The following is a 115,343-nucleotide window of genomic DNA, read 5'->3' as shown; positions in this document are numbered from 1 at the left end:
GGGCTGTTCCGCGCTTTCGCGGCGCTGGTGCTCGCACTCGGTGCGCTGCACTTGTTCAGCGGAATCGCCGACAACATGGACTTCAATCGCAGCATTTCGTTTTTCATCCAACGCCCCGACGGTTTCGATTCGTTGTTTCCCGTCGCGGGAAGCGACGAAGCGCATCGGCTATTTCTGACTTACTGGCATGACAAATGGGTTTTCCGGCCGCGGCTGTTTGAACGGCCGGCGCTCTTCACGCTGTCGTCATACAAGATCTATCTCTTCGCCCAGTCTCTTTTCGTCCGTCTGCTTAATGGCGGCACGCACGATTACTCGCTTATCATCGGCTCACTCATTTCGCGCGCGATTTATTTCGGCTCGTTCCTGACGCTGTTCGTGCAAACGCGCCGGACCGAAAACTTGCTCGTCTCGTGGGTCTTCATGGCGCTCGCCGGTGTGCTGGCGCTTTCCTCCGAGTTCTCTGCGTTTTTCAACACCTTCTTCGAAGACCAGCTCGTCATCATCTTTCTGCCGGTTCTTGCGCTGATTGTCTACTGCATCGACCGGTCCAGGCAGGGGCAACGCGCGCTAAGGTGGAGCGCGCTTGGCTTAGCCACATTCATCGGCGCGGCGAAGACCGCCTACTTTCCGCTGCCGTTGATCGTCGCGCCATTTGTGCTTCCGCTGTACGCGGGAAGACGCGCTGCTTTGAAAGCTGCCGCCGTGATGGCGCTTTGCCTGTGCATCACGGTGTTGCCGGTGTTTTCAGGCGCATTCAAGGGCGTCAACCAGTATCATGCGCTCTACGCGGGCGCGCTGACTGTGCTGAGCCAGGACGAAGCCGCGAGCATCGGGCACATCGGCGATAAGCCCGTGCTCAAGGAGTGCATCCAGGTCGTTGCTTTTGACCCGAAGGGACTGTCGTGTCTCGAACGCGCTCATTCGACCTATTTCGACGTGCTGCGGCTCGTGGCGCTGAAGCCGGCGATCGTCCCGCGCGTCATCGGTGCGATGTTCGAAGCGGGCAACGACATTCGCATCGGCTACCTAGGCACGACGATGGAACACACCGGCAACTTCATGTATGTGCCGGTATTTGCTTGGTGGCGCGACCTATACGTGCATCATGTGAACTGCGCGGTGCTGGGCTCACTGTTCGTGTCGATAATATTGATTGCACGGTTTCGCAAGACGGAGCGGGCAGGCCGTCTTGCTTTGCTGAAGGTGTCGTGTCTGCTGGCGCTCTTCGGCTTCGCGTGCTACGCGACGACATTCGGCGATGGCCTCGCGGACAGTACCCGGCATCTGATCGCTGCGAGCTATGCACTATCCTTATCGGCGGTACTCTTCGTGCCGGGCGTGATTGCGCTGCTTGCACGCCACAGCGCAAGTGTGAGTCCGGACGGTTCCGCGCGGACCGTTCAGCCTGTCTGATTTTCCCGATTCCCTCGATCCGGATTCGAAGTTGATGCAACTCGTGTTGCTTTACTCCCTCTTTGCCGCCATCGCAACGGTCGCCAACATCGGTGCGCAGGACCTGCCACGCCCGTCTACGACGGTCCGTACCACATTCTGTTATCCGTGTTTATCGGCACGGGCGTCGGCCTTGCCCTGAAGTATCTGTTCGACAAGAAATGGATCTTTCGCTTCAAGGCAGCGCGTCACGACGCGATCATGTTCACGCTCTATGTGACGATGGGCCTCGTCACGACCGCAATCTTCTGGGGCGTCGAGTTCGGCTTCAACCACGTCTTCGGGACCGCCGAAATGCCCCTATGTGGGCGGTTGCATCGGTATCGCAATCGGGTACGTCATCAAGTACCGTCTGGACAAGCGCTATGTCTTCCGCACCTTCTCCCGCGCCTAAAGCGAAGCGCGCTTGAACAGGAAGCGCGGCACGTTCCGGATGATCAGCATAATCCCCCACCAGAACCACGGCGTATAAAGCACGTCCTTCTTCCTGTCGATTCCGCGCACGATGTCCTTCGCGACTATCTCCGGTGTCGCGACGAGCGGCCCGGGCAACGGCAGCCCCGCAGTCATTGGCGTGGCGACGAAGCCGGGTTTGATATCGACGACATGCACGCCGACCTTGAACAACCGCGCGCGCAAGCCTTCGAGAAACGCCTGCAACGCGGCCTTCGCGCTGCCATAAAGATAATTCGACGGACGCCCGCGATCGCCCGCCACCGATGAAATCACCGCGAGCGTGCCGTGCCGCTGCGCCTCAAGCCGATTGGCGATCGGCGTGATGAGCGCGATCAGCGAAAGCGCGTTGGTATGAAACTCGCGCACCGCGACGGCGGGATCGCTCTGGCAAGCCGCCTGGTCCGGCAGCGTGCCCGACGCAATCAGCACGATATCGATCGAATCCATCTGCGCGGCGCAGTCAGCGAGCATCGCGGCGTGATCGTCGAGCTTGTCGATATCGAGCCGATACACGGCGACCGAAGCCGCGCCCCGCGCCGTCAAATCGGCGGCGACCTGCTCCATGCGTTCCTGATTGCGCGCGACGAGAAAGAAGCGCGCGCCTTTCGCGGCCCATTCTCGCGCGCAGGCGATGGCGATAGCGGACGTGGCGCCCACGATGACGATGTTCTTCATAGGCCAGTCATTCGTTTCCAGAAATGCGACAGCATGGCCGGATCGCGAAGCGATTCGAGCGCCTGCCATCGGGGATAAGCGGCGCGGAAATCGGCGCCCGACATGTGCGCGTCCTTGGCCGGGTAGATGCGTCCGCCGGCATCGCGCACGATCGCGTCGAGCCCGTCGAAGAGCTGCGAATTACGCAATTCATGCTGCGGAAAGTCGAGCGCGAGCGAGGTGCCTTCCATCGGAAACGACAGCAGCCCCGGCGACGGAATGTTCCCGCAGCGCTTGAGCACCGCGAGAAACGAACCCGTGCCGCTCGATGAAATGCGATCGAGCATCGCGCGCACCGCATCGCGCGCGCTCGCTGCCGGCACGACGCACTGATACTGCTGAAACCCCTGCGGCCCGTAGATGCGGTTCCATTCGAGCAGACTGTCGAGCGGATAGAAATAGCCGTCGTAACCGACGCGCGAAAGCTCGATCGCGCGTCGCTGCTTCCGGTAGTACAGCTCGTTGAACGCGCGCAGCGTGAGGCCGTTGATGAGCGAAACGGGCGGCGTGAACGGCACGCGGCGCGTGTTGCGCTGTTCGACATCGAGCGAGCCGTGGATCGCGTGATCGCCCGCCATGAAGATGCCGCGCCCGAGCGCCGGTCCGCGGCTCGCGCAATCGACCCACGCGACGCAATACTCGTGCTTCGCGTCGTACTCTTCCGAGAGATCGAAGAACTCGTCGAGCTTGCCGAAGCGGATGCTCGTCACGTCGATGAGACTCGTGCGGATCGCCATCAGCGAGAACTCGGCCCACAGGATGAGTCCCGTCAGCCCGAGCCCGCCGATCGTCGCATTGAACATCTCCGTGTTCGATTCCGGCGAGCATTCGATGAACGTGCCGTCGCTGCGCGCGAGGCCGAACGCGCGCACATGCCGCCCGAACGTGCCGCGCACGTGATGGTTCTTGCCGTGCACGTCGTTGGCGATCGCGCCGCCCAGCGTCAGGTACTTCGTGCCCGGCGTGACCGGCAGCATCCAGCCGCGCGGCACCGCGAGCGCGAGAATCTGCTCGAACGTGATGCCGGGCTCGGCGCGCACGATGCCGCGCGTCCAGTCGGCGGCGATGATCCGGTCGAGCGCGAGCGTCTGAAAGACGTGATTCGAACTCGCGAGGCAGACGTCGCCGTAGCTTCGGCCATTGCCGAACGCGAGCGTCGTGCCGTGTTCGCGCTGCACGTCGCGCCATCGCGCCTGCGCTTCGTCGCGCCAGTGCGCGGCGTGCGCGGTCTGCGGCAGGCGCGGGTAGCGGCCCCAGGAGAGCAGTTCGCTCATCGGTCAGATCGCGAGCCAGAACGCGAAGCCGCAAAGCGCGACGACGAGCAGGCTGATCCGGTCGCGCGCCGCGAAGACGATGGGATCGTCGTTCATCTCGCCGCGATGCGCGATCAGCCACGTGCGGCTGACCCAGTAGAGCATGACGGGGCAGGCGAACCAGATGTATTGCGGATGCCGGTAGAGCGCCGCCGTGCGTTCGTCCTGGATGTACATCGCAAGCACGAGTACGGAGAGGTAGCCGGACGCAGTGCCGAGCGATGACACCACTGCAAGATCGCTCGACAGATAGCCGCGCCCGCGCGTCTTTTCGCCGCCGGCCTTGAGCGTCGCGTGCAATTCAGTGTAGCGTTTGACGAGCGCGAGGCTCAGGAAGAGGAACATCGAGAAAGCGAGCAGCCAGAACGTCAGATGCACGCTGATTGCGGCCGTGCCCGCGATGATGCGCAGCGTGTAGAGCGCGGCGAGCGTGACGACATCGACCATCACGTGACGCTTGAGCGTGAGCGAGTAGGCGAGCGTCAGCACGTAGTAACCGAGGAGCACCGCGTTGAAGCGCCAGGGCAGAAACGCAAGCGATATCGCGAACGCGGCGAGCAGGAGCACCGGACAGAGCCCGACTCCCCATGACAGCGGCATGGTGCCTGCGGCGAGCGGACGATTCTTCTTGACCGGATGATGGCGGTCGTCTTCGAGATCGATCAGATCGTTGAGCAGATACACGCTCGACGCACACAGCCCGAAAGCGAAGAATGCAAGCACGGCCGCGCCCACGAGTTCCGGCGAACCAAGCTTGTGGCCCGCGAGCAGTGGCACGAAGATCAGCAGGTTCTTGAGCCATTGATGCAGACGCAGCGCCTTCGCCCAGACCTTGTGCGAAGGCGGGCGATTCTCGAAAACCTGTTCGATGTTTTCGCCCTTGCCGGCGGCACGCACGACGCCCGCATGCGGATTCACCACGTAGGCGCGATCGGCCGCTTGCCATACGGCGATATCGTCGTGCGAATTGCCGACGTAGTCGAAACCTTTCTCGCCATATTCCGCGACGAGCCGGTCGCGCTTCTTGTGCGACGAAAGATTCACCTGCTCGTCTGTGGCGAATACGTGGTCGAAAATGCCGAGATGCTCCGCGATGCGATGCGCGAACGATTCGTGGCTGGCGGTGGCGAGCACGATGCTGCGGCCGGCGTCCCGCATTTCATGGAGCCATCGGACAAGCTGTGCGTTGTAGGGCAGCGTCGTGACATCGATGCTCACGTGCTCGGCAAGCCGCGACTTAAGCACGGACTTGCCTCCGCTGGAAAGCCATTGCAGCGGCTTGAGGAATTTCTGCGGTGACGATCTCAGGAAGGCGAATCCGCTCTCGACGAGAATGTCGGAGTGAATCAGCGTGCCATCGAGATCGACGACGATGGGCTTGCTCATTGGATTGGACGATCTGGCTGATCAGGTAAGCCCGGGGCGAGGCCGGAACTGGATCATGCGAATGCGACGGACCGTTCGACGCTCGCGAACGCTTCATTCGCGGCTGCGAGGTTATCACAACGGCAGAGCCAGCGGGCCCTGCGGTTGCCAGAACTCTGCGCCGAGCCCTCTGCGGGCGCATTCGGATGCGCCGTTCGGATTGCACAATTCGACGCAACGACTTATCCATGTGTTGTGTGCGCGATATTGGACACGGACATGTGTGTGCCGTCGTGAAGTCCGACGAAACTCGTCTTTGCGGACTCGCGCTTTTCATTCTTAACAAGCCCAGTCGCGTAGTCGTGTTTGATTTTCTGTTGAAATCAACTCGTTGCGTTCAATCGCCGTCTTCGCTCCGAATTCTGACCATTAAAATCCTCGCCGCCGAACCACGGACGAAGCATCAAGGCGCCACCTGAATCTCATAGGCGGACCGGACCGCTTGCAGTTCACTCGCCCGGCCAGACCGCTGCAATGCAGTGGTCGCAGAGCAGCTATCTTGATAAGCGATCCGAAACACTCATCGCGCTTGCGCGATCCCAAGCTTTCACCGATCGCGTCGATTCGCCACTGATGTGGCGATAGTTCCACTGCCCGTCAGAGCGCCCCGTCGAAGGAGCCAGCTCCGCTGTCTAAGGGCTCTCGCGCTGAAGTGTCGGGTACGCCTAACGTGAAATCGACGATCGAGCGAGGCTCGACCGGCTCAACCAGTCAATTTGCGCTTGGGGCGACGTACTGATGAATTCGCTCGTTGTGACGCTTCCGGAATCGAAGATCTCGATAACCGGATGGAAAGGCGCGCGCGTCACGCGCTCGATCGAGAGCTGCACCGGATCGTTCGTGCTAGAGATGACCGAGCGCTTTCCGGAAGAGGTCGATGAGGCTTCGCTGATTGGGGGGGCACCAATTCAGATCGCTATCGACGCGGACAATCTGTCGCTGACGGGGTACGTCGACACCGTCGAATACATCATCACGCCGCACGAGCATCTTGTCCGCGCGACCGGCCGCGGTAAATGCCAAGATCTGATCGACTGCTGCCTCGGCGACGGCAACGCAGAGCGCAGACCTTATCGTCGTGTTCACAACGCTTGGCGCGCAGACGTATATGCTTCCGAGCTTTAGCAAGACGATTAATCTCGCAACGACGGGTGCCGGCGGCATCGACACTGGTGCAGCTCCAGTGAGCGGATTCGTCGTGCTGTAGGTGATCTACAACCCGGCGACCGGAGCAAGCGCTCTGCTCGCAAAGAACGCAACGTCGGCGGTGCAACCGAACGTCTATGGCGGCGCAAACATGCCGGCCGGTTACACTGCGTCCGCACTGATATCCGTTTGACCGACAAATGGCAGTGGGCAGTTTGTAATCGGACAGCAGTGCGATCGAGAGTTAAACATTGCGACAAGCAATGTCATCACGACGTCAACGGTTCAGGCGTCACTGACATCGTTTTCTGCTGCGAGCGTCTTACCACCGAATGCGCGCACTTGTCGCGGAGATATGACTATCGGTTCGTCCTCTGCTACTGCGGGCACGAGTGGTGTGCTGTGTGGATCGGCAAACGAAATCGGGCGCCGGCGGTCGGGACAACGAGTCGGACCGCGGGCGCGACTGCTGTCACGTCTTTCCCTCACATCGCAATCCTGACGCCTCAAACTCTTTTTTATAGTGCGTCGGTGTCAACTGGAACGCTGAACTTTCTCATCAATATAACCGCCTACACGTTTTAAGGAATCCGCTATGGAGCTATTCGTTGCTTTTACTGACTCGACAGAGTCGGTGATCTGCGCATCGTTCGGTTGTGCGCAAGACGAAACCGTTGGCCATATCAGGGTCTCGTGTCGGATACTGACGAGCGGTGGACGTCATATGCTTCCGGGTTTCCGAAGGACACATTCGATTCAGTTGGCGCCCGACTGCTCGGAGGTATTGACGATCTCGGGCGCTGTGGACGTTCTTGCGCGAACGGTGTTTCGATAAGGATCGACAATCTTTCGGTTCAAGTACTCAAGTATTGCCGATAGTCCTATGACCAACGGGAGCGCAAGCCAGAATAGGGTCCAGCCGGTCGACTTCGTGGATAGCAAATGCTGGGTTGCGAAGGCGGCTTGGTAATGCAGCAGGTAAATAGGGTAGGACAGCCCTCCCACGTTACGATCGATCCATCGAAAACTGCGGCGTTCTGTGGAGCTTGCGATGAAGAAGAAAGCAACAGCGAATCCCGCCAAGTTCAGGTAGTAAGGCACCCTGGCTGCATCGAGCGGAAGATAGTGCAGTGAACAGATGAGCGAACCATAGGCCCCGGCCGCAAGAAGTGAGCCGGCACTGTTGATCAGCAACTTATATTTCTGGACTGCAAAATAGAGGCATATGCCAATTCCATAAGGCAAGGTTGCTGCCGGTACTGCATAGATTCGCTCATTCACATCGCGGAACATGATGAGATGGAACAGGGCGCCCGCGAGCAGGCAAATGATGCCGGTCTTTACGTTTCTCGCGGCACCCAATGCCAGCACGATATACATGGCGAATTCAACTGCCAGTGCCCATGCCGGGGGTACTACATGCGAGACGCTCTGCGTTCCCGCCACGGGAAAGTCGGGCCGCCAATACCAATTCGCAGCCAGGCCGATCCACGAATACCACGAATCAGGAAGGGTGAAGTTTCGGTGGAACGCCTCGGCAAGTGCGGGCGCGATGCAGATAAGTAACACCGACATTCCGGCCGCGACCCAGTACATCGGGTATAGCCTCAGAAACCGATTCATGAAGAACCGAATGAACCCCTCGACGCCAAAGCCATAATTTCGATGAAGCGTTGCGGTCATCAGGTAGCCGCTGATTAGGAAGAACGTCGATACGGCATACGTCGCCGTAAGGTCGGTCCATCGTCCCAGGTGGGCCGCCATGACAATTAAAGCTAAGAAGGTGCGTATTGCTCCAAGCATTTTGATTTGTCGATTCGAGAAGGCGCAATCTTATATGGCTGATCGCGCCCATTTTCCCATATCGATGATCACGGTCCGTTCGTGCCTATTAAGCTGGCAACGATCGGGCGTAGAACGGCCTCTGTATTCGCCGCCTTGTATGCATACCCGGCATCGGTAGGGTGAGTCAGATCATCGCTCAGCCATGACAGCCAATTTGGAAGTCTCTGAAACGCGTCGAACTGGGCGACAAGCGGCGCATTGATTTGTGCGGACATCTGCCTCAAGACATACATGTAGCCAAAAATGGGCGCGCTCGGGTCAGTCTGCACGCCATTCACTGGATTTGGCTCTTGGAAAACGCAGGTTTTGCCATTACTGCGAGCACTCTGGCAGAGCGGGGACATGTCTGCCCAATATTCATCGACGGACTCGCTTGGAACACCAGCCTTCGGCCTGGCAGCGTAGTAGCGATCTTTGAGCGCGAAATTGAAGACGACAATCTTTGCAGGGCTCGCCGCCATAACCTGTGAGAACGGTGGATGAACCCGGTCCGTTCTGCCACACATAGCCGGTAACCATAGGCCTGCATTGACGTGTCCTCCGCGCCGACGGGTGTTCCGGGATTTTGACTGATATGTGGCAGCAGGCCGCTTTTCGGATCGCCCGCGATCCGGTACGGGTCCACGCGCGCACCTTCCTTGAGGCTAATGGGCATGAAGCCGGCCATCGATTCATCGTATTTGAGCCGCGACTCGCGCCCCTGCACGTAGCGCACACCAGAGAGCAGCATGAGTTCGCCATCGTAGCTCGCATCGACGAAAATTTGGGCCGAATACTTCCTGCCTTGTTCGGTTGTGATGCCGACAATTTTCCTGTCCCGGACCTCTACCTTCTTGATGACAGACTGATATTCGATCTCGATGTTCGGCTGGCTCGCAAGCATGCTCTTGAAGCTGCTTTCTGCGACATGCGGCTCATGCCGAGTGCCTCCGAGCGTCCACGTCGCGCCGTAGTGCTGCTCGACGGCGTGCGTGAACTGGCCCGCGAAACCACTCATCGCCCACAGGAATTCCTGCGGATAGGCGTCGGTGACGCTAATACCGCTTGTGACCATTCCGCCGAGATGTTTGTACGGTGCGAGAATCAGCGCCTTCTTGCCGAGCTTGGCTGCCGCGATCGCGGCGGAGATGCCCGACGGCGTTGTTCCATACACGATGATGTCCGCCGTCGACGGAGTCGAAAAAGCCGCGCCGCCCGCCGTCGCGACGGCGAAAGTAAGCGACGCGCCGCACGCACGAAACGCGAGACGAAGTCGGGGACGCGAATCGTGTGCTCGCACTTTCTTGCTCACCATTGTTGATGAAAAAGCTTCAACACTTGTGAAAGTGGTGCGCATCTTCATCGGCTTTATAAAGAGCCATCGAGCGCTGTCTTAGATGCTGCTCAGACGTACAGCACTTGGGTGATTCATGTGGTTTTGGCTTAGACGCTGAAAGAAGAGGTCCGCCCCGTTTAGGACGGATGTATCTCCGATGAGAACGCGAGCGGGGGCGCAGGATGCCTGGCGCCAAGAAAACCCCGACGCGCGGCTGGGCAAATGGCTAGATGAATCCGAGCGCCATGCAAACGCTCGATCTCATTGTGGGCGATGCGCGGCGAAATTCGAGTAGGCTAGGGGAAATCATGTATTTTCCTTCTGTTCGACCGGCCCGTGGCGCTCAGCAATCGTCGGTCCCCGCTGCCGATCTCTGCTCGTCACCCGGCATGATCGGAGCAAGCGTGGGATCGAAATCCCCGCAGGTTCGGTAGGAGGCAGACAACGGCCAACGATTCGTTGAGCCTCTTGGAGTATCGGGTCTTCGCCGGTTGCCAAATCTTCATAGCTGGGACCGTTGGGGTCGTTGGACTTGCTTTTCAGGAAGTCTTGCGTGAAGTCAAGACTTTCAGGCTCCCATCGGAGCGGAGGCGTCGCCGAACTCGCGCGCAAGCTCGGGCAACGTCTCGGCAAACCGGCGCGTCTCGTGCCGGTGCCGTGGGACTCTTACGCGGCCTCGGGCGTCTGACGGGCAAGACCGCGCAGATCGATCGGCTGACCGGCAGCCTGCGCCTCGATTCGAGCCGCATCGCGAGACGCTCGGCTGGCAAGCGCCCATGTCGCTCGAAAAAGGCCTTGCCGCAACCGCCGCGTGGTTTCGCTCGACGCACGGCGGGTAATGCATGCCACTTTCAGCGCCTGGGCGTCGGGCGCATGCCGAGCTTCCATTTGATCTTGCGCGCAAGTGTCTTGAGCGCAAGGTGTTCCGGATAGCGCCGCACGCTCCCGGGCAGGTTCAGCGCATGCGGCTTGCGTTCGCTGACCGCGGGTTTTTCTATGACGATGAACTGATCGTCACCCCGGTTTGCGCAACTGAAGTTCATGTCTTCGAGAAAGCCCGTGATGAACGAGAAGTCCCAGAGATGCCATGCAAATTCGGCGTTATGCGCAACCACTTGAAAGCCGCAGTGCTCGACTATCTGGCGCATCTCGTTCATGGTGAATTCGCGGAAATGCCAGTCGTACATCATCGGCGGCTGCTCGCGCAATACCTGCATCAGCGACCACAGGCTCGCGGCGTTCGGCGTCGAAATCAGTGCCCGGCCGCCAACGCGCAGAACACGAAACACTTCTTCCAGAAAATAGAAGATGCCGTCGAGCGTCGTGGCCTGCTGATAGCGAATATCCGAAATATGTTCGATGACTTCGAGACACACGACGTTATCGACTGAGCCGTCAGGGAAAGGCATCGGCGTATGGCGCAGGTCGTGATGCGTGCCGACCACCTGTGCATTCGGGAAGAAGGACCAGACGACCTTCGCAGTCAGATAATCCAGACTGCCGATTTCGACGCAATAGCCCTGATGCAGCCCGAAGGCGTTCATATAGCCGATCGAGAGCGCCATGCGCCGCGCATCGAAATTACTGCCGCCGCCGCCGATACCGAGCGTCGCATCGGCCGACGCGATAAGGTGATTTACTCGATCAATTGTTTCCGGATCGGCATATGCTGAATCGAAAAGCTGCACATTCGCGGTCGTATGCAAGGCTAGCGCTCCTTGTCAGGACGTTTGCAATTCGGGATGACCTTGCCAGATCTTACCGAGAATGAGAACGCATTCGTGTTTTTTTTACGAAGAGGACCAAGGTGCTCCCATCGCTTTTTTGCAATCTTCAGAGAGAAGAAAAAGTAAATCCCTTGCGCATTCTCGTATCCTATGAAGTTTTGCTGAACTTGTTCGGGCGGCGTTCCGTCCCGTCGTCGAGTCAACCCCGACACCTTGCATGTTGCTTCCATTTCTGTGAGACATCGCCGCGTCTTTCCGCGATGTCGGTCGCGCTTTTGGCGTCCGCCGCATGCGCGCTGATTCTCCGCACGCTCATCCGCACGGGCCTCGCCTGGGGCCTCGTCACCGATATCCCCAACGAGCGTTCGCTGCACGAACGGCCCACGCCGCGCGGCGGCGGTTATTTATAAGCCCAACCGGAAAGGTGCGAAAACTCGAAAGGCATACCAAAATCGCGAGCTTTCCATCGGAATTCGCGCTCCGAAGCTCCTAATATCCTATCTACCTATCCGCGTCACCGACGCATCGACCTGAGTGCATCGCACTCCATTTGTTTCAAGCCTCGCGCTCGATGAGCGCAATCTTCTTGTCCGGCAGCTTTGCTGCCCACCAAGCTCGCCACGTCTTGCGGAAACTGAGTCCTATCAGAACCGCGTGAACGCTAGCCTTTCCAGCAAAACGCAAAACCTCATCGACTGAGAACAACCTCGCACGGACAGTGCGAACGTCTACTTTCCTTTCGTCTCCGGCAATCACGCCAAGCCTGACTCACGCGGTCCCACATCGAGGCGACCGTGATGAACAAGCTCTCGAGACGGGAAATCACTTGCACCATGAGTGCGGATTTCTTGATCTCTTTCTGTCGGCCCGCGCAGCCGAAAACAAAATGCGCAACAAGAATTGCTTGGCTCGACAGGCTTTTGCCTGCGGTCAAGTAGCCGGACTTCGGATTCGTCCGGAGTAGGGATCATCGGGTCGCAGTGCTTCCCTGCGCCGGGTGAATCGAAAATCTGATCTCTAAGATCCCGGAAAGCAAAGCGTGCAGTATTCCAACCACCCCGGGACGTTCTTTTGATAGGTGAGAACGTCGCCTTTCGGATCACAGCCGTGAAAATTCAACTCAACTTCTCGACGCTGTTGGACAACGCCGGGCTGCCACAGCGGCTCACGAAAGAACTCACCGAACTCTTTCAACACCACCTATCCAAAGCACACAGCAAGACCCGCGTGACCTCGAACGCGATTTCCATCAAGACCCAAACGTACCGCGTGCGCCATCTCATCGCCGGCTTTCGCGAGCTACGGAAGGGCGGCTTCGCGCTTCAGTCGCCGTGGAACCTCTCGGAAAAGCACATCGCCTATCTCGTTAAGCTTTGGGTCACCGAGAAGGAACAGGCGCCAGGCACCGTCGAAAACAAGCTCACCTACTGGCGCACCCTCGCCGCGTGGATGAAAAAGCACCAACTCGTAGGAACCGTTGATGACTACATCAAGCGGCCCGACGGATACCGCCGGTACTACGTGGCGCAGGAAGACAAATCGTGGGAAGCGGCCAACGTCGACGTCAATGACACGATCTCTCGACTTTGCGAGTGTGATCGCTGGGTCGCAATCCAAGTCGAGTTGCAGGCCACCTTTGGGCTGCGCGCACAGGAAAGCATGCGCTTGCGTCCCCTGCAGTGTTTGCGCGTATCAGGCCACCTGCATGTCATCGACGGCACGAAGGGTGGGCGGCCCCGGCTCGTGCCGATTGATGCCGAGTGGCAATATGAAGTTCTGATCCGCGCGGCAAGGCTTGCCAACCCACGCACGGGGTCGATGATTCCAGAGCCGTGGTCGTTAAAGAAGTGGTATCGCCATTTCTACCATGTCCTGCAAAAAGAGGGCATTTCCCGCGGCGGCTTGGGCGTCACGGTGCATGGACTACGCCATGCGTACCTCCAGAGAATGTACGAGCAAATTACCGGGGTACCGGCACCCATCAAGCGGGCCGACCATCGGCCCGATCCAGAGCTTCATCAGCGGGCCATGCAACAGTTAGTGGAAGCCGCTGGACATAGTCTCGCAGCAAAGGCAACGGCATACATCTCGACATTTGCGACAGCCGAGCGCCTATCGCGACCCGTGACCACGCCCGAACAGGTGATCGCCGCCCTTAAGGGCGCGAATGGCGTCAAATCGGAAGCCGCCAAGCGCTTGAAAATCTCGAGGCAAGCGCTTTATCGCCTTCTCGCGAAGTGCGGCCCTTTGCAATTCGCCACAACCGCGGTTACCGCCGTCGAGCATGCAGTGCCAGCACCATTTTGCCCTGATTCCAGGCTGACCGAACGTGGCGATGCGTCGCTCGACGATCCTGTGTGTGGTCAACTGTCGTTACTCGGCGATCTGCCAGACTGACATATACAATTCTTGAAAAGTCGATGGTTGTTGCGAGGCTGGCAAGGGTAGCGTCGGCCATCTCGGCCGGCGTTCTCGACCATGCAAGCTCATTCTCTTCAAAGCGTTCGATCCCGCATGTAATCGGTGGTTCAATGCGTAACATCGTCGCTCAACGGGTTCGACAGACCTTTTCCCATCGTCGTCATCTTTGTGAGAACCCGCACCGCTTTCATGAACCGGTCGACCGTAAAGCAAAGTTGCTGACGCGCAATCGCTCGCTCATTGACAGACGCTGAATGCTCTCGTCTATCGCGCCGTGCACGCGGCAACGGAGTGCGCCCAATACGCAGCCAGCGCGGAACGTCCGGCGTGAGTTAAGCATTCTTCACGACACCGCGAACGGGCGGCTCGACGACGAACGCTATCCGGACAGCGCTCGTAATGCAGAATGAGTGCGTCGCACTGTTCTCATTTCTCCGCTGGCCGCAAACCGGAATCCTTGCAAAATTCGTTCGATCCGAATGTCTCCCTCGGTCAAACGGTCGCGATAGAAGTACCCGATGCCCGGTCCAAGCCGGTGTGCCGATTAGAAGCGGCGAGCTAGGCCATATCATGATATAGGCCGAAACGGGGAAAGAGGCACAAAATCGTATCTCTTTCCGGCTCCGGACGCGCTCAAAATGTGTTATGGCAGAAAGAATCCGCGCGACGAAACGCACTGGTGTGAAAATATCTCGCGTGCCGGTTTTTGTCACGCGTCTCTGCCGGAGGAAAATTCAAATCAGGCGGATGGGTGAAACCAAAGCTTCTGCAGAAAATATCATGATATCTCTGGCGGGTGCGACCGGTTCGTGGGCATCCGCCGCGAGGCAGCTTACCGCTGGGTGGTGATTCGTTCAGTCTCGGCTACCGCTACGGCGTAGCCTTGCGCATGCCTCGAAGTCACAAAGCGCTTCAGTTCTTCGCGCCGACCGGTTGCTAACTATCCAGATCTCGTCGTTGCGACGGCACGCATCGACCGGAAACGCCCACCGATTATCGTACGTCCGCTCGCGGGGTCGCCCGCGGTGTCAGCGACGAAAGACCTATTGACGACCTTGTCATCTCCGGGTCTCGGTGCGCAAATCGACGGTCGCTGATATTGGTCGAGCAACTTCGACTAGCATCGTGCCCGAGCGCCTTGCTCCAACGAAATCAACACTACCCTTCGGCGCACGCGAGGCTGGCTTCCAAGGCTGTTGATAGCTCGGCGCAAGCGAAAAGCGAGCATCTGGCTAGTCTGTTCGGTTTCGCAATATCGCCCGGTGTTCCAAGGAAATCAACACGTTGCATCGGTGTCGCCACGTCGCCGTAGTTTTCGCGGTGACGAAAAGTGAAACGTTGGAGGAGTGAGGTTGAACTCGCAAAAGGGAGGTTGGGCGTAGAGGCGCCTGATTTCGGGTGTGTACCGACTAAAGGCTTTCTCTCAGTTATGCGCGGATGTTCGTGAGCAACGTCAGTTGCGCCTTTACAGAGACGAACCCAGGGCCTTGGCGAGTTGCGCCAAGGCCGGCGCCGGCGTTCGAGCCCTCGCGCAAGCGAAACATGACCACGTGGTTCACAAAATCAGTTTCGCAATATTCCGGACATTTCCCCAAAAAATCAACCATTTATATCGGTTGGTATCGACGAAAAAGTGAAGCTCTCCGGACGCAACTTTTCCGTGATGCCGGTTAAACAGTGCAGTGGGAGATAGAGCGAGAAGGCGGAAGGGTTTTGGCGGCGAAGCAGCTGCTTGCTACCTCGCAACGATCGTCCAGTTCGTCGATTACGCGATGCGTAGACTACCGTAAAGTCTACGGGGACTTTCGGTGACGCATAACCGCTTTCTGGATCCTACGCTCCCGTAATGGCGCAGCGGACAACGGAAGCGGACTGGGTAGAGAAGCTTATAGCCACCGTTGCAAGGCACGCTGCCCGCTCAACTCGACGCCCCGCGTAACATTTTGATCGCGAAAAAGTTGAAAGACGATGTTTTTTATACGTCTTTCGCTAAAGCAATGCAAATATCTCTTAGACCGTCGCCACAAGTCGCTCATTCGCGCTATGAATATGCGATCATCCAGATGCTGAACGAAAGGAGACCAAATGAAAAGCTCAAAAAGGCCATATCGCTTGATAAGCCGTCGCAGTTGTTTATTGCTTGCGAGAAACTACCAAGAAGGACTCAACGAAGGGAAGTGGAAGACGCAACTCGGCGCGTTAAGCACGTTACGCGTAAGTCAGGGAGATTTGTCGTTGGCATTGCAGCTTCAAGGTTTGCCCAATGAAGTTCTTGACCTATTTGATGACCGCATTGGAATCAGCAGCCACACCGTTCGAGTGATTCGCCACACAATCATTCATGATGGGATCAAAACGGTGCTCGCTCGCATCCGGCAGAGCGGGGCGACCAATGCAAAGCATTCGAATAAGACAGTATTGAAGATCGTCAAAGGGGAAGCACTGAAATCCAAGAAAATGCTGCGCTGGTCGGGACAGGACCCCGTAAAAATCGCGGCCCGCGCGCTTGATCTGCCTAAAAACATCTCAGACCGCTATCACCTCGGGGTGACGAATGGAGAGTGGGCAAGTTTCAGTGCATGTGCGAAGGCGCTCGGGATATCGAGACGGAATGTTAGCGTCGCCGTTTCGATCCGGGAGCTTCCCGACCCAGTTCGCCATCTGTTCTATGAGAAGGACCTAACGTTTGCGGTTGGGAAGCGACTTCTCGCGCTGAAGGACGAACTAGGACTCGACGAGATGCTTGTGCGGGCACGCAGCGTGGAGTCTATGTTCGACGCGAGCGGCCGGACGGCGGCAAACATCCTCGCTGAGCTCAACGCGGAGAATATCCGCCCATCGACTTTTACCCGTGTACGCATTAAGAAAGGAAGAGGCCGGAATCGACTGGTGATCGAATGTAAAGATTCGGAGCTTCTCTGGAAGTACCGCGCTGAGATCGAGAAGTCGATCAGCAGAGTTCTGAAAAAGCGGATTACTGATGCCCAACTTGTTGAGCTGATGCGGGAATTTGGTGGCCTTTTCAATAAAACTCTCCTCGCCCGCTTGCCCAGTACATTCGCGCCCCGTCCCTCCTGAAGATCACATTAAGCGATGCGTTGGGCGACGTGTCTCGCATGCTTCGGACGACAATCGTCGATCTTGAGTGTCTGCCGATGATGGCCGCAACGATGCCCGATAGCCATCGCCCGGATCATCGCTCAACTATCGCGACCAGACGCTCATAACATCCCGGTCTGCAGAGCGTGTCAATGCGTGGACGTGGGGACGTCGGCTCATATTCCCTCCTCTGCATGGCGTTAGGAATGACGCTGTCAACACACAGAAATGATGGCTTATTTGCTCAAGTCCGCGGCGTGGGCACACGCTGCGGCCGTGGTGATAGCAGTGTTGCGAACACCATTCACGTGCATCTGAGACGCAATATTCGACATCGGTAGAAGACTGCGAGCCTACCGTTGGGCGATCGCAACTCTGGGTCGGCGAAAAAATTCAGCAACTTATACGCGCATGCATTCATGCGTTCGTACGCTAAGAAAGACTCGCGCCGCGGCGCGCGAAGGGAGCGCATGGCGGCCGCGTGCGGCTTTTTGCGCGCCGCTCGGTGATCCTACAGAAACCTCCAAACGACTCGAGGCGACTGCTGCTTTCGTTCGTGTCTTTTGTCGCTCGTAGTTGCGGCATGCGAACGTAGTGACCCCGCCTGCCCTGACGGGGCGCAAATCTTTCTTTCCGTATTTCCTGCAGGTCACGGGTCGCGCCTTGACTTTTTCTTGTCGCGGGCATGCTGGTTTTGTTCAAACCAGTTATCCGCCGCTATGCCGACAACGAAACGTCTGTGTCATCCGCCACTCGCACAACGAGCGCACAGCGCCCCTCCTAAGCAGCGTATTTCGCGCCTTATGTGGTCTCGAGCGCGCACGCGCGACCCGCTGCGCGCCAAGCGCCCTCGCTCTGGCGGAGCGAAAGCATGCGTGCGATGAAACGGCAACCCACCGCAACGTCTGGAGCGTCGGAGCTGAAGCGACCTTCACGGTTCGCGGACGCCGAATTGGAGCACCTTGAATGCGTGATACGCCACCTGCTAAACGCGAATGCAGCGCCCATGCCGCTTTACCTTGACCGGTCCTACTGGCTCAGGCGGCTCGAGCGTCTAGAGAAAGAAACCTGTCTTGTCCCCGCGCAGATGAAGCGTCTCGGCGCCCTTCGAAACCTTCTGATTGCAGACGCATCATGTCGTCGGGAATGTGCATAAACGTGCACCCACTGGAACGCGCTCTACGCAACTTATCACGCGGCAATCGGACGCTCGCGCCGCTTTTAATTGCGCGCGATTGCCGGTTCCATAACCAGGACGCCAAGCAATCTTCGACGTCACGATGCCTATCGCTCAATGTTTTTTGCTGGGTGCGAGCGAGCCAGGCCAACTTAGCAAAGCGTCGTCCATCAACCTGCAGCGCACGGCGACACTGATTGATGACCGCAATAAACCAACCGCGAGAAAACGAAATGAGAGACCCGATTCAGAAACGAGAAGCCGCATTCCATCCGTTTAACGATCGAATGCAAAGCGGCGCCGATCACGCCACTCATCCGCAAGAGCACGATTCAGTCTCAGGCGCCCGCCGTCGGCGGGTCTGCCGCTGGCTGCGCCGCCGAATCGCGCCCGTATTCGGCCGCGTGTGTGAGAGCCAAGTGCGCTTTCATGAAGACGTAACCCTCGAACATGCGCCGGGAACCGCAAACGCAACGACATTGGTCCATTGCCTCGCCGTTACGCATTTCGGTGTTTTCGTCGTCAATTACTACGACTGGAGGGGCGAGGTCAGGCCAGGGACCAACGAAGATGAGCTGCTCGTGATCGACGACTTGGGCGGCATCACGGTGCACACGTCGCCTCTACGGCGCGCAAAGCCGGCGGTGCGTTATCTACGGTCAGTGCTCTCTCAACACGACTGCCCGGTCGAGAGTATCGCCGTATTTGCTGAGGCGGACTGTTGCCTTCATCCGACCGCACCGGACGGCGTTCTAGCGTTGCCCGATTTACATTACTTTTTGCGCACGAGATTGCTCAGCTTTCGCGCAACGCATGCACGTCATCTGGACGCAGCGCGACTTGATAGCCTGATAGCTCGGACATGCTGTCATGCCGGCGATGCCAGTCACGCTGTCGATCACCGGGCGGCGCTCACCCGTCGTTTAGAAACAAGACGGTAACGCGACGAAGAACCGGAGCGGAAGTACAACGAAAGCGATATGGCGAAACAACGCCAAGGGTAGGGCAAGCGCAGCGTCGATTCAACTCGGGCACGCGGCCACAAGAGCGATCCGTACCTCTCGTTCGGGACCGAACTCGGCGCGGCTCCAAGCAAAACCGCAAAGACTGCGTTTTTTCGAAGCTTTCCGCCTCACGGAGAACGGCTGTCGGCCTATATTGAATTCACCCACCGCGTTTTAACGCATCGACATGTCAGGCGAGCGGCTTCTGCTCGCTCGTCACCAGATCTTCATCTCTCTATTCCGGCGGAATTAAGAACACGCTTGCCCTCGCGAGCGCGTCGGACGTGTCGCCGCCATTGTCGGTCGCGTTCTTGATGCCGATTAGCCGAACCGGACGTTTATCGACGGCAACAATTCGCGTGCCGCTCCACCTCCACATTATTTCCATCGTGTCTGCGCTTGAGGGCCGATGGGGCTTAGCTGATCGCGACGCGCATACCGCCGCCATCGTTGTTTTCAACCGTTGTAGTCCGCTTTCGGCATAACGCTGAAGGCATGCATATTTCAACCTAAGGAGGTTTTATGAAAGTCGCTGTATTGGAAGTCCGTTATGCAGGCGGTCTGGATCTGACGGATCATGTCGTGGTGCAGGCGTCATCTCGTCTCACCCTGTCGCCGCGGCTAAGTGCGTTGCTCGGTATGCTAGAGACGTCGGAGCGACAGATCAGTATGAGCGTCAAAGTAGATGGGGTCAGCTATCGAGTCGAACGGAAGCAAAACGGTGAATATGTCGTAGGCGCGAGGCTAAGCATTCGCGAGCGCTGCTTGTCCAAACTGCGACTCTTTGAAGCGCCGAGTGAGTCTCAACGGCGGCTTAATGGACAATTCGCCCACTTGTTGAGCGCTTGGGCGCTTATCGGTGCAGGCTATTTGGTCTACACGACGAAGACCTGGGACTTGCGCGCAGTCATTGAAACAGTTTTGCTTTGCTTCACATCGTTGACGTTGTTCGTGGTCGGGCACATTTGCTTTTCGGATGTTCGTACGGCGGATCGCTAACCGTATAGTTCGCCATTGAGGCCATTGGGTTCTCGGATCATCGATATAGTCCGATTGATAGCCGACGCGCGCCGTCAGCGCGTCTGCAATTTTTCGTTCATTGCAAGCCGCGGCGTACGACGCGGCTTGCCCCAATCATGCAACGCGAAATCCACCCTCAGGGCGCTGCACGGCCTGCAGAAGCAAACTCGGAGGTTACGGCCCAGGCGAACTAGCGGCTCGTTCCGAGGCACGCAAGTCAGTGGACCTAGCACAGGTCGCTTCTAGCGTGGGTTGCCAATCACATCGATCGGGGAACACAAGAGCGGACAAATCTGACACATTTCAGTACGCATGTCCGCGTATCCTATTCAGACGGCCCGTTCCTAGTTCGGAGTACAAAACGAAAGACACGAGTAGAAAACGGGTCAAGTGACCACGCGTATCAAACGGCGCCACCCGAGCGCGCACGAGGAATAGTAATGGCCGCAAAGATGGCTTCCGCAGTAACAATCGAGGGCGGGAAATCGTCGCGGACGAAGTTGCCTCTCTCGCTGAAACGAAAGCGTTGAAATGAAGCATTGCGGCGCTGCTGTCTCTTACTTGCCGCCACACGCGGGCGTGAACGGAGGTGAGGTGAACTGAGTGAAAGGATACTTCCGCCTGCTTCCGAAAGGCACACACGAAAAAGCGTGCGTCTTCGATGGCCAGCAACCGCCACACAGGAAACGCATGTCGCCGATCGACTACCTTTGCGCCGCTTACCGCCTGCGCGCAAAGCTCGCACCGCAAATCGCTGTGGTCCTCGCCTTGGCCGCCATTCTCACCTATTACGCTATGACAAGCCGGTCGTTGGATTGGCTCTTGAATTGACCGAAAAGCGCCGGACTAAACCCACAGACCATATCACTGATATGGCGCTTTGTGCTGGTCCCTCTCCGCTAACCCTCTGACACGAAACGAGAACTCCAAAATTTTCGCGTGTGACAAGTGGGGACTTTCTGCTATTTGTCACACTCAGGGCTTCGCTCGAGCATTCGATACACGCTTTGCCTTGAGATCCGAAGGAAGTTTGCGCCAGCCTTTTTGTTGCCGTTGAACATAACGATGGCATCACGGACCTGGTCGAAGGTGACGCCGGGCGCTTCTTCCTGCTGCACCCTATGCGTCGATAGATAGATACGCGTTTGCAATCGATGGCCGGCTGTGGCCTGCCGCTTCGCGCACCTGACGCATGGCCTCCTCGTGCTGCGCCTTCGGCGCAATTTCGCCCGTACCTTACACGGCGCGGGCGAGCGGGTCCATCTGCATCGAGTCGTCGACGAGGGAAGGCAAGGGTGTTAATGCCACAACGGAAGTCGACCGGCTCGCGGTAGAGATTGACCCTCAGGTCATCGGCGAAGCGCAGCATCAGCGACTCCTCAGCGCGCCGATCAGCGCCGTATCTTGTTGGCCACATTCAAGTTAGGACTCACTCCGTTGGGAAACTGCGCCACCAGGCGGGTGGAAAACGGCGGGCGGTGCTAGGACCGCGTTGCTTCACGTCGCGTGGAGGCTGGCAAGGCTTCGGACCTCGCTGCCCCGGCAGGTGCGAGCCCTACGACGGGCACGAACGCCGGCACCCGGACGTCAAGAGGCCTCTCCGCTCGGTGGCACTCTAGTCTGCGCTCGCTGGATTCATTTGCGCAACTGTTTGGCGTTCATGCCAGCCATGAGGGCCAGTCCGGACACAGACGTTCCCGGTCTTTGGCATGCCTCGATCAACCGGCGCTTGCTCTCTGGATCAAAGCAGCGCGGCCGCCTTCATCGATATGCGTAACTTTGAAAGGGAGGAAATCAAGATCGTCTGGGGTCCTGTTTGCGTCCGCAAGTTATGGCTGCGGACACAAACTTGACCCTCCTCAGTTGGGTTCGCCAGATGCGGAGGAATTACCGCTAACGAAGAACGGAATCATGCATGTGTCGGATCGTTCGCACGCAAGGAGCAGCGGGCAGTGCAAGGCTGCTCCGTCATTTACTAATTATCTTCTTCGCCGTTCTTTCTCACCGATGATGGCGCAACGGAGCCGGTATGCGCTTCTCTCAATAGCGAGCGTCGCCGTTACCAACGCCTGCGTTAGGAAGTCGCGCTTGACGCTCGATTGGGCGGTAGTGTGCGCCTGGGGCGTCTCACCATATTCGACAGGTTGCTCGGGCATTGTCGGTTCTTTTGTCGAACTCGTCGCGCTTGCCTCGCAGTCAGGGACGATTGCTACCAAAGACGCGACGGTCTCACGCTGTGAGCGGGCTCCTGCCACGTCGGCCGTGCATTCGAACTGCCTTGGGTCTTCGTCGCAAACGCCTGTCTCGGAGAAGAGGCACGCAGGCTTAATCGACAATGAACTTGGCTCTGCTCCGGATTGGATCACCCGCGGCGCGACACCGGCGCCTGCCGCACCGGAGGTCGCCGAAGACGCTATCTGACTAGTCGGACCGCTGTTGCGCAGCGCGTCCTCGGCGAGGCGCTTAAGTAGCGCCGCTCGTTGCCTTGGATTTGAGACGGCAGACACGGCGCGAAACAAGTCTGGCGTGACAAACTCGTTGATCGTTATCTTTATTTCCAATGAAGTCGTCATTGTGGTCATTCCGACATAGCGCTTCCTCGCTTGCATCAAACTTGCTCACACGACGCAGTAAGAAAGCGCTCGAGCTGAAGATGTAGTGACTTGCCGCAGCATTGATCTGCGTCACGACGCTGCAGGTAAATGTCGCATTCCGAGGAGGGGCATGGCGTTTGTAAGTATGAGAAAGGGATATTCATTACCCTAGTGATGCCTAGTGCTTCAAAGTTCACCGGTAGTCGTTCGTGGGTGGGGCAATGCGAGTTGGTTCCGTGCCGTCGAGGCAGCGCTTCTGGTTTCCCGTGGCTGAGAAGTCCAGGCTCGACCGACCAAGTCCACTGTACCGGGGTACAGGCGCGTGCGAGCAAGCGAAAGCTCTCGAAAATGGGGTGGCTTTTAATTTCGTCCCTTCTCGCAGTCGTTCGTGGGCGCTGGTGTCTGCGCTGGGAACGGCTTCGACCGGAACGGCATTGAACGCAACATTGAGCCACTCGCCACCGCGCCGTTTCCCACAGCGGAGTATGGCGATTGGATCGTGACCGCTCAGTCATGCTGCGATGGATGGCGGCCCGTTCAGGATGACGGGTCGTCCATCCATGAACCCTGCTGTTCTAGCGCTTCGGTCACGCGATGCCAGCGCGCCGGCTTGCTTTGCACGACGCACGCCTGACCAATGTGACCGGAACTGGGTTGACGAGATCTTGCTGCGAGGAATTTCTGATCCAAAATCTATGGCAAAGCGAAATTAGAGAGGCGACTGGCGACAATGGCCACTTGCAGAGCTGCGTGGAACGGCCGGTTTCGAGAAAGTCGACTGACCGATCGGGGTCGTAGTGTTAGTTCGCTGACGGCGGTATTTGCTGTGCCGTCGCGCGACGCCGGCAAGGTCTGCAATCCACTGGGGTGCAGACGCTAAACACGACCGACCTCGATGTCCGCAAAGGCCGAAGTGCTGCGTCGGCCGTTCAGGCAATCTCTTGAAATGAAACTCACCGTTTCACCAAGACGTTTGTGTCAGCCGGGCGGCAGTAGATTCGCCCTCTGGGCGCCTGCATTGCTCCTTGGTTGCTCTGCTTGCGCAGCGATAGCGAAAGCCAAATTACATTTATAGCGCCCTGACCATTGAGACCGACAGATACTCCGTGCTGGAAGACATTTTGCGCATAACACGGGGAAGCTTAGGAACGTGCGCGACGGCGTCAGCATTGAAGTCGATCTTGAGCGCGCACCATAGGATGATCTATTGACCTTGAGATAACGATCGGTAAGGTAGGCCGCTGTCGCCATTCAGCGAATCTCTCGAGGTCGGCAAAAGATTTAATGCCGGCTGGTCGGCGCCCGTCGCGAAGGTTGGCGAAGCTGTTAGACGGAGCGACCAGAAGGAAGCTGTTTAAACGAATCCTTCGAACGCACGGTTTATCTGCGCGCACGGTCCACCATGCGTGCTCCTCTTTGTCGTCCGGGTACACGGTTAAGACCGCTGCATCACGTGGTAGGTAAAGCGAGGTCGACACGATGTCACCACTGGTCGCAGCGGCGAGCCGCCGATCGCTGGGATCGTCGGCACGTCGGCATCGCCGCGAAGAGAAGGGTTCGAATGACCTTGCTACCATGGGCACGGTATCCACCTTGGCCATGGTAAATGCCATGGCCGTGATATCCGACGTAACGACCTGTTCAAAGGCGCCTTTAGGCTCAGACACGCCGCACGTTTATTCGCCTGACACGACGACCATCGCGCGCCGTGTCGTCGTGAAGCTCGCTAGCACCGCCAGTCCCGCCGTGCACAGCAGCACGCCGAGGTGCATCGAGCCTGCCGCGCCCGCGCGGTCGAACGCGACGCCGCCGGCTACCGATCCCGCCGCGATTGCCGTCTGCACCGCACTCACGAAAAGCGCCGACGCCGCTTCGGCCTGTCCGGGCGACATCGACTGCATCCAGACGCTGAGGCCCAGCGGAATCGCGCCATACGCGAAGCCCCACGCCAGCACGCCCGCGACGACCGCGCCCGGCGTGTGCGCGAACGCCGGCAGCAGGACGAGCGAAGCGATCACGAGCGCGCCCATCGTAAGGAGCGATGCGCGCGGGTGCGACGTCACATAAGCCGAAGCGGCAAAGTTCGACACGAAGCCGACGATGCCGAAGCCGAGCAGCAGCTCGCTCACGCGGGCGGCATCGAACGAGGCATCGTCCTCGAGAAAGGGCGCGACGTAGGTGTAGGCGCTAAAGTGCGCGCCGAACAGCAGCGCGACGAGCGCGAGACTGCGCAGCACCGGGCCGCGTGCCAGCATACGGGCGAAATCCGCGCCGCGCGCCGCCACGCGCGGCGGCAACTGCGGCAGCAACAGCGCCTGCGACAGCAGTGCGGCGAGCGCGAGCGCCGCCGTCGCGAAGAACGACACGCGCCACGACGACGCGTCGGCGATGTAGGTGCCGAGCGGCACGCCGATGACCGTCGCGAGCGTGATGCCCATGAAGATCGTCGCGCTGGCCCGGGCGCTATCCTTTTCCGGGACGATCTGCCCGGACACGCCGAGCGCCACCGTCCAGAATCCGCCGAGCGCAAGGCCGAGCAGCGCGCGGCCCGCGAGCATCGTCGTGAAATTTGTCGCGAGCGCGCTGAGCGCGTTGGACGCGATGAGCGCGCCCGACAGCAACAGCAAAATCAGCCGCCGGTTCACGCGGCCCGCCGCGAGCAGCAGCAGCGGCGCGGAGAAGGCCGCGATGATGCCTGGGGTCGTGGTCATCAGTCCGGCGGTGCCCGGCGTGACGCCGAGATCGCGCGCGATGGCCGGCAGCACGCCCACAGGCATGTATTCGGTCGTCACGAATGCGAATGCGCCGAGCGCGATGGAGAGCACCGCGAGCCACGGCCACCATGCGGCCGCGCGCGAATCCGCGGGCGCGGTATGGTCGATATCCATGAGTAATCTTGTCGTCGAATGCAAAGGAAAGCGCGGCGGCGCTGTCCGGCGCCGCCGCGCGCGTGACGCACGGCCTCCCAGGCCGCGAGCGCGGTTTCGCGATAGAACGGGTAATCCGTATAGCCGATTTCCGTGCCGCCGAAGAATGTCGGGCGGTCATACGGGTTCAGCGGAAGATGCTTGCGCAGCCGCTCCGGCAAGTCCGGATTCGCGATGAAGTGACGTCCGAACGCGACCAGATCCGCGTCGCCGGACTGGAGAATCGCTTCGGCGCTGTCTCCGTCGAAGCCGCCCGCCACGATGATCGGACCGCGAAAGCGCGCGCGCAGCGATTGCGCCGCGACCGGGCGCTGGTCGCGCGTATCGTCCTCGACGTTGCCGGCGATGCGCGGCTCGATCAGATGCAGATACGCGATGCCGAGTTTGTCGAGTTGATCGGCGACGTAGCCGAAAAGCGCTTGCGGATTGCTGTCCGACATGTCGCCCCAGGAACCGCTCGGGCCGAGGCGCACCGCGACCTTGTCCGCGCCCCACACGGAGATGACGGCGCGCGTCGTGTCGAGCAGAAGACGCGCGCGGTTCTCCATCGGGCCGCCGTATTCGTCGGTGCGCCGGTTGCTGCCGTCCTGAAGAAACTGGTCGAACAGATAGCCATTGGCCGCATGCAGCTCGACGCCGTCGAAGCCCGCCTTCACGCCGCGCGCCGCCGCGAGCCGAAAACTTTCGACGATGCCCGCGATCTCGTCCGTGCGCAGCGCGCGGTTCGGCGTGTTGGGCACCCAGCCGGATTCCGTATAAGCGACGCCACCATGCGCGATCTCCGACGGCCCCACGGGCTGCCCGCCGTCCGGCTGCAACTGCGCATTCGATTGCCGTCCCGCGTGATAGAGCTGAAGGAAGATGCGGCCGCCCTTGGCATGCACGGCATCGGTGATGGTCTTCCAGCCTTCGATCTGAGCGTCGTCGTAGAGGCCGGGCGCGCCGAGATAGCCGTTGCCTTCGGGCGCGGCGATGGTCGCTTCACCGATCAGCAGCGCGCCGGGCGAAGTGCGTTGTGCATAGTATTCGGCCATCAGCGGACCGGGGCGTGCGCCGTCTTCGGCGCGCATCCGGGTGAGCGGGGCGAGCACGACGCGATGCGTGAATGCATATGAACCGACTTTCACCGGCGAAAAGAGCGTGGACATTTCGATTTCCTCAAGCTGTGGTATTCGGGATGGATGCTGCCGGCGCCATGAGCGGCGACGCTTGAGGCCAATGTAGGGGAATGCCGCCGCGAGAAAAACGGTCTGCCGGTCGCGGCACTGCGGCCGTGCGCGTCCGCAATGGCGCGCCGCCCGGCTGGCGCGGCTTCGCGCCGATGAAACGGCATTGTTCGGCCGCGAAGAACAGTCAGTTCGCGGTATCCCGATTTATTGCGGTGAAGACCGTTCCGATAATTCGAGCCACTTCGAGGCGTGCCGCCTAAGCGCGCCTCTCGTCCACTCAAATCGACCGGAAGGAATGCATCATGGCAAGAATCATCACCTTCGCGCGGCACGGCGGCCCCGACGTCTTCGAGTACACCGAAGTCGGCGATCTCGCGCCCGCGGCGAACGAAGTGCGTATTCGCGTGAAGGCCATCGGCCTGAATCGCGCGGAGTCGATGTGGCGGCGCGGCGCGTATGTCGAGCCCGCGAAGCTGCCGGCGCGCGTCGGCTACGAGGCGTCGGGCATCGTCGATGCGATCGGCGCAGACGTCACGCACGTCGCACTCGGCGACGCGGTGTCCACCGTGCCGTCGTTTTCGATGAACGACTACGGCATGTACGGCGAACGCGTGCTCGCGCCCGCGCACGCGGTCGTCAAGAGTCCCGCGTGGCTTTCGCATGAAGACGCGGTCGCGATCTGGAACGTGTTCGTGACGCCTTACGCGGCTTTCACGGAAGACGCGCGCCTGAAACAGGGCGATGTCGTGCTGATTCCGGCCGCGTCGAGCGGCGTGGGCATCGGCGCTATCCAGGTCGCGAAGCAACTCGGCGCGACGGCCGTGGCGCTCACGCGAACGTCCGCGAAGCGCGACGCGCTCCTCGAACTCGGCGCGGATTACGTGATCGTGACGGACAAGGAGAATCTCGTCGATGCGGTCATGCGCATCACCGGAGGACGCGGCGCGGATCTCGTCTTCGATCCGGTCGGCGGCAAGACGCTCGCGCGGCTGATCGACGCGACGCGCGCGGGCGGCACGATCCTGCTGTACGGCGCACTGAGCACCGACGAAACGGTATTGCCGGTACTGCCGCTGCTTTCGAAACGCATTACCGTGCACGGCTACAACCTGTTCTCGACGACCACCGACGAGCAACGCCAGCGCGAAGCCGCGTCGTTCATCTTCGACGGCTTGCGCTCGGGCGCGCTGCGCACGGTAATCGCGCAGCGCTTTGCCTTTGAGCGCATGGCCGACGCGCACGCGCTGCTCGAACGCAACGAGCATTTCGGGCGAATCGTGGTGACGGTCTGACGAGCAAGGAGAGCGACATGCAATTCGATTTCGAATCGATCGATGCCCGCGCGCGCTACAAGCTGCTCGGCGCGGCCATCACGCCACGCCCGATCGCGTGGGTATCGACGCTCGGCGAAAACGGCGAGCCGAACGCCGCGCCGTTTTCGTTCTTCAATGCCTTCGGTGAAGACCCGCCGATCGTCGGGTTCAGCATCCTGCATCGTTCGCAGAGCGACAGAAAGGACACGGGCGAGAACGTGCGCCGCGAACGCGAGTTCGTAGTCAATCTCGTCGGCGAGTCGAATCTGCCGGCGATGAACGTCACCGCGATCGACTTTCCGCCCGAGCGCAGCGAGTTCGCGGAGGCCGGGCTCGTCGCAGCGCCTTCGAGCGTGATCCGCACGCCGCGTATCGCAGCGAGTCCGGTGTCGTTCGAATGTCGGCTGTTCGACATCATCGCACTCGGGCCGTCGCGCTCGCTCGTACTGGGGCGCATCGTCGCGATGCACGTCGATGACGGCGCGGTCATCGACGCCGCACGCGCCTACATCGACACGCGCAAGCTGCGTCTGATCGGACGCGGCGAAGCGAACACCTATGTCCGGACGCACGACGTGATCCGGCTGCCCGCGATTCCCCTGCATACCTGGGACACGCGCACCATACGCGGAGGTTCGAGATGATGCCTGCTCTTGCACAACACGAGGCGCCGTTGCGCGTGGCCGTGATCGGCGTCGGCAACTGGGCGCGGCACGGTCATCTGCGCGTGCTCGATCTGTTGCCGCAGTACGCGTTGCAGGCCGTGTATAGCCATCGGCGCGAGGCGGCCGAAGCAGCGGCGCGCGAGTATCGTATCGGGCGCGTGGCGGCGTCGATCGACGAACTCGTCGAAAGCGACGACATCGATCTCGTCGTCGTGCTCAACACCGCGCCGCAACATGCGCAGACCGTGAAACGCGCGATCGCGGCGGGCAAGAACGTGTACTGCGAATGGCCGCTCACGACGACGCTCGCGCAATCGGAAGAGCTGCTGCGCCTCGCCGACGCGCGCGGCGTGCGTCATGTCGCCGGATTGCAGCGCAGGCTCGCTCCGCACAACCGCTATGTGCACGATCTCATCGGCGAAGGTTACGTCGGCGAAGTGCGCTCGGTGCGCATGCACGTGAGCATGAACTACTTCCAGGCGATGCGAACGCGCGCGCTCGAATGGACCGTGCCGCCGGAGAACTTCTCGTCGGTCGTATCGATCTACGGCGGGCATTTCCTCGACATGCTGTTTGCGTCGACGGGCTGGCCGGTGTCGATCGCCGCGCTCACACCGAACCAGTTTCCCGAGGTCACGATCAGGGAGACGGGCGTGTCGATGCCGACATCGACGCCCGACCAGCTCGTGCTCGCCGGCATGCTCGAGCGCAACGCGGTGTTGTCGGTGCATATCGAAGGCGGCAAGCGCAACGGCTCGGGCGTGCAGATCGACATCACGGGCACGCAGGGCGACCTGCGCGTGACCAACGTGTCGGCGTTCGGCGATGCCGGCGACGACTACGCGATCCACGGCGCGCATGGCGACAAGGCGCCGCTTGAACGTCTCGAGGTGCCGGAGCGTTATCATCGCTTGCCGGCGTCCGACCTTCCTTCGTCGGTGCTGGAACTCGCCGAGCTGTACTGGGCGTACGCCGACGACGTGCGGCACGGCACGCGTACCGCCCCCACGTTCGCCGATGCCGTGAACATGCATCGCTTAATCGACGCTGCGCAGGCGTCGTATGCGCAGCGGCGCTTCATCGACGTGCGGACATCGACATGAGTATTCGGGAGAGCGTCGCGATGAAACAGTCGGAATCCGCCGTGCGTGCGCCCGTTGCTCACGCGGGCGGCGGCGGGGCGATGGATCATATGAGCGCGATGGTCGTCTTCACGCGCGCGGCGGAAACCCTGAGCTTCGCGGAAGCGGGCCGGCAACTGGGGCTTTCGGCATCGGCGATCGGCAAGGCGATTGCGCGCCTGGAGACGCGGCTCGCGGTGCGGCTCTTTCATCGCAGCACGCGCAGTGTGCGTCTGACGAGCGAAGGCGAGCTTTTTCTCGCGCGCTGCCAGCGCATACTCGGCGAGATCGAAGAGGCAGAAGCTGAACTTGCGCTGTCGCGCGCGAGTCCGTCGGGCAGGCTGCGCGTGAGCATTCCGCTCGTCGGCACGTTGCTGATGCCGGTGCTGTCGGCGTTCATGCGGCGCTATCCCGAGGTGCAGATCGATATCGATTTCAGCGATCGTATCGTCGATGTCATCGAGGATGGATTCGATGTCGTGCTGCGCACGGGCGATGCGCTCGATTCGCAACTCACGATGCGCACGCTCGGCCATTACACGCATGTGATCGTCGCTTCGCCGGACTATCTGAAGCGGCACGGCGTGCCGGCCCAGCCGGAAGACCTGGCCGGGCACGCGTGCCTTCAGCATCGTTTCTCGCGCACCGGGAGATTGCGGCGCTGGGCGTTGATGCGCGACGGTGCGCCCGTCGAAGTCGAGCTGCCGTCGACGGCGGTGGCGAGCGCGGTCGAGCCACTCATCGCGATGGCGGAACAAGGGCTCGGGCTCACCAACGCGCCGGATTTCGCAGTGCGCAGGCAACTGGCCGACGGCTCGCTCGTGACCGTGTTGGACGCGTTCCTGCACGACCGCGTTCCGTTTCGCGCGTTGTGGCCTTCGGGACGCATGATGCCGCCGAAAGTGCGCGCGTTTGTGGACTTTCTGAGCGAGCATCTGTTTCCGCAAACCCCGGATGGCGGCTAGCCGTGATGCGGCGCGCGAAAAGGCTTGGGCCTGCCGTCTTCCCGCCGTCGGACTCGCCCGGTCGGTCGCTTCGCTACCCGCGGGGGCTGTCGCATAGCCACGATAAGCGACGCCTGCCGCATCGACGACGGTGCTGGGCACGCTCCACGCTGGGCGCGCCCGCCGGTTGCAACGGGAATGCGACGAAAGCGATGCCACGCACGCCGTCGTCCACCACATGCAGCGTGGCGCGTGGCCCGAGCGTGTCGACGACCGACCTCCTCGACATTGGACTGCAGCAAGGTTGCATTGCGCGGCCCGATCGGCGAGCGAGGGAAGGGGCTGGCGCGTTCGCTGATCAGCGAGTTTTCAAACGAACGCCGCCGTTACGATAATCACACTTATCGCAATGCGCGGCGTGCAAGCACATCTGTAACCGGAGCCACGCCTTCGGCTTCGGCAGGTTGTCGCAATCCTCGAACGGTGGCCGTCCCCGGGCACCGGCTCTTGACGGCCCACTTCGGCCAATCAACACTTGCCGCCATGGGCGTCTCTTGGCGGAGCGCAACAGTCGTTCAGTTCAGGGTATGGGTAGAAAAGCCGCCCCATTGCTGGAGCGGCGTAAAAGTTCGTCTTTATGCCATTAGCAGTTGACGAACCGGAGAAAGTTGTGAGTCTAGCTGCTGCCGCGCCGGTGACCGTCGCATAGTCGTTTCGGGCGCGTTACCGAAGCGCGATGTTGCGTCCTTAAATACCTCTACCACCGTTTGTCCAGTGATGAAGCCCGCATTCTCGGAAAGAAGAGATGCTACGGCCGCGGCGAGGTCCTCAGGCTTGCCAAATTGCTTCAATCGCCACAAGCGACACAAACGCTGCTCGGCTTCTCTGCCAACGGGCGTACTCTGCAGAAATAGTAGGTTCCGGCTGGCCAGGGCGCGACGGAACCGACAGTGATGCCCGTCTGCGAAGCTCAAGCGCCCATGTGCGCGTAGAGCTCATCATTGCGGCTTTCGCCGCGGCGAAAGCCGTGCGGTTGGCCACGCTATTCGATGGTCCGAAAGGACGTTAGCCCCAACGGGAATTCAAGATGATGCTGCACAAGTTCACGCGCTCGAAGCTTGGGTCCTTGTACGCCAGGAAATCGTCGTTGAACGTGCCGAAGGTGGTGCCTGGCCGATGTTTCATGCCGTCGTAGAAGGCGTCAATCATCTTGCCGGCGAAATCAGCGCCGCGCGGGAAGTCTGCGACCACCGCCGCGCGCTCTTTGTCGGTGAAGTCATCAAAGCCCCGTCCCGCCACGTCCATCCCGGCGCCGGCTTGGACCAGCGCGATCTCACCGTGCATATGCTCTGGAATGCCCGGCGTGGTATGGAGCGCTACAGCGGTCCACACCTTGGCTACGTCCGCCTCGTCGACATGATGGCTGCGTAGAAAATCGCGCGCTGCGTTGGCGCCATCGACTTCAAAACGCAGTTCACTTTCGCGATAGGCCGGCGTCAAACCGATGTCGTGGAACATGGCCGCAACGTAGAGCAGCTCCGGGTCAAAGGTGACGCTCTTTCTTTTTCCCAACAGCGCGCCCCAGAGGTAGACCCGTGTCGAGTGGTTGAACAGCAGTTCGCTTTCGGTGTCGCGAATAAGCTGTGTTACCTCCCGAACCAGCTGACTGTCAGGGATTACGATGTCGAGCGTTTGATTCGCCTGCGCTGCTTGATCTTGCTTCATCGAGGTACTCGCGCTGTAAAGAACGCGCGGTTCTTGCCGCACGCTGGATTTCCGGAGCGCCCCACGGCGGCGAAGACTGCGCACCGGAAGCGGCTGGAGGGGCTACACCCTAGGACGCTACGCTTCCTACAGGTTATGGAAAAGGCCCAAGTTTGAGGAATTCCAATGTACTATCGCGCCCATGGCAACGCTCTCTGTAAGCCTTGATCGCGCCGGGCGCATCCCGCTGTCCGCGCAAATTTACGGCTCGATTCGAGGTGCGATCGAGTCGGGCCAGCTTGCCTCCGGCGCGCGCCTGCCGTCCTGGTCCGATCTCGCTGCGCAACTCGGCGTGTCCAGGGGCACCGTGCGGGCCGCTTATGAGCGTTTGATCGACGAGCAGTTCGCGGTCGGCATGGGCGCTGCGGGCACTCGGGTAGCGGCGCGCCCCTTGCCGGCGACAACAAAATGGGCACCGGACGCACCGCCGCTTCCGGATCTCTTTTACGACTTCAGCACGGCGCCTTTGGCGTTTCAGATGGGCGTGCCCTCCCAGGACGCCTTTCCGTTTAAGTTGTGGTCGCGCATCCAGTCGCGTGCGGCGCGGCGGGCCGCAGCCGCGCCTGTGGGATATCCCGATCCCAGGGGCGAGCCGGAGTTGCGACAGGAGATCGCGTCGTATCTTGCCGTCTCACGCGGGCTTCGTTGCAGTCCGTCGCAAGTATTCGTCACGGCAGGATTTGCCGGCGCGCTCAACCTGGCGATTCGCGGGTTGCAACTGGAGGGCAGACAGGCCTGGATGGAAGATCCTGGCTTTCCGCTCACGCGTACGGCGCTCGGCCTTGCCAGCATGACCGTGGCAGCGGTTGCGGTAGACGCGGACGGGCTCGATATCGATGCAGGCCTCCGTGGTGCGCCTGAAGCCGCCCTCGCAGTGGTGACCCCTGGCCAGCAAGCGCCACTCGGAATGACGATGTCACTTCCCAGACGCGTTTCACTGCTTGGCTGGGCAAAACAAAACGACGCGTGGATCATCGAAGACGATTATCTCGGCGAGTTGCAGCTGAAAGGACGGGCCGCACCGGCACTGGCCTCGCTGGATCAAGACGGTCGGGTACTGCACATCGGCACTTTTAGTAAGACGATTAGCCCGGCACTGCGCCTGGGATTTCTTGTTGTTCCGCTCGCCATGGCGCGCCGGTTCGGCGAAGTCGCGGCGAGCCTCGCGCCCGCGCCGACTTCATCCGTGCAGCATGCTGTAACGGAGTTCATGCACGATGGACACTACCTCCGCCATCTGCGACGTATGAAGCGTCTCTATGCTGCCCGACAGGCCGCCCTGGTTCGTTGTCTGAATGAACTGTCTTCGGAATCACTCAGCGTCCACGCCGCGGCAGGCATGACTGTGGTTGCCGCGCTGCCTCAATCCGTATCGGATACGGATATCGCTTCCCGGGCGCGACTATTCGGGTTGGCCCCAGTTCCCTTGTCGCCTTGGTACACGCGCAAGCCCGCGCAACAGGGCCTGCTGCTCGGTGTCACGAATCTCAGTGAAAGAACAGTGGCGGCCAACTGTTCTCGCCTCTTGGAAATCGTTCGGGGGCGCCACTGACTTAGCGAATGCGGCCGGGACTCGCTTCTTGGTGCATTGAAATTGTTCATTCCTGGTGCTTTTGCGTGCCCCCGCGTCACATGACAATGGAGCAACACAAAGGAGCCAGACATCATGAACATCCAAACTGTTGTGAGAGCCGCCGGCGCAGCTATGGCCTTTGCCATCGCCGTTCCGGCGTCTGCGCATGGCACGACTGAAACAGTCACACCGAGTTTTCAACACGCCATTCCCAATGTACCGGGCAAGTCGTTGACCGCTGTCATCGTCGATTACCCACCGGGTGCAGCGTCGCCCGCCCATAAGCACGCGGGCTCGGCTTTCATCTATGCCTACGTCGTGTCGGGCAACGTCGAGTCCCAGGTAGACGATGGTCCAAAGCGCGTCTACCACGCTGGCGAGAGCTTCTTCGAGGCGCCTGGCGCCATTCACCGGATAAGCCGCAACGCGAGCAACACGAAGCCGGCAAAGTTGCTCGCCGTTTTCATCGCGGACAGCAACGACCAATCCCTGACTACCCCTATCAAGTAAGCCCCTCATCAAGGAGTCACATCATGAGCAAGCGTCTCGATTACACGAAGATCGCGCCCGCTGGCGTGAAAGCCCTCGGCGGCGTCTATGGCTACGTCATGCAGAGCGACCTCTCGCCGGTTCTCGTGGACCTCGTCTACCTGCGCGTCTCGCAGATCAACAACTGCGCCTATTGCCTCGACATGCATACACGCGACCTCCTGAAGAAAGGCGTGAAGATCGAAAAGCTGGCGCTTGTGCAGGCGTGGAGGGAAGCGGGCCATCTGTTCGATGACCGCGAGCGCGCAGCCCTCGCATGGGCGGAATCGGTCACGCTGGTGGCACAGACCGGTGTACCCGACGCATCCTACGAGTCTGCCCGCACCGTGTTCAATGAGCGAGAACTGGTTGACTTGACCATCGCGATCAGCCTGATGAACACCTACAACCGTATGGCAATCAGCTTCCGGAACACGCCTCAGGCTGTGCTGGAACAGTAAACCCACACTGGGTGCGCACACCATCTAAGCGCCTCGAATTCGGCAGATACTGCGCCCATATCTCAAACGCGGAACTGGAACAACTTTGCGGCATCAGTACTTACATTCGGAGTCCTATTCATGACGATCATTGCAGGCATCAAGATTCCCGACAGCGCGATGGCGCGTGCGGCCACCGAGCTTATTCGCGACACAGAGTCGGATTTACTGTTCCATCACTCGACTCGCGTGTTTCTTTTCGGCGCTTTGACAGGGGAGCGCAAGCAGCTGAAATACGATCCGGAACTTCTCTATATCGGCGCGATGTTTCATGACATCGGGCTGACAGCCCAGTTTCGCGCGTCCCAGAATCGGTTCGAAGTCGATAGCGCAAACGCCGCTCGACGTTTCCTTCAAAATCATCGCGTGCCCGAAGATGAGATTGATCTGGTATGGGACGCCATAGCGTTGCATACGACCCCCGGTATTCCCCCGTTCAAGAAGCCGGTGGTTCAACTGGTGACCGCCGGCGTCGAAATGGATGTCCTTGGCCTCGCCTACGACGAGTTCACCGAGGAGCAGCGCACGCTGGTGGTCAGCGCTCACCCACGCGGAGAGAATTTCAAGGAGCAAATCATCGATGCATTCAACGAGGGAATGAAGCATCGACCTGATTCGACCTTCGGCACAGTGAACGACGACGTCCTCGCGCTTAAGGACCCCGGCTTCCGCCGCATGAACTTCTGCAGCATCATCTTGGGCAACGCCTGGAACGACTCGCACTACGCCTGCAGGTGTCAGGATCCCGCGCATCAGCACGTGTAATTGACGGTGACCATCGTCCCGAGCGTCTTAGCAAGGATCACACAACAACCATGGAGGCGAGCGATGACATAGCGATCGCTCGCCGACATGACGGCAGCATGCATAAGCTCGTTGAAAAGGGGTTGCACTATGAAAATCGGTAACTTACTGAGCACGGCTTGCGCTGTGCTTGTCATTTCCATTCTATTCTTCGTTCGAGCGGCTGACGTCCGTGCCGCTGACCGGGCTCCTGCGCCGGACCTCCCAATCCCCGAAGCGGCCGACAGGCTTTCGGACGTCGCGATCCCCGACAGCAAGTTGGCTCGCGACGCCGCTCAATACATCCGTGATTCCGAGGGAGACTTTCTTTTTAAGCATTCAACACGGGTCTATTACTGGGCTGCCTTAGCAGCGCGACGAAGCGGCATACCTTACGACCCGCAGCTTCTGTACGTTGCGGCCATGTTTCATGACTACGGCTTGACGCAGAGGTATGCCCAAAGCCATAAGCGATATGAAGTCGACGGTGCCGACGCCGCGCGGGAATTCCTGCGAAGCCATGGAATTTCCGAAGCCGCCAGCGAACAGGTTTGGCTTGCGATTGCGCTACATACGACGAACGGTATCCCGGCGCAGGTGTCGCCGCTGGCCGCACTCGTTGCTCAGGGAGCCAACATGGACCTCGTGGGCGCGGGCTACGAAGGTTTCACCGCCGACCAGCGAGACGCCATCGAGACGGCCTATCCTCACCCGCCTGACTTCGCCGAGGCATTCATGCGTGCTCTTTATGACAGCCTTAGGCATCGGCCCGAAACAACTCAGGGCACCGGTTTGGCGGATGTAATGGCCTACGAAGATCCCCACTTCATCCGTCGAGACTTCAGCGCTCTTATGCGTAACTCTCCTTGGGCTGCAAGAAAATAGTCTATTCAGATAGAAGATTCCGGCCACTCGATAACAACCGTCCGGGGCTTAAAACGTCCTCCATATTATGGCTCGCAAGTTGGATCGAATTGATATCGCGATTCTCAACGAACTGCAACTGAACGCCCGCATTACGAACGCCGAACTGGCGCGAGCTGTCAACCTGTCGACTACGCCATGCTTCAATCGAGTTCGCGTCCTTGAAAAGCTCGGCCTCATCAAGCAGCAGGTTACCTTGCTCAATCCCGAGCCCTTAGGACTGCGGATTAACGTGTTCATTCAAGTCAGTCTGGAGAAGCAGGAAAAGTTTGCGCTGCGCCGCTTCGAGGAAGCAATCGACAAGCGCCCGGAAGTCATGGAGTGTTATTTGATGTCGGGAGATTCCGATTATCTATTGCGTGTGGTCGTCGCGGACATGCCCAGCCTCGAACGTTTCATCCTCGATGAACTGACGACTATCCCTGGCGTTGCCAACATAAGGTCAAGTTTCGCGTTAAAGCAAGTCCGCTATCGCACAGCGTTGCCATTGCCGGAGCGGGGACTCACATTGAGTTTCAAGGACGATGAGCGACCGGACTGAGACGCGCTGTCGATGCATCTGCCTGGATACTTGAGTCAATCGCGACCTTTGATGGCGCGATTTTCACCGCCCGCACGCGGTCCATAGTTGAAAAATTCTGAAGTTACGTGAATCGCAGTATAGAACGACTGCGCATGCGCAGTTTAACCGTCGAATACAGACGCACATTCCATTGGTGTCTGTGTAATCTAACGCCAGCGGTTCTCGTACTACAGACCTGCGATGCCGGACTTAACAAGTGTCTCATTGTCGACTTACGCGTCAGCGCGTCAACCGGCCGACAGTTTGTCAACGTCGCCGCGTTCGCGTCCGCTCACCTTTAATCAACCACCACCCCCTTATTGCATCGTAGTTGCAATATTCTCCGCTTACCATGGCACAAACACTTTACGACAAGTTGTGGAACGCCCACGTGGTCCACACAGAAGAAGACGGCACGACACTTCTCTATATCGATCGTCAACTGCTGCATGAAGTGACCAGCCCGCAGGCCTTCGAAGGTCTGAGAATGCAGAATCGTCCAGTGTGGCGCTACAGCGCGAACCTGGCGGTTTCAGACCATAATGTGCCAACTACCGACCGCAGCCGCGGGATCGCCGATCCTGTATCCAAGCTGCAAGTCGATACACTGGATGCGAACTGCGACGCGTATGCGATCCCCCAATTCAGGATGAACGACATCCGCCATGGCATCGTCCACATCATCGGGCCGGAGCAGGGGGCGACGCTGCCTGGCATGACGATTGTGTGCGGTGACTCGCATACCTCCACCCATGGTGCCTTTGGCGCGCTGGCGCACGGTATCGGCACGTCGGAAGTCGAGCACGTGCTGGCCACGCAAACCCTCTTACAGAAGAAGAGCAAGAACATGCTCGTGAAGGTCGAGGGCGGGTTGCCGCGCGGCTGTACCGCGAAGGACATCGTGCTCGCCATCATCGGCAAGATCGGCACGGCGGGCGGCACGGGCTACGCGATCGAATTCGGCGGCTCGACCATTCGCGCGCTGTCGATGGAAGGCCGCATGACCGTCTGCAACATGGCGATCGAAGCGGGCGCGCGCGCCGGCATGGTCGCCGTCGACGCTACGACTGTCGAGTACCTGAAGGGCCGTCCGCACTCGCCGCAAGGCGTTGAGTGGGATCGGGCCGTCGAATACTGGAAGCAGTTCAAGTCCGACGACGGCGCGCATTTCGATCGCGTCGTTGAACTGAACGCCGCCGAGATCGTGCCGCAAGTCACGTGGGGCACGTCGCCGGAAATGGTCACGTCCATCGACGGACGTGTTCCGGATCCGGAAAGAGAGAAAGATCCCGTCAAGCGCGACGCTATGGAGCGCGCGCTGCAATATATGGCGCTCGAACCGAACCTGCCCATCGAATCAATCAAGCCGGACAAGATCTTCATCGGCTCGTGCACGAATGCGCGCATCGAAGACATTCGAGCTGCCGCGTGGGTCGTGAAGAAGCTTGGCCGCCGCGTCGCGTCGAACATCCGTCTCGCGATGGTTGTGCCGGGCTCGGGTCTCGTGAAGGCGCAGGCTGAACGTGAAGGGCTCGACAAGGTCTTCACGGAAGCGGGCTTCGAATGGCGTGAGCCGGGCTGCTCGATGTGTCTTGCGATGAATGCAGATCGTCTCGAACCGGGCGAGCGTTGCGCGTCTACGTCGAACCGCAACTTTGAAGGCCGTCAGGGCGCGGGCGGACGCACGCACCTGGTTAGCCCGGCAATGGCGGCCGCCGCTGCAATCGAAGGGCATTTTGTCGATATCCGCAAGCTCGGTTGAGAGGCCAGATCATGCAGCAGGATTGTGAAAGGCTTCGGTAAGAGACACCTTGAGCAACAAACGGAAATGCAGTCACTACGGCGCTGAAGTCTTCACGGGTGGTTGCAGTCATCATCACCGGCTTGAGCCGGCGCATTGAATCATACAAAGCAAAATGGAAGAATTCACCGTACATACGGGCGTCGTTGCCCCCCTCGATCGAAAAAACGTCGACACCGATGCGATCATTCCGAAGCAGTTCCTCAGGTCAATCAAGCGCACGGGGTTTGGCCCGAATGCTTTCGACGAATGGCGCTACCTCGACAAAGGCGAACTGGGTAAGGACGACTCCAAGCGACCGCTCAATCCTCATTTCGTCCTGAACCAGCAACGCTACTGCGGCGCTTCGATTCTGCTCGCCCGGCAGAATTTCGGCTGCGGCAGTTCTCGAGAGCATGCGCCGTGGGCATTGCAGCAGTATGGATTTCGCGCACTCATCGCTCCGAGCTTCGCTGACATCTTCTACAACAACTGCTTCAAAAATGGTGTGCTGCCAATAGTATTAGCGGAGCACCAGGTCGATCGTCTGTTCGCCGATACCAACACCTTCGTCGGCTTCCAGTTGACCATCGATTTGAACGCACAGCTCGTGCGAAGTATCGATGGCAGCATTGAGTACTCCTTCGAGGTTGACGAATTCCGTAGATATTGCCTCTTGCACGGATTTGACGACATCGGACTGACGCTGCGCAGGTCGCAAAGCATCCGCCAATTCGAGAGCGGCCGGCTTAAGGAGCAACCTTGGCTCGACCTTCGGCTGGCGGGATAGATCCCTCGCCCGTCATGACGCTGCATTCGCGGCGGCCGGCGTTCGAATAGAACACAGGCGGAGGCGCTCGCGTGCATTAACCGCAAATCGTTGCGTGGCATCGCAATTAGGCCAACGCGGCCGATCCAGTTTGGAAGGTTCCTGCTTGCATCGCCGTATGTCGATTCCTCGCGGGGGATGAATTAAACCGTTCTTAACGCAGGCCACGCGCTGCCGCGGCAATCAGAAGAACATGGAGAGAGACGCAAAAATGGCTTTGAGCTCAACAAAACCTGTTAATAGCACGGCGAGAAAGCGCTGGCTGATCATTTTGCCGGCGGTGTTCGTGATGTACATGATCTCGTTCTTCGACCGAGTCAACGTCGGCATGGCACTGCCGGATATTACGAAGGAGTTCGCGCTAAACCCCGTGCAGGCCGGCTGGGTCGGAGCCGCTTTCGCGTGGGGCTACATCGTTACTCAATTGCTGGCCGGGTATCTGGCGCTTAGACTGGGCCCCCGACGGCTGATTGGGATCTGTCTTGTGCTGTTCGGCGGCCTGGCGATGCTGACGGGTCTCGCACGCAATTTCGAAGAACTGCTCGTGATCCGCTTCGCGCTTGGCCTCTCTGAAGGTCCGATATACGCGGCTTCTTCGATGTTGTTGGCTCAGTGGTTCATAAAGTCAGAAAGAGGCCGCGCGTTCGGTATCTCAAATCTCAGCGTGGCTGCAGGCGGATTCCTCGCCGGACCTATTTCCGCCATGGTTCTTGCTCACCACGACTGGCGAGTAATGATGATTGTCGAGGGGCTGCCCGCTTGGATCTTTTGTCTCGTGTGGTTTTGCGCCATCCCGCGACGGCTCGACACCGCGCGCTGGCTGTCGGTTGCGGACCGCGAACTCATCGAATTTCACATCGCTGACGAACAGGCCGCACATAAGGACAAGGAGGTCGACTCTTGGCTTACCATCTTCAAAGAACCGTTTGTCTGGTTCTTGGTGCTCGGGTTCGCCTGCAGTCAGATCATCCTGTACGGCCTGACGTTGTGGCTACCCACCATCTTCAAAAGCATCGATCAAATCAGCGGCATGATGGTTGGCGTGCTTTCGGGAGCGCCATTTGTCATGTCAATGCTCGGTATCTACTACATCGCCAATCGGTCCGATAGACATGAGCAGGAGCGTCGCTGGCACGCTGCGATACCGATGCTCATCTCTGGGGCGACTCTGATCGGTCTCGCGCTGATCCCGACGCACCTAGTCTACGCTCAAGTCGCATTGATTCTGATGGTCGGATTCGTGCTGAAAATGCCCACGCCCCTAATTTCTTCCTATTTGACGGAGATTCTGCCGCTAAGAAAGGCAGTGCCAGCCGTCGGCGTGGTCATCGGCGGCGGAAGCTTCCTGGGGCAGCTCTTCGGCCCATTGCTAGTTGGATACACGAAGTCAATTTCGACAGACTTTGGACCGTCGTTCGTCGCCCTAGGAATCGCCGGAATTTGCGGAGGTGTGATGCTGCTCGCCGCGCGCGGCGGTGGGATATCCGATGTAGCGTTCGCGAGAACAGAGCTGAAACGTGAGTAGTGGGTGACCTCACCCGACAAGATGGGAAGCTAGCGTCGTTCGTACAGACGGTCCCATGCTTCGTGCCCCGCTCTGGATTTTGCCTATCGGCCGCTTCGGGACTAGACGAGCCGTTTGAACCGCAGCTTGTCGGTGTTGATGAATGGCGGCTTGTGGCCGAATGCTTTGGTTCGCTAACGGCCGCTTTGAGGCGTTCCAGCTTCCACCCCCCGGATTCGACTGAATGACCGCTTTGGAGATGGTCGTCTGACCGGAGTGAGTCGTAATTGTTAATTCGCTGACGGCGGTAGCTGCTGTGCCGTCGCGCGACGCCGGCAACGTCTGCAATCCACCGGGGTGCAGACGCGAAACACGACCGACCTCGATGTCCGCAATGGCCGGGCCGCGTTCTTTCGTCGTGAGGAAAGGTTTCGTTCAGCCATTGCACCCGTCCTTTTGAGCAAGTTCAACAGGTGGAAGTATTAGTCGATGACCGCGAGAAGCTTCTCTTCCTTTCGCTTGTCTCTCTCAAAAAACAGGCGCACGAGAATCGCTTCTTCACTTCTTCCAACGCGGCGAGCACGACTGTGATTTGCTTCGGCTCAATGCCAGTTGCCACGTGCCTGGTGCGCGATGACTCAGCAAACTGATCCTTCATAGGCTTGATTGTGCCGGCAATGGCTGCAGCCTTCGTCGGCGGAGCTGCTCTCGGGAAGGCGTCCTCGTTCGGTGCAGCGATCACGTTCAAGACTGAGGTCGCCGATGCGGGTAAGCAAGGTCATGCACATGGGCGCGGTGTGAGACACCGGCACTATGTTAAATGGCGCGCCGCTCGGCACACGATGGAGCTTGGTCCTGCGACCTTGTCGGTTCGAAGAGGTCGACGCGCTCAGGCTCGTGACGCAATTCATCATTTGCGCTTCCAAATCCCCGATGCATTCGCCGCATAGCGACAAAAGAGCACTAAAGTTAAGCAAGAGCTTGCCGTAAACCACTCTAGGTGGGCCTGTCATGCCGCATCGACGGGCAACGAAAAGCAGCGGCCGAGCGGACGCGATAAAAACCAAGAACTGAGGGGCGAATGTCAATTGCATTCGGAAGGGCAAGGCCGTTATGGCTTGCCACGATCACTATTTTTGCCGCTACGGGGTGCGTCAACACTGGCGGCCTTCAAAGCAACAACAGAGGGGGCGCTTCTGGACAAAGCGACCTCAATATCTTCGAAAGCACATTCGCCAATCCCGATCCCTGTGCGAACAGCAGCCGGAACACCGGTATTGCAGTGGGCGTCGGCCTTGGCGCGATTCTCGGCGCAGTCATTGCGCCCAAGAATAAAGTGGCGGCAGCGGCCATCGCGGCGACGGCGGGCGGTATCGCCGGCGGACTGGTCGGCCATGCTGTCGACAGCCGGCGCTGTGCCCTTTCTAAGATTGCTGCTAAGCACGATCTCATCTATACAGCCGCGCCTCTCGAAGTCCGGGCGGCAGACACGGGAAAGACTGAACAGATCGGAAGCTCGTTCACGATCGTTGATACGACGCGCCACACGCAGTTCGAGACTGGTTCCGCGGAGCTGACACCCGACGCGAAAGTCTACTTCGCCGAAATCGCAGAACAATACCGGACATCGACCCGCTTAGCAGAAGCCTCGGGCGATGGCGACAAGGCTGCCGCAGCCGATGCGAAGATTCTGTTGATCGGCCACACGGACGACACGGGCAACTCGGAATTGAACGCCGATCTATCGGAGCGCCGCGCGCGCACGGTGGCCAAATTGTTCGCGGAACACGGCGTGGCAGCGGGGAACGTTTTTTATCAAGGCGCGGGCGAGACCTTGCCGATCGCGGATAACCGGACCGAGGAAGGACGCGCGCAGAATCGTCGCGTCGAGATCGTAGATCTGGCTGGCGCGAGAACCGACATCCTGCAAAGCTACGCGAGCAGCCGCGTTCCGAAGTATCAGTATTATCGGCCGTTGTCGTCCCAACAAGACGATGCTCGCGTGCAAGCGGCGAGCGTGAAGCCTGGCCAGACGCAGACGGCGGTCGCACAGAGGCCCGCACGTCCGAAGAAGGCGCAGACGAGCACGACCCGGATCGCCGCAGCGCCGTCGGGTTCGACTTCGAAGCCCATCGAAGCTGTCTCGACGGCGACACCTGATAGCATCGACTTCGGCTGGCGCGAAACGATGCCCGCAGCAATCGGCCTTCGTTTCGCCGCCACGCCCGTCTCGCCGTCTTTCTCCTTGATGTCCAAGGCAGTCGCCGACGAAGCGCCGGTCACGAAGAGTTGCATGAACGATCGCCCGCGCGTTTCGCACGCGATGAAGTCAGTTGCGGACGATCAGGCCGTGCCTGTGAGGGACCACGTGCAGAACTTGTACGGCAGCAGCTGGGGCGCAACGCTGAACGGACAGTATCTCGCGCTGAAGGACGTGTCCGTCCTGCGCAACGGCTCGACGGCTGGCACGAAGCCGACGTTGCTGGTCTGGAAGGACTATCAGCAGAGCGGCGGTTTGGCAGGCCCCGCACAGGTGCGCCTGTCTCCAGAAGTCAATGCCTATGCTGTGGATGGCGGCGTACTGTATCGAGTGTTCGTCAATAACGCGGCGGTATTCGATTGCGCCGACATCATCTTCGCGAACGGCAAGGCGACTGCAGGCGAACTCGTGCGCCATAAGAGCAGCCAGTATTTCACTGTCGAATACGTGCCAGTCATCGCACGCACATAAGAATAGGAAAAACGATCATGATGGACCTCATACAGGCCAATCTCAGCACCGTTATTTGGTGCGTCGTGGCCGCCGTCGTTGCGCTCGGCGCGTTCGCATACCGTTCGACGCTTGAGTTCTGGCTGAACCACTGGAAATACACGTTTCCCGTGCTAGGCAAGACTGCACGCCTCGCGCGCCACGGGATTCACGCACAGGGCGGGTGGACCGACTCGGAACGCACGCTCTGTGGCGACTACAACAAGTTCATCTCGTATCTGTCAAAGGAAGAATTCAACAAGCGCAACGCGTATCTCTCCAAGGCCGATGACAGTGGTCGCTCCCCGACGCCCGTGTGGCTTCTCGCGCTCCTGACCGTGCTGGTCATCGCCGAAGGCCTTGGGTTTTCATATCTGCTCGGAAGCTGGATGGCTCGCGACGGCAGTGCAAATACGCACACGCTGCTGATGGTGGCGATCGTACTCGTGCTCTGCGTGATCATGGTGTTCCTGACGCACGTGGCCGGGCATCAGTTATACCGCTCGAATCTTGTCGTCCGTAGCCGCAAGCAGTGGAAGCAAGACAAGACCCAGGAGCGCTTCTCAAGCCGCAAGGTCAAGCTCGACGATGACCAGTCGCTCGACGACGGCGAACCGGACTATACACAGGTCGTGAATCGCATCGGCACCAACCACAGCTACTTCATGGTGGGCGTGACGATTGCGGTGATTGTGATCATCGCTGTGACGTCGACTTGGATGCGCTGGAGCAATCTCAACGCCGAGCAGACGCGTGAAGCAATGGGCATGAGCCAAAGCGCCGATGCCGGCAATCCGTTCGCCACGGCCAATGCAGTCCCTGCGGAACTCATGTCTAGCCAGAAGGCTGCCGATGACCGGGCGCGCGCGGAAGAGTCGTCGTCGACGCGCAGCGAAGGCGCCGCCGCGTTCATCACACTCGCAGTGATTTTTGTGGTGACGCAGATCGTCGGAATCTTCGGCGGCTTCGCTTGGGGGTTCGGCGGTCGCGAGAGCCGCGCCGCGTGGAAGACGACGAAGGGCTTCACCACGTTTGAGGACTACAACAACTACTTCGCACCGCTGCGCGCGATCACGCAGTCGCAATTGGAGAATCTTCAAAAGCGGATGGCCGAGAACGCCGACATTTCGGGCAAGACGTTCACGAAGACATTCCGCGACTACGCGATGGAGTTGCGCGCACAGTCCGATCTCGATGCCGCTCCCGTTCGCGCGCCTGCCGACACGCGGACCGATGAACGAGCAGCCGCTCAGCCCGTGACACCGCCGCCCGTCGCCGATGTCGCTGCGAGCGTCACCATCGACGAACTCGTGTCGGAAATCGAGGGAACAGCAGATCTCGCGCGCAAGAAGGAGCTGATCTATCGTCTCAACGAACCGGTGCGGACGGCAGTCATCGCCGAGATCAAGTTGCGAAAGGAGCGCGCGGAGCAGGCCAAAACTGCGCTTGAATCGCAACTCGACGATCTGTTCAAGGTTTGACTGTCGACCATGAAACGAATTGTCAAAATCGCATTTGCCGCGGTCGCAATGACCCTGTCCGCAAGTACCGCGATGGCGGGCATTAGTAACGACATTCCAAGCTGTTACGCGGCCAATCACATTAATCCGCCTGCGAGTGGAATCGACCGTGAACTGTTCATGGCGATCGATCAGACGACCGTCTTCGATGAGAAGCTGCAAGCGCAGATCGCCGCGACCGCGGCTACCGCTGTCAAGCCGGGGAGCGCCTACACGCTGATCGACTTTTCGGCCTTCTCGCAAGGTCGCTATACGGAAGTGGTGACACGCGGCATCATCGAAGCGCCAATATCGGCGAAGCTGCGCGACGACGTGAGCGAACGCGCGCTACGCACGTTCGACGCGTGCATGACAGGCCAGTCTGCGTTCGCCAGGAAGTCATTGCTGGCGGCGGTCGTGCAGGTCCAGTCGACGGCGACCAATGATCTTGCGAAGTCGGACATCCTCGCCGCGCTAAAGGACATCGGCGATAAAGTGCGCGCCTCTCCGGCCGCCGACCGTGTGCTTTTCCTAGCGTCGGACATGCTCGAAAACAGCTCGGTCGCGAGCTTCTACGCCCACAACACCGTCCGGCGCGTCGATCCTGCGGTGGAGCTGAGGAAGGCGAACGCGGCGGGTCTGATCGCCGATTTCGGCGGTGCGCGTGTCTATGTGATCGGCGCCGGGCTGCTTTCCGGCGATGCGAAAGCGCGCAATGCATACCGCGATCCGCAGACGATGACAGCGCTCAGGCAGTTCTGGACACTGTATTTTCAGCAATCCAATGCGAAGGTGCAGGAGTTCGGCGCTCCTGCTCTTCTCAGCCCGATTTCGTACTGAACGGGCAACAGGACGCTTACCTGGGCGATTGCGCAACACCGAAACTCAATCCCCGGGCTAGCGGATCATCGTTAGCCGAGGATCGAGCGCAAAACGTTCGTGGTTTTTCAAGGCGAGTTGGTCTGATGCTGAAGCAACGTTGATCAGCAAGTTCCAAGAATGTTTGCTGACGGTACTCGGGACTAAGGCGAGCGGGCTTGCAGCCAACAGCGCGTCGCCGAATTTCTGTTGATTTGGGCTGACGGCACCCGGGCTCAACCAGTGCGGATTTGGAACCTCGGAAGGAAGGAGGACTTTGATCGGCGTGGTTCCGAGTTCAATCTCTAGTAGTCGATGGGGCACGCTATCCAACACGTCGAAGCCCTTGTGCACAGCAACTTCCAATATCGTAGTAGCAGGGTCCAGTGAGGCATAGATCACTCGTTGTCCGGGCGACGACCACCGTCCTCCAACGAGAAAAGCGCCTTCGGCCGTGTTCCAGGTAGGGAAGTGCTTCTCTCGTTCGAGGCGCCAAACGGTTAGTGCGCTCGTCCCAAGCCCCGCCGGCAAAGGCGTCAAGAGTACACCCCGTAGTCCATACGGGTGAGCAGTGTCTTCACCAATTCCGCACCCCCGGAGCTTTGCAACAGTTCGACCGGCCGACGCTGATCGAGCCCGATCGCGGGCTGCGATAGCCATCGCTCTGCGGCTTCCTTCGATCCGAGGACATCAATCGCCTGTTCGGTAATGCAAGCAAGCCTGAGTAGCCGATCCGTGGCATTGCTGTCGAGCAGGCGGCTTTCGTCTTTGCCGCGCTGCAGGGTTCGCTCACTCACGCCGATTGCGAGCAGTAACGCTTCACGCGAGACGACACCATACTCATCGATCATTTCGCGCGCGAGGGCCACTGGTAGACCCCTTGTTACGACGTCGTGAGCCTGTAACGGGGTCATATCAGCAACTCTTGCCATGTCCCCGAACTGTGACGTCCCGTTGCTTACATATGGTCCGAACGAAGAAATGCGGGTTTGGATCGCAAGGACGAGGCTCCGAAACGGCTTTCCCGTTTCGCTGTCGCGGACTGTCCGCTTCATCTCGATCTCCATTCTGCCACGTGTCTCTACATTTTACGCCACGTGGCGGAATTTTCACATTTCTCTATCGCCGCTATTACGGGTGGGCGCTTCCGTAGAAAATTGCCATAGGCTGGGTAGGGGGCGACGATGCTCCGAGCGACCGTCAGGTGCAGATTACGTTTCTGCGGGAATCCAATGACAAAGGTCTCACGGCGACGTCGTCGCGGCGCTTGCGGAGCGCTTCATCGGCTTGTGCGTGTTGACCGTAGGATGCTGTGGCCATGCGACCGCAGCCCCGCGATCGGGGCCGATTGCGTGCGATTGCGTGCGATTGCGTGCGATCCCGTGCTGACGGCCGGCGACTGAGCGCGACGACGTGACAGATATCTAAATATAACTATCCCGTTGTAGTTAGACGCAACCATCGGCCTGCCGATGTCGGAGGGTCAGCTTTCCGCGATGACGAACGTCGATATTAAGCTATCCTATGAAAAGTTGATAGAAACAGCTATGTCATTGTTCGGCGGAGGTAAGGTAGGGTTACAAAGCCCCGTCCGCTAGATCGGCGCGCTTTTACTTGCTCCGCCCAGTTGACCAACTCGCGGCGGAGGATCCCGCCAGGTTCGAATCTGTCGGCTCGTTCGGCAAAGACCGTCTAACCAATTCGCCCAAGAACGGCGGGCTGGCCCCCGATACAGCGTGACCGGTTCGTCGCGTGGTAGATCAGGCATGACGTGTTCGTCGATGAGCGCCAGTTTATCGCAGGAACGCGGATATTTATTGATGTGGACTTTCTGTAGATATGCAGCCGGACGCAATTCCGACACGACTCTGACGAGTTCTTCATAGGGACGCTGCGTCCGCGAACGCAATGAAAGTTGCCCGTTGTAATCTTTCCTCCTCGGTGGTACTGCTTTATTCCCTCGTCGACCTTCAACACCTTCAACATCGTGGTAGCAGACACCGGACACACGCCTCGGAACTGGCTGGATGCCAGCAGAGGCGAGGCACTTCGGTGCGCGCAACGGGTGCAAAGCCTTGACCAGCAAAATAGTGCTCAGCCGTTGTCGTTAGCAACACTACCGATCGAACCGCCCGCGTCCGGCACGCTGCCAGCAAATGGGCGATGATGGTTTCGCCGAGACCGAAACCACGGGCGTCCCGTGCAACAACGATCGAGCGCATGAGAGCGAACTCGCCGTGATATTCGACGCAGCCACACGCGATGGTCGCAGATGGATCCACTCCTACGAGGAAATTGGTCAGGTGCTCCGCAACGCCGACCGTAGGCAATTCGTTGGCTTCGAGCAATGCCTCTATCGCGGCGAGGTCGGTTGCAACTGCTATCGAAGATGCATGATGCAGGTCCTGTGTGCCAGTGAGTCTCAACAGCCGGAAGAATTTCACAGAGACGCGGAGCATTCGACAGCATGCGAATGGGCGGCGCGACGCTGAACGCGAGTGGCGACTGGAACCGCTCGCATCAGATACCCGATTGATTCACGCGCTTCATCAGTTCCTCAGCGCTCTCCTTGCGTTCGCTGTACCGGTCTACGAGGTATGGACCGATGTCGCGCGTCAGCAGCGTGAATTTGACCAGTTCCTCCATCACGTCAACGACGCGATCGAAATACGCTGAAGGTTTCATGCGGCCGGCTTCGTCGAACTCCATGAACGCCTTGGCCACCGACGACTGGTTGGGGATGGTCAGCATGCGCATCCACCGTCCGAGCACACGCATCTGGTTGACGGCGTTGAACGACTGAGAGCCGCCGCTAACCTGCATCACGGCGAGCGTCTTGCCCTGGGTGGGCCGCACCGCCCCGACCGAAAGCGGAATCCAGTCGATCTGCGCCTTCATGATGCCAGTCATCGCGCCGTGCCGCTCCGGCGAGCACCAGACCATGCCTTCCGACCACAGCACCAGCTCGCGCAGTTCAGCCACCTTGGGATGGTTGTCCGGCGCGTCGTCCGGCAGCGGCAGGCCGCTCGGATTGAATGTGCGTACTTCGGCACCCATCGCCGTGAGCAGGCGTGCGGCTTCTTCACTCAGCAGGCGGCTGAAGGAGCGCTCGCGCAGCGAACCATAGAGCAGCAGGATGCGCGGCTGATGGGGCGACGCCTTCGCAGCCTGCAGTCGATTGATATCGGGCACGCGAAACAGCGCGGGGTTCACCTGTGGGAGATCAGTAGCGAGATCGGACACGTTTGCCCTCTGTGATCGTTTCGTTATTCGTCAGGCGCACTCGTACCAGTCCTTTGAGCGGTTCACAATGCGCACCACGAGCAGCATGACGGGTACTTCGATCAGCACGCCCACGACGGTCGCGAGCGTAGCCCCGGAATTGAAGCCGAACAGACCGATTGCCGTGGCGACGGCCAGTTCGAAGAAGTTCGACGCGCCAATCAGCGCCGACGGACAGGCAATGTTGTGCTTTTCGCCGACCGCGCGATTGAGCCCATATGCAAGGGCCGAGTTGAAGAACACCTGGATCAGGATCGGCACAGCGAGCAGCACGATGACGAGCGGCTGCTTCAGGATGGCTTCGCCCTGGAACCCGAAGAGCAGCACCAGCGTCGCCAGTAATGCTGTGATGGACCACGGGCCGATCTTTGCCAACGCGGCATCGAACGCGGCCTGCGCCCTAACGAGTAGCACCTTGCGCAGGATCTGCGCGAGGACGACCGGAATCACGATGTAGAGCACGACGCACGTGAGCAGCGTCGCCCACGGCACCGTGATCGCGGAAATGCCGAGCAGCATGCCGACGAGCGGCGCAAAGGCGACCACCATGATGCTGTCGTTCAGCGCGACCTGTGAGAGCGTGAACAGAGGATCGCCGCCGGTCAGCCGGCTCCAGACAAAGACCATCGCCGTGCAGGGCGCGGCGGCAAGCAGGATCAGGCCCGCGACATAACTGTCGAGTTGCTCTGCAGGCAGCATTGGCGCGAACAGGTGCTTGATGAAGAGCCACGCGAGCAGCGCCATCGAGAACGGTTTGATCAGCCAGTTCACGACGAGCGTGACGCCGATGCCCTTAACGTGCTGGCGCACCTCGTGCAGCGAGCCGAAGTCGACCTTGACGAGCATCGGGATGATCATCACCCAGATCAGCAGGCCGACCGGCAGATTGACGTGCGCATATCCCATCCGGCCGATTGCCTCGAAGACACCAGGCAGGACCTGTCCAAGCAGAATGCCCGCGACGATGCACAGCGCGACCCAGACGGTCAGGTATCGCTCGAAGAAGCTGATGGCCGGTTTCGCGGGCGGCTTCCCCGAAGCGGCAACATTGGGGGTGTTCATGGGTGACTCGATGGAAAGGGTTCAGCTCTGAAGGATGTCGTTCAGCGCCTGCGGCAGTTGGGCGTTGTCCAGCCGCTCCAGAGCGAGCGCGAGCAGTTGCAGCGTGCGGTAGCCGATCGCTTCGCGCGTGAGTTCGAACGTCTGCCGCTTGCCTTCATCGCCGCCCGGCGCGTTCGCCGGATCGGCGTAGCCCCAGTGAACCTTGACGGGGCTGCCCGGCCAGAACGGACACGGTTCGGCCGCAGCGCTGTCGCAGACCGTGATGACGATGCGCATCTGCGGCGCGCCGTCCTGCGCGAATTCATCCCAGCTTTTGCTGCGATAGCCTTGCGTGTTGATACCTGCGTTCGTCAGCGCTTCGCGCGCGAACGGATTGATGCGGCCGCTCGGGGCGCTGCCCGCGCTGTACGCGCGGACGTCCTTGCCGAGCTTCTTCCCAATGGTTCAGCATGCCTTCGGATAGCACGCTGCGCGCAGAATTGTGGGTGCAGAGAATCAATACGTTCGTGGTCATGGGGTTATCAGCGGACAGCGTAGTCAGCAACAGGCCGAGCCGGCAGGCTTCACAGCAATGCGAATTGGTTTGCCGCTCGGAGCCCGGCAGGACGTTGCCCCTGACGACGGCGATGTCTTCCGGCTCTCGCCATATACGGGCGCGCCGTCCAGCGTATGGAAGTGTTCCCAGGCAATACCCTGCGGATCGAGAACCCAGTGCTTGTCGCTGCGCGCATAACAGCAGGTGGTTTCGCCCTGATCGAGCAGGGCCAGGTCCGCGGCCTCGGCCCTCTTCGCGAGTTCGGCAAGCTCGGCGGCGGCGTCCACCTGGAAGCCGAGGTGATCCACGCCGACTTTCATGCCTCGCGTCGAGATCGCAAAGTTCACGCGGGGATCGTCCAGCATCCATTTCGCGTAGTCGGCCTCGACGCGTGCCGGTTCGGCGGCGAGCAGTTTCGAATAGAACGCGACACTGGCTGCGATGTCGTCAACGTGGACGTGGATGTGAAACCGCTTCATGGTGGTTCTCCATCAGAATTTGCATGAGGCCGCGCCAGGTTCAAGGCAAGGCTGCCCCTGACAGCAGTTTTCGGTCAGAAAGCCAAGCACCGCGCTCATCTGGTCATAACCGGCCCGATAGATCAGGCTGCGCCCGTCGCGCTCCTGCGTGACGAGGCCAGCGTGCATCAGTTCCTTCAGGTGAAAGGAGAGCGTCGCGTTCGGAACGTCGAGCTGGTCCGCCATGGCGCCCGGGGTCAAGCCGGTTGGACCCGCGACGACCAGCATGCGGAACACACGCAGGCGTAGTTCGTGGGCGAGCGCCGCAAGGGCGCGAATAACGTCTTTTTCTTCCATATTTCCAATATATTCGAAATATTGCAAGGAAGCAAGTCGCTTCGGCAGTTTACCGGGGCAATGACGACTATCGTTTTGCGAGCGGGTCTGGCCGGTACAGTGGGTCGACGGGCAGTTCAGGATCGCCTCCGCCCGAAACGCGAGCGCCGGCAGTAGCTGACTCCGTATGCAAATCGCATCAGACACTCATCGGCCACGAGCTGACGTTCGCAACCATCGCCACGGCATTCAGATGGCCGGATCTGCCCGCAATTAGACGCGCGATGGGCACAACTCTGTTGCTCCGTCTCCTACTGAATCGCGAGGTGAGCCAATTTATGGCGCCTTAGCGCTGCTCGCACGTACTCGCGGCGGACCCTTCACAACGGCCGCAGCATCGGTCAACATAAGAGGAACGGGCTATGGCTAACGTCCAAACGCTGGACGAAAGTAGTGGCCGGTGGGCCAATTGTCGGATCGCTCGTATGAATCTGAATGGCGCTTTGATAGGACCGGCCAAGGAGCTATGGAAGACCATGTTGGCAACGCCTGCGTTTTTTTAGACGGAACCAGCAAGTTGGGAGAAAACGTCGCATAAATCGCAGGCTGGCCTAATTCGCAATGAAGGCCATGACATGATGGCGTCGCGTGCACGTGACTCGCACGACGCGCCCACACGGCTGACGTCATGAAACTAGTCAGCGGATTTCATCGGGGGCCGCAGCGTCTAAGGCTGCAACAAGCCCGGATATACGACTGCAACCCATCTTGTCCAGGTCGATTCACATAAAAACTGGCGCAAGCGGGACGCGTTCATATACGGTCCTAGAAGAATACTGGCAAGCGGACGTCCATCGGGATGAAATTCTTTCCGTAGCGGACGTTAGCGCCGTCGGAGCGACCACAGCGGCACAATCTTCCACGGTCGCCAAAAGCGAAGTGGTAGGAAGATGAGATCATCTTGTGTTCAGCATGCCGCAGATCTCGGGGTAACTGCACGCGGAAAAGATCTCGCGCCAGACGGAATTCAAGATTTTTGCGGTTTCAGCGCGTCACGACAGCGTGCCCACAATTCGACCACCTCCGCACTCGTCAGATCCAGCGCAAGTGACTCGGTGAAAGTACTTTCGACTTGGGGGCAGCGACGCTTTTGTTTGACGTGTTCTCTGCAAAGTTTCAACGCGAGTTGGCCAAGCTGAACGCGCGTCATCCAGTCAAAGGATGTTGTCGATCGTGCCTGCCACAGGCGCGTAGATTCGACTAAGTGAGGAAGTGACCATGTTCGCGTCAGTCCGTACGACACTAGCGTCGCACAAACTAGGTAGCAGACGCAATGGACCCGGGTGCCGTCGGTGTCAAATTGAACGTTGAATTCGCGCATAGAGCATCGCACAGGAACTGACATTGAGTACGGCGCGCCAGCAATCAGACGGCGGCTGGCTTCACCGCTAGCAGAAAGGTTAGGGCATCCTGCAAAATTCATCTACGTTCAAGTTTGAAATGCAGCGTTTCGCGGACGACGACACGTGCACCACGAAAAAATTCAGCGGTAGCGAGGTTCACGAAATCGTCGATCGGAGTTCGGGGGCAAATGCGGGTTGCTATGTCAGCTCGAGAAAAGTGCCGAACTTTCGCCCGCAAAGCGCTCACATACGAACGCGGACCTCGTCGGGCCGCCCCCAACTTCGTGATCGCTCAGGATGCGTTGCCGGCTAAGAAGGTTTGACGTGGGCGGATTTTCACTGAAGCATCGATGCATCGGATCTTCGAACGTCCGCTCCGCTGACAATGCCGGCCGACAAGGCGTCCGATTGGCGAACGGCGGCAACGAGTGAGCTCCGGTAGTTGGGCCGCAGGCGTAGTCGAGCGGGGTCGTGAAGAAACTTCTGCACGTTCGGCCAGAGACGCTTCTGACCGCACGGGGTCGTGGTTCCGCAGCCGTCCGAAGGAGAATCTTGCATAAGAAGCGGCTCTTTTTGGCCGGGCCGATCGACTGAGTGATGCCTGGGCGTGCGGTCAATTCGCTGTTGAAATATTGGTATCGCGGCGCGTGCTCAAAATACGTTCTGCCGAATATGGGACGATTAAGGCCGCGCTTTGCTTAGACGGGACAAATAGCAAGCGAATCCCAATATTCTTGGAGACTGCAATCGTGAGTGAAGTCTCACTGGCGTCTGTCTCCCGACCGTGCGCAATCACTCCACGCTCGTAAAACTCGGATACGAATAAACCTGGCGGAGCGCGGATTCATATATGCCCGTGGCTCTGAAAGGAAGTTGGTTTGCTGTTGAACGCATGCGCAGAAATGAACGGCAGTCCCGATAGGACTGCAAGGGCGCATCGATTGAAGCTAAGCTAATTCGATGAACGGTAACGGAACGATCAGCAGACTTGTCAACAACGTCGGTTAGGATGACCGCTCGTAGACGTCCTCAATCTTCCGTTGTATCGAACAATCTTTGCAACGCAAATGAGCCGACTGTCTAGCGTCACTCAATTTTCCTCGGTTTGCGAAAAAACATCGTATCTTCCGACGACTCAGTCCTTAAATAGTGTTTCAATCCGATTGCTACTTATGCACTAGCGTTAAATGTATTTTGTTGCATGCTCGTGCAACCACTTTAGCTTTGTGTAGGGCTTGCACCTTTATTTCTGGCTTTTTTGGTCGCGGCGCTACGAGTTTACTTCGAACTCGGATACCTATGAAGTTAGGGAGAGTCGATGTGCGGCTAATCCCTAGAGTTGGGGTCGGAGTTGGGGTTGGGGTTGGGGTTGGGGTTGGGGTTGGGGTTGGGGTTGGGGTTGGGGTTGGGGTTGGGGTTGGGGTGAGCAACTTTAGACAAAGCCCGCATCAATACAATGCGATTCGTGGCTCAAAAAAATCGCATAGATTGAACGCGAGCGACGAAGATTAGGTAGAGGCGCACATGGGAAAAGTGGTGTGCCATGGCTTCTCGAATATAATCAAAATCAAGAACGCCACGACGAAAAGACCTTGCAAGTTTTTACCTTCTTGTGTGCGGGCCCATATTTTATTCGGATCACTGATTCGCGTTCGAGCGTTTAAAACTGGAGCGTTCGAGTTTAAGGCGCCGAGAGTTCTTGAAAATGGTTGCTGAACTTCGCACTTAAAATACATGCGAGTTGCCTTTGCACCTGTTCTCGCGCTCCCCACCGTCGCGAACGTCCCAGCGCGGGGCCTCGAGACACGCGTCGACGCTCCCTAGCGATTCTCTTCCCCAGTGCTGTTCAACAACGGCCATGGCGGCCTGAAATTCATACGAGACAACAAAATAGATCGTCGACTGTAAGTCACAAAGTACACATTACGGCGCCACTCTGTCACGGCGTATCTGATGATGGGAGTCGGCAGTGCCGTGACTCCGCAAGTGGGGTTTGACTCCAACCACATCTTCGGCAACATATATCGGCGCTCTTGGTGGCTTGGGGGTCTGCGGAGTGTCAACTATCGCGCTGAAACTGCGCCTACTTAAAGCGACGCGCGCTTAAACACGAACCGCGGCACGTTCCGGATGATCAGCATAATCCCCCACCAGAACCACGGCGTATAAAGCACGTCCTTCTTCCTGTCGATTCCGCGCACGATGTCCTTCGCGACCTTCTCCGGTGTCGCGACGAGCGGCCCGGGCAACGGCAGCCCCGCAGTCATTGGCGTGGCGACGAAGCCCGGCTTGATATCGACGACATGCACGCCGACCTTGAACAACCGCGCGCGCAAGCCTTCGAGAAACGCCTGCAACGCGGCCTTCGCGCTGCCATAAAGATAATTCGACGGACGCCCGCGATCGCCCGCCACTGACGAGATCACCGCGAGCGCCCCGTGCCGCTGCGCCTCAAGCCGATTGGCGATCGGCGTGATGAGCGCGATCAGCGAAAGCGCGTTGGTATGAAACTCGCGCACCGCGACGGCGGGGTCGCTCTGGCAGGCCGCCTGGTCCGGCAGCGTGCCCGACGCAATCAGCACGATATCGATCGAATCCATGTGCGCGGCGCAGTCAGCGAGCATCGCGGCGTGATCGTCGAGCTTGTCGATATCGAGCCAATACGCGGCGACCAAAGCCGCGCCCCGCGCCGTCAAATCGGCGGCGACCTGCTCCATGCGTTCCTGATTGCGCGCGACGAGAAAGAAGCGCGCGCCTTTCGCGGCCCATTCTCGCGCGCAGGCGATGGCGATAGCGGACGTGGCGCCCACGATGACGATGTTCTTCATAGGCCAGTCATTCGTTTCCAGAAATGCGACAGCATGGCCGGATCGCGAAGCGATTCGAGCTCCTGCCATCGAGGATAAGCGGCGCGGAAATCGGCGCCCGACATGTGCGCGTCCTTGGCCGGGTAGATGCGTCCGCCAGCATCGCGCACGATCGCGTCGAGCGCGTCGAAGAGCTGCGAATTACGCAATTCATGCTGCGGAAAGTCGAGCGCGAGCGAGGTGCCTTCCATCGGAAACGACAGCAGCCCCGGCGACGGAATGTTCCCGCAGCGCTTGAGCACCGCGAGAAACGAACCCGTGCCGCTCGATGAAATGCGATTGAGCATCGCGCGCACCGCATCGCGCGCGCTCGCTGCCGGCACGACGCACTGATACTGCTGAAACCCCTGCGGCCCGTAGATGCGGTTCCATTCGAGCAGACTGTCGAGCGGATAGAAATAGCCGTCGTAACCGACGCGCGAAAGCTCGATCGCGCGTCGCTGCTTCCGGTAGTACAGCTCGTTGAACGCGCGCAGCGTGAGGCCGTTGATGAGCGAAACGGGCGGCGTGAACGGCACGCGGCGCGTGTTGCGCTGTTCGACATCGAGCGAGCCGTGGATTGCGTGATCGCCCGCCATGAAGATGCCGCGCCCGAGCGCCGGTCCGCGGCTCGCGCAATCGACCCACGCGACGCAATACTCGTGCTTCGCGTCGTACTCTTCCGAGAGATCGAAGAACTCGTCGAGCTTGCCGAAGCGGATGCTCGTCACGTCGATGAGACTCGTGCGGATCTGCATCAGCGAGAACTCGGCCCACAGGATGAGTCCCGTCAGCCCGAGCCCGCCGATCGTCGCATTGAACATCTCCGTGTTCGATTCCGGCGAGCATTCGATGAACGTGCCGTCGCTGCGCGCGAGGCCGAACGCGCGCACATGCCGCCCGAACGTGCCGCGCACGTGATGATTCTTGCCGTGCACGTCGTTGGCGATCGCGCCGCCCAGCGTCAGGTACTTCGTGCCCGGCGTGACCGGCAGCATCCAGCCGCGCGGCACCGCGAGCGCGAGAATCTGCTCGAACGTGATGCCGGGCTCGGCGCGCACGATGCCGCGCGTCCAGTCGGCGGCGATGATCCGGTCGAGCGCGAGCGTCTGAAAGACGTGATTCGAACTCGCGAGGCAGACGTCGCCGTAGCTTCGGCCATTGCCGAACGCGAGCGTCGTGCCGTGTTCGCGCTGCACGTCGCGCCATCGCGCCTGCGCTTCGTCGCGCCAGTGCGCGGCGTGCGCGGTCTGCGGCAGGCGCGGGTAGCGGCCCCAGGAAAGCAGTTCGCTCATCGGTCAGATCGCGAGCCAGAACGTGAAGCCGCACAGCGCGACGACGACGAGGCTCATGCGATCGCGCGCCGCGAACACGATGGGATCGTCGTTCATGCGTCCGCGATGCGTGATGACCCATGTCCGGCTGAACCAGTAGAGCATCAGCGGACATACCATCCAGATGTATTGCGGATGCCGGTAAAGCACGGTGGTGCGTTCGTCCTGGATATAGAGCGCGAGCACGAGCACTGAGATGTAACCCGACGACGTGCCCAGCGACGACACGATGGCCAGATCGCTCGCCAGATAACCTCGCCCGCGCGCGCCTTCGCGCCCGGACTTCATCATCGCGTGAAGCTCGGTGTAGCGCTTGACGAGCGCGAGGCTCAGGAACGCGAACATCGAGAAAGCTAGCAGCCAGAAAGTGAGCGGGACATGGATCGCCGCGGCGCCCGCGACGATGCGCGTCGTGTACAGCGCGGCAAGCACGACGACGTCGATCATCACCTGACGCTTGAGCGCGAGCGAATAGGCGAGCGTCAGCACGTAGTAGCCGAGCAGGACCGCGTTGAATTCCCACGACAAGAACGTGAGCGAGATCGAGAACGCGGCGGCGAGCAGGACAGGGCAGAGCGCCATGCCCCATGCGAGCGGCATCGTGCCGGCGGCGAGCGGGCGCCGGCGCTTCACCGGATGCTGCCGGTCGTCCTGCAAGTCGAGCAGATCGTTTAGCAGATACACGCTCGATGCACACAGCCCGAACGCGAAGAACGCAATCACGGCGGACTCGATGGCCGCCGGCGACTTCAGTTGATGCCCTGCGAGCAGCGGCACGAAGATCAGCACGTTTTTCAGCCACTGATGCAGCCGCAGTGACTTGGCCCAGACCTTGAGCGTCGGCGGGCGATTCTCGAAGACCTGTTCGACGTTGTCGTGCTTCGAGGCGGCGCGCACGACGCCCGCGTGCGGATTGACCACGTACGCGCGATCGGCGGCGGCCCAGACGGACATGTCATCGTGCGAATTGCCTACGTAATCGAAGCCCTTCTCGCCGTACTCGGCGACGAGCCGGTCGCGCTTGCGGTGCGCGGAAAGGTTGACGCGCTCGTCGGTGGCGAACACGCGATCGAAGATGCCGAGATGCTCCGCGATGCGATGCGCGAACGATTCGTGGCTCGCGGTGGCGAGCGCGATCGTGCGGCCCCCGGCTCGCATGTCCTTCAGCCAGTTCACGACCTGCGTGTTGTAGGGCAGCGTCGCGACATCGATGCTCACGTGCTCGGCGAGCCGCGACTTGAGCACGGACTTGCCGCCGCTGGAAAGCCACAGCAGCGGCTTGAAGAATTTCTGCGGTGAGGATCTCAGGAAGGCGAATCCGCTCTCGACGAGAATGTCGGAGTGAATCAACGTGCCATCGAGATCGACGACGATGGGCTTGCTCATTCAATTCACGTTGAGATGATTGCTTAAGCCCACGACCGGGCGGAACCGGGCCTGGCCGTCTTCTCCGCGACGGCTTCGGCACCGGCTTTGTCGAGTTTTCCAGGCACATCGTATATGGTGTCGATTTTTCCGCCAAGCAACGTGTGACAAAGCGCCGGAAAAACGCCGAACCACCGAACCATGTTCTGAACACATGCAACTCGCGCTGCTCTACACCTTTTTCGCCGCCATCGCGACGCTTGCCAACATCGGCGCGCAGGATCTGACCACGCGCGTCTATAGCGGCCCCTGGCATGTTTTGCTGTCGGTGTTCGTCGGCACGGGCGTCGGTCTCGTCGTGAAATATCTGCTCGACAAGAAATGGATCTTCCGCTTCAAGGCGGAGAATGCGCGTCACGACGCGACCATGTTCACGCTCTACGTCACGATGGGCCTCGTCACCACAGCGATTTTCTGGGGCGTCGAATTTGGCTTCAATCACGTCTTTGGAACGGCCGAAATGCGCTACGTCGGCGGCTGCATCGGTCTCGCGATCGGTTATGTGATCAAGTACCGCCTCGACAAGCGCTACGTGTTTCGCACGTTCGCCTGACGCGACGCCCCGCCGCCCGCGGTTGCCGAAACCTCCGACATTAAGGACAATCTTGGCGTCTTCCACCCGTCGATGCGGTCCGTTTTCCTTTCGTGGCGCGGACGCCCCATTTGTCCGATGAACGCGAACGCCCCGCCGATCACTCTCAGCATTTCCATCGTCGTCTACCGGCCCGATGCCGCGTTGCTCGCGCGCACCGTCGAAACGCTGGAATCCGCGCTCGCCCAATTGCACGATGTCGCCGGCCGCCCGTGCCTGTATCTGATCGACAACGGCAATCCGGGCGAGCTCGCCGACCTGCCGGCGTCCTCGGATGCCGAATTCGACACCGTGGTGCTCAAAGGGCACGGCAATGTCGGCTACGGGCGGGGCCACAATCTCGCCATCGAGCGCGCGAACAGCCGCTTCCATCTGATTCTCAATCCCGACGTCGAACTCAATGCCGATGGCCTGCGCCGCGCGCTCGCCTTTCTGCACGGCTCGCCGGAAACCGGTCTGCTCGCGCCGTGGATCGGCGGCGACGATGGCCGTCAGCAGTTTCTTTGCCGCCGCTATCCGACCGTGCTCGACCTTTTCGTGCGCGGCTTTCTGCCGTCGGCGCTGCGCAAGCCGTTCGCGGGGCGCCTCGCGCGCTACGAAATGCGCGATGTCATCGGCGACAGCAATATCGTGTGGGATCCGCCGATCGTGAGCGGCTGCTTCATGCTCTTCAGAACCGATGTCCTCAAGTCGCTCGGCGGCTTCGATCCGCGCTATTTCCTCTATTTCGAGGACTACGACCTGAGCCTGCGCACGCGCCGCGTCGCGCGCATCGCCTATGTGCCGTCGGTGCGAATCCTGCATCACGGCGGCGGCGCGGCGAAGAAAGGCTCGGTGCACATCAAGCTGTTCGTCACGTCGGCGTACCGGTTCTTCAACCGTTTCGGCTGGAAATGGCTATGAGCGAATCCGGCCGACGCATCGCGATAACCGGCGCCAACGGCTTCGTCGGCCGCGCGGTGAGCCGTGCGCTCGCGGCGCGCGGGATCGGCGCGACAGGGCTCGTGCGGCGCGACGCGCAATGCGAACCGGGCGTCGACGTGCGACATATTGACGGCCTCGATTCGATCGCGCCCGAAGCCTTTGCCGGTTGCGACGCAGTGATCCATCTTGCGGCGCGCGTCCACGTAATGGCCGACGCCGCCGCCCAATCGCAGGCCGTGTTGGAGGCGTATCGGGCGGTCAACGTCGACGGCACGCTCGCCGCCGCCGAATCCGCGCGGCGAGCGGGCGTGACGCGCTTTGTCATGATGAGCAGCGTCAAGGCGCTCGGCGAAAGCGATCCGGGCCGCCCGTTCACCGAAGACGACGCGCGCAATCCGCCCGATGCCTACGGCGTGTCGAAAGCCGAAGCCGAAGTGAAACTGCTCGAATTCGGCAGCCGCACCGGGCTGGAGATCGCCATCGTGCGGCCGCCGCTCGTCTACGGCGCCGGCGTGCGCGCCAATTTCCTCGCGATGATGAACGCGATCGCGCGCCGCATCCCGTTGCCGCTCGGCGCGATCGATGCGCGCCGCAGCCTCGTCTCCGTCGACAACCTCGCGAGCGCGACGATCGAATGCGCGCTCCATCCGGCCGCGGCGGGCCGCCTGTTCCATGTCACGGACGGCGACGACCCGAGCGTCGCCGAACTCGCGCGCAAGCTCGGCCAACATCTCGGCAAACCGGCGCGGCTCGTGCCGGTGCCGGTGGGACTCTTGCGCGGCGTCGGGCGTCTGACGGGCAAGACCGCGCAGATCGATCGGCTGACCGGCAGCCTGCGCCTCGATTCGAGCCGCATCCGCGAGACGCTCGGCTGGCAAGCGCCGCAATCGCTCGACGAAGGCCTCGCCGCCACGGCCGCGTGGTTTCGCTCGACGCGCGCGCAATAAACGGTTCTCGCGATCGGGAACGTCCGTCGCGAACGTTAAAATATGCGCGGCTTCGATATCGGCGCGATTTTCGTTATCCGTCAGTTATTTACGACTAATTCCGGCGACCGTTCGCGTATCCTTGCGGGTTTGCCCGGGATAAAAGTCGCCGGGACGATCGGGGCTTCGTTTTCGACAACTCATAACAACGCATGCTGCATTCGTATTTCCAAGCTTCGCCGCCGTTGGCCGCGATGTCGGTCGCGGTATTGGCGTTCGCCGCCTGCGCGCTGATTCTGCGGACGCTCATCCGCACGGGCCTCGCGTGGCGCCTCGCCACCGATATCCCCAACGAGCGTTCGCTGCACGAACGGCCCACGCCGCGCGTCGGCGGCTGGGGCATCGTGCCGGTCGCCGTCGTCGCGCTTTTCGTCGCGGCCCCGTCGATGTGGCTCGTCGCGGCATGCGCGGTCTTCCTCGCAGCCGTCTCGCAGATCGACGACCGCCGCGGCTTGCCCGCGCGCGTGCGCTTCGCGGCGCATATCGTCGCGGTGACGCTCGTGATCGTCGCGCATCCGGCGAACGCGCCGTGGTGGGCGCTCGCATTCGTCGGCTTTCTGATGCTGTGGCTCGTCAATCTCTACAACTTCATGGACGGCTCCGACGGGCTCGCCGGCGGCATGGCGCTGTTCGGATTCGGCGGCTACGCGCTCGCGGCGCTCGCCGGACCCGCGCCGCAAGCCGATCTCGGCCTGGCGAGCGCGGCGATCGCCGGAGCGGCGGCCGGTTTCCTGACCCTCAATTTCCATCCGGCTCGGATTTTTCTCGGCGATGCCGGGTCTATTCCGTTGGGATTTCTCGCAGGCGCGCTCGGGTTCTGGGGCTGGCAACGGGGCGCGTGGCCCGTCTGGTTTCCGGCGCTCGTGTTTTCGCCTTTCATCGCGGATGCCACGGTCACGTTGCTGCGACGCCTCGCGCGCGGTGAAAAATTTTGGCAGGCGCATCGAGAGCATTACTATCAGCGCATGGTGCGCCTCGGAATGGGGCACGCGCGCACCGCGCTCACGTGGTATCTGCTCATGCTGGCGGGCATGATCCTCGCGAACTGGGCGCTGTGGTTTTCCGTCACGGGGCAGTGGTCGGCGGTTGCTGGCTGGGCAGTCGTGGTTGTGGCAGCGGGCGCGGTCGTCGACGCGCAGTGGCGTCGTCATGAAACGCGCCATACCGGACAATCTTGAGGGTCCATGCTGATGAATCGAATAAAAGCTACATGGCTATCGGCGGGGGCGTTCGGCTTCGATCTCGTGGCCGTCGTCGGGGCCTGGGTCGTCGCTTACCTGCTGCGCTTCAACGGCAGCGTGCCGCATGATTTCCGCGATGGCGCGCTGCACGCGCTCTTGTGGGTCGTGCCGGTCTACGCCATCGTCTTTCGCGTCTTCGGGCTGTATCGCGGCATGTGGGTGTTCGCGAGCCTGCCGGACCTGATGCGTATCTCCAAATCGATCGTCGTGGGCGCGCTCGTCGTGATGGTGGGCGCGGTGATGTCGCAGCCGACGCCGATCATCCCGCGCTCGGTGCTTATCGTCTCGCCGCTTCTGCTGTTTCTTGCGATGGGCGGCGCGCGCGCGCTTTATCGCGCGGGCAAGGAGTTCTATCTGTACGGCGGTCTGGTCGGCCAGGGCAAGCCCGTGATCGTGCTCGGCGCGGGCACGGCGGGCGCGATGCTCGCCCGCGAACTCGCGCGCTCCAGCGAATGGCGTCTCGTCGGCCTGCTCGACGACGATCCCGCCAAGCAGGGCCGCGAAGTGCTCGGCCACAAGGTCCTCGGCGGGTTCAGCGACCTCTCCCGATTCGCGGAGCAGTACAAGACCGACTACGTGATCATCGCGATTCCTTCGGCGTCGGTCGAGGAGCAGCGGCGCGTCGCCACGTTGTGCGTGCGCGCCGGCGTCAAGGTGATGGTGCTGCCCGCGCTCACGCCGCTCACCGAAGGCGGCAACTTCCTGTCGCGCGTGCGGCAGATCGACCTCGAAGACTTGCTCGGCCGCGAGCCGGTGAAGATCGACATGCCGCACGTCGAGCAACTGCTCCACGGGCGCGTCGTGATGGTGACGGGCGGCGGCGGCTCCATCGGCTCGGAACTGTGCCGTCAGATTCTGCGTTTCTCGCCCGCGCAGCTCATCGCCTACGACCTCTCCGAATATGCGATGTATCGCCTCATCGAGGAACTGCACGAGAAGTTTCCGGAGTGCTCGGTGATTCCGGTCGTCGGCGACGCGAAGGATTCGCTGCTGCTCGATCAGACGATGGCGCGCTTCACGCCGCACATCGTTTTCCATGCGGCGGCCTACAAGCACGTCCCGCTGATGGAAGAGCAGAACGCGTGGCAGGCCGTGCGCAACAACGTGCTCGGTACGCTGCGCGTCGCGCGCGCGGCGATTCGACACAACGTGCGCCATTTCGTGCTGATCTCCACCGACAAGGCCGTCAACCCGACCAACGTGATGGGCGCCTCCAAGCGTCTCGCCGAGATGGCCTGTCAGGCGCTGCAGCAATCCGCGCCGCGCACACAGTTCGAGACGGTGCGCTTCGGCAACGTGCTCGGCAGCGCGGGCAGCGTGATTCCGAAATTTCAGCAGCAGATTGCGAAGGGCGGTCCGGTCACGGTCACGCATCCGGAAATCACGCGCTTCTTCATGACGATTCCGGAAGCCGCGCAACTCGTGCTGCAGGCGTCGAGCATGGGGCGCGGCGGCGAGATCTTCATTCTCGACATGGGCCAGCCCGTGAGAATCGTCGATCTCGCGCGCGACCTCATCCGTCTCTATGGCTTCACGGAAGAGCAGATCCGCATCACGTTTACGGGGCTGCGTCCGGGCGAAAAGCTCTACGAAGAACTGCTCGCCGACGACGAAACCACCACGCGCACGCCGCATCCGAAGCTGCGCATCGCGCAGGCGCGCGGCGTGCCGGACGATTTCATCGACGAATTGCTGCCCTGGCTGATGCAGCATCGCGTGCTCTCCGACGAAGAAGTGCGCCGCGATCTGCGCCGCTGGGTGCCCGAGTATCAGACGGCGACGATGCCCGTGCTGCAAAGCGTGCCCGTCGCGAAGGCGGCGAACGAACGCGGCGCGGCCGGCTGACCGCAACGGGGTCACGCATGACGACGCTCGACGAAGTTCATGCGCTGACCCACGCGGGATCGCTGTTATCGCTAAGCGGCGAGATCGTCGCGCCTTACGATCTCGAAGTCGCGCACGCCGATGCATCCGCGTTCTCCGCGCTGCCCGCCACCATCCTGAACGCGGGCCGCGAACACTTCGACGCCGACTATGCGCGCGAGCGCCGCGTGCATCTCGTCAACGCGTTCGGCGTCACGCTCGGCGATTCGATCATCGGGCTTACGGCGCTCTCCGCCGTCAAGCGCCTTTATCCGCATCTTCGGTTCACGATCTATCGGCCGGCGCGCGCGCCGCGCTACGTGCAGCGTCTTTACGAGCTTGCCGCGCCGCGTCTCGCCGATATCGTCGGTCTGCCTGTGCCGCTCGCGAGCCTGCCTGCCGATGAACCGAAGATCGACGTCGGCAATCAGCTTTTCTGGCCGCGCTTCGCCTGGATGCCGATGATCGACTTCTTCCTTTGGGCGATGGGCATCGCGCCTTCGACCATCGCCGCCGCCGACAAGCGCAATCGCTGGCTCGCCGATGTGCCGCTCAAGCCAATCGCAAGCGAGCCTTACGCGCTGTTCTGCCCGAACGCGAGCACGCCGGTGCGCAGCATTCCGGCGTCGATGCGCGCGCGTATCGTCGCGCGTCTCGCGGATGAAACCGGCCTGCCGGTGATGGGTTTCGGGCCCGTCGACGATCCGCGTTATCGCGATATCGCGCCGTTTTGCATCGACACGGACGATTTCCTCGCGTGGATCGGGCGCGCGCGCTATCTCGTCACGGCGGATACGGCGGCGCTACACGCCGGCGCGGGATTCGACGTGCCGACGACCGCGTTCTTCACGACGATCCCCGCCAACATGCGCGCGCGCGATTATGCGAACTGCGTCAAGGTGGAATTCAGCTTGCCGCATCTGGAGGGCGTGCACGCGAGCGCGCGGCCCGCCGATCTGCGCGCGCTCGAGCGCGCCTATCGCGATTACGACTGGCGCGCGATGCCGTTCGCGGATGCATCGCCGCAAACGACGCCCGCGTTCAGTTTCCCTTGCTCACCTGAAACGACGGCAGGCGCGCATACAACTCCGCAACCCAGTCGATGAACACGCGCACGCGCCTCGGCTGATGCCGGTTGGCCGCATACAGCACCGACACCACGCGCGGATACGACGGATATTCCCGTAGCACTTCCTTCAACGCGCCGCTTCTGACGAGCGGATCGAGCGTATAGCTCGAGCTTTGAATCAGCCCGAGCCCGTTGGCGCCCGCCGCGATATACGAATCGCCGTCGTTCACGGCGATCTTGTGCTTCATCGCGATGGTGCGCGTTTCGCCATCGACGACGAATTCCCAGTTGCGCACGCGTCCCGAGTTGTTCAGCACATAGCCGACGGCGAGATGCTGCTCGAGGTCATCGAGCGACGTCGGCTCGCCGTGCTTTTCGATGTATCCCGGCGACGCGCAGGTGATCTGCGTATACGCGCCGATGCGTTTCGCGACCAGCCCGACATCGCCCACCGCGCCCACGCGCACGACACAATCGACCGCTTCCTCGACGAGATCGACTTGCCGGTCCGTCAGCACCAGCTCGACGCCGATATCCGGATACGCGGCGAAGAATTCCGGCAGCGCGGGAATGATCGTGTTCTTCGCCATCACTTGCGGCAGGCTGACTTTCACATTGCCCTTGGGACTCAGCTTGGAATGCGACAGCGACGCTTCCATGTCGTCCACTTCGCCGAGCACGCGCACGCAGCGCTCGTAATAGGCTTCGCCGTCTTCGGTGATGCTGATGCTGCGCGTCGTGCGATTGATGAGGCGCGCACCGAGATGCGCTTCGAGCGCCTGAAGCGTGCGCGAGACGCTCGCGGGCGGCAGGCGCAGGGCATCGGCTGCCTTGGAGAAACTGCCCGCCTCGACGACTCGCGCGAAGACTTTCATTGCAAGGAAGCGGTCCATGCTCGATCCCGGAAACGTGATCGCGCGCCTCGATGGGCGCGCGAGAGAAAAGAGCCTGCGATCATACTGAAGTTCGTCAGCCCATGCGCTGCGAGTGAACTGACGCGAAGCTCAGAGCCCGAGTCCCTGACAGAGCCGCCACGAATAGTGCTCGATCATCCGCTGGAACGGCGCGTGATGGCCGTAGGCGATCGACGAAACCGCCAGCAGCGCGCAACCCGCGACGAGCGCGCGCGGCATCTTGCGCGGCGTTTCGAAGACGCGCATGAGGAAGAGGGCGGCGACGACCGCGCCGAGCACCCAGCCCGCGACGACTTCGGCGGGCGTGTGCGCGTCCTGCATGATGCGGCTCGCGCCGATGGCCGCCGCGAGCGCGAGTCCGCCCGCCGCGCCCAGCCGATGCCAGCTTCCGCCGAATGCGCCGAACAGCAAGCCGCCCTCGACGGTGTAGATCGACGCGGCGAGCATCGTGTGTCCGCTGATCATGCGCAACCGGGTCGCGGCGATCTCGACGCCGCAGCCGGCATAGAGAATCTTCGACAGACCGACGAGCCCCATGCCGATGGCGAGCAGCACGGCCCAGCGCACCGCGAGGCGCACGTCGACCGTGCGCAGCCACAGCGCGCAAACAAGCGCGAGCGGCAGCAGAAAGGCCGCGTCGCCGAGATTCGAAAGCGTCCAGAGTACCTTTGATTCCATGCGTATTTGTTCTAGGCCGGCTCGGAACGTTTACGAACCGTCGCCCTGTTTTCGGCGGCCTGCCATCCGGTATTCGGTCGGCGAGATCGAGAGCCGCTTGCGGAAGATTTTCGCGAGGCCGTCGCCGCTGCCCGCGCCGCAGCGCCGCGCGATCTTGTCGACCGGCAGATCGGTCGCGGCCAGCAACATGCAACTCGCATCGAGCCGCGCGCGCAACAGATATTCCGACGGCGTCAGCCCGATCTGCGCCTTGAAGCGGCGCAGGAAATTGCGCTCGCTCATCGCGGCGACGCGCGCCGCATCGGTGATCGAGATCGGCCGCACGTAGTTCTCGCGGATCCAGCGCGCGGCGGCGTCGATCTTCTGGCGCACGCTGCCGGCTTCGGTATCGTCGAGCACGGTGGCGAGCTTCTGCCACGCGCCCGGAATGGAGCGCTCCGATACTTCACGCGCGAGCGCCGCGCCGTGATCGCGCTTGATGATCGACAGCGCCGCCGCGATCGGCCCTTTGGGATCGTCGAGCGTGAGCGTTTGTTCCGCGATGAAAAGCGGATTCGACAACGCCGGCGCAAGCGCGCGGCCTTGCGGCTCGCCGGCGAAATCGAGCGTGCGGTTCTGCACGTCGAGATTGGCCGCGGCGAGAATCTGCGCGCCTTCGCCGATCGCCTTGATGAATGGAATCTTCGGCGCCACGCGCGCGAGGCGCTTGCGCAGCGCGGCATCGTTACGCGCATGACGCGCGCCCACGCCGCTCGCGATGAACAGCGCGTCGCATTCGTTCATCCAGCGCGTTTCGAGACTCTCGGTCCAGATCCGCATCGAGCAACTGCTCGCCACGCTGCCGCCATCGCTCGACAGAAACATCAGCGAATAATTCGGCGCCTGCGCGCGTGCGTTGGCGTCGGCGGGCAGATGCACCTGATTAGCGACCGAGAAGACCTCGGAGATCGAGCTGACTTCGACGAGCGAAAAGTCCTCGAAGATCAGAATGCCGATTCGCTTCGCCGCGCTGGTCATATCGGCGGACGGCACGTCGGGCGCGACCGCGCGCACGACCTGAAGCCGGCCCGTACCATTGGCGTACACCATCGACTTCTCCCTGTGGGAACCGCGGCAGGCGTCGTGTCCGGCCGGGGTTCGATCGATGCAGGAACGTAAGTAGCGGGAAAGTGAGCTTACATGGGCGCACTATACGCGGCGCCCGGCAGCCGCCGAGCGCCGAGTCCGAAATTGACGAAGTGTTGGCAGATGATCTCGGTACGCGCCTTTTCGCGCGGATCAGCGGAAGTAGGCCTTGGTGTTTTCGTGCACGTCGTCGCGCGCGAGCAGTTCGTCGGGCACAAGCCATCGATAGTCGCTGTGCTGATCGAAGCGGCCGATCGGAACCTTGCTCGAGAGCGTCAGCGCGTAGGCGAGCACGATGTAATGCGTGCCGATGCCATCGGCGCCCGCGAAGTTGTCGTCGTAGAGATGCTCGTAGACGCCGAAGAAGCGTGCGGCCGAACGCTGCGCGCTCGCGACGCCTAACTCGTTGCTGACGATGCGCCTGTAGGCGGCATCGAGCGATTCGTCTTTTCTAATGCGGCCGCCCGGCACGAACCATGTGCCCTGCGCGGGCCGGTTGCGCCGATGCCCCACGAGGATGCGCCGGTTGCCATCGGTGACGATCAGATCGATCGCCACGAGCGGCGCGAGCCGCACGACCGTCAGGAAATCAGCGTTGCTCAGCATCGTTGCTCCGGGTTGGCTTCGGCGAGTCGTGCGTCGCGCAAACGATGCCCGCTGCGACGCCGCGTGACCGTGCGTGCGCGCACGCGCGAGCGAATTTCACGACTGAAACATGCAAGGCTGACGAGCAACGGTCAGCACATTGTCAGCGCGGGCGGCAAACCTGACCGATTTGCGTGTCCGCGCGCTGTACGAAAATTTGCGTAAAGACGATTGCGAACGTACGCGCGATTCGAGCCGCATTCAGCCGATCATAGCAAAACAAGAATTGGGCGATTCGGCAAATAGTGTCAAAGCGTGCGCCGCCGCAAAAATACTAGCCGATGGCGGACGGTGACAGCGCCCGAGTCCCGCGCGCATGCAGGTTCGACGCGATCTCGCGTCCGCTGCAATGCAGCATCTAAGTTCATATGAAAATACCGCATTATGCCTTTGAACAAAAATGAAACGGGTTAATCAAAAATCACGTTGGGAACCTCGATTGCGTTATTAGAAAATAATTGAGTATTAATGCCGAAGCCGTTCGCGGATTTTAATCGGCGTCTGAAATGCGCATTACATATCGTTCCTAAATGTAACGGCGAAACCAAAATTTTCCGATTGCAGCGGTACGAACGTCCGCTTTCGCACACATCGATGTTTCATAAATGAATCAGTTCGAATGATCGGACTTGGCGGCCATCGGATCCGGCGGACCGCGCGGGGCCGTCCTGTGGAGCTTAGTGAGCAACGCTGTGTCCGATCTGGCGGCACGGGAATCAGATTGAGCTAAACCGCCGAATCAACCCTTGTATGACAAATCCGCATTTGTTTTCCATGCATTGAATGCAGGCTTTCCGGAATTTGGGGAAGGATTTCAATGTGCGCTCACCCTCATAGCGGAACAGATTCTGTGGTTTAAGCGCGAAAATCCAGAGCACAAAAAACATTGTCTGCTTATTATTCAAGCCAGCGGATCGATTCCGCCAACACTTCGTTCCAATCGGTCACGGCAACCCGGCGAAGTTCGGGAAGTCCATTGATGCGCCGCAATGACCGAACAACTCTTCCGCGCCTTCCAGGAAACAAGCTGCAGGGGATGACCATGCCTTACGCCACTCTTGAACCCGCCGTCATGGGTTGGACGCCTCCCGCGTCGAACGCCTCGCAGACCGAGGTGCGCCAGGTCGCGATCCTGCTGTTCGACGGCTTCTCGCTGCTCGGCGCGGGAATCGTCGCGGAGGTCTTCCACATGGCGAACGAGCTGTCGTCGGCGAAGTCGCGGCCGGATTGCACGTACGACGTGCGGTTCCTGTCGGTCGAAGGCGGCAACGTGGCGTGCTCGTCGTCGGTGCGCGTCTGGACGGACGGTCTCGATGCGCGCCACTACGGCGGCTTCGACGCGCTTTTCGTCGCCGGCGGCCGTGGCGCGGAAGAAGCGGCGAAGGACGATCGCATCATCGAATGGCTGCGTCGCGTGCAGACCAAGACCACGGTCGTGCGCGCGATTTCCGAGGGCCGCAAGGTGCTCGACGCCGCGGGCATCGGTCAGGCGCAGGACGCGCAGGCGCGCTACGGCAACGCGATGCAACTCGTGCGCGACGAGCAGCAGGGCGACGCCGGCGACCGCTACGAGTCGATGAAGGGCGCGCTTCTGATCGTGAAGCGCGATCTCGGCATCGACGTGTCGCGCAGCGTCGCCGAACGTCTGATGCCCGGTTCGGCCGCGAAGCTCGTGTCGATCCTCGGCGACAGCGGCGTGGCGTCGGCGGGCGACAAGATCCGCGCGGCGGCGCGCTGGCTGCAGGACAACTGCGAACGGCCGATTTCGGTCGTCGATGCGGCGCAGGTGGCCGCGATGAGCGAGCGCAACTTCTTGCGCCGCTTCAAGATCGAGATGGGCATCACGCCGTCCGATTATTTGCTGCAGGCGCGCCTCGCCGTGACCTGTGCGCTTCTGACGGATTCGGAACTGCCGGTCGACAAGATCGCGCGCAGAAGCGGCATGGGCAACGGCGACAGGCTCGCGAAGATTTTCCGCAAGCGCCTTCTGATCTCGCCGACGGAGTACCGGATGCAGAGCAGACGCGAGGCGAACGGCTGACCCGCGCGCTTATGTGACGTGGGCCGCTCTGAGCCCGACTATGGCGTAAAACGTCGGACCTTTGGCCGGACCCGATCGGTCCGGCACTTAATCATTTCCCGAACGGTTCGCCGTTCGGACGAACAGGCAGGCAGGAGTTCTTTATGACGAATGAAGCACGCACGGAAGGTGGGGTGAAGCAGGGAGCAGCAGGTGTGGAGGCGGGCCCGGCCAAGGCGGCCGGGCCGTGCCGCCGCCTCGTCCCTGTGATCCTCGCCGGCGGCTCGGGCACGCGCCTGTGGCCGATGTCGCGTGAACAATTCCCGAAGCAGCTGATCGGCGTCGTCGGACGTGACTCGCTGCTCCAGGCGACGGTGTCGCGGCTCAAAGGCTTTGCCGGCAACTTCAAGGTCGATGGCGAGCCGATCATCGTGTGCGGCGAAGAGCATCGGTTCACGACGGAAGAACAGACGCGCGAAGCCGGCGTCGATGCACGCATCATCGTCGAGCCGGCGCGCCGCGACACCGCGCCCGCGCTCACGCTCGCGGCACTTGCCGCGGTGAAGGACGGCGAGGACGCGATCATGGTCGCGATGCCGGCGGATCACTCCATCGCCGATATTCCGGCGCTGCATCGCGCGATCGCGATCGCGGCGGAACATGCGGAGCGCGGCGTGATCGCGACGCTCGGCATTCCGCCGACGCGCCCCGACACCGGCTTCGGCTACATCCGTCTGGGCGCGGCGCTCGATGACGGCGCGCACGAGATCGACCGCTTCGTCGAAAAGCCGGCGGCGGAACTCGCGGCGCAATACGTCGCGGCGGGCACGTACTGGTGGAACAGCGGCATCTTCGTCGTGCGCGCGAGCGTGTGGCTCGCGGCGCTGCAAAAGCTCAATGCCGACATGCACGCGGCGTGCTCGGCCGCCGCGCAGGAGGGCGAGGCCGACGGCAAGTTCTTCCGCCCGCAGGCGGCGCAGTTCGGGCGCGCGCCGTCCGACTCGATCGACTATGCGGTGATGGAGCACATCGGCACGCCGACGAAGCCGTGCGGCGGCGTGGTCGTGCCGCTCGTCGCGGGCTGGTCGGATCTCGGTTCGTGGGACGCCGTGTGGGACGCGATGGACAAGGACGAATCGGGCAACGTCGCGAGCGGCCGAGTCGTGTTCGAAGGCGCGACATCGAGCTATGCGCGCTCCGAAGGCGGACGGCTCGTCGCGTGTGTCGGCACGACCAACGTGATCGTCGTCGAGACGGACGACGCCGTGCTCGTCGCGGACCGTTCGCGCGTGCAGGACATCAAGGGGCTGGTTGCGCGCATCCGCGAGCAGCACGCGCCCGAAGCGGATACGCATCGCAAGGTGCGCCGCCCGTGGGGTTTCTACGATTCGATCGAGCACGGGGAGCGCTTCCAGGTCAAGCGCATCGTGGTGTCGCCGGGCTCGAAGCTGTCGCTGCAGATGCATCACCATCGCGCGGAACACTGGATCGTCGTGTGCGGCACGGCGCTCGTCACGCGCGGCGAAGAGCAGTTTCTGCTCTCCGAGAACGAATCGACGTTCATTCCGCTCGGCGTGCGGCATCGTCTGGAGAACCCGGGCAAGGTGCCGCTCGAAATCATTGAAGTGCAGTCGGGGAGCTATCTCGGCGAAGACGACATCGTGCGTTTCGACGACACCTACGGGCGCAGTTGAGCGTTCGAAGGCAGAAGACTTTCTTGCAACCGTTCACAAGAAGAAGACGGGGCTAACGCGAGGAGGAGACTGAAGGGCGGTAAAGGGCTGATTGCGTTCCGGGGAAAAAAACATGCGCGATTTACAGGGATTGCTCGCGCGCCTGTTCGACGTCTTGATGATCGTCGGCGGTGCGGCAGTGGCGTCGCAAATCAGGTTCGAGTACATCGAGGCACACACCTATTCGGTGGCGTTCGTCGCGTTCGCGGCGGCGTTCTCGCTTGCGCTCTTTCCTGGCTTCGGCGTCTACCAGTCGTGGCGCGGCCGCAGCAAGCTTCAGCTTGCGTGTCAGGTCTCGCTCGGCTGGCTCGTCGTGCAGGGCTGCGCGCTCGCGCTGATGTTCTCGCTGCATCGGCTCGACTACGTGTCGCGCCTCTGGTTCGCCTACTGGACCGCGATGTCCGGCGGCCTCATGATCGCCGGCCGTCTCATCACGCACGCGATTCTCGCGCACATGCGCAACGCGGGCCTGAACCTGCAGCAAGTGGCGATCGTCGGCTGCGGCAGACATTGCGATTCGATGCTGCGCAAGATCGAGCGTTCGCAGGACACCGGGTTTCGCATGTGCGCGGCGTTCAACGCGGCGGCGGGCAAGTCGCGTCTGAACACGCGCCTGCCCGTGTATGACGATTTCGACGCGTTCGTCGCCTTCGTGCGCGCGCAGAACGTCCATGAAGTGTGGCTCGCGCTGCCGCTGTCGGAGGAGCCCACGATCCTGCGCTTCGTGAACGAATTCCGCGACGATCTCATCAACGTGCGCTTCATCCCCGACGTGCGCAGCCTCGCGCTGTTCGAAAGCGGCGTCACCGATCTGCTCGGCCAGCCCGCGATCAATCTCGTCGCGACGCCGTTGTCGGCGTCGGCGCAGCTGCAAAAGGAAATCTTCGACCGCCTGTTCGCGCTCGGCGCGATCATCGCGGTCTCGCCGGCGCTCATCTGCATCGCGCTCGCAATCAAGCTCACTTCGCGCGGGCCGGTGTTGTTCCGGCAGAACCGCAAAGGCGCGGATGGCCGCGTCTTCACCATCTACAAGTTCCGTTCGATGCGCCTGCACACGGAACAGGCCGGAGTGCTTCGCCAGGCCACGCGCAACGATCCGCGCGTGACCCGTGTCGGAGCGTTTCTGCGCCGCACCAGCCTCGATGAGCTGCCGCAGTTCTTCAACGTTCTGCGCGGCGACATGTCGGTCGTGGGCCCGCGTCCACACGCGCTCGAACATGACGACCTGTATCAGAAGGTCGTATCGGGGTACATCCATCGTTACCGGATCAAGCCAGGCATCACCGGCTGGGCCCAGGTCAACGGTTTTCGTGGGGAAACGGATCGGATCGAAAAGATGGAAGGACGCGTCGCTCACGATTTGTACTATCTGGGTAACTGGTCGTTCGGACTCGATATGAGAATCATCGCCGCAACGATCTTCAAGGGACTACGCCACACCAACGCTTACTGATGCAGGGGACGACCATCATGCACAACCAACAACAACCGGGCACCACCTCCATGGCCGCCAACACCAACGTGTCGCGTATCTTCCGCCTCACGAGCCTGGCTGCGGCAGCTTCCGTCGCCGTGATCCTGACGGGTTGCGGGCTCTCGCCGGGCATGCACATGGAAAAGCCCGCCCAGCTCGTCGAAACGTCGAACGATCAGGGCGATCCGGCCACGACCACCAACATTCCGATCACGACGATCGACGCCGCGCTCGTGAAGAAGATGCGCGCCGCGCAGCCGTCCGTGACGGGCGATCCGAACGCCTCGCTCTACGGCAAGCCCGCGCCTTACAAGCTGGGCGTCGGCGACGTGCTGCAGATCACGGTCTGGGATCACCCGGAACTCGTCGCGGCGCTCGGCCAGCCGGCGAACCAGACGCGCACGTCGGATGCCGCGCCCGGCTTCGTCGTCGATGCCGACGGCAATCTGCAATTCCCGTACGTGAACAAGCCGCTGCACGTCGCGGGCAAGACCGAGACGCAGGTTCAGCGCGAGCTGTATGCCGAGCTGTCGAAGGTGTTCGTGAAGCCGCAGGTGACGGTGCGCGTCGCGTCGTTCCGCGCGTCGCAGGTGTATATCGACGGCGATGTCCGCACGCCGGGCGCGCAGCAGATCAACGACATTCCGATGACGCTCACCGAGGCGATCGGCCGCGCGGGCGGTTTCGCGACGACGGCGGATCAGAGCCGCGTCACGCTGATCCGCGATGGCGTCACGTATCACATCAACATGGCCGGCATGACGTCGAAGGGCCGCAGCCCGTCGGACATCATGCTCAAGCCGGGCGATGCGCTGCGTGTCGATTCGCGCGACGAAAACGGCGTCTACGTGATGGGCGAAGTGACCAAGCCGGCCACCGTCATCCCGATGCGCAACGGCAAGCTCACGCTGTCGGACGCGATCTCGCAGGCGGGCAGCTTCAACCCGGAAACGTCGAACCCGCGCGAGCTGTACGTGATCCGCAATGGCGCGACGGACCAGCCGGAGGTCTACAAGCTCGACGCGCTGTCGCCGGTGTCGATGCTGCTCGCGAACAACTTCGAGCTGCAGCCGCATGACGTCGTCTATGTCGACAACAACGGGCTCGTGCGCTTCTCGCGCGTGCTCAACCTGCTGCTGCCGGCGATCAACGCTGGTTTGACGGCGGCCGTGTTGACGAAGTAAGCATCTGGCATCAAGTGTCTGACCGGCGCGCGCGGGGCGCGCCGGAGCATCATGGTTCGACTTAAAAAATATAAGCGAGCGAGATCATGTCGATGAACTTTGATACGCGATACGTGGACGTATCGACGGGTGACGAACTGCGCCTGTCCGATTACCTGGCCGCGGCGATGCTCAACTGGAAGCTCGTGACGCTCGTCATGCTCGCCGTGATTGCGCTCGGCACCTCTTACGCGTATCTCGCGACGCCGACCTACAAGGCCGACGCGATGATCCAGGTCGACGAGCCGGCCAACACGAACAACGCGAACGCCGGCGCCAAGGCGCTGCAAGCCGCCGTTCCGCAACTCACCGAAACGAAGACTTCGACTGCCGCGCAGATCGAACTGCTGCGCTCACGACTCGTCATCGACGATACGGTGCGGCGTCTGCATCTGGATATCGATGCCTCGCCGCGCGTGTTGCCGGTCGTGGGCAAGCTCGTCGGCAACGTGTTCGCGATGCTGAACCGGCCGATTCCGCAGGGTTATCTGTCGCGCTTCGCGTGGGGCGGCGAAGCCATCGACGTGCCGCTCTTCGACACGCCGAAGGAGCTCTACGACAGGAAGTTCACACTCGTCGCGCTCGAGCGCGGCGCTTACGAACTGCGCGATCCGAACGGATTGATCGTGCTGACGGGGCAGGTCGGCAAGGAAGTGTCGGGCGCGACGCCGCAAGGCCCGGTGACGCTCAAGGTCGACAAGCTCGACGGCAAGCCCGGCGTGCAGTTCGAACTGCAACGCTTCTCGACGATCACGACCATCGACCGTCTTCAGCAGCGCCTGACCGTGGCGGAGACCGCACTGCAATCGGGCATCATCGGCGTATCTCTGGAAGGAAGTAATCCGAAGCAAATCGCGGCGATCGTCAACAACATCGCGAATCGTTATGTGGAGCAGGACACGCAGAAGCGTTCGGCCGAAGCGGAGCACACGCTCGCGTTTCTGGAGCAGCAACTGCCGCTCGTGAAGAAGCAGCTCGATGAAGCCGAGCAGCGCCTGAGCGCGTTTCGCAACAAGCAAGGTTCCGTCGATCTCTCCGAAGAGAGCCGCTTGCTCCTGCAGCAGATCGTCGACAACAAGACGAAGCTCTCCGATCTTCAGCAACAGCGCGCGGAACTGTCGCTGCGCTTCACGGCGAATCATCCGTCGGTGCAGGCGCTCGATGCGCAGATTGCATCGCTCACCGCCGCGCAGACGCGCCTCGGCAAGAACGTTTCGACGCTGCCCGATACCGAGCAGACCGCGCTGCGCTATACGCGCGACGTGCGCTCGAACAGCGAGCTTTACGCGAACCTGCAGAACAGCGCGCAGCAATTGCGCATCGCGAAGGCGGGGCAGGTCGGCAACGTGCGGATCGTCGATCTCGCGCAACCCGCCGACGATCCCGTGCGTCCGAAGCGCGCGCTCGTGATCCTGATCTCGGCGGGCATCGGCCTCGTGCTCGGCATCATCGCGGCGTTCGTGCGCAAGTCGCTGTGGGGCGGCGTCGAGCGTCCCGAAGACATCGAACGGCAACTGGGCACGCGCGTGTTCGCCATCGTGCCGCGCAGCACGCAGCAGCTTCGTCTGCAACGTCAGGTCGGCATGCGCCGCGAAGGCATGCACGTGCTCGCCGCGCAGGCGCCGGAGGATGCGGCCGTCGAAGGCATTCGCAGCTTGCGCACGTCGCTGCAACTGCAGCTCGGCGAAGCGCGCAACAACGTCGTGATGCTGACCGGCTCGCGGCCCGAAGCGGGCAAGTCGTTTCTGTCGGCGAATCTCGCGACGCTCGTCGCATCGACGAGAAAGCGCGTGTTGCTGATCGACGGCGACATGCGCCGCGGCGACATCCACTCGCACTTCGGCGTGCGTCACACGCCGGGTCTATCCGACGTGCTGATGGGCGCCAACGCGATGGACGTCATCGTTCACGACGTGTTGCCCGGCGTCGATCTGATTCCGAAGGGCTCGCTGCCATCGCATCCGGCGGAACTGCTCGCGAGCGATCGGCTCGGCGAAATCCTCGGCGAACTGAAGCAGCTCTACGATCTCGTCGTCATCGATACGCCGCCCGTGCTCGCCGTCACCGACGCGACCGTGATCGGCCGGCACGCGGGCACGAGCCTGCTCGTCGTGCGGCACGGCAAGAATCAGGTGCAGGAAATCGGCGAAACGATGAAGCGCCTCTATCACGGCGGCGTGCACATGAAGGGCGTGCTCCTCACCGATGTGCCGCAATCGAAGGTGCTGATGGGCAGCACCTACGCGGGCTATTACAGCTACGAGAGCATCGCGGAGTAGGTCTTCTCAGTTCAATACGGCGACTTGTAGATGTCGCGCGCACGCGCGGCATTCGACGCCGGCGCCTTCAGACCCGAAGGCGCCGGATAAAGCGTCGCCGCCGCGCTTCGCGGCATCATCATCGCTTTTGCGTCGGCCTTGCGCGTGCCCGGACGCAGCCGCGCGCCCCCCGCCGGATTGCCCACATAGCCGTTCTGTTGCGCGAGCAGCGCGTCCATCGACGGAGTATCGGCCGAATCGCCCGCATACGCGAACGACGGCGCGAAGGCCGCGATGGCCAGCCACAAAAGCGCGTGTTTCATGTGTCTCCTCCTGATCGCGCGATACCGCACGCAAATGGTTGCCGAAAGCGGGCGTCGTTATAATCGCCGTCCGACCTGGTTCTTTGGCTTTCCGTCCGTGAAAAAGCTCATCGCTCTCGCAGTCGCTTCCACCGTCCTCACCGCGTGCTCGTCCGTCGAGAAGGAGCAGACGAAGGAACGCACGTTCCTGCTCTCGCAGCAATCGCTCGATACGGCGCAACGCAATGCGACCGTCGCATGCCGCGACGCCGCGCAGTGCGATGCGGCCTGGAAGCTCACGAAGACTTACGTCGAGCAGAATTCGAAGGAACGCCTGACACGCGCCGACAATGCCGCGATCGAAACCGACGTGCCTTCGGACACCGGCAAGCCGGTGTTCTCGGCGACGCGCGTCCCGAACGGCGACGGCGCGACGATCTCGCTCTTCGCGCAATGCAAGGGCATGTTCGAGGACGAGCGCGCGCGAGGCTCGGATTTCGACGACTGCGCGACGAAGATCATCTCCGTTCAAAACGGCTTCGCGCCTTATCTGCGGGCACATCTGCGCGCGCAGTGAGCGGACGGACCTTACTGCGCGGGCAGCGAACCTGACGCGCGCGGCGGATTCGCCGGACGTATCTCCGTGAGCGGCCCGTCTTGCGGATGCATGTCGGGCGGCGCGCCGTAAAAAGGCGCGCTTTGCTGCGGCGTGCGACCGGCCGCTTCGGCGGCGCGCGCGTGGATGCCATGCGCGATGCGCGCATACGACGCGACGACGAGACCCAGCGCGACACCGAACATCAGCCCCGGAAAACGCTCGCCGAGCGGATTACCGCCGATCGACGTCGCGGGCAGCGCAGCGAGCACGAAGAGCGCACGGCCGAGCACCGGCAGCCAGGGCGCATCGGGCGTGCTGTGCCGCCATGCGCGATACGCCCGCGAACCGCGCCAGAGCGCCCACAGAATGGCGATCGGCAGCGCGAGCCCGAACAGCACGCCGCCCGCGAAGAACTGATAGACCCAGAAGTCGCGGCCAGCCGCCCATTTTTTGAAGGCGTAGAAGTCCTGCTCGCTGATGTCGCCGGCAAGATCCGGCAGATACGACGGCGCGTAGCGATAGTCGTGTCCGTAGCCCATGCCGACGATCGTCGACATCGCCGACGACGTAGTCTGATCGACCTGATCCTTCATTTCCGCGAGACGCGCGATCAGCACCGGATCGCGTGCGGGCGGCGCATCCTGCACGAGCGACAGACGCTTAATCCACGGGGCTCCGATCGTCGGAAAGAACGTGGCCGTCGCGGTGGCCATCGCGATCAGCAGCGTCAGGATCGTGGCCGTGCGCAGACCGGCGGCGAAGAAAGCGCGCAGCGAAGGCGCGGCGAGCCACGTCGCATAAGCGATCAGCAGCACGGTGCCGACCAGGAGGCCCGGCGTGCCGAACAGAATCTCGATGACGATCGTCGCGAGAAAAAACAGCCCGGCCAGCTTCCCGATGCGCTGCGCGAAGACGATTTCGTGCAGCAACAGCCCTTGCAGGCAAAGGAACGTGACCGGGACGACGCGAATGCTCAAGGTGTCGATGCCGCCAGGCATCGCCATGCCGAAACCGCCGCCGAACACGAGCGATGCGATCATCGACCAGACCATCGCGCGTTCGATCTGCGCAAGACGCTGCGCATCCCACGGACGGCAGCCTACGAAATAGCCGAGCAGCATCAAGAGGAACGGCAGCACGACGCGCGCGTAGTTGCCGGCGTCGTTGCCTTGCAGCCATTGGGTTGCGACGCTGCCGAAGATCGTGAGCAGAAAGAGCGCGCTGACGAACCCGCGCATGCGCGAGCGGCGCGCGAAGCGCGGCGCGATGAGCAGCATCGCGCAGGCAGCGCCCATCGATGTCACGGTGAGCAGAACATCGATGGCCTTGCTGGCCGTCTCGACGCTTCGTAAGTCGAACGCGAGCGGAAGCAGGCAAAGCCAGATCCAGACGACGGCGAACTTGTTGCGCATGACGGCCCCGGCACCCCTATTTTTTGCGTCGAATATAGCAGCGGCTCCTGTCGTGCGCGGTTGCGGCGGCGTCTTGCGACTAGTCTTCGGCGCGAAACGACGGAAGCGCGTGTGCGCCGGACCACGCTTCATCGGACGCTTCGAATCGATGTCCGCAAAGCACGGCATTCTGGCGGATCGCCGCCGTTCGATGGCCCGAAGATGCAAAGGCCGGAAGCGGTCCGATCCGGCTTGAGACCACTCAATATGCGCGATGTGCGTGCTACACGCCGGAACGAGGTGCCCCGCGATGCCGGGGAAGCAGGCCCACGAGGACGCGCGGTTCCGGCCGCGCGAGCCACTCGATAACAATCGACCCTCGCAGAAGGGAAATGGCATGGGCGGTTCGGCGCGACACGCATGCAAGGCCCCGATCGATCGATACGCTCGATTCATCCGGGGACTCGCGATCATCGCCGAGATGAGTGGTCCGCTTCGAGCGCGGCGCGGGAAAGTTTGGATATGATGGGCTCGCTTCATCATCCAGGAGACTTCCCATGTCCGAGACGCTCAGCATCTCCATCCCCGATGGCAATTTCGACGCTTACGTCGCATATCCCGCGCAAACGACCGCGCCGGCCGTGATCGTGATTCAGGAAATTTTCGGCATCAACGCCGACATGCGCGAAACCTGTGACGAATACGCGCGCCAGGGATACGTCGCGCTATGCCCCGATCTCTTCTGGCGGCTGGAGCCGAACGTCGAACTCACCGATCGCACCGAAGCCGAATGGCAGCAGGCGCTCAAGTACTACAACGCATTCGACGTGAACACGGGCGTCGAGGACATCGCGGCGACGATCGGTTTCGCGCGCGGACTCTCACAAGTGCAGGGCAAGATCGGCTCGGTCGGCTTTTGTCTCGGCGGCTTGCTCTCGTTCCTGACGGCGGCGCGCACGGATGTCGACGCATCGGTTTCGTACTACGGCGGCGGCACGGATCAATACCTCGCCGAACTGCCGAAGATCAAGGTGCCGCTCATGCTGCATCTCGCGGAAGAGGACGAGTTCATTCCCGCCGATGCGCGCAACCGCGTGCTGGCGGCGGTGAAGGGGCAGCCGAATGTCGAGGTGTACACGTATCCCGGCTGTCATCACGCGTTCGCGCGCAATCAGGGCGCGCATTACGACGCGGCGGCCGCGCAACTCGCCAACGGCCGCACAGCGGATTTCTTCGCAAAGCACCTGAAATAAGGCTTCGAATGAAAAACGCCGCCTGGAACTCAGGCGGCGTCGCTTCATTTCTTCACCGTGTGCGGCCGGCGAAACACGAGCCAGCGCGGTGATTTGAAGCGCACGATGCTCATGTAGAGCCACACGTAAGTTGCCGCGAACACGACGACGAAGCAGAACAGATGCACCGTATGCCGCCAGAAGAGCGTCGCGGGAATCACGGCGACGAGACACAGCAGCCACAGATACGGCGACGTCAGCGAATTGCGCCGCGTCAGCTCATACGCGTTCTTCACGCCGACGGCCCAGCGCATCAGACGCTTGTAGACGAGCATATGCAGATGCACGCCGTCCGGAATGCCCGGCGAAATGCCGCGAATGAACTTCTTGCGATAGATCGAGAAGCACGTCTCGAAGATCGGATACATGAAGAGCAGCACGGGATACCACGCGGAGACATCGCGGTTGCGCATCACGAGCATGATCGAGAGTTCGCCCAGCATGAAGCCGACGAAGTACGCGCCGCCGTCGCCGAGAAAGATCAGCCCGGCGGGGAAGTTCCAGATGAAGAAGCCCATCACCGCGCCCATCATGATGAGCGAGCCGGAGAGCACGATCGGATCGTGCACCTGGAACGCCACATAGGCGAGCGAGGCGAACATCATGAAGCTGACCATCGATGCGAGGCCGTTGAAGCCGTCGATGATGTTCACCGCGTTGGCGAGCGCCGCGACGGCGAGCACCGTCACCGCGCATGAAATGACCGCGTAGGACAACAGGAAATCGAGCGGCGGCACGCTGATGCGCGTGACCGCGATGTTCAGGAACGCATAGGCGAGGCCCGCGGCGGCCATCGTGCAGACGAGGCGCGCGAGCGGCGAGACGCGCTTGGTCAGGTCTTCGATCAGCCCGGAGAGAAACGCCGGCAAGCCGCACGCGACGATGCCGAGAATGCCGCCCGATACGGCCGGATAGCCCCATCGCAACTGCACGGCCGATGCCGTGAGCCCGCAGATGATGCCCACGCCGCCGATGCGCGGAACGGGCCGCGCGTGAAACTTCTGCACGCCGGCGAGATCGGTGTCGCCGAGCACGCCTTCCTGCAGGTGTGCGAAGCGCACGATCAACAAGGTCACGAAGAGCGAGACCAGAAAAGCAAGCGCGAAACTAAGCATGAAATAGAACCGATGGAAAAAAGCGGCGCCGCGCGCAAAGCGCAGCGCCTCGACGCTTTTAAGCGAACCCTTGCGGATTCTGCGACTGCCAGCGCCAGTGATCCGCGCACATGCGTTCGATGCCATGCTCCGCGCGCCAGCCGATCAGTTCCGCCGCGGCGGCCGGATCGGCGTAGCAGGCGGCGATATCGCCCGGACGGCGCGGCACGAGCTCATACGGAACCGGCTTGCCCGACGCCGCCTCGAACGCCTTCACGACATCGAGCACGCTATAGCCTTGCCCGGTGCCGAGATTTACGACGAAGCTGCGGTCGAGCTTCTTGAGCGCATCGATCGCCGCGATATGCCCGCGCGCCAGATCCACGACGTGGATGTAATCGCGCACGCCGGTGCCGTCGTGCGTATCGTAATCGCTGCCGAACACGCGCAGTTGCGCGAGCTTGCCGACGGCCACTTGCGCCACATACGGCATCAGGTTGTTCGGAATGCCCGCCGGATCTTCGCCGATCAAACCGCTCTCGTGCGCGCCGACCGGATTGAAATAGCGCAGCGTCGCGATGCGCCACGACGGATCGGACACTTCGAGATCGCGCAGGATCTGCTCGGCGATGAGCTTGCTCTGGCCGTAGGGGTTCGTCGCGGAAAGCGGAAACGATTCGTCGATCGGCACGCTCTTCGGCACGCCATACACCGTCGCGGACGAGCTGAACACGAAGTTGCGCACGCCGCGCGCTTTCATGACCTTGAGCACCGCGAGCAGGCTGCCGATGTTGTTCTCGTAGTACTCGATGGGCTTCGCGACCGATTCGCCCACGGCCTTCAACGCCGCGAAGTGGATCGCGCCGGTGATCGCGTGCGCGTCGAAGATGCGGTTGAGCGCGGCTTCGTCGCGGGCATCGGCTTCATAAAACGTGACGCTCTTGCCCGTGATGCGCTCGACGCGCTTCAACGACTCCGCGCGGCTGTTGACGAGATTGTCGATGACCACGACGCCATAGTCCGCGTCGAGTAGTTCGACGCACGTATGCGAACCGATGAAGCCCGCGCCGCCGGTGACGAGAATCGTGCCCTTCGTCGGCTGATTGCCATTCATCTTGTGCTCTCCCGATTGCATGAAATCAAAGTGAAATGCCGGTAATGGCATGTATTGTGCCCTTGTAGCGTTCGACGACATTTTTTTCGTCGAATTCGCTCGCGACCTTTTCGCGGCCGCGCCGCGCCATGGCGGCGCGCTCGTCGGCGGAGAGCGTCAGCATGCGCTCGAGCGCTTCGGTCAGGCTGTCGGCGCTTTTGACCTCGCAGAGCAGGCCGTTCACGCCGTCCTCGACCACTTCGCGGCAGCCGGGAACGTCGGTGGCGACGATCGGGCGGCCCATCGCCGATGCTTCCATCAGCGTGCGCGGCACGCCTTCGCGATACGAAGGCAGCACGACGCAATCCGCCGCGGCGACGAGCGGCCGCACGTCGTTCGCTTCGCCGAGATATTCGACGATATGCTCCGCTTCCCACTTTTCTACGTCGGTGCGGCTGATCGCGCTCGGATTGTCGACGCCGACCGGCCCGAGCAACTGAAAACGCGCGTGCGGAAACTTCGCGCGAATCCTGCGTGCGGCTTCGACATATTCCGCCACGCCTTTATCCCACAGCAGACGGCCGATCAGGATGAACACGAAATCCTCGCGCGCGGGCAGCGGCTCGAACGCGAATTCGTCGAGATCGACGCCTTCGCCATGCAGACGCCGCGCGCGATCCGGATGCGCGAGCAGATTCTCGTGCAGGAAGGCTTCGTGATCGTCGCGATTGAGGAACCACACTTCGCGCGGAAAGCGGAACGCGAAACGGTACAGCCGCTTCGCGACCTGCGCCGTGCGGCTCTTCTGGATGAAGACGTAGCCGAGACCCGTCGTCACCGCGATCGACGGCACGCGCGCGAGCATCGCGGCAAGCGAGCCGTAGATGTTCGGCTTGATCGTATAGTGAAACACGATATGCGGACGCGTCGCACGATATTCGCGAAAGAGCGCGGCGAGCGTCCTGAGGTCATCGCGCGGATCGGTGCTTTTCGATGCGACCGGCAACTCGACGCAGCGGCAGCCCATTTCGGTGAGCGGCTCGAAGGTGCGGTCGCGCGGCGCGATGATCGTGACTTGCGCGCCGCGCGCGGTCAGCATGCGCAGCACGCCTTGCCGGTAGGTATAGATCGCCCACGCCGTGTTGCACACGAGGGCGATACGAAGCTTCGACTTTTCTTTGGTCATCCGGAAGTCAGGAATAGGTTCACGCGGCGGATGCGCCCTTCAGCAAGCGCGCCTTCAATCCACGCAACGCGCGATACGGCAAAACGAGATGCGCGATGCTCTTCGCGACGCCCGCCCAGTCGAGCGGATTGCTCACGCGCAAATGGCGCAGTTGCAGACGCAGTGTCGACATGATTTGCGCACGCCGTTTGGTCGCGCTGATGCCGCTTTCGTTCAGTTCGTAGAAGAGACCGAACTCGGGCAGATTCGCGCCGTCGTGCCGTTGTAGCAGACGCAGGATCAGATCGAGATCCTCGGCGGCGCGATACTGCGCGCGATAGTTGCCCGCTTCGATCACGGCGTCGATGCGCAGCATCAGCGACGGATGCGTGAAGCATGTGCGCGCGAGCATCATGCGGCGGATCGCGGCGGGATCGGCGGGCGGCGTGAGATCGAAGAGCGGCGCGCCATCGGTCGATACGACGTGCGTCCACATGCCGAGCACCGCGACGCGCGGATGCGCCTCCATATACGCGCGCTGCTTCGCGAGGCGAGCGGGCGTCGCGAGATCGCCTGCGTCGATGCGCGCCGCGTAACGGACGCCTCGCGCGTGCAGCGCCGCGATGCCCGCTTCGAGCGCGCGCTCGATGCCGCCGTTTTTCGGCATGCGCAGAATGTCGATGTTCATGCCGTCGATGACGGGCGCGACGATAGGCGGCGTGCTGCCATCGTCGACGATGAGCACGTTCACCATCGACGTTTCGCGAAACGACGCGAGCGTGCGTTCGACATCGGCCTGGCCGTTGAACGCGGGCATCAGCACGGCGACATCGTGGAGTTCGTTCATGCGCGCAGCCGAAAACGGATGTAGTAGAAATTCACCGACGCCGCCGCGACATAACCCGCCGCGAGTCCGATCAGCGCGCCGTAGCCTTCCATGCGCGGTATCGCGAACCAGTTCACCGCGAACGCGACCGCGAGCGCGAAAAGCCATTTCGATAGCAGCACATACTTCGCCTGATATTTCAGCACGACGAGATTGCCGATCGCTTCGATGCCCGCGGGCACCGAAAGCCACACGGCCCAGCGGAAGATGTCCGCCGCGCCCGCGTAATTCGGTCCGAACACGCGCGCGATGATGAAGCCCGCGAGCGCATCGAGGACGGCCGCGCCTGCGATCATCAGCGCGGCGGTCATCGCGAAGAGGCGCACGAGATTGCGCTTCAGGCGCGCGGTTTCCTGCACGCGATACACGAACGCCGGCGCGATGGTCTGCGAGAGCATCAGCGCGAGCGCGATCCAGTTCTCGTTCAATTGCTGCGCGGCGGAGTAAAGCCCGAGTTCCGCGAACGACACGCGATGCGCGAGCATCAGCCGGTCGAGCTTCAGGAACAGATACATGCAGATGAGCCCGAGCCAGAACACCGTGCCCGCGCTCGCGAAATGTCTGAACAGTGCGCGGTCGAAACGCCAGCCGAGCGTGCCGCCGTGACGGCGCACGTAGTACGCGACGAGCGCGGCGCTGATCGCCGCGGCTTCGAGCGCCCAGAGCCAGCCGAAGCTCGACGGCGCGGCCGCGATGCGCACGAGCGCGAAGACGAGCGCCGCCTTGACGATGGCCGCCGCCATGCTCGCGATGAGCTGCGGCTTGCTGTAGGTGAGGCTTTGCAGCCACGAATTGACGACGCCGATGAACGGCTCGCGAAAGAGCATCGTGACGGCGAGTCCGGCGAGCATCAGCCCGACCATCGGGTCGGTGCCGCCGGCGGCGATCCAGATCCACGTTACGCAGAGTGCGACGACCGACACGCCCATGCGCAGCACGAACGCGCTGCCGAGTACGGCGCCGGTATCGGCGGGCTTGCGGTTGACGATCGTCGGCACGAGAATCTCCGCGCCGCACACCCACGTGATCGGCGCGATGACGAGCAGCAGCGTGTTCGCGTATTGCCATTTGCCGAAGTCGTCCGGGCCGAGGTAGCGCGCGAGCAAACCGGAGATGACGATGGCGACCGCGATCTGCGTGAGCCGCTCCAGCCCGAGCCAGACGATGTTGGCGAGCGCGCGGGCGACGTCCGGATTGCCGGAGCGCGTGAGCGCCTTCATGCGGTGAAGCGCTCGGCGTAATCGGGCACGGCGCGTGCTACCCAAGCCTGACCGCCTCGCGCAAACGAGCGATCGGTCAAGTTTTGTGTGTTTGCACGCAGACGCGCCTCATTCGAAGGCATCGAGGCGAAAGAGCGTTTGAGCATTGGATTAGAATGAACGCGCACGCTCCAACCGGCTTCGTCAGAGCGAGCGCAACCACCAGAGCGCCGAAAGACAGCGATTATAAGTGCGATCCGTGGGCCGCCCGCTGCGCCGGTTTTGCATCCATTTGCTTCGAATTGTTTCTTTCGTATTGGTTTACCAGACGCATAGGCAGAATTCGATACGTCATCTGGCAGTCGTTCGCGCGCGCTGTGCATTGCAGCGGCGCGCCAACCGTCACGACCTGCATGCCCTCATGGCTGCATCGCCGAGAAACCATCAATTAATAGAGAGGAGGTAGCCATCTCATGAGCCAAGTTTCCCAATCCATCTTCAAGGCCTACGACATTCGCGGGATCGTCGGCAAGACGGTCGACAAGGACGTCGCTAAGAGCATCGGTCAGTCGTTCGGCAGCGAGATCAAAAAGCAGGGCGGCGATTCGGTCGTGGTCGCGCGCGACGGTCGTCTCTCCGGTCCCGAACTGGTCGGCGCACTCTCGGATGGCCTGCGCGCGGCGGGCGTCGATGTCGTCGATATCGGCATGGTGCCGACTCCGGTCGGCTACTTCGCGGCGAGCGTGCCGCTGCCGTTGCCTTCGGGCGAGCGTCGCGTCGATTCGTGCATCGTCGTGACGGGCAGCCACAATCCGCCCGACTACAACGGCTTCAAGATGGTGCTGCGCGGCGCGGCCATCTACGGCGATCAGATCCAGGGCTTGTACAAGCGCATCGTCGATAACGACTTCACGACGGGCGAAGGCACGTACACCGAATTCGACGTGTCGCAAATGTATCTCGACCGCATCGTGTCGGACGTGAAGCCGGTGCGCGCGATGAAGATCGTCGTCGATACGGGCAACGGCGTCGCGGGCGGTCTCGCGCCGCGTCTTTTCAAGGCGCTCGGCTGCGAGCTGGTCGAACTCTTCACGGAGATCGACGGCAACTTCCCGAATCATCATCCGGATCCGGCGCATCCGGAGAATCTGCAGGACGTCATCAAGGCGCTCAAGGAAACGGACGCGGAAGTCGGCTTTGCGTTCGATGGCGATGGCGACCGTCTCGGCGTCGTTACGAAGGACGGGCAGGTCATCTATCCGGATCGCCAGTTGATGCTGTTCGCGCAGGAAGTGCTGTCGCGCAACAAGGGCGGCCAGATCATTTACGACGTGAAGTGCACGCGCAATCTCGCGAAGTGGGTGCGCGAGCAGGGCGGCGAGCCGGTCATGTGGAAGACCGGCCATTCGCTTGTGAAGGCGAAGCTGCGTGAAACGGGCGCGCCGCTCGCGGGCGAAATGAGCGGCCACGTGTTCTTCAAGGATCGCTGGTACGGCTTCGACGACGGTTTGTACACCGGCGCGCGTATGCTCGAAATCCTGTCGCGCGTGGCCGATCCGAGCAAGCTGCTCAACGATCTGCCGAATTCGCTTTCCACGCCTGAACTGCAATTGAAGTTGCAGGAGGGCGAGAATTTCGAGCTGATCGCGCGTCTGCAGAAATCGGCGAAGTTCACTGGCGCGGACGACGTGCTGACGATCGACGGTCTGCGTGTCGAGTACCCGGATGGGTTCGGGCTGGCGCGTTCGTCGAATACGACGCCGGTCGTCGTGATGCGCTTCGAAGCGGACAACGACGCGGCGCTTAAGCGCATTCAGGAAGATTTTCGTCGGGTGATTCTGGCGGAGAAGCCGGACGCGCAGTTGCCGTTTTAAGTATTGCGGGCGTCACTCGATGCCCGGTGAAAAGCGGCGCAATCGAATCGATTGCGCCGCTTTTTTTGCTTATCCGATGAACGCGCCGCGCTAAAATCCCCGTTTTCCTGCTCACCGCGCCGCGCCGTCCGCGCTTCTCCATCTCAGCGTGCAAAAGATCCTGATCGTCCGCGTGTCGTCGCTTGGCGACGTCGTCCACAACATGCCGGCCATCGCCGACATCCGCCGCCGCTATCCCGATGTGCAAATCGACTGGCTCGTCGAGGAAAGTTTCGCGAGTCTCGTCGAACTCGTACACGGCGTGCGCCGCGCGATTCCGTTTTCGCTCAGGCGCTGGCGCAAGGCGTTCACGTCGCCGGCGAACTGGCGCGAGATCGGCAAGTTCAAGCGCGAGCTCGCCGCCGAAAAATACGATCTCGTCATCGACTGCCAGGGTCTCATCAAGACCGCGTGGGTCGCGAGCTGGGCGCGCGGGCCGCTCGTCGGCCTCGGCAATCGCACCGACGGCGCGGGCTACGAATGGCCGGTGCGCTTTTTCTACGACCGGCGCGTGCCGATCGAACCGCGCACGCACGTCGTCGAGCGCACGCGGCAACTCGTGGCGGCGGCGCTCGACCTGCCGAAGCCGCAAACGACCGACGACATCGACTTCGGCCTCGACACGCGACGCGCGACGCTCGCCGTCTCCGCGCTCGGGCTGAATCTTCCCGTGCCTTACGTCGTGTTCGTGCACGCCACCTCGCGCGCCGACAAGCAATGGCCCGAAGCCGCGTGGATCGAACTGGGCCAAGCGCTCGTGACGCGCGGCGCGTCGATCGTGCTGCCGTGGGGCAGCGAGGCCGAACGCGCAACGAGCGAAAAGCTCGCGAAGGAATTCGGCGCGGCCGCGATCGTGCCGCCGAAGATGTCGCTGCCCGCGGTCGTCGGGCTGATCGACGGTGCCGCGGCGACCGTCGGCGTCGATACCGGTTTGGTGCATATTGCCGCGGCGCTGAAGCGCCCGACCGTCGAGTTGTACAATTTCTCGACCGCATGGCGCACCGGCGGCTATTGGTCGCCGAACGTCGTCAATCTCGGCGACGCGAGCCGGCATCCGACGCTTTCCGAAGTGAAGACCGCGCTCGCGGGCTTCGGCCTGCTGTAGTTTTCACCGCGCTGCGCTGTGTGCGGGCAACTCAAGGTCGTAGACACATGACGGAATCTCAAATCATCGAAGTCGCCTCGGGCGATTGGCAAGGCAAGAACCTGTCCGTGCCGCGCGAGACGCTGCTCGCCGGCGTCGAGAACGGCAAAGTGCTGTATTTCCCCAACCTGCGCTTTCCGATCGAAGGCGGCGAGCTTTCGCTGCTCGATCCGGGCATCGCGGATCCGAAGCGCAAGAACATCAGCCTCGCGCCCAACGGCGGCGCGTTAAACGGCGTGCTCGGCGACAGCGTGATGCAGTCGGCGGTGCGCTCGCTCATCAAGCGCTATCAGGATCATGCGCGTTCGCTCGTCGACGGGCTCTTTCCCGAATACGACGGCAAGCTGCGCGTCGCGCCCACGAGCCTCAGGCTGCGTCAGGTCGAGACGCGCGAAACATCCTGGCGAAAGGACGATGCCCGTCTTCACGTCGATGCCTTCCCGTCGCGGCCAACGCACGGCGAGCGCATCTTGCGCGTGTTCACGAACATCAATCCGAAAGGCGCGCCGCGCGTGTGGCGCGTCGGGGAGCCGTTCGAGGACATGGCGAAGCGTTTCCTGCCCGGCATCAAGGCGCAGGCGCCCGGCTCGGCGTGGCTGATGAATCTGCTGCACATCACGAAGTCGCCGCGCAGCGAGTACGACCATCTGATGCTGCATCTGCATGATGCGATGAAAGCCGATCTCGACTATCAGAAAAATTCGCCGCAGGAGACGATGCCGTTTCCGCCCGGCTCGGTGTGGGTCTGCTTTTCCGATCACACCTCGCATGCGGTGATGTCCGGCCAGTTCATGATGGAGCAGACCTTCTTCCTGCCCGTCAAGGCGATGGCGCGCCCCGATCACGCGCCGCTCGGCATTCTCGAACGCCTGAAGGGCCGGGCGCTCGTTTGAGCGGCGCCGCCTCGTCCGCCGCTACGCCGGGCGCATCGGCTTCCGTGCTCCGGCTCGTCTATCGCGCGCTCTGGTGGATCGTCGCGCCGCTCGCGGTGCTGCGGCTCTACATCCGTTCGCGAAAGGAGCGCGGTTATCGCGAGCATATCGGCGAGCGTTTCGGCCACATCGCGCCGCGCCGCGCCGACGATCTCGCGCCGCTCATCTGGGTGCACGCGGTGTCCGTGGGCGAGACGCGCGCGGCGCAGCCGCTCATCGACGCGCTGATGAAAGCGCATCCCGAAGCGCGCGTGCTGCTCACGCACATGACGCCGAGCGGCCGCGCGACCGGCGTCGAGCTTTTCGGCGACCGCGTGTTGCGCAGCTATCTTCCCTACGATCTGCCCATTCTCGTGCGGCGCTTTCTGCGCGCGTGGCGGCCGTCGCTCGGCATCGTGATGGAAACGGAAGTCTGGCCGACGCTCATCGACGAATGCAAACGCGCCGACGTGCCGCTCGTCTTGACGAACGCGCGCATGTCGGAACGTTCGTACCGGCGCGCGGCGAAGTTCGGGCGCGCGGTGCGCGAGGTGTTCGGCGGCTTTTCGCGTGTGCTCGCGCAGACGCCGTCCGATGCCGAGCGGCTCACCGCGCTCGGCGCGCGCAATGTCGCCGTGCTCGGCAATCTGAAGTTCGACATGACCGCGCCGCCCGAACTGATCGCGCGCGGTCACGCGTGGCGCGCGGCGATCGGCGAGCGGCCCGTGTGGGTCGCGGCGAGCACGCGCGAGGGCGAGGAAACGCTCGTGCTGCGCGCATTCTCGGCCCTCAACGTGCCCGATGCGTTGCTGATTCTCGTGCCGCGTCATCCGCAGCGTTTCGACGAAGTGTCCGCGCTGATCGCGAGTCTCGGGCTGACGAGCGCGCGCCGGTCGGTGTGGGCGCCGAAGCCCGTCGCGGCGGGCTCGGGCGCGGACGTGCCCGAGCCGTTGCCGGCGAGCGCGCAGGTCTTGCTCGGCGATTCGATGGGCGAGCTCGGCGCGTATTATGCGGCCGCGGATCTGGCGTTCATCGGCGGAAGTCTGTTGCCGCTCGGCGGGCAGAATCTGATCGAAGCGTGCGCGGCAGGTGTGCCGGTGCTGATCGGCCCGCACACGTTCAACTTCACGCAGGCGACCAACGATGCGATCGCGGCGGGCGCGGCGTTGCGCGTGCAGGATCCGCAGGAACTCGCGCGCGGTCTGCGCGAAATCTTCGGCGACAAGGCGCGGCGTCTCGCGATGAGCGCGGCGGCTTCGGCGTTCGCGGCGCGGCATCGCGGCGCGACGGAGCGTACCGTGAGCGTGCTGAGCGCGCTGCTTGAAGAGGACAGCGAAGCGGCGAAGTGATCCGACGCGATCTCGCTGTTTCCTGCCGCCAACTGCGCTTTTCCTCAGATGAATCTTGCGAAGTAAGTTCGGAGGATAATGAACTTCCTCGAGCCGATCCTTTCGAACGCATAACAAGCGGCCGGGTGCCTGCGAACGTGCTTCCAGTTTTCTTCGAGGACGCGCATGCAAGATCTCATCAAGTCCGTCGTCAAGGACATGTTGCCGCCAAGACTGTTGCGCCTGCTGCGGCCATCCCCAGGACCGACCGATGCATGGGGCACCGTCCGTTACGGCGCGCATGGCCTGATTCTTCCCGGCAATCGGCGCTTCGAATACCGGCCTTGTCCGGCGGATCGCTCGGTTTGTCGGCAGATCTTCTTTCTTCGCGAATACGCGACGGATCATCTCATGCGCGCGAAGGAAATCGCCGCGTTCTATGAGGCTTGCGAAAATCCGCTGATCGTCGATGCGGGCGCCAATATCGGCGCCGCCGCAGTGTGGCACGCGCTCACTTATCCGAAAGCGAAGATCGTCGCCATCGAGCCGGACATATCGAATTTCGCGCTGCTCAACAAGAATGCACAGGCGTTTCCGTCGATCAAACCGCTCAACGCCGCGATCGCGGCCAAGCGCGGCACGCTTTATCTGAACGATCCGGGCGGCGGCGAGTGGGCGTTTCGCACCGCGGAGCAGCCCACCGAGAAAGGCTATGCCGTCGATGCGCTCACGCTCGAAGACGTGATGCCGTCCGGCACGACGCCGTTCATCCTGAAGATCGATATCGAAGGCGCGGAGGCCGACCTGTTCTCGCGCCATTGCGATGCGTTGAACATGTTTCCGGTCATCATCATCGAGCTGCACGACTGGATGCTTCCCGGCGAATCGAACAGCCGCAACTTCCTGCAATGGCAAGTCGCGATGAAGCGCGACTTCGTGCAGGTCGGCGAGAACGCGGTCTCGATATCGAATTCGATCGCGCTGCCGTAACGCGTTGTCGTCACGCGATTTTCCGCGTCAAGCCAGCAGCAAACCCTTCTTCTCGATGAAGCGGATGACTTCGTCGAGCCCATCGAGCGCCTTCAGATTGCACATCACGAAGGGCCGCTCGCCGCGCATCTTCTTCGCGTCGCTCGCCATGATGTCGAGATTCGCGCCGACGTGAGGCGCTAGATCGGTCTTGTTGATGACGAGCAGATCCGACTTCGTGATGCCAGGCCCGCCCTTGCGCGGAATCTTCTCGCCGCCCGCGACATCGATCACGTAGATAGTCAGATCGGAGAGTTCGGGGCTGAAAGTCGCCGCGAGGTTATCGCCGCCCGATTCGATGAACACGATATCCGCATCCGGAAACTTCGACACCATGCGATCGACGGCTTCGAGATTGATCGACGCATCTTCGCGGATTGCCGTATGCGGGCAGCCGCCCGTCTCGACGCCCATGATGCGCTCGGCCGGCAGCGCGCCCGCGACGGTCAGCAGGCGCTGATCTTCCTTCGTGTAGATATCGTTGGTGATGGCGACGAGATCGTATTTCTCGCGCATCGCCTTGCAGAGCATTTCGAGCAGCGTGGTCTTGCCGGAGCCGACCGGCCCGCCGACACCGACACGCAACGGCGGCAGTTTCTTGGTTCGGCGAGCGGCGGAAGAGTAAGCGGGAGCGTTCATGGAGTGTCGGTTCAGGAGCGGAAAAGCCGCGAATATTGCGATTCGTGCCGCGCGGACAAAACGCCGAGCTGCGGCGCGAAGGTGTTGATGTGTTGAGGCGCTGTATCGAGCGCGCGGCGCACGGCGGCATCGATCGGCTCGCGCAACGCGACGATGATGCGCTGTCCCGCGAGCTGGCCGAGCGGCACGGCCTTGAGCGCGGCGGCCGCCTGATTCTCGACCCAGCTGAATGCGTAGGCCGCGAGCGCGGCGTCGGGTGCCGCATCGTGCGCGAACGCGGCGAACGCGAAGGCGGTCGGCTGCGCGATCGGCTTGATCGCGGCGAGCGTCGCGCGGCGTGCTTCGTCGCCCCATTCGAGCGACACGCACAACTGCGCGAGCGACCAGCCCATCTGCTCCGTTTCGCGTCTCAATTCCGCCGATTCGCGGCTCCCGATGTATTCATCGTTCGCGGCGCTCAGCGCGGCTTCGTCGTGCGAACGCCAGTGTTCGATCTGATGCGCGAGCATCGGCAATTCGCCGCGCGCGAGCACGCTGGAAAGGCCGCTCGCGATCCAGTCGCGCGCGCTGTCGCCGTCGTGGATCAGGCCGTGCTCGATCGCCGCTTCGAGCCCTTGCGAATAGCTGAACGCGCCGATCGGCAATGCCGGCGACGCGAGATGCAACAGCGCGGTGAGCTCAGCGATGCGCATGGCCGTGGTGATGATGACCATGATCGTGACTATGATCGTGGCCGCACGACGAATGATCGTGATCGTGCCCGTGATGCTCGTCGAATACCTTCTGCGCGAGCGCGTAGTCTTCGCTGAATGTCTCGTCGTGGCCGTGCTTGTGTCCGCCGCCGTACGCGCCCGTTTCGGGCTGGAACGGCTGCGATTCGTGCGCGACGAGCACGCCTAAGCGCTTCAGCATGTCTTCGAGCACGGGATCGGCTTCGAGCTTCAGATACTCCGCGCCGACTTCGACCGGCGTATGCCGGTTGCCGAGGTGATAGGCCGCACGCGTCAAGAGACGCACGCTCGGCGCGCGCACGATGAGCACGTCCTCCGCCGCCGCGACGACGCGCACGAAGCCGCCGTCGTCGGCGACGAGCATGTCGCCACCCGCGAGCACGGTGCCGCGCGGCATGACGAGGGCGACTTCCTCGCCGTTGTCGAGCGTGGCGGCGAGGCGGCTCTTGCAGCGCGCATCGAAGGGAAGAGTCAGCGTGGGCGCGCGCTTTTTGAGGACGTCGGCAAGCTTCGCGGTCAGACGTTTGTCGATGGTACGCATATCAGAACAAGAAGTAACGCTGCGCCATCGGCAGAACGGTGGCGGGATCGCATGTGAGCAATTGTCCGTCGGCGATCACCTGATAGGTCTGCGGATCGACGCTGATGGACGGCTGCCATGCATTGTGAATCATGTTGGCCTTCGTCACATTGCGGCAGTTCCTGACCGCGACGATCTGCTTTTGCAAGCCATAACGATCCGCGATGCGCGCCTCCATCGCCATCTGCGATACGAATGTCAGCGACGTCTTGCCGAGCGCGCCGCCGCGTGTCGCGAACATCTCGCGATAATGCACTGGCTGCGGCGTCGGAATGGACGCATTCGGGTCGCCCATCTGCGCGACCGCGATCATGCCGCCCTTGACGATCATCGCGGGCTTCACGCCGAAGAACGCGGGTTCCCAGAACACCAGATCGGCCCACTTGCCCGGCTCGATCGAGCCGACTTCATGCGCGATGCCGTGCGTGATTGCCGGATTGATCGTGTACTTCGCGACATAGCGCTTCGCGCGGAAATTATCATTACGCGTGCTGTCTTCGGGCAACGCGCCGCGCTGCACCTTCATCTTGTGCGCGGTCTGCCATGTGCGAATGATGACTTCACCGACGCGGCCCATTGCTTGGGAATCCGAAGAAAGCATCGACAGCGCGCCGAGATCGTGAAGGATGTCTTCGGCCGCGATGGTCTCGCGACGAATCCGCGATTCCGCGAACGCGATGTCTTCCGCGATCGACGGATCAAGGTGATGGCACACCATCAGCATGTCGAGATGCTCATCGAGCGTGTTGACGGTGTAGGGGCGCGTCGGATTCGTGGAAGAGGGCAGCACGTTCGATTCGCCCGCGACCTTGATGATGTCCGGCGCATGGCCGCCGCCCGCGCCTTCTGTGTGATACGTGTGGATCGTGCGGCCCTTGAACGCGGCGATGGTCGTTTCGACGAAGCCCGCTTCGTTCAGCGTGTCGGTGTGGATGGCGACTTGCGTGTCGGTGTCGTCGGCGACGCTCAAGCAATTGTCGATCGCGGCGGGCGTCGTGCCCCAATCCTCGTGCAGCTTCAGGCCGATCGCGCCCGCTTTCACCTGCTCGATCAGCGGCTCCGGCAGGCTCGCGTTGCCCTTGCCGAGAAAGCCGAGATTGACGGGCCAGCCGTCGGCGGCCTGCAGCATGCGCTCCATGTGCCACGGGCCCGGCGTGCAAGTTGTCGCGTTGGTGCCGGTCGCGGGGCCGGTGCCGCCGCCGAGCATCGTCGTGACGCCGCTCGCGAGCGCTTCGTCGATCTGTTGCGGGCTGATGAAGTGAATGTGCGTATCGACGCCGCCCGCCGTCACGATCATGCCTTCGCCCGCGATCACTTCCGTCGCCGCGCCGATCGCGATGTTCACGTTCGGCTGAATGTCCGGATTGCCCGCCTTGCCGATGGCGAAGATGCGTCCACCCTTGATGCCGATATCGGCCTTCACGATGCCCCAGTGATCGAGGATCAGCGCATTGGTCACGACAGTATCGACGACGTCGGCGGCGGGGCGCTGCGACTGGCCCATGCCGTCGCGAATCACCTTGCCGCCGCCGAACTTCACTTCTTCGCCGTAGGTCGTGAAGTCGCGTTCCACTTCGATGATGAGATCGGTGTCGGCGAGGCGCACGCGGTCGCCGGTGGTCGGGCCGAACATTTCCGCATAAGCGCGGCGGCCGATGCGTAGCGTCATATCTGTCCTTTTTTAGAGCGGGCCCATGACGAGCGCGTTGAAGCCGTACACATGGCGATCGCCGGCCAGCGCGACGAGTTCGACGGTGCGTTCCTGACCGGGTTCGAAGCGGACTGCCGTGCCCGCCGCGATGTTCAATCGGAAGCCGCGCGCCTTCTCGCGCTCGAATTTGAGCGCCGCGTTGACTTCGTAGAAGTGGAAGTGCGAGCCGACCTGCACCGGCCGGTCGCCATGATTCGCGACGACGACCGTAACCGTCTCGCGGCCCGCATTGAGCTCGTGCTCGCCATCGTCGATGAAATATTCGCCGGGGATCATGGTGTCAGGGAATCGGATGATGAACGGTGACGAGCTTGGTGCCGTCGGGGAAGGTCGCTTCGATCTGGATGTCGGGAATCATCTCGGGCACGCCTTCCATCACGTCGTCGCGCGTGAGCAGCGTGGTGCCGTAGTGCATGACTTCGGCGACAGTCTTGCCGTCGCGCGCCGCTTCCATCAATGCCGCCGATATGAACGCGACCGCTTCCGGATGATTGAGCTTGAGGCCGCGCGCGCGGCGACGCTCGGCGAGCAGGGCCGCTGTGAAGATCAGCAGCTTGTCCTTTTCTCTGGGCGTGAGTTTCATGGGCTTCTTCTATGGAGAAAAGTGTTTCGGGCTTTGCAATGCTAGCACCGGAATGCCGCGTCTCATGCGCTTTTAAGGGGCTTTCGGTAGGCTTTCGGCTTACTGGATGAAGCGCTGCAACTCCACGGTCGACGGCCGCTCGAAGATGGCGTCCGGCGCGCCCGATTCCCACACGCGCCCCTGATGCATGAACACGACCTTGTCGCTCACCTTGCGCGCGAAGCGCATTTCGTGCGTGACCATGATGAGCGTCATGCCGTCGCGCGCGAGGTCTTCGACGACCGCTAGCACTTCGCCGACGAGTTCGGGATCGAGCGCCGATGTGATCTCATCGCAGAGCAGCACGGTCGGCTTCATCGCAAGTGCGCGCGCGATCGCGACGCGTTGCTGCTGACCGCCCGAAAGCTGATCGGGAAAAGCATCGAACTTGTCGCCGAGACCGACGCGTTCGAGCACGGTATGCGCCGTCGCGCGCGCCTTCGCCCTGTGGATCTTCCTGACGACGGTCTGCGCGAGCATCACGTTTTCGCCCGCGGTGAGATGCGGAAAGAGGTTGTATTGCTGGAACACCATGCCGACTTTCAGCCGCAGCGCGCGCAGGTCGGCATGACGCGCATCGATATGCTCGCCGTCGATTTCGATCGAGCCTTCGTCGATGCTCTCCAGACCGTTGAGCGTGCGCAGCAACGTGCTCTTGCCCGAGCCGCTGCGCCCGATGATCGACACGACTTGTCCGCGCTCGACGGCGAAGTCGATGCCCTTCAGCACCTGATTCGCGCCGAACTGCTTCTGAAGATTGCGGGTTTCAACGAGCGGCATTCCATTTCCTTTCGAGCGTGCGCGCATAGCGCGTCAGCGGATAGCAAAGCAAGAAGTAGATAACGGCGACGAGCCCATACACGAGAAACGGCCGGAAAGTTGCGTTCGAAATCATCGTGCCGGCCTTCGTCAGTTCCGTGAAGCCGATGATCGATACGAGCGCCGTGTCCTTCACCGCCTGCACCGCGAAGCCGACCGTCGGGCCGACCGCGATGCGCGTCGCTTGCGGCAGGATCACGTGACGAAGCTGCTCCATGTAACTCATCGCGAGCGACGACGATGCTTCCCACTGGCCCTTCGGCACCGCTTCGACCGCGCCGCGCCAGATCTCCGCGAGATACGCGCTCGTGAAGAGCGTGAGACCGACGCTCGCCGCGAGCCACGGCGACACGTCGATGCCGAGCAAGGGCAGGCCGAAGAACACGAGGAACAACTGCATGAGAAGCGGCGTGCCCTGAAAGAGCTGGATATAGCCTTTGACGAGCATGCGCAGCACTTGCGATTTCGACACGCGCATGACGAGCAGCACGAAGCCGACGATGCCGCCCAACACGAACGACACGATCGACAGCACGACGGTCCAGCGCGCCGCGAGCAGCAGGTTCTCGAAGATCTGCGCGAGCGTGAATTCGATCATCGCGCGGCGCTCCGGTGGTTCATCAGAAAGCGCTTGCCCATGGCGTTCAATGCGGCGCGCAGAGCGAGCGCCATCACGAGATACGCGGCCGTGATGAAGAAGCACGTCTCGAACGCGCGGAAGTTGCGCGACTGGATATAGCTCGCGGCATACGTGAGATCGGGCACCGATATCTGCGAGACGACCGCCGAGCCGAGCATCGTGATGACGATCTGGCTGGTCAATGCGGGGAACACTTTGGCGAGCGCTTGCGGCAACACGACATGACGGAACGTCTCGCCACGCGACATCGCGAGCGATGCCGCCGCTTCGAGATGACCCTTCGGAACGGCGGCGACGCCCGCGCGCACGATCTCGATCGAGTACGCGCCGAGATTGAGCGTCATCGCGAGAATGGCCGCGACGTATTCGCTGAGATGAATGCCGAGCGCGGGCAGGCCGAAGAACACGAAGAACAGTTGCACGATGAACGGCGTGTTGCGGACCGCTTCGACATAGCCGCCGACGATCGCCGCGAGCCACGCATGCCGGCTGTTGCGCGCGGCGGCGCCGAGCACGCCGACCGACACGCCGAGCGCCGTCGAGACTGCGGTCAGCGCGAGCGTGGTCGCCGCGCCGCTCGCGAACATGCCCGCGTACTGCGCTAGATCGGCGAATTGAAGTTCATAGGCCATACGATGCCGCGCTCCCGATCAAAGGGTCGCGGGCAGCGGCTGGTTGAACCACTTCTTCGACATCGTGTTGAGCGTGCCGTCCTTCTTCGCCTGCGCGATGGTGTCGTCCACTTTCGACATCAGGCGCGGCTCGTTCTTGTTCATGCCGACGAAGCACGGCGAATCCTTGATGATGAACTTCGCTTCCGGCCGGCGCGGCGGATTCTTCGACAGTATCGCCGCCGCGACGATGTTGCCCGCCGCGATCAGTTGCACCTGTCCCGAGAGAAAGGCCGAGATGGTCGCGTTGTTGTCCTCGAAGCGCTTGATGGTCGCGTTGGGCGCCATCTGCGAGAGCGCGATCTCTTCGAGCGCGCCGCGCGTGGCGCCGACGGTCTTGCCGGTGAGATCGGCGGGGCTCGTCACCTTGATGTCGGCGGGGCCGAACACGCCTTGGAAGTAGGGCGCGTAAGCCGTCGAGAAGTCGAGCACCTTCTCGCGTTCCGGCGTCTTGCCGAGCGACGAGATCACGAGATCGACCTTGTTGGTCGTCAGATACGGGATGCGGTTCGCGCTGTTGACGGGCACGAGTTCGAGCTTCACGTTCATCGACTTGGCGAGCAGCGCGGCCATGTCGACGTCGTAGCCTTGCGGTTTCATGTCGGCGCCGACCGAGCCGAAGGGCGGATAGTCTTCGGGCACGGCGACGCGCAGCGTGCCGTTCTTCGCGATGGTGTCGAGCGCGTCGGCATGCGCGGCGAGAGGCGCGAGGGAAAGCAGCAGCGCGACGAGTGCGGTGCGCCGCGTGCGGGAAAAAGTCGTGAGCATCGATGATCCTTCGGTCTTGAACGGCCGCGTTGGAATGCGCGGCTCTCGAGCGAAGGCTTAAAGCGAGAGTCGTGCCATCGATGCTTATTTCTTATGCTGTCAGCGTTTGCCGGTTACGCATATATCGCCGCGCACAACCGATGTGCAGACGCGTGCGCTTCGTTGGTGCGTACTAGGTAGTCCACAAACGCAGAGGTCGCGCATCGACGCCATGCACGAGCGGACGAAGACACGACCAGCAATCGGTGAGTGCGTTTTGCAGCGGTTCCATGGAGCGGCTGATCGCGCGCACGATCAGCACGCCCGGCGCGACGCACGATGCGCCTGCGCGGAGCTCATCGTCGAAGGGAAGATGTGCGGCGAGGGTCTCGGCGAGGGCATCGTCGCATGCGGGGCCGATCGCCCAGAGCGTGCCGTAAGCGGGGAAGCCCGCGAGACCTTGAGCGGAGTCGCGCAGCGGATCGCGCGCATCGAGCAGCGTGCGTTCGAACCAGAGCGTCGAACCATTGCGATGCGCGATACGCGATGTCGCCTTGATTTGCCCTTGCGTCCACTTTTCGCCGGCGGCGGCGCGCCCGAGCAGCATTGCGTCCCAGCCGATCGCGCTCGCGCCTTCATCGAGTGTCAGGTTGAATTCGAGTTCGACGTTCGACGATTCGAACACGATGTTGTTTTGCGGCAGCCAGTCGAGCTTCGCATGCGCGGCGAGATCGATATCGATGCGCTGCGTCGCGAGCTTGCCGTTGGCCTTGTACCACTTGGTCGCGCCGGGCGTCGTGATGACGGCGTGCGTGTCTTGGTGCAGACGAACGTCGATGGAAAGACGATCGCCGCCCGCGACGCCGCCGGGCGGGTGCACGATCACCGAATGACAGATATCGCCTTCGGGATAGAGCGGCCGTTGCAGCCGCAATGGGCCTTCGTGCTTGCGATGAACGCAGACAGTGCGGCCGTGCTGACGCGCGTAGCCGAGTTCGAGCGAGCCGCGCCAGATGTTCGGATCGGCGAGTGTTGCGTGCGATTCGTGGTGCATGAGCGATGCGTTCTTCTAGAGCGGAGCCTCGATCATACGGCGATCAGCTCGCGCACTCCATGCGCGTCCATTTCCGAGCCCGCGCCGCCCGCGACGATTTCGCCGCGGCTCATGACCCAGTATCGATCGGCGAGTTCGCGCGCGAAGTCGTAATACTGCTCGACGAGCAGGACCGTCATGCCCATTTCGTCGACGAGTTGCCGAAGCGTTCGGCCGATATCGCGGATGATCGATGGCTGAATGCCTTCGGTCGGCTCGTCGAGGATGAGCAGTTGCGGCTCGCTCATCAGCGCGCGGCCGATTGCGAGTTGCTGTTGTTGACCGCCGGAGAGATCGCCGCCTCGGCGGTTCTTCATGTCTTTGAGGACGGGGAACAGCGCGTAGATGTGATCGGGAATCTTCGATGGCGCTTTGCGGCTCGCTGCGCCGACGAGCAGGTTTTCTTCGACGGTGAGACGGCCGAAGATGTCGCGGCCTTGCGGCACGTAGGCGAGGCCGTTTGCGACGCGCGCGTGGGTGGGCATCGAGGAGAGCTTGTTGCCGCGCCAGGCGATGGTGCCGCTTTTTGTCGGGACGACACCCATCAGGCAGCGAAGGAGCGTCGTTTTGCCCACGCCGTTGCGGCCTAGCAGGACGGTGAGTTTTCCATCGGGGACGGTGAGTTTCACATCGCGGAGGATGTGGCTGCCGCCATAGTATTGGTTCAGGTTTTCGACTTCTAGCATTTGCTTTGTCTCTTGGTCTGCGCTTGTTTGCTTACGCTTGCGTGGAATCCTGTGATCGCGTCGGTCTATTAGCACTGCCCCGCACAGGGGCAGTGCTAATAGACCACTAAGAAAACAGGCTTCCACGACGACCCACGCCGACATAAAACACTAACGCCCAAGATAAGACTCAATAACGGCCTCGTCCCGTTTGACGTCATCGAGCGTGCCTTCGGCAAGAACACTCCCCTCAGCCATAACAGTTACCTTCCCGCTATCCCCCGAAAGCGCAGCAACAAACTCCATATCATGCTCGACGACCATCATCGAACACGACCCACGCAGCTTGTTGAGCAACTCCGCGAGTTCCATCGTTTCATGATCGGTCATGCCGGCCGCAGGCTCATCGAGCAGCAAGAGAGCAGGCTGCTGCATCAACAACATGCCGATTTCGAGCCGCTGCTTCTGCCCATGCGACAACTCGCCCGCAAGCCGCGTCGCCTGATGCTGAAGGCGAATCAGCTCCAGCGTCTCTTCGATGCGAGCCTGCGCGGCACCATCCAGCCGCGCCCTCAACGATGCGAACCAGCGCTTGTCCGTCTTCATCGCGAGTTCGAGGTTCTCCCACACCGGATGATTCTCGAACACAGTCGGCTTCTGAAACTTGCGCCCGATGCCCGTGCGCGCAATCACCGGCTCCGACATGCGCGTGAGATCGAACGTCTGCCCGAGAAAAACCTTGCCGTCGTCGGGACGCGTCTTGCCGGTGATGACATCCATCATCGTCGTCTTGCCCGCGCCGTTCGGGCCGATCACGCAGCGCAACTCGCCCACATCGATCGACAACGTCAGCTTGTTCAGCGCGCGAAAGCCGTCGAAGCTCACGGTGACGTCCTCGAGATAGAGGATCGTGCCGTGCGATACATCGATCTCGCCGGGCGCGAGCACATGCCCCAGGCCCGACGACACGTTGATGTTCTTGTGGCTCGTCTCCGGAATCGGCGGCAAATCCACGATCAATGCGTTATGTGCAGTCATTCGGCAGCGTCTCCATGCGCCTTCTTGCGGCGCGCGAGATCGATCAGTCCCATGATGCCGTTCGGCAGAAGCAAGGGCACGAGCGTGAAGATGAGGCCGAGGAAAAACAGCCAATACTCCGCGAAATAGGCGGTGAAAAAGCTCTTCGCGCCGTTGACGGCGAACGCGCCGACGATCGGTCCGATCAGCGTGCCGCGTCCGCCGACCGCGACCCAGATCGCCATTTCGATCGAGTTCGCGGGCGACATCTCGCTCGGATTGATGATGCCGACCTGCGGCACATACAACGCGCCCGCGATGCCGCACAACACCGCCGACACCGTCCAGATGAAGAGCTTGTACGCGAGCGGGCTATAGCCGAGGAACATCAGGCGCGCTTCGCCGTCGCGCACGCCGGTGACGACTCGCCCGAGCTTCGACGTGACGATCCATCTCGCCGCGAGAAACGCGAGCACGAGCACCGCGAACGTGATGAGAAAGAGGGCAGTGCGCGTGCCCGGATGCGTGATTGGAAAGCCCGCGATACGCTTGAAGTCGGTGAAGCCGTTGTTGCCGCCGAAGCCCGTTTCGTTGCGATAGAAAAGCAGCATCGCGGCGAAGGTCATCGCCTGTGTGATGATCGACAGATACACGCCCTTCACGCGCGAGCGGAACGTGAAGAAGCCGAACACCCACGCAAGCACGCCAGGCACGAGGACGACGAGCAACAGCGCATACCAGAGATGTTCCGTGCCCTCCCAGTACCACGGCAGCTTGTGCCAGTCGAGAAACACCATGAAGTCGGGAAGATCGCTTTGATACGTCCCCTCGCGGCCGATCGAGCGCATCAGGTACATGCCCATCGCGTAGCCGCCGAGCGCGAAGAAAAGCGCATGGCCCAAGCTCAGAATGCCGCAATAGCCCCATACGAGGTCGAGCGCGAGCGCGCCGATTGCGTAGCACATGAGCTTGCCGACGAGCGTCATCGCATAAGCCGAGAGATGGAACGTGCTCGTTTCCGGCAGCACGAGCGCGCTGACGGGCACGAAGATGCTCATCGCGATGACGAGCGCGATCAACGCGAGCCAGCCATTCTTCGGCAAGAGCGCGGCGCGCGGCGGCAGGCCGAGCGCGAAACCCGCGCGCGCCGCGCCCGGATCGGGTTGCGGCGTGACGTCGAGGTTCGTGCCGACATTGGTCGAGGCGGTCATGTCTCAAGCCTCCGCGCTGCGGCCCTTGAGGGCGAACATGCCCTGCGGACGCTTCTGGATGAACAACACGATGAGCACGAGCACCGCGATCTTCGCGAGCACCGCGCCCCAGAACGGCTCGACCGCCTTGCTGACGAGCCCGAGCCCGAAGCCGCCGATCACGGTGCCCGCGAGCTGGCCGACGCCGCCGAGCACCACCGCCATGAACGAATCGATGATGTAGCTCTGGCCGAGATCGGGCCCGACGTTGCCGATCTGCGAGAGCGCGCAGCCGCCGAGTCCCGCGATGCCCGCACCGAACGCGAACGCGTACGAATCGACACGCGCTGTCTTGACGCCGACGCACGCGGCCATGCGGCGGTTCTGCGTCACCGCGCGCACGAAGAGGCCGAGGCGCGTCTTCGTGAGCACGCCCCACGCGATCGCGACGACGGCGAGCGAGAACGCGAGGATCGTCAGACGGTTGTACGGGAGGATGAGGTTCTGCATCACGGTGACGCCGCCGCTCATCCACGAGGGATTCGTCACCTGCACGTTCTGCGCGCCGAAGAGCGTGCGCGTCGCCTGAATCAGGATCAGGCTGATGCCGAAGGTCGTCAGCAGCGTTTCGAGCGGACGTCCGTAGAGATGCTTCAGCACGAGCCTTTCGAGCACGATGCCGACGAGCCCCGCGGCGATGAACGACGCAGGCACCGCGAAGAGCGGATACCAGTTGAACGCGGCGGGCGCGTAATGCTGCACGAGGTTCTGCACGACATAGGTCGCATAGGCGCCGATCATCAGGAACTCGCCGTGCGCCATGTTGATGACGCCGATCAGCCCATATGTGATCGCAAGCCCGAGCGCCGCGAGCAGCAGCACGCTGCCGAGCGAGAGGCCCGCGAAGATCGTGCCGAAGATTTCGCTGCGGCGCTGAATCGAATCGAGTGCGTAGATGCCTTCCTGAGCCGCGTTGCGTACGCGTTCGTCGGGTTCGTTGAACGTGCCGTCGGCCTTCTTCGCGACGATCGGGCGCAGCAGTTCGTACATGTCGAGGTCATGGCGCGCCGCGACGAGTTGCGCGGCTTCGAGACGCCTGTTCACGTCGGGATCGTGCAGCGCGGTCATCGCCCAGAGCGTGTCGAGGCGCTTCTTTAGTTCGGAATCCTTTTCGATGGCGCGGGCTCGGTCGATCATCGGCTTCATCGATGCGTCCGGGTTCTTCAGCAACGCAGCGATGGCGTCGCGGCGTTTGGCCGTATCGGGCGATGCGAGCTGCAGCCCCGACAACGCGCCCGCGACCTTCGTGCGCAGCAGATTGTTCAGCGTGATCGGCTGCGCATCGGGCGCTTCGGCGGTCTTGCCGGTGATCGCGTCCTTCGTGCCGTCATCGGTCTGAATGTAGACGTGACCGTTATCGGTCGCGACGAGCGAGCCATCGGACAGCGCGCCGAGCACGGCGATGGAAGGCGCATCGGCATTGGCAATGAGCTTGTCGATGGCGGCGGTCTTGGCTTCGAAGTCGTCGCCGGCGAGCGGGGCGAGATCGTCGTTGGTGAGCGCGTGGGCCGCGAGCGACGTCATCGCGAGGATGAGCGCAAAGAGCGCGCGCTTGAGGGAGCCGGTCATGTGGGCCTTTCCGTTAGAACTCGAAAGGCCGCGCGCATCGCATGAAACGCGCGGCCTCGCTGCATCGACGTCACGCGTTACGCGACACGCACGCGCTGACGGCGCAGGAACGCGGGAATCGAGCTGACGACATCCGGCTTGCCCTCGTTGCCCGCGATATACGGGCTCCACGGCTGCGCGCGTATGGCGGTCTTCGTCTTCCAGACGACGTTGAACTGACCGTCGCCGCGAATTTCGCCGATCATCACGGGCTTATGCAGATGATGGTTGCCGTCCATCGTCAGTGTGAAGCCGGAAGGCGCGGCGAAGGTCTGACCGACCATCGCGGTGCGGACCTTGTCGACATCGGCGCTCTTCGCCTTTTCGACGGCCTGCTTCCACATGTGGATGCCGACGAAGGTCGCTTCCATCGGATCGTTGGTGACGCGCTTGTCGCCGCCCGGAAGGTTCTGCGCCTTTGCGTACGCGAAGAATTCCTTCTCGAACTTCGAGTTGTTCGGGTTCTTCACCGACATGAAGTAGTTCCATGCGGCAAGATGGCCGACGAGCGGTTTCGTGTCAATGCCGCGCAGTTCCTCTTCGCCGACCGAGAACGCGACGACAGGCACGTCCGTCGCTTTCAGGCCCTGGTTGCCGAGTTCCTTGTAGAACGGTACGTTCGAATCGCCGTTGATCGTAGAGATGACAGTCGTCTTTCCCCCTTGGGCAAAGGTCTTGATGTTCGCGACGATGGTTTGATAGTCGCTATGTCCGAACGGTGTGTAGACCTCCTGAATGTCTGCATCTTTCACGCCCTTGGAGTGAAGGAACGCGCGCAGGATCTTGTTGGTCGTGCGCGGGTACACGTAGTCGGTGCCGAGCAGGAAGAAGCGCTTGGCGCTGCCGCCTTCCGGTCCCATCAGATATTCGACGGCGGGAATCGCCTGCTGATTCGGCGCGGCGCCCGTATAGAACACGTTGCGGGACATCTCTTCGCCTTCGTACTGCACGGGGTAGAAGAGCAGGCCGTTGAGTTCCTCGAACACCGGCAGCACGGACTTGCGCGACACCGAGGTCCAGCAGCCGAACACGACCGCGCACTTGTCCTGCGTGAGAAGCTGACGCGCCTTCTCGGCGAAGAGCGGCCAGTTCGAAGCGGGATCGACGACGACGGGCTGAATCTGCCGGCCCATGACGCCGCCGCTCTTGTTGATATCGGCGATGGTCATGAGCGCCGTGTCTTTCAGCGACGTCTCGGAGATCGCCATCGTGCCCGACAGCGAATGGAGGATGCCGACTTTGATCGGACCGGTATCGGCGGCGTGGGCTTTCGTGATCGGAAGTTGGCCCGCAAGGGCGAGCGCGCCCGACATGGAGCCGAACTTCAGCAGACTGCGTCGTTTCATTTCTGTGTTCCCCTTGCCGATGTGGTTGTTTGAGCAATGACGATTGCTCGGAGCGTTCTGCAAGGGGTATGCCAATTGGGGTCTTTTGCCCTAATGGCGGGGGTTTGCGGGGAATCGCAGGGAAGTTTTACTTCGGGGGATGTGGGTTAGCGGGCGAGGTTTTGGTGCATGCACGGGAGATGTGCATCGTTGCGGTGCGGGTTTCGTTCTTTTTCGCCGGCTCCCGATTACGCGTCGGTCTGTTGGGACTGCCCCGCACAAGGGCAGTGCCAACAGACCGACGCGATCACAGGCTTCCGCTAAAAAAAGCGGAACGCAACCTTACCGATTAACCAACCGCGCCGGCACACTAAGCACAAGCACAGCCCCAAGAACGAGAAAACCCGCGAGCATATACATCCCACTCGAATTAGAAGCAGTGACCTGCTTCAACCACCCCACGAGATAAGGACTCAAAAACCCGGCGAGATTCCCAAGCGAGTTGATCATCGCAATACCCGCAGCCGCCCCGGTGCCGGCAAGAAACGCCGTCGGCAGACTCCAGAACAGCGGCAGCGTCGTGAGAATGCCCATCGTGGCGAGCGTGAGGCCGAGCATCGCGAGCGTCGTGTTGTTGAACCACACCACCGACAGCACCAGTCCGATCGCACCGATCAACGCCGGAATCGCGATATGCCAGCGACGCTCGCCGGAACGATCCGCGCTGCGCGCCGCGTACAGCATGCCGATCACCGCCGCGCCATAAGGAATCGCGGAGAGCAGGCCGACATGCAGCGCATCCTTGATTCCCATCGACTTGATGATCGTCGGCAGCCAGAAGCTCACGCCATACAGTCCCATCACGAACGAGAAGTAGATGATGCTCATCAGCCACACTTTCGGGCTCGACAAGATCTTGCCCAGCGACAGATCTTCCTTCTGGACGTTATCCGCCGCGATATTGCGTTCGAGCAGTTCGCGTTCTTCCTGCGTGAGCCAAGAAGCCTTCGAGATACGATCGTCGAGCTTCAGGAACACGACGATGCCGACGATGATCGACGGAATGCCTTCCAGCAGCAGCAGCCATTGCCAGCCGTGCCAGCCGTTCTTCATGTGGAACGCATCCATGATCCAGCCGCTGATCGGCCCGCCGATCAGACCCGAAAGCGCGATCGCCGTCATGAACAGCGTCGTGATGCGCCCGCGCCGCTGCGCCGGAAACCAGTACGTCAGATAAAGAATGATGCCGGGGAAGAAGCCCGCTTCCGCCGCGCCGAGCAGAAAGCGCATGACGTAGAACATCGTCGGCGTGGTGATGAACATCGTGAGCGCCGAAATGACGCCCCACGTAATCATGATCCGCGCGATCCACACGCGCGCGCCGACGCGATGCAAGATGATGTTCGACGGAATCTCGAAGATGAAGTAGCCGAAGAAGAAAATGCCCGCGCCGAAGCCGTACACGGCATCCGACAGTTGCAAATCGGCGGCCATCTGCAGCTTGGCGAAGCCGACGTTCACGCGGTCGAGATACGCCACCACATAACAGATCAGCAGAAGCGGCGCGAGACGCCAGACGACCTTTCGGTAAGTGGCCTCCTCGAACGCGGAAGGCGTGCCCGCGCCGGGGCGCGGCATGGGTTTGGCGGTGCTGGCCATGATGCTTGTCTCCAATATTTTTTGTGTGCGCCAGGCGAGCGGACGGGCCCGCTCGCGATTACAGGCGCGTAAGGATTCTAGCCCGTCGGCCGCACCGCAAAACGCCCGTTTCTGCTAGGGAAAGCACCGATGCCCGCGCCCGCCGCACACGGCGCGCGGCGTGCGCGGGCAAGCGTCAGACGCAGCGTCCGCCGTCCACTTCGAGCGCGACGCCGGTGATGAACTCGGCATCGTCGGATGCGAGATAAAGCGCCGCGTTGGCGATGTCCTGAGGCGTCGAAAGCCGGCCGAGCGGTATCGTCGCGAGAAACTTGCGGCGGTTCTCGGGCGTGTCCTCCATGCCCATGAACTCGGAGAGCAGGGCGGTCTCGCCCATCACCGGATTGATGCAGTTCACGCGGATGCGGTCCGCGCCCAGTTCGACCGCGAGCGCCTTGCTCGCGATGATGACCGCCGCCTTGCTGCCGTTGTACCAGACGAGTCCCGGACGCGGCCGCACGCCCGCCGTCGACGCGATATTGATGAACGCGCCGCCGCCCCGTTCGCGAAAGTACGGCACGAACTGCTCGACGCTCCAATAGATGCTCTTCACGTTCACCGCGTAGACGCGGTCGAATTCGGCCTCGGTGACGTCGAGAACGGGCTTGTTACGGTGCGTCGTGCCCGCGTTGTTGACGACGACCTGCACGCTGCCGAAGTCCCCGATCGCGGCATCGAAGAGCGTTTGCCAGTCGGCGCGCTTCGTCACATCGCCTTGAACGGCGATCGCGCGGCCGTGCTTCACCTCCGGCGACGATGCGAGCGCGATCTCGCTCGCGACGCGCTCGGCGGCCGGCCCGTTCAGATCGTTGACGACGACGTTTGCGCCCTCACGCGCGAACGTCTTCGCGATGCCTTCGCCGAATCCCGAGCCGCCGCCCGTCACGATGACGGTTTTGCCTTGCAGTCGCATGCGTGTCTCCTTATCCGTGTTTGATGGCGATGGTCTTGAGCGTCGTGAAGCCGTACAGCGCCTCGAAGCCTTTCTCGCGTCCGTGTCCCGAATGCTTGACGCCGCCGAACGGCAATTCGATGCCGCCGCCCGCGCCGTAGTTGTTGATGAACACCTGTCCGGAACGCACGCGGCGCGCGAGCCGCATCTGACGCGCGCCGTCGCGGGTCCAGATGCCGGCGACGAGCCCGTAGTCGGTGCCGTTGGCGAGTCGCAGCGCGTCGGCTTCGTCGTCGAAGGGCATCGCGGCGAGCACCGGGCCGAACACTTCCTCGCGCGCGAGACGATGCGTCGGCGGGACGTCGCGCAACAGCGTCGGCGCCTGATAGAAGCCCGCTTCGGGCGCATCGCCGACGACTTCGCCGTGCGCGGCCATCGGAATGCCGTCGTGCTGCGCATCGGACAGAAAATCCCACACGCGCTGCTGCTGCTTCGCGCTGATGAGCGGGCCGCAGTCGAGATCGAGCTTGCTCGGACCGACCTTCAGCGCCGCGAACGCCTCCGAGAGACGATCCAGCAAGGGTTCGTACGCCGCGCGCTCGATCAGCACGCGGCTGCCCGCCGAGCACGTCTGTCCGGCGTTCTGCACGATCGCGGCGACGAGCACGGGAAGGGCGGCGTCGAAATCGGCATCGGCGAATACGATTTGCGGCGACTTGCCGCCGAGTTCCAGCGTGACGGGGACGTGATTGTCGGCGGCCATCTTGGTGACGGCCGCGCCCGTCGCGGGCGAGCCGGTGAACGAGATGTGATCGATGCCCGGATGCCGCGCGAGCGCCGCGCCCGCTTCGTGACCGTATCCGGTGACGATATTGAGCGCGCCATCCGGCAGGCCGGCTTCCGCCGCCAGTTCCGCGATGCGCAACAGCGACAGGCACGCGTCCTCCGCCGGCTTCACGACGCACGCGTTGCCCGTGGCGAGCGCCGCGCCGACGCTGCGCCCGAAAATCTGCAGCGGATAGTTCCACGGCACGATATGCCCGGTCACGCCGTGCGGCTCGCGGATCGTGAGCACGGTGTAGCCGTGCTGATAGGGCAGGGTTTCGCCGTGGAGCTTGTCGGCGGCGCCCGCGTAAAACTCGAAATAGCGCGCGATGCCGGTGGCGTCGGCGCGTGCCTGCTTCAGCGGCTTGCCGGTGTCGCGCGCCTCGACCTGCGCGATCTCCTCGTGGCACGCGCCGATCAGCATCGACAGGCGCGCGAGGATGCGCCCGCGTTCCGCCGCGCTCGTCGCGCCCCAGCCGCCGTCGAAGGCCGCGCGGGCGGCGGCGACCGCGCGGTCGATGTCCGCCGCGGTGCCCCGCGCGATCTGCGCGAAGACCTGGCCATCGGACGGATCGACGACCGGAATCGTCTCGTTGCCCGATGCCGCGATCCAGCGGTTATCGATGAAATGCTTCGCGTCTTCCATGCATGTCTCCTGAAATCGGATGTTCTGGAGCCGGAAACCGATTATCGCGCCAACCGGGAACGTGCGTCGGGCGTGCGGGGTCGATTGGCTATAATGGCGAAATCACGCGCAGACAAGCGCGACGGGCCGCAAGACACCGTCCGCCCGTGCGATTCCATCTCCGATCTCAACTTCTCCAGAGAGCGCTCATGAGCTTCAACAACGTACCTCCCGGCAAAGATCTCCCGCACGATTTCAACGTCATCATCGAAATTCCCGCGCAGAGCGATCCGGTCAAATACGAAGCGGACAAGGACATGGGCCTGCTCGTCGTCGACCGTTTCGTCGGCACCGGCATGCGCTATCCGGCGAACTACGGCTTCATTCCGCAGACGCTCTCCGGCGACGGCGACCCGGTCGACGTGCTCGTCATCACGCCGTATCCGCTGCTGGCGGGCTCGGTCGTGCGTGCGCGCGCGGTCGGCATGCTGCAGATGACCGATGAATCGGGCGTGGACGCGAAGCTCGTCGCGGTGGCGCACGACAAGGTCTGCCCGATGACGGCGAACATCAAGTCGATCGACGACGTGCCCGAGTATCTGAAAGACCAGATCAAGCACTTCTTCGAGAACTACAAGGCGCTCGAAAAGGGCAAGTGGGTGAAGGTCGAAGGCTGGGCCGGCATCGACGCCGCGCACAAGGAAATCTCGGAAGGCGTCGCGAACTACAAGAAGTAAACGCGTTCTCCGACGCAACGCCGCCGCATGTCACTCACGCGGCGGCGTTTTTTATTCTTCTTCGCTTGCTTCGGTCTGAGGCAACAACGACTCCAGCGTCCTTTCCCCCGCAATCAACGCGCGCTTCTGCTGCGCGGTCAGTTGCTTGACGCGATATTCCGCGCGCAGCGCCTCCGATTTCCCCGCCAGTTCGAACGACGCCAGCACGCGCACCGGCTTTCGCGCCCGCGTGTAGCGCGCGCCCTTGCCGCTCGCATGCGCGGTGAAGCGCGCCTCGACGTCCGTCGCGATGCCCGTGTAGAGGCTGCCGTCGGCGCATTCGATCAGATACAGAAACCAGGGCATGGGAGAACGATGAAAGATTTGCCGCGCATTATCGCCGAAAGCACCGCGCCGGGGCGTTTTGTCCGCATCGGCGCGCCGCTGCGACTTGCGCGAGAATAGCCGCTTTCGGGCGCGCTCTGCGATGGTTCGGGCGCGCTCGTCGGTCAATCACAGCGAGGTAGCCTGTTGAATCGCGAGGTCGAAATTCATGTGGTCGATGCGCTCGCCGACATCGCCGCCGACGACTGGAACCGGCTCGCCGGCGAAAACCCGTTCGTGCGTCACGCGTTTCTCTCGGCGTTGCAGGAGACGGAGTGCGCCGTCAAGCGCACCGGCTGGCGCGCGCATCATCTGATACTGAAGCGTGGCGGCGAATTTGCCGGCGCGATGCCGCTCTACATCAAGTCGCATTCGCGCGGCGAATACGTGTTCGATCACGCCTGGGCCGATGCCTTCGAGCGCCACGGTCTGCGCTACTACCCGAAGGCGCTGTCGGCGGTGCCGTTTTCGCCGGTCACGGGCCCGCGCCTCATCGCCGCGCATCACGAGGATCGCGTGCTGCTCGCGCGCGGCGCGATCGAATTGACGCGGCGACTCGAACTGTCGTCGCTGCACGTGCTGTTTCCGCACGCGCAGGATGTCGAGGCGCTCACCGACGCGGGCTACATGCTGCGCGAAGGCGTGCAGTTCCACTGGGAGAATCTGCCCGGCGATGGCTACGCGAGCTTCGACGCCTTCCTCGCGACGATGAGCCACGACAAGCGCAAGAAAGTGAAGCAGGATCGCCGGCGCGTGGCGGATGCGGGCGTCACGTACAAGTGGCTGCGCGGTGGCGAAATCGACGATGCCGCGCTCGACTTCTTCTACGACTGTTACGACAACACGTATCGCGAGCACTGGAACGCGCCGTATCTGACGCGCGAGTTCTTCGGCCGCATTCACGCCGATGCGCCCGACAGCATGCTGCTCGTCATCGCCGAAGTGGACGGCGAGCGCCTCGCGTGCGCGCTCAACATGATCGGCGGCAACACGATGTACGGCCGCTATTGGGGCACGCGGGAGTTCGTCTCCGGGCTGCACTTCGAGACGTGCTACATGCAGGGCATCGCGTATTGCATCGAACATAGGCTCGCGCGTTTCGAGGGCGGCGCGCAGGGTGTGCACAAGATGTCGCGCGGACTGTTGCCGACGCCGACATGGTCCGCGCACTGGATCGCGGATCAGCGTTTCGCGCACGCGATCGCCGAATTTCTCGATGCCGAAACGCAGGCGATGGATCAGCACATCGAGGAACTCGAAGCGCACACGCCGTTCAGGAAGAAAACCTGAGATGCGATAATCGATTCGACCCCCTTCGCTGCAACTCGCGCACATCCATGTCAGCCATGAGCAGAAATTTCTTCAACCTGTACAGCCACGATTTCGCGCGCGTCGCGGTCGGCGTTCCGTCCTGCAAGGTCGCCGATCCCGCGTTCAACGCGGCGCAGACGATCGAACTCGCGAAAGAAGCCGCCGCGCACGGCGCGGTGCTCGTCGCGTTTCCCGAGCTCGGGGTGTCCGCGTATACCTGCGACGATCTCTTCCATCAGCGCGCCTTGCTCGACGCGTGCGAAGACGCGCTGCAAAGCATTCTCGACGCATCGAAGCAACTCGATATCGCGATGATCGTCGGCGCGCCGGTGCGCGCCGAGCACAAGCTCTTCAACTGCGCGATCGTCATCGCCGGCGGCTTCATTCGCGGCGTCGTGCCGAAGAGCTATCTGCCGAACTACGGCGAGTTCTACGAGGCGCGCCAGTTCAGTCCCGCCGATGCCGCCGCCGAAAACACGGTCACGCTATGCGGTCAGGACGTGCCGTTCGGCGCGTCGCTGCTGTTTCAGATCGAGGATCTTCCGCTCTTCCGGTTTCACGTCGAGATTTGCGAGGACGTGTGGGTGCCGATTCCGCCGTCATCGTTCGCGGCGCTTGCGGGCGCGACCGTGCTCGTGAATCTGTCAGCGTCGAATATCGTCGTGGGCAAGTCGGCTTATCGGCATCAGCTCGTCGGGCAGCAGTCTGCGCGTTGCGTCGCGGCGTATCTGTACACATCGGCGGGCAATGGCGAATCGTCCACCGATCTCGCCTGGGACGGGCAAGGCCTCATCTACGAAAACGGCGAGCTGCTGGCGGAGTCCGAGCGCTTCTCGGACCAGTCGCACCTCATTTACGCCGATATCGATCTCGAACGCCTCTCGCGCGAACGCATGCGGCAAACCACGTTCGGCCGCTCGACGCATCGCCACGCCGGCGAAGTCGCGCAATTCGACGTGATCGAATTTCCACTATCGATTCCCGACGATGAAAAGCTGCCGCTCGAACGCCGGGTCGCGCGCTTTCCGTACGTGCCCGCCGATGCCGCGCGCCGCGACGAACGATGCAACGAGGTCTACAACATTCAGGTGCAGGCGTTGCTGCAACGGCTGCAATCGTCGGGGATGTCGAAGGTGGTCATCGGCATATCGGGCGGGCTGGACTCGACGCATGCACTGCTCGTGTGCGCGAAAGCGATGGACCGCCTCGGTCTGCCGCGCTCGAACATCCTCGCCTATACGATGCCCGGCTTCGCCACCAGCGACCGCACGCTCAAGCAGGCGCGCGAGCTGATGGAAGT

General features: G+C 61.7%; 95 protein-coding genes and 4 pseudogenes (2 of these 99 cut by a window edge). 47 read left to right on the top strand and 52 right to left on the bottom strand.

The window, feature by feature from the left end; all coding sequences use genetic code 11:
- Nucleotides 1-1,416 carry the 3' portion of a hypothetical protein gene (locus LDZ23_RS10805; protein WP_244807539.1) on the top strand. 36 nt of this gene lie to the left of the window's left edge, so 1,416 of the gene's 1,452 nt are visible here — the last part of the coding sequence; its start codon lies beyond the left edge, outside the window; it ends in the stop codon at nucleotides 1,414-1,416.
- 147 nt (nucleotides 1,417-1,563) lie between these two features.
- A pseudogene (locus LDZ23_RS10800) lies at nucleotides 1,564-1,704 on the top strand (GtrA family protein); the annotation flags it as partial.
- A 141-nt stretch (nucleotides 1,705-1,845) separates the two neighbouring features.
- Here LDZ23_RS10800 and LDZ23_RS10795 read toward each other — a convergent pair.
- Genes LDZ23_RS10795 through LDZ23_RS10785 form a run of 3 tightly spaced genes read right to left on the bottom strand, consistent with a single transcriptional unit; the run spans nucleotide 1,846 to nucleotide 5,324 of the window.
- Nucleotides 1,846-2,586: an SDR family oxidoreductase gene (locus tag LDZ23_RS10795; protein WP_244807538.1), complete on the bottom strand. Its 741-nt coding sequence runs from the start codon at nucleotides 2,584-2,586 to the stop codon at nucleotides 1,846-1,848.
- Nucleotides 2,583-3,899, bottom strand: a complete 1,317-nt coding sequence (locus LDZ23_RS10790) for an FAD-binding oxidoreductase (protein WP_244807537.1) — start codon at nucleotides 3,897-3,899, stop codon at nucleotides 2,583-2,585. Before LDZ23_RS10790 ends, LDZ23_RS10795 begins: the two co-directional genes overlap by 4 nt.
- Before the next feature lie 3 nt (nucleotides 3,900-3,902).
- Nucleotides 3,903-5,324 (bottom strand): UbiA family prenyltransferase, encoded by a 1,422-nt coding sequence (locus tag LDZ23_RS10785; RefSeq protein WP_244807536.1) that lies wholly within the window; start codon nucleotides 5,322-5,324, stop codon nucleotides 3,903-3,905.
- A 777-nt stretch (nucleotides 5,325-6,101) separates the two neighbouring features.
- Between LDZ23_RS10785 and LDZ23_RS10780 the strand changes: the two genes are divergently transcribed.
- Complete coding sequence (locus LDZ23_RS10780) at nucleotides 6,102-6,488, top strand: phage baseplate assembly protein (RefSeq protein ID WP_244807535.1); 387 nt, start codon at nucleotides 6,102-6,104, stop codon at nucleotides 6,486-6,488.
- Between the two features lie 777 nt (nucleotides 6,489-7,265).
- On the opposite strand, the gene LDZ23_RS10775 is transcribed toward LDZ23_RS10780, so the two are convergent.
- Both LDZ23_RS10775 and LDZ23_RS10770 read right to left on the bottom strand, forming a co-directional pair.
- Entirely contained in the window at nucleotides 7,266-8,312 is a 1,047-nt protein-coding gene (locus LDZ23_RS10775; protein WP_244807534.1) for an acyltransferase family protein, read from the bottom strand.
- Between the two features lie 316 nt (nucleotides 8,313-8,628).
- Nucleotides 8,629-9,690, bottom strand: a complete 1,062-nt coding sequence (locus LDZ23_RS10770; RefSeq protein ID WP_244807533.1) for an FAD-dependent oxidoreductase — start codon at nucleotides 9,688-9,690, stop codon at nucleotides 8,629-8,631.
- A 571-nt stretch (nucleotides 9,691-10,261) separates the two neighbouring features.
- On the opposite strand from LDZ23_RS10770, the pseudogene LDZ23_RS10765 reads away from it, so the two are divergent.
- A pseudogene (locus LDZ23_RS10765) lies at nucleotides 10,262-10,508 on the top strand (NAD-dependent dehydratase); the annotation flags it as partial.
- Between the two features lie 12 nt (nucleotides 10,509-10,520).
- Here LDZ23_RS10765 and LDZ23_RS10760 read toward each other — a convergent pair.
- Nucleotides 10,521-11,375 carry a methyltransferase domain-containing protein gene (locus LDZ23_RS10760; protein WP_244807532.1) on the bottom strand — a complete coding sequence of 285 codons (855 nt, stop codon included), beginning with the start codon at nucleotides 11,373-11,375 and terminating at the stop codon, nucleotides 10,521-10,523.
- Nucleotides 11,376-11,656: 281 nt separating this feature from the next.
- On the opposite strand from LDZ23_RS10760, the gene LDZ23_RS10755 reads away from it, so the two are divergent.
- The 6 genes from LDZ23_RS10755 (at nucleotide 11,657) to LDZ23_RS10730 (ending at nucleotide 20,948) form a co-directional block, all read left to right on the top strand.
- Entirely contained in the window at nucleotides 11,657-11,806 is a 150-nt protein-coding gene (locus LDZ23_RS10755) for a hypothetical protein (RefSeq protein ID WP_425306884.1), read from the top strand.
- Nucleotides 11,807-12,503: 697 nt separating this feature from the next.
- Nucleotides 12,504-13,793, top strand: coding sequence for an integrase domain-containing protein (locus LDZ23_RS10750; protein WP_244807531.1), 1,290 nt, complete (start codon nucleotides 12,504-12,506; stop codon nucleotides 13,791-13,793).
- A gap of 2,109 nt (nucleotides 13,794-15,902) precedes the next feature.
- Nucleotides 15,903-16,895, top strand: coding sequence for a ParB/RepB/Spo0J family partition protein (locus LDZ23_RS10745; RefSeq protein WP_244807530.1), 993 nt, complete (start codon nucleotides 15,903-15,905; stop codon nucleotides 16,893-16,895).
- A gap of 1,431 nt (nucleotides 16,896-18,326) precedes the next feature.
- A complete protein-coding gene (locus tag LDZ23_RS10740; RefSeq protein ID WP_244807529.1) occupies nucleotides 18,327-19,034 on the top strand; it encodes a nuclease-related domain-containing protein in 708 nt (235 codons plus the stop codon).
- A 585-nt stretch (nucleotides 19,035-19,619) separates the two neighbouring features.
- Complete coding sequence (locus LDZ23_RS10735) at nucleotides 19,620-20,096, top strand: hypothetical protein (RefSeq protein WP_244807528.1); 477 nt, start codon at nucleotides 19,620-19,622, stop codon at nucleotides 20,094-20,096.
- Between the two features lie 711 nt (nucleotides 20,097-20,807).
- Nucleotides 20,808-20,948 (top strand): hypothetical protein, encoded by a 141-nt coding sequence (locus LDZ23_RS10730; RefSeq protein WP_244807527.1) that lies wholly within the window; start codon nucleotides 20,808-20,810, stop codon nucleotides 20,946-20,948.
- A 1,148-nt stretch (nucleotides 20,949-22,096) separates the two neighbouring features.
- Here the strand turns inward: LDZ23_RS10730 and LDZ23_RS10725 are convergent.
- The 3 genes and pseudogenes from LDZ23_RS10725 to LDZ23_RS10715 form a co-directional block, all read right to left on the bottom strand.
- Complete coding sequence (locus LDZ23_RS10725; protein ID WP_244807526.1) at nucleotides 22,097-22,690, bottom strand: hypothetical protein; 594 nt, start codon at nucleotides 22,688-22,690, stop codon at nucleotides 22,097-22,099.
- Between the two features lie 1,697 nt (nucleotides 22,691-24,387).
- Nucleotides 24,388-25,599 (bottom strand): MFS transporter, encoded by a 1,212-nt coding sequence (locus tag LDZ23_RS10720; RefSeq protein ID WP_244807525.1) that lies wholly within the window; start codon nucleotides 25,597-25,599, stop codon nucleotides 24,388-24,390.
- A gap of 80 nt (nucleotides 25,600-25,679) precedes the next feature.
- Nucleotides 25,680-26,786: pseudogene (locus LDZ23_RS10715) on the bottom strand (alkene reductase); the annotation flags it as partial.
- A gap of 323 nt (nucleotides 26,787-27,109) precedes the next feature.
- On the opposite strand from LDZ23_RS10715, the gene LDZ23_RS10710 reads away from it, so the two are divergent.
- The 4 genes from LDZ23_RS10710 (at nucleotide 27,110) to LDZ23_RS10695 (ending at nucleotide 30,871) form a co-directional block, all read left to right on the top strand.
- Nucleotides 27,110-28,099 (top strand): zinc-dependent alcohol dehydrogenase family protein, encoded by a 990-nt coding sequence (locus LDZ23_RS10710; protein WP_244807523.1) that lies wholly within the window; start codon nucleotides 27,110-27,112, stop codon nucleotides 28,097-28,099.
- 17 nt (nucleotides 28,100-28,116) lie between these two features.
- Nucleotides 28,117-28,764, top strand: coding sequence for a flavin reductase family protein (locus tag LDZ23_RS10705; RefSeq protein WP_244807522.1), 648 nt, complete (start codon nucleotides 28,117-28,119; stop codon nucleotides 28,762-28,764).
- A complete protein-coding gene (locus tag LDZ23_RS10700) occupies nucleotides 28,761-29,888 on the top strand; it encodes a Gfo/Idh/MocA family protein (protein WP_244807521.1) in 1,128 nt (375 codons plus the stop codon). Before LDZ23_RS10705 ends, LDZ23_RS10700 begins: the two co-directional genes overlap by 4 nt.
- Before the next feature lie 80 nt (nucleotides 29,889-29,968).
- A complete protein-coding gene (locus LDZ23_RS10695; protein ID WP_244808133.1) occupies nucleotides 29,969-30,871 on the top strand; it encodes a LysR family transcriptional regulator in 903 nt (300 codons plus the stop codon).
- Between the two features lie 1,044 nt (nucleotides 30,872-31,915).
- Here LDZ23_RS10695 and LDZ23_RS10685 read toward each other — a convergent pair.
- Nucleotides 31,916-32,575, bottom strand: a complete 660-nt coding sequence (locus tag LDZ23_RS10685) for an HD domain-containing protein (RefSeq protein WP_244807520.1) — start codon at nucleotides 32,573-32,575, stop codon at nucleotides 31,916-31,918.
- 181 nt (nucleotides 32,576-32,756) lie between these two features.
- Between LDZ23_RS10685 and pdxR the strand changes: the two genes are divergently transcribed.
- From pdxR to LDZ23_RS10625, 12 genes are all read left to right on the top strand, one after another.
- Entirely contained in the window at nucleotides 32,757-34,166 is a 1,410-nt protein-coding gene (pdxR, locus tag LDZ23_RS10680) for a MocR-like pyridoxine biosynthesis transcription factor PdxR (protein ID WP_244807519.1), read from the top strand.
- A 114-nt stretch (nucleotides 34,167-34,280) separates the two neighbouring features.
- Nucleotides 34,281-34,697: a cupin domain-containing protein gene (locus LDZ23_RS10675; RefSeq protein ID WP_244807518.1), complete on the top strand. Its 417-nt coding sequence runs from the start codon at nucleotides 34,281-34,283 to the stop codon at nucleotides 34,695-34,697.
- Nucleotides 34,698-34,720: 23 nt separating this feature from the next.
- On the top strand, nucleotides 34,721-35,176 hold the full coding sequence (locus tag LDZ23_RS10670) for a carboxymuconolactone decarboxylase family protein (protein WP_244807517.1): 456 nt from the start codon (nucleotides 34,721-34,723) through the stop codon (nucleotides 35,174-35,176).
- 120 nt (nucleotides 35,177-35,296) lie between these two features.
- On the top strand, nucleotides 35,297-35,980 hold the full coding sequence (locus tag LDZ23_RS10665) for an HD domain-containing protein (RefSeq protein ID WP_244807516.1): 684 nt from the start codon (nucleotides 35,297-35,299) through the stop codon (nucleotides 35,978-35,980).
- Between the two features lie 129 nt (nucleotides 35,981-36,109).
- A complete protein-coding gene (locus LDZ23_RS10660; RefSeq protein ID WP_244807515.1) occupies nucleotides 36,110-36,883 on the top strand; it encodes an HD domain-containing protein in 774 nt (257 codons plus the stop codon).
- A gap of 67 nt (nucleotides 36,884-36,950) precedes the next feature.
- A complete protein-coding gene (locus LDZ23_RS10655; RefSeq protein ID WP_244807514.1) occupies nucleotides 36,951-37,463 on the top strand; it encodes an Lrp/AsnC family transcriptional regulator in 513 nt (170 codons plus the stop codon).
- 373 nt (nucleotides 37,464-37,836) lie between these two features.
- Nucleotides 37,837-39,246, top strand: coding sequence for a 3-isopropylmalate dehydratase large subunit (gene leuC / locus LDZ23_RS10650; protein ID WP_244807513.1), 1,410 nt, complete (start codon nucleotides 37,837-37,839; stop codon nucleotides 39,244-39,246).
- Nucleotides 39,247-39,400: 154 nt separating this feature from the next.
- A complete protein-coding gene (gene leuD, locus LDZ23_RS10645) occupies nucleotides 39,401-40,054 on the top strand; it encodes a 3-isopropylmalate dehydratase small subunit (RefSeq protein ID WP_244807512.1) in 654 nt (217 codons plus the stop codon).
- Nucleotides 40,055-40,304: 250 nt separating this feature from the next.
- A complete protein-coding gene (locus LDZ23_RS10640; RefSeq protein ID WP_244807511.1) occupies nucleotides 40,305-41,618 on the top strand; it encodes an MFS transporter in 1,314 nt (437 codons plus the stop codon).
- Between the two features lie 1,060 nt (nucleotides 41,619-42,678).
- Complete coding sequence (locus LDZ23_RS10635) at nucleotides 42,679-44,328, top strand: OmpA family protein (protein ID WP_244807510.1); 1,650 nt, start codon at nucleotides 42,679-42,681, stop codon at nucleotides 44,326-44,328.
- A gap of 17 nt (nucleotides 44,329-44,345) precedes the next feature.
- Complete coding sequence (locus LDZ23_RS10630; RefSeq protein WP_244807509.1) at nucleotides 44,346-45,827, top strand: hypothetical protein; 1,482 nt, start codon at nucleotides 44,346-44,348, stop codon at nucleotides 45,825-45,827.
- 159 nt (nucleotides 45,828-45,986) lie between these two features.
- Entirely contained in the window at nucleotides 45,987-46,685 is a 699-nt protein-coding gene (locus LDZ23_RS10625) for a hypothetical protein (RefSeq protein ID WP_244807508.1), read from the top strand.
- A gap of 57 nt (nucleotides 46,686-46,742) precedes the next feature.
- Here LDZ23_RS10625 and LDZ23_RS10620 read toward each other — a convergent pair whose 3' ends face one another.
- The 11 genes and pseudogenes from LDZ23_RS10620 to LDZ23_RS10570 form a co-directional block, all read right to left on the bottom strand.
- Nucleotides 46,743-47,234, bottom strand: a complete 492-nt coding sequence (locus tag LDZ23_RS10620) for an RES family NAD+ phosphorylase (protein WP_244808132.1) — start codon at nucleotides 47,232-47,234, stop codon at nucleotides 46,743-46,745.
- A gap of 5 nt (nucleotides 47,235-47,239) precedes the next feature.
- On the bottom strand, nucleotides 47,240-47,758 hold the full coding sequence (gene parS / locus LDZ23_RS10615; RefSeq protein ID WP_034474360.1) for an Xre family toxin-antitoxin system antitoxin: 519 nt from the start codon (nucleotides 47,756-47,758) through the stop codon (nucleotides 47,240-47,242).
- Nucleotides 47,759-48,682: 924 nt separating this feature from the next.
- Complete coding sequence (locus LDZ23_RS10610) at nucleotides 48,683-48,925, bottom strand: GNAT family N-acetyltransferase (RefSeq protein WP_244808131.1); 243 nt, start codon at nucleotides 48,923-48,925, stop codon at nucleotides 48,683-48,685.
- A gap of 298 nt (nucleotides 48,926-49,223) precedes the next feature.
- The gene (arsH, locus tag LDZ23_RS10605) at nucleotides 49,224-49,946 is read right to left on the bottom strand and encodes an arsenical resistance protein ArsH (protein ID WP_034474331.1); all 723 of its coding nucleotides are present in this window, start codon (nucleotides 49,944-49,946) and stop codon (nucleotides 49,224-49,226) included.
- A 30-nt stretch (nucleotides 49,947-49,976) separates the two neighbouring features.
- Nucleotides 49,977-51,047: an ACR3 family arsenite efflux transporter gene (gene arsB / locus LDZ23_RS10600; RefSeq protein WP_244807507.1), complete on the bottom strand. Its 1,071-nt coding sequence runs from the start codon at nucleotides 51,045-51,047 to the stop codon at nucleotides 49,977-49,979.
- 21 nt (nucleotides 51,048-51,068) lie between these two features.
- Nucleotides 51,069-51,561: pseudogene (locus LDZ23_RS10595) on the bottom strand (arsenate reductase ArsC).
- A 23-nt stretch (nucleotides 51,562-51,584) separates the two neighbouring features.
- Nucleotides 51,585-52,061 carry an ArsI/CadI family heavy metal resistance metalloenzyme gene (locus LDZ23_RS10590; protein WP_244807506.1) on the bottom strand — a complete coding sequence of 159 codons (477 nt, stop codon included), beginning with the start codon at nucleotides 52,059-52,061 and terminating at the stop codon, nucleotides 51,585-51,587.
- A gap of 12 nt (nucleotides 52,062-52,073) precedes the next feature.
- Complete coding sequence (locus LDZ23_RS10585; RefSeq protein WP_244808130.1) at nucleotides 52,074-52,397, bottom strand: ArsR/SmtB family transcription factor; 324 nt, start codon at nucleotides 52,395-52,397, stop codon at nucleotides 52,074-52,076.
- Between the two features lie 3,469 nt (nucleotides 52,398-55,866).
- On the bottom strand, nucleotides 55,867-56,607 hold the full coding sequence (locus LDZ23_RS10580) for an SDR family oxidoreductase (RefSeq protein WP_244807505.1): 741 nt from the start codon (nucleotides 56,605-56,607) through the stop codon (nucleotides 55,867-55,869).
- Nucleotides 56,604-57,920 (bottom strand): FAD-binding oxidoreductase, encoded by a 1,317-nt coding sequence (locus LDZ23_RS10575; RefSeq protein WP_008342554.1) that lies wholly within the window; start codon nucleotides 57,918-57,920, stop codon nucleotides 56,604-56,606. The genes LDZ23_RS10580 and LDZ23_RS10575 overlap by 4 nt, the downstream gene beginning before the upstream one ends.
- A 3-nt stretch (nucleotides 57,921-57,923) precedes the next feature.
- Nucleotides 57,924-59,345, bottom strand: a complete 1,422-nt coding sequence (locus tag LDZ23_RS10570; RefSeq protein ID WP_244807504.1) for a UbiA family prenyltransferase — start codon at nucleotides 59,343-59,345, stop codon at nucleotides 57,924-57,926.
- A 193-nt stretch (nucleotides 59,346-59,538) separates the two neighbouring features.
- Between LDZ23_RS10570 and LDZ23_RS10565 the strand changes: the two genes are divergently transcribed.
- From LDZ23_RS10565 to LDZ23_RS10540, 6 genes are all read left to right on the top strand, one after another.
- The gene (locus LDZ23_RS10565; RefSeq protein WP_008342550.1) at nucleotides 59,539-59,937 is read left to right on the top strand and encodes a GtrA family protein; all 399 of its coding nucleotides are present in this window, start codon (nucleotides 59,539-59,541) and stop codon (nucleotides 59,935-59,937) included.
- A gap of 117 nt (nucleotides 59,938-60,054) precedes the next feature.
- Nucleotides 60,055-60,879, top strand: a complete 825-nt coding sequence (locus tag LDZ23_RS10560) for a glycosyltransferase family 2 protein (protein ID WP_244807503.1) — start codon at nucleotides 60,055-60,057, stop codon at nucleotides 60,877-60,879.
- Nucleotides 60,876-61,847, top strand: a complete 972-nt coding sequence (locus LDZ23_RS10555) for a UDP-glucose 4-epimerase family protein (RefSeq protein ID WP_244807502.1) — start codon at nucleotides 60,876-60,878, stop codon at nucleotides 61,845-61,847. The genes LDZ23_RS10560 and LDZ23_RS10555 overlap by 4 nt, the downstream gene beginning before the upstream one ends.
- Nucleotides 61,848-62,038: 191 nt before the next feature.
- Complete coding sequence (locus LDZ23_RS10550) at nucleotides 62,039-63,064, top strand: MraY family glycosyltransferase (protein WP_244807501.1); 1,026 nt, start codon at nucleotides 62,039-62,041, stop codon at nucleotides 63,062-63,064.
- A gap of 12 nt (nucleotides 63,065-63,076) precedes the next feature.
- Nucleotides 63,077-64,972, top strand: coding sequence for a polysaccharide biosynthesis protein (locus tag LDZ23_RS10545; protein ID WP_175980403.1), 1,896 nt, complete (start codon nucleotides 63,077-63,079; stop codon nucleotides 64,970-64,972).
- A 17-nt stretch (nucleotides 64,973-64,989) separates the two neighbouring features.
- Nucleotides 64,990-66,096 (top strand): glycosyltransferase family protein, encoded by a 1,107-nt coding sequence (locus LDZ23_RS10540; RefSeq protein ID WP_244807500.1) that lies wholly within the window; start codon nucleotides 64,990-64,992, stop codon nucleotides 66,094-66,096.
- Here LDZ23_RS10540 and LDZ23_RS10535 read toward each other — a convergent pair.
- The 4 genes from LDZ23_RS10535 to LDZ23_RS10520 all read right to left on the bottom strand — a co-directional run bounded on the left by LDZ23_RS10535 (nucleotide 66,032) and on the right by LDZ23_RS10520 (nucleotide 69,382).
- Nucleotides 66,032-66,952, bottom strand: a complete 921-nt coding sequence (locus LDZ23_RS10535; RefSeq protein WP_033537194.1) for a LysR family transcriptional regulator — start codon at nucleotides 66,950-66,952, stop codon at nucleotides 66,032-66,034. The two genes, LDZ23_RS10540 and LDZ23_RS10535, sit on opposite strands and share 65 nt — an antisense overlap.
- A gap of 111 nt (nucleotides 66,953-67,063) precedes the next feature.
- Entirely contained in the window at nucleotides 67,064-67,651 is a 588-nt protein-coding gene (locus LDZ23_RS10530; RefSeq protein ID WP_244807499.1) for a phosphatase PAP2 family protein, read from the bottom strand.
- 30 nt (nucleotides 67,652-67,681) lie between these two features.
- Nucleotides 67,682-68,740, bottom strand: a complete 1,059-nt coding sequence (locus LDZ23_RS10525) for a GlxA family transcriptional regulator (RefSeq protein ID WP_244807498.1) — start codon at nucleotides 68,738-68,740, stop codon at nucleotides 67,682-67,684.
- A gap of 189 nt (nucleotides 68,741-68,929) precedes the next feature.
- Nucleotides 68,930-69,382: a GDP-mannose mannosyl hydrolase gene (locus LDZ23_RS10520; protein WP_244807497.1), complete on the bottom strand. Its 453-nt coding sequence runs from the start codon at nucleotides 69,380-69,382 to the stop codon at nucleotides 68,930-68,932.
- A gap of 1,081 nt (nucleotides 69,383-70,463) precedes the next feature.
- On the opposite strand from LDZ23_RS10520, the gene LDZ23_RS10515 reads away from it, so the two are divergent.
- The 5 genes from LDZ23_RS10515 to LDZ23_RS10495 all read left to right on the top strand — a co-directional run bounded on the left by LDZ23_RS10515 (nucleotide 70,464) and on the right by LDZ23_RS10495 (nucleotide 78,150).
- Nucleotides 70,464-71,462: a GlxA family transcriptional regulator gene (locus LDZ23_RS10515; RefSeq protein WP_033537200.1), complete on the top strand. Its 999-nt coding sequence runs from the start codon at nucleotides 70,464-70,466 to the stop codon at nucleotides 71,460-71,462.
- Between the two features lie 143 nt (nucleotides 71,463-71,605).
- Nucleotides 71,606-73,135 (top strand): mannose-1-phosphate guanylyltransferase/mannose-6-phosphate isomerase, encoded by a 1,530-nt coding sequence (locus LDZ23_RS10510; RefSeq protein ID WP_244807496.1) that lies wholly within the window; start codon nucleotides 71,606-71,608, stop codon nucleotides 73,133-73,135.
- A 112-nt stretch (nucleotides 73,136-73,247) separates the two neighbouring features.
- Nucleotides 73,248-74,627: an undecaprenyl-phosphate glucose phosphotransferase gene (locus LDZ23_RS10505; RefSeq protein WP_008342527.1), complete on the top strand. Its 1,380-nt coding sequence runs from the start codon at nucleotides 73,248-73,250 to the stop codon at nucleotides 74,625-74,627.
- A 50-nt stretch (nucleotides 74,628-74,677) separates the two neighbouring features.
- Nucleotides 74,678-75,832: a polysaccharide biosynthesis/export family protein gene (locus LDZ23_RS10500; RefSeq protein WP_008342525.1), complete on the top strand. Its 1,155-nt coding sequence runs from the start codon at nucleotides 74,678-74,680 to the stop codon at nucleotides 75,830-75,832.
- 86 nt (nucleotides 75,833-75,918) lie between these two features.
- A complete protein-coding gene (locus tag LDZ23_RS10495; RefSeq protein WP_034472780.1) occupies nucleotides 75,919-78,150 on the top strand; it encodes a succinoglycan biosynthesis protein ExoP in 2,232 nt (743 codons plus the stop codon).
- Nucleotides 78,151-78,161: 11 nt separating this feature from the next.
- Here the strand turns inward: LDZ23_RS10495 and LDZ23_RS10490 are convergent, their stop codons facing one another.
- On the bottom strand, nucleotides 78,162-78,452 hold the full coding sequence (locus LDZ23_RS10490; protein WP_008342521.1) for a hypothetical protein: 291 nt from the start codon (nucleotides 78,450-78,452) through the stop codon (nucleotides 78,162-78,164).
- A gap of 97 nt (nucleotides 78,453-78,549) precedes the next feature.
- Here LDZ23_RS10490 and LDZ23_RS10485 point away from each other — a divergent pair, with 97 nt between their 5' ends.
- Nucleotides 78,550-79,008 (top strand): hypothetical protein, encoded by a 459-nt coding sequence (locus LDZ23_RS10485; RefSeq protein ID WP_244807495.1) that lies wholly within the window; start codon nucleotides 78,550-78,552, stop codon nucleotides 79,006-79,008.
- Between the two features lie 11 nt (nucleotides 79,009-79,019).
- On the opposite strand, the gene LDZ23_RS10480 is transcribed toward LDZ23_RS10485, so the two are convergent.
- Entirely contained in the window at nucleotides 79,020-80,441 is a 1,422-nt protein-coding gene (locus LDZ23_RS10480) for a hypothetical protein (protein ID WP_244807494.1), read from the bottom strand.
- A 536-nt stretch (nucleotides 80,442-80,977) separates the two neighbouring features.
- Here LDZ23_RS10480 and LDZ23_RS10475 point away from each other — a divergent pair.
- Nucleotides 80,978-81,673 carry a dienelactone hydrolase family protein gene (locus LDZ23_RS10475; RefSeq protein ID WP_008342514.1) on the top strand — a complete coding sequence of 232 codons (696 nt, stop codon included), beginning with the start codon at nucleotides 80,978-80,980 and terminating at the stop codon, nucleotides 81,671-81,673.
- Nucleotides 81,674-81,717: 44 nt separating this feature from the next.
- Here the strand turns inward: LDZ23_RS10475 and LDZ23_RS10470 are convergent, their stop codons facing one another.
- From LDZ23_RS10470 to LDZ23_RS10450, 5 genes are read right to left on the bottom strand one after another with little or no spacing between them, the layout of a single operon-like run.
- On the bottom strand, nucleotides 81,718-82,827 hold the full coding sequence (locus tag LDZ23_RS10470) for an MraY family glycosyltransferase (protein WP_244807493.1): 1,110 nt from the start codon (nucleotides 82,825-82,827) through the stop codon (nucleotides 81,718-81,720).
- Nucleotides 82,828-82,885: 58 nt separating this feature from the next.
- Nucleotides 82,886-83,920 carry a UDP-glucose 4-epimerase GalE gene (gene galE / locus LDZ23_RS10465; RefSeq protein ID WP_034472825.1) on the bottom strand — a complete coding sequence of 345 codons (1,035 nt, stop codon included), beginning with the start codon at nucleotides 83,918-83,920 and terminating at the stop codon, nucleotides 82,886-82,888.
- A 25-nt stretch (nucleotides 83,921-83,945) separates the two neighbouring features.
- Entirely contained in the window at nucleotides 83,946-85,085 is a 1,140-nt protein-coding gene (locus tag LDZ23_RS10460) for a glycosyltransferase family 4 protein (protein WP_034472774.1), read from the bottom strand.
- A 19-nt stretch (nucleotides 85,086-85,104) separates the two neighbouring features.
- Nucleotides 85,105-85,911, bottom strand: coding sequence for a glycosyltransferase (locus LDZ23_RS10455; protein WP_244807492.1), 807 nt, complete (start codon nucleotides 85,909-85,911; stop codon nucleotides 85,105-85,107).
- Nucleotides 85,908-87,170, bottom strand: a complete 1,263-nt coding sequence (locus LDZ23_RS10450) for an oligosaccharide flippase family protein (RefSeq protein ID WP_034472769.1) — start codon at nucleotides 87,168-87,170, stop codon at nucleotides 85,908-85,910. The genes LDZ23_RS10455 and LDZ23_RS10450 overlap by 4 nt, the downstream gene beginning before the upstream one ends.
- A 452-nt stretch (nucleotides 87,171-87,622) precedes the next feature.
- On the opposite strand from LDZ23_RS10450, the gene LDZ23_RS10445 reads away from it, so the two are divergent.
- The 5 genes from LDZ23_RS10445 (at nucleotide 87,623) to LDZ23_RS10425 (ending at nucleotide 93,435) form a co-directional block, all read left to right on the top strand.
- Nucleotides 87,623-89,023 carry a phosphomannomutase/phosphoglucomutase gene (locus LDZ23_RS10445; protein ID WP_008342501.1) on the top strand — a complete coding sequence of 467 codons (1,401 nt, stop codon included), beginning with the start codon at nucleotides 87,623-87,625 and terminating at the stop codon, nucleotides 89,021-89,023.
- A gap of 148 nt (nucleotides 89,024-89,171) precedes the next feature.
- Nucleotides 89,172-90,167, top strand: a complete 996-nt coding sequence (gene waaC / locus LDZ23_RS10440) for a lipopolysaccharide heptosyltransferase I (protein WP_244807491.1) — start codon at nucleotides 89,172-89,174, stop codon at nucleotides 90,165-90,167.
- A gap of 47 nt (nucleotides 90,168-90,214) precedes the next feature.
- Entirely contained in the window at nucleotides 90,215-91,099 is an 885-nt protein-coding gene (gene kdoO / locus LDZ23_RS10435) for a Kdo hydroxylase KdoO (RefSeq protein WP_175980396.1), read from the top strand.
- Between the two features lie 44 nt (nucleotides 91,100-91,143).
- Nucleotides 91,144-92,466, top strand: a complete 1,323-nt coding sequence (gene waaA, locus LDZ23_RS10430; RefSeq protein ID WP_033537199.1) for a lipid IV(A) 3-deoxy-D-manno-octulosonic acid transferase — start codon at nucleotides 91,144-91,146, stop codon at nucleotides 92,464-92,466.
- A gap of 165 nt (nucleotides 92,467-92,631) precedes the next feature.
- On the top strand, nucleotides 92,632-93,435 hold the full coding sequence (locus tag LDZ23_RS10425; RefSeq protein WP_034472761.1) for an FkbM family methyltransferase: 804 nt from the start codon (nucleotides 92,632-92,634) through the stop codon (nucleotides 93,433-93,435).
- A 27-nt stretch (nucleotides 93,436-93,462) separates the two neighbouring features.
- Here LDZ23_RS10425 and ureG read toward each other — a convergent pair whose 3' ends face one another.
- The 19 genes from ureG to LDZ23_RS10330 form a co-directional block, all read right to left on the bottom strand.
- Nucleotides 93,463-94,113 (bottom strand): urease accessory protein UreG, encoded by a 651-nt coding sequence (gene ureG / locus LDZ23_RS10420; protein WP_034472760.1) that lies wholly within the window; start codon nucleotides 94,111-94,113, stop codon nucleotides 93,463-93,465.
- An 11-nt stretch (nucleotides 94,114-94,124) separates the two neighbouring features.
- Nucleotides 94,125-94,805, bottom strand: a complete 681-nt coding sequence (locus LDZ23_RS10415; RefSeq protein ID WP_244808129.1) for an urease accessory protein UreF — start codon at nucleotides 94,803-94,805, stop codon at nucleotides 94,125-94,127.
- On the bottom strand, nucleotides 94,792-95,385 hold the full coding sequence (gene ureE / locus LDZ23_RS10410; protein ID WP_244807490.1) for an urease accessory protein UreE: 594 nt from the start codon (nucleotides 95,383-95,385) through the stop codon (nucleotides 94,792-94,794). Before ureE ends, LDZ23_RS10415 begins: the two co-directional genes overlap by 14 nt.
- Before the next feature lies 1 nt (nucleotide 95,386).
- A complete protein-coding gene (ureC, locus tag LDZ23_RS10405) occupies nucleotides 95,387-97,093 on the bottom strand; it encodes an urease subunit alpha (RefSeq protein ID WP_008342486.1) in 1,707 nt (568 codons plus the stop codon).
- Between the two features lie 12 nt (nucleotides 97,094-97,105).
- A complete protein-coding gene (locus tag LDZ23_RS10400; protein ID WP_008342484.1) occupies nucleotides 97,106-97,411 on the bottom strand; it encodes an urease subunit beta in 306 nt (101 codons plus the stop codon).
- Nucleotides 97,412-97,415: 4 nt separating this feature from the next.
- Nucleotides 97,416-97,718 carry an urease subunit gamma gene (locus LDZ23_RS10395; protein ID WP_008342482.1) on the bottom strand — a complete coding sequence of 101 codons (303 nt, stop codon included), beginning with the start codon at nucleotides 97,716-97,718 and terminating at the stop codon, nucleotides 97,416-97,418.
- 99 nt (nucleotides 97,719-97,817) lie between these two features.
- The gene (locus LDZ23_RS10390) at nucleotides 97,818-98,537 is read right to left on the bottom strand and encodes an amino acid ABC transporter ATP-binding protein (RefSeq protein ID WP_008342480.1); all 720 of its coding nucleotides are present in this window, start codon (nucleotides 98,535-98,537) and stop codon (nucleotides 97,818-97,820) included.
- Nucleotides 98,524-99,174, bottom strand: coding sequence for an amino acid ABC transporter permease (locus tag LDZ23_RS10385; RefSeq protein ID WP_008342479.1), 651 nt, complete (start codon nucleotides 99,172-99,174; stop codon nucleotides 98,524-98,526). Before LDZ23_RS10385 ends, LDZ23_RS10390 begins: the two co-directional genes overlap by 14 nt.
- Nucleotides 99,171-99,848, bottom strand: a complete 678-nt coding sequence (locus LDZ23_RS10380; RefSeq protein ID WP_008342477.1) for an amino acid ABC transporter permease — start codon at nucleotides 99,846-99,848, stop codon at nucleotides 99,171-99,173. The genes LDZ23_RS10385 and LDZ23_RS10380 overlap by 4 nt, the downstream gene beginning before the upstream one ends.
- An 18-nt stretch (nucleotides 99,849-99,866) precedes the next feature.
- Nucleotides 99,867-100,655, bottom strand: a complete 789-nt coding sequence (locus tag LDZ23_RS10375; RefSeq protein ID WP_008342474.1) for a transporter substrate-binding domain-containing protein — start codon at nucleotides 100,653-100,655, stop codon at nucleotides 99,867-99,869.
- 172 nt (nucleotides 100,656-100,827) lie between these two features.
- On the bottom strand, nucleotides 100,828-101,688 hold the full coding sequence (locus LDZ23_RS10370) for an urease accessory protein UreD (protein WP_244807489.1): 861 nt from the start codon (nucleotides 101,686-101,688) through the stop codon (nucleotides 100,828-100,830).
- 32 nt (nucleotides 101,689-101,720) lie between these two features.
- Nucleotides 101,721-102,413 carry an urea ABC transporter ATP-binding subunit UrtE gene (gene urtE, locus LDZ23_RS10365; RefSeq protein ID WP_008342470.1) on the bottom strand — a complete coding sequence of 231 codons (693 nt, stop codon included), beginning with the start codon at nucleotides 102,411-102,413 and terminating at the stop codon, nucleotides 101,721-101,723.
- Nucleotides 102,414-102,563: 150 nt separating this feature from the next.
- Nucleotides 102,564-103,430 (bottom strand): urea ABC transporter ATP-binding protein UrtD, encoded by an 867-nt coding sequence (urtD, locus tag LDZ23_RS10360; protein ID WP_008342468.1) that lies wholly within the window; start codon nucleotides 103,428-103,430, stop codon nucleotides 102,564-102,566.
- Nucleotides 103,427-104,620 (bottom strand): urea ABC transporter permease subunit UrtC, encoded by a 1,194-nt coding sequence (gene urtC / locus LDZ23_RS10355; protein ID WP_244807488.1) that lies wholly within the window; start codon nucleotides 104,618-104,620, stop codon nucleotides 103,427-103,429. Before urtC ends, urtD begins: the two co-directional genes overlap by 4 nt.
- Nucleotides 104,621-104,623: 3 nt before the next feature.
- Nucleotides 104,624-106,228 (bottom strand): urea ABC transporter permease subunit UrtB, encoded by a 1,605-nt coding sequence (gene urtB, locus LDZ23_RS10350; RefSeq protein WP_008342464.1) that lies wholly within the window; start codon nucleotides 106,226-106,228, stop codon nucleotides 104,624-104,626.
- A 77-nt stretch (nucleotides 106,229-106,305) separates the two neighbouring features.
- On the bottom strand, nucleotides 106,306-107,613 hold the full coding sequence (gene urtA / locus LDZ23_RS10345) for an urea ABC transporter substrate-binding protein (RefSeq protein ID WP_008342462.1): 1,308 nt from the start codon (nucleotides 107,611-107,613) through the stop codon (nucleotides 106,306-106,308).
- Nucleotides 107,614-107,934: 321 nt separating this feature from the next.
- Nucleotides 107,935-109,251 carry an MFS transporter gene (locus LDZ23_RS10340; protein ID WP_008342460.1) on the bottom strand — a complete coding sequence of 439 codons (1,317 nt, stop codon included), beginning with the start codon at nucleotides 109,249-109,251 and terminating at the stop codon, nucleotides 107,935-107,937.
- A 175-nt stretch (nucleotides 109,252-109,426) separates the two neighbouring features.
- The gene (locus tag LDZ23_RS10335) at nucleotides 109,427-110,203 is read right to left on the bottom strand and encodes an SDR family oxidoreductase (protein ID WP_008342458.1); all 777 of its coding nucleotides are present in this window, start codon (nucleotides 110,201-110,203) and stop codon (nucleotides 109,427-109,429) included.
- Between the two features lie 10 nt (nucleotides 110,204-110,213).
- Nucleotides 110,214-111,653: an aldehyde dehydrogenase family protein gene (locus LDZ23_RS10330; protein WP_008342457.1), complete on the bottom strand. Its 1,440-nt coding sequence runs from the start codon at nucleotides 111,651-111,653 to the stop codon at nucleotides 110,214-110,216.
- Between the two features lie 188 nt (nucleotides 111,654-111,841).
- Between LDZ23_RS10330 and ppa the strand changes: the two genes are divergently transcribed.
- Nucleotides 111,842-112,369, top strand: a complete 528-nt coding sequence (ppa, locus tag LDZ23_RS10325) for an inorganic diphosphatase (protein ID WP_008342456.1) — start codon at nucleotides 111,842-111,844, stop codon at nucleotides 112,367-112,369.
- 51 nt (nucleotides 112,370-112,420) lie between these two features.
- Here the strand turns inward: ppa and LDZ23_RS10320 are convergent, their stop codons facing one another.
- Nucleotides 112,421-112,714, bottom strand: coding sequence for a GIY-YIG nuclease family protein (locus tag LDZ23_RS10320; RefSeq protein ID WP_008342455.1), 294 nt, complete (start codon nucleotides 112,712-112,714; stop codon nucleotides 112,421-112,423).
- 165 nt (nucleotides 112,715-112,879) lie between these two features.
- On the opposite strand from LDZ23_RS10320, the gene LDZ23_RS10315 reads away from it, so the two are divergent.
- Complete coding sequence (locus LDZ23_RS10315) at nucleotides 112,880-114,022, top strand: GNAT family N-acetyltransferase (RefSeq protein ID WP_008342454.1); 1,143 nt, start codon at nucleotides 112,880-112,882, stop codon at nucleotides 114,020-114,022.
- A gap of 56 nt (nucleotides 114,023-114,078) precedes the next feature.
- Nucleotides 114,079-115,343: the 5' portion of an NAD(+) synthase gene (locus LDZ23_RS10310; RefSeq protein ID WP_008342453.1), read on the top strand. 790 nt of this gene lie beyond the right edge of the window; the window shows 1,265 of its 2,055 coding nt (coding positions 1-1,265); its start codon is at nucleotides 114,079-114,081; its stop codon lies beyond the right edge, outside the window.

The organism is Caballeronia zhejiangensis (assembly GCF_022879815.1).
GTDB classification, from domain to species: domain Bacteria; phylum Pseudomonadota; class Gammaproteobacteria; order Burkholderiales; family Burkholderiaceae; genus Caballeronia; species Caballeronia zhejiangensis.
The sequence above is the reverse complement of the archived record's forward strand: the minus strand, read 5'-3'. Positions and strand labels throughout refer to the sequence as shown.

Bases quoted from the DNA above. Each gene is read 5' to 3' on its own strand.
- LDZ23_RS10375 (WP_008342474.1), bottom strand. From the start codon at position 100,655: ATGCTCACGACTTTTTCCCGCACGCGGCGCACCGCACTCGTCGCGCTG.
- LDZ23_RS10500 (WP_008342525.1), top strand. From the start codon at position 74,678: ATGGCCGCCAACACCAACGTGTCGCGTATCTTCCGCCTCACGAGCCTG.
- LDZ23_RS10320 (WP_008342455.1), bottom strand. From the start codon at position 112,714: ATGCCCTGGTTTCTGTATCTGATCGAATGCGCCGACGGCAGCCTCTAC.
- LDZ23_RS10610 (WP_244808131.1), bottom strand. From the start codon at position 48,925: ATGCGCTCGATCGTTGTTGCACGGGACGCCCGTGGTTTCGGTCTCGGC.
- LDZ23_RS10515 (WP_033537200.1), top strand. From the start codon at position 70,464: ATGCCTTACGCCACTCTTGAACCCGCCGTCATGGGTTGGACGCCTCCC.
- LDZ23_RS10640 (WP_244807511.1), top strand. From the start codon at position 40,305: ATGGCTTTGAGCTCAACAAAACCTGTTAATAGCACGGCGAGAAAGCGC.
- LDZ23_RS10490 (WP_008342521.1), bottom strand. From the start codon at position 78,452: ATGAAACACGCGCTTTTGTGGCTGGCCATCGCGGCCTTCGCGCCGTCG.
- urtB (WP_008342464.1), bottom strand. From the start codon at position 106,228: ATGACCGGCTCCCTCAAGCGCGCGCTCTTTGCGCTCATCCTCGCGATG.
- LDZ23_RS10385 (WP_008342479.1), bottom strand. From the start codon at position 99,174: ATGATCGAATTCACGCTCGCGCAGATCTTCGAGAACCTGCTGCTCGCG.
- LDZ23_RS10525 (WP_244807498.1), bottom strand. From the start codon at position 68,740: ATGGTGTACGCCAATGGTACGGGCCGGCTTCAGGTCGTGCGCGCGGTC.
- leuD (WP_244807512.1), top strand. From the start codon at position 39,401: ATGGAAGAATTCACCGTACATACGGGCGTCGTTGCCCCCCTCGATCGA.
- LDZ23_RS10400 (WP_008342484.1), bottom strand. From the start codon at position 97,411: ATGATCCCCGGCGAATATTTCATCGACGATGGCGAGCACGAGCTCAAT.
- urtC (WP_244807488.1), bottom strand. From the start codon at position 104,620: ATGACCGCCTCGACCAATGTCGGCACGAACCTCGACGTCACGCCGCAA.
- LDZ23_RS10770 (WP_244807533.1), bottom strand. From the start codon at position 9,690: ATGCGCACCACTTTCACAAGTGTTGAAGCTTTTTCATCAACAATGGTG.
- LDZ23_RS10700 (WP_244807521.1), top strand. From the start codon at position 28,761: ATGATGCCTGCTCTTGCACAACACGAGGCGCCGTTGCGCGTGGCCGTG.
- LDZ23_RS10785 (WP_244807536.1), bottom strand. From the start codon at position 5,324: ATGAGCAAGCCCATCGTCGTCGATCTCGATGGCACGCTGATTCACTCC.
- LDZ23_RS10580 (WP_244807505.1), bottom strand. From the start codon at position 56,607: ATGAAGAACATCGTCATCGTGGGCGCCACGTCCGCTATCGCCATCGCC.
- LDZ23_RS10575 (WP_008342554.1), bottom strand. From the start codon at position 57,920: ATGAGCGAACTGCTTTCCTGGGGCCGCTACCCGCGCCTGCCGCAGACC.
- LDZ23_RS10730 (WP_244807527.1), top strand. From the start codon at position 20,808: ATGTCGCCGATCGACTACCTTTGCGCCGCTTACCGCCTGCGCGCAAAG.
- LDZ23_RS10725 (WP_244807526.1), bottom strand. From the start codon at position 22,690: ATGACGACTTCATTGGAAATAAAGATAACGATCAACGAGTTTGTCACG.
- LDZ23_RS10390 (WP_008342480.1), bottom strand. From the start codon at position 98,537: ATGCCGCTCGTTGAAACCCGCAATCTTCAGAAGCAGTTCGGCGCGAAT.
- LDZ23_RS10740 (WP_244807529.1), top strand. From the start codon at position 18,327: ATGAGAGACCCGATTCAGAAACGAGAAGCCGCATTCCATCCGTTTAAC.
- leuC (WP_244807513.1), top strand. From the start codon at position 37,837: ATGGCACAAACACTTTACGACAAGTTGTGGAACGCCCACGTGGTCCAC.
- LDZ23_RS10720 (WP_244807525.1), bottom strand. From the start codon at position 25,599: ATGGATATCGACCATACCGCGCCCGCGGATTCGCGCGCGGCCGCATGG.
- LDZ23_RS10775 (WP_244807534.1), bottom strand. From the start codon at position 8,312: ATGCTTGGAGCAATACGCACCTTCTTAGCTTTAATTGTCATGGCGGCC.
- LDZ23_RS10550 (WP_244807501.1), top strand. From the start codon at position 62,039: ATGCTGCATTCGTATTTCCAAGCTTCGCCGCCGTTGGCCGCGATGTCG.
- LDZ23_RS10530 (WP_244807499.1), bottom strand. From the start codon at position 67,651: ATGGAATCAAAGGTACTCTGGACGCTTTCGAATCTCGGCGACGCGGCC.
- LDZ23_RS10415 (WP_244808129.1), bottom strand. From the start codon at position 94,805: ATGCGCATCGCTGAGCTCACCGCGCTGTTGCATCTCGCGTCGCCGGCA.
- urtD (WP_008342468.1), bottom strand. From the start codon at position 103,430: ATGACTGCACATAACGCATTGATCGTGGATTTGCCGCCGATTCCGGAG.
- LDZ23_RS10635 (WP_244807510.1), top strand. From the start codon at position 42,679: ATGTCAATTGCATTCGGAAGGGCAAGGCCGTTATGGCTTGCCACGATC.
- parS (WP_034474360.1), bottom strand. From the start codon at position 47,758: ATGAAGCGGACAGTCCGCGACAGCGAAACGGGAAAGCCGTTTCGGAGC.
- LDZ23_RS10685 (WP_244807520.1), bottom strand. From the start codon at position 32,575: ATGAAGCAAGATCAAGCAGCGCAGGCGAATCAAACGCTCGACATCGTA.
- LDZ23_RS10520 (WP_244807497.1), bottom strand. From the start codon at position 69,382: ATGCTGAGCAACGCTGATTTCCTGACGGTCGTGCGGCTCGCGCCGCTC.
- LDZ23_RS10795 (WP_244807538.1), bottom strand. From the start codon at position 2,586: ATGAAGAACATCGTCATCGTGGGCGCCACGTCCGCTATCGCCATCGCC.
- LDZ23_RS10705 (WP_244807522.1), top strand. From the start codon at position 28,117: ATGCAATTCGATTTCGAATCGATCGATGCCCGCGCGCGCTACAAGCTG.
- LDZ23_RS10660 (WP_244807515.1), top strand. From the start codon at position 36,110: ATGAAAATCGGTAACTTACTGAGCACGGCTTGCGCTGTGCTTGTCATT.
- LDZ23_RS10540 (WP_244807500.1), top strand. From the start codon at position 64,990: ATGACGACGCTCGACGAAGTTCATGCGCTGACCCACGCGGGATCGCTG.
- LDZ23_RS10455 (WP_244807492.1), bottom strand. From the start codon at position 85,911: ATGAACGAACTCCACGATGTCGCCGTGCTGATGCCCGCGTTCAACGGC.
- LDZ23_RS10395 (WP_008342482.1), bottom strand. From the start codon at position 97,718: ATGAAACTCACGCCCAGAGAAAAGGACAAGCTGCTGATCTTCACAGCG.
- LDZ23_RS10445 (WP_008342501.1), top strand. From the start codon at position 87,623: ATGAGCCAAGTTTCCCAATCCATCTTCAAGGCCTACGACATTCGCGGG.
- ureG (WP_034472760.1), bottom strand. From the start codon at position 94,113: ATGAACGCTCCCGCTTACTCTTCCGCCGCTCGCCGAACCAAGAAACTG.
- urtE (WP_008342470.1), bottom strand. From the start codon at position 102,413: ATGCTAGAAGTCGAAAACCTGAACCAATACTATGGCGGCAGCCACATC.
- LDZ23_RS10625 (WP_244807508.1), top strand. From the start codon at position 45,987: ATGGCGATCGATCAGACGACCGTCTTCGATGAGAAGCTGCAAGCGCAG.
- LDZ23_RS10370 (WP_244807489.1), bottom strand. From the start codon at position 101,688: ATGCACCACGAATCGCACGCAACACTCGCCGATCCGAACATCTGGCGC.
- LDZ23_RS10340 (WP_008342460.1), bottom strand. From the start codon at position 109,251: ATGGCCAGCACCGCCAAACCCATGCCGCGCCCCGGCGCGGGCACGCCT.
- LDZ23_RS10790 (WP_244807537.1), bottom strand. From the start codon at position 3,899: ATGAGCGAACTGCTCTCCTGGGGCCGCTACCCGCGCCTGCCGCAGACC.
- LDZ23_RS10745 (WP_244807530.1), top strand. From the start codon at position 15,903: ATGAAAAGCTCAAAAAGGCCATATCGCTTGATAAGCCGTCGCAGTTGT.
- LDZ23_RS10460 (WP_034472774.1), bottom strand. From the start codon at position 85,085: ATGACCAAAGAAAAGTCGAAGCTTCGTATCGCCCTCGTGTGCAACACG.
- LDZ23_RS10695 (WP_244808133.1), top strand. From the start codon at position 29,969: ATGGATCATATGAGCGCGATGGTCGTCTTCACGCGCGCGGCGGAAACC.
- LDZ23_RS10380 (WP_008342477.1), bottom strand. From the start codon at position 99,848: ATGGCCTATGAACTTCAATTCGCCGATCTAGCGCAGTACGCGGGCATG.
- pdxR (WP_244807519.1), top strand. From the start codon at position 32,757: ATGGCAACGCTCTCTGTAAGCCTTGATCGCGCCGGGCGCATCCCGCTG.
- LDZ23_RS10670 (WP_244807517.1), top strand. From the start codon at position 34,721: ATGAGCAAGCGTCTCGATTACACGAAGATCGCGCCCGCTGGCGTGAAA.
- LDZ23_RS10675 (WP_244807518.1), top strand. From the start codon at position 34,281: ATGAACATCCAAACTGTTGTGAGAGCCGCCGGCGCAGCTATGGCCTTT.
- LDZ23_RS10570 (WP_244807504.1), bottom strand. From the start codon at position 59,345: ATGAGCAAGCCCATCGTCGTCGATCTCGATGGCACGTTGATTCACTCC.
- LDZ23_RS10565 (WP_008342550.1), top strand. From the start codon at position 59,539: ATGCAACTCGCGCTGCTCTACACCTTTTTCGCCGCCATCGCGACGCTT.
- LDZ23_RS10755 (WP_425306884.1), top strand. From the start codon at position 11,657: ATGTCGGTCGCGCTTTTGGCGTCCGCCGCATGCGCGCTGATTCTCCGC.
- LDZ23_RS10470 (WP_244807493.1), bottom strand. From the start codon at position 82,827: ATGCTTAGTTTCGCGCTTGCTTTTCTGGTCTCGCTCTTCGTGACCTTG.
- LDZ23_RS10710 (WP_244807523.1), top strand. From the start codon at position 27,110: ATGGCAAGAATCATCACCTTCGCGCGGCACGGCGGCCCCGACGTCTTC.
- LDZ23_RS10780 (WP_244807535.1), top strand. From the start codon at position 6,102: ATGAATTCGCTCGTTGTGACGCTTCCGGAATCGAAGATCTCGATAACC.
- arsB (WP_244807507.1), bottom strand. From the start codon at position 51,047: ATGAACACCCCCAATGTTGCCGCTTCGGGGAAGCCGCCCGCGAAACCG.
- ureC (WP_008342486.1), bottom strand. From the start codon at position 97,093: ATGACGCTACGCATCGGCCGCCGCGCTTATGCGGAAATGTTCGGCCCG.
- LDZ23_RS10585 (WP_244808130.1), bottom strand. From the start codon at position 52,397: ATGGAAGAAAAAGACGTTATTCGCGCCCTTGCGGCGCTCGCCCACGAA.
- LDZ23_RS10505 (WP_008342527.1), top strand. From the start codon at position 73,248: ATGCGCGATTTACAGGGATTGCTCGCGCGCCTGTTCGACGTCTTGATG.
- LDZ23_RS10735 (WP_244807528.1), top strand. From the start codon at position 19,620: ATGAAAGTCGCTGTATTGGAAGTCCGTTATGCAGGCGGTCTGGATCTG.
- LDZ23_RS10425 (WP_034472761.1), top strand. From the start codon at position 92,632: ATGCAAGATCTCATCAAGTCCGTCGTCAAGGACATGTTGCCGCCAAGA.
- LDZ23_RS10555 (WP_244807502.1), top strand. From the start codon at position 60,876: ATGAGCGAATCCGGCCGACGCATCGCGATAACCGGCGCCAACGGCTTC.
- urtA (WP_008342462.1), bottom strand. From the start codon at position 107,613: ATGAAACGACGCAGTCTGCTGAAGTTCGGCTCCATGTCGGGCGCGCTC.
- LDZ23_RS10535 (WP_033537194.1), bottom strand. From the start codon at position 66,952: ATGGACCGCTTCCTTGCAATGAAAGTCTTCGCGCGAGTCGTCGAGGCG.
- LDZ23_RS10495 (WP_034472780.1), top strand. From the start codon at position 75,919: ATGTCGATGAACTTTGATACGCGATACGTGGACGTATCGACGGGTGAC.
- kdoO (WP_175980396.1), top strand. From the start codon at position 90,215: ATGACGGAATCTCAAATCATCGAAGTCGCCTCGGGCGATTGGCAAGGC.
- ureE (WP_244807490.1), bottom strand. From the start codon at position 95,385: ATGCGTACCATCGACAAACGTCTGACCGCGAAGCTTGCCGACGTCCTC.
- galE (WP_034472825.1), bottom strand. From the start codon at position 83,920: ATGAATGGCAATCAGCCGACGAAGGGCACGATTCTCGTCACCGGCGGC.
- LDZ23_RS10655 (WP_244807514.1), top strand. From the start codon at position 36,951: ATGGCTCGCAAGTTGGATCGAATTGATATCGCGATTCTCAACGAACTG.
- LDZ23_RS10560 (WP_244807503.1), top strand. From the start codon at position 60,055: ATGAACGCGAACGCCCCGCCGATCACTCTCAGCATTTCCATCGTCGTC.
- LDZ23_RS10480 (WP_244807494.1), bottom strand. From the start codon at position 80,441: ATGCGCAACAAGTTCGCCGTCGTCTGGATCTGGCTTTGCCTGCTTCCG.
- LDZ23_RS10545 (WP_175980403.1), top strand. From the start codon at position 63,077: ATGAATCGAATAAAAGCTACATGGCTATCGGCGGGGGCGTTCGGCTTC.
- LDZ23_RS10335 (WP_008342458.1), bottom strand. From the start codon at position 110,203: ATGCGACTGCAAGGCAAAACCGTCATCGTGACGGGCGGCGGCTCGGGA.
- LDZ23_RS10665 (WP_244807516.1), top strand. From the start codon at position 35,297: ATGACGATCATTGCAGGCATCAAGATTCCCGACAGCGCGATGGCGCGT.
- ppa (WP_008342456.1), top strand. From the start codon at position 111,842: ATGAGCTTCAACAACGTACCTCCCGGCAAAGATCTCCCGCACGATTTC.
- LDZ23_RS10450 (WP_034472769.1), bottom strand. From the start codon at position 87,170: ATGAAGGCGCTCACGCGCTCCGGCAATCCGGACGTCGCCCGCGCGCTC.
- LDZ23_RS10475 (WP_008342514.1), top strand. From the start codon at position 80,978: ATGTCCGAGACGCTCAGCATCTCCATCCCCGATGGCAATTTCGACGCT.
- LDZ23_RS10330 (WP_008342457.1), bottom strand. From the start codon at position 111,653: ATGGAAGACGCGAAGCATTTCATCGATAACCGCTGGATCGCGGCATCG.
- LDZ23_RS10590 (WP_244807506.1), bottom strand. From the start codon at position 52,061: ATGAAGCGGTTTCACATCCACGTCCACGTTGACGACATCGCAGCCAGT.
- LDZ23_RS10510 (WP_244807496.1), top strand. From the start codon at position 71,606: ATGACGAATGAAGCACGCACGGAAGGTGGGGTGAAGCAGGGAGCAGCA.
- LDZ23_RS10630 (WP_244807509.1), top strand. From the start codon at position 44,346: ATGATGGACCTCATACAGGCCAATCTCAGCACCGTTATTTGGTGCGTC.